99 protein-coding genes, 1 tRNA gene and 1 riboswitch (2 of these 101 cut by a window edge) are annotated in these 114,511 nt (G+C 72.1%); of the genes, 45 read left to right on the forward strand and 55 right to left on the reverse strand.

What is annotated here, in order from left to right; translation table 11 throughout:
- The 3 genes from PZC42_RS01040 to PZC42_RS01050 all read right to left on the reverse strand — a co-directional run.
- Positions 1-339, reverse strand: partial view of a methyltransferase domain-containing protein gene (locus tag PZC42_RS01040; RefSeq protein WP_277207500.1) — the beginning only. The gene continues 723 nt to the left of window position 1, outside the view; only the first 339 of its 1,062 coding nucleotides appear in the window; it begins with the start codon at positions 337-339; the stop codon falls past the left edge of the window.
- Between the two features lie 415 nt (positions 340-754).
- On the reverse strand, positions 755-1,066 hold the full coding sequence (locus PZC42_RS01045) for a hypothetical protein (protein ID WP_277207502.1): 312 nt from the start codon (positions 1,064-1,066) through the stop codon (positions 755-757).
- A 493-nt stretch (positions 1,067-1,559) separates the two neighbouring features.
- Positions 1,560-2,081, reverse strand: coding sequence for a hypothetical protein (locus PZC42_RS01050; protein WP_277207503.1), 522 nt, complete (start codon positions 2,079-2,081; stop codon positions 1,560-1,562).
- Positions 2,082-2,349: 268 nt separating this feature from the next.
- Here PZC42_RS01050 and PZC42_RS01055 point away from each other — a divergent pair, with 268 nt between their 5' ends.
- Positions 2,350-2,631, forward strand: a complete 282-nt coding sequence (locus PZC42_RS01055; protein WP_277207504.1) for a hypothetical protein — start codon at positions 2,350-2,352, stop codon at positions 2,629-2,631.
- A 63-nt stretch (positions 2,632-2,694) separates the two neighbouring features.
- Here the strand turns inward: PZC42_RS01055 and PZC42_RS01060 are convergent, their stop codons facing one another.
- The 6 genes from PZC42_RS01060 to PZC42_RS01085 all read right to left on the reverse strand — a co-directional run bounded on the left by PZC42_RS01060 (position 2,695) and on the right by PZC42_RS01085 (position 7,875).
- Positions 2,695-3,879 (reverse strand): ABC transporter permease, encoded by a 1,185-nt coding sequence (locus tag PZC42_RS01060; protein WP_277207505.1) that lies wholly within the window; start codon positions 3,877-3,879, stop codon positions 2,695-2,697.
- Complete coding sequence (locus tag PZC42_RS01065) at positions 3,876-4,595, reverse strand: ABC transporter ATP-binding protein (RefSeq protein WP_277207507.1); 720 nt, start codon at positions 4,593-4,595, stop codon at positions 3,876-3,878. Before PZC42_RS01065 ends, PZC42_RS01060 begins: the two co-directional genes overlap by 4 nt.
- Positions 4,592-5,395 (reverse strand): efflux RND transporter periplasmic adaptor subunit, encoded by an 804-nt coding sequence (locus PZC42_RS01070; RefSeq protein ID WP_277207508.1) that lies wholly within the window; start codon positions 5,393-5,395, stop codon positions 4,592-4,594. The genes PZC42_RS01065 and PZC42_RS01070 overlap by 4 nt, the downstream gene beginning before the upstream one ends.
- Before the next feature lie 23 nt (positions 5,396-5,418).
- The gene (locus tag PZC42_RS01075; RefSeq protein ID WP_277207509.1) at positions 5,419-5,781 is read right to left on the reverse strand and encodes a hypothetical protein; all 363 of its coding nucleotides are present in this window, start codon (positions 5,779-5,781) and stop codon (positions 5,419-5,421) included.
- 911 nt (positions 5,782-6,692) lie between these two features.
- Positions 6,693-7,412, reverse strand: coding sequence for a GntR family transcriptional regulator (locus tag PZC42_RS01080; protein WP_277207510.1), 720 nt, complete (start codon positions 7,410-7,412; stop codon positions 6,693-6,695).
- A 7-nt stretch (positions 7,413-7,419) separates the two neighbouring features.
- Positions 7,420-7,875 (reverse strand): PTS sugar transporter subunit IIA, encoded by a 456-nt coding sequence (locus PZC42_RS01085; protein ID WP_277207511.1) that lies wholly within the window; start codon positions 7,873-7,875, stop codon positions 7,420-7,422.
- Positions 7,876-8,006: 131 nt separating this feature from the next.
- Here PZC42_RS01085 and ptsP point away from each other — a divergent pair, with 131 nt between their 5' ends.
- The gene (gene ptsP / locus PZC42_RS01090; RefSeq protein ID WP_277207512.1) at positions 8,007-9,680 is read left to right on the forward strand and encodes a phosphoenolpyruvate--protein phosphotransferase; all 1,674 of its coding nucleotides are present in this window, start codon (positions 8,007-8,009) and stop codon (positions 9,678-9,680) included.
- Here the strand turns inward: ptsP and PZC42_RS01095 are convergent.
- Complete coding sequence (locus PZC42_RS01095; RefSeq protein ID WP_277207514.1) at positions 9,661-9,948, reverse strand: HPr family phosphocarrier protein; 288 nt, start codon at positions 9,946-9,948, stop codon at positions 9,661-9,663. The two genes, ptsP and PZC42_RS01095, sit on opposite strands and share 20 nt — an antisense overlap.
- A gap of 106 nt (positions 9,949-10,054) precedes the next feature.
- Here PZC42_RS01095 and PZC42_RS01100 point away from each other — a divergent pair, with 106 nt between their 5' ends.
- The 3 genes from PZC42_RS01100 to PZC42_RS01110 all read left to right on the forward strand — a co-directional run bounded on the left by PZC42_RS01100 (position 10,055) and on the right by PZC42_RS01110 (position 15,101).
- Positions 10,055-11,644, forward strand: coding sequence for an MFS transporter (locus PZC42_RS01100; RefSeq protein WP_277207515.1), 1,590 nt, complete (start codon positions 10,055-10,057; stop codon positions 11,642-11,644).
- Positions 11,645-11,810: 166 nt separating this feature from the next.
- Entirely contained in the window at positions 11,811-13,886 is a 2,076-nt protein-coding gene (locus PZC42_RS01105; protein ID WP_277207516.1) for an elongation factor G, read from the forward strand.
- 129 nt (positions 13,887-14,015) lie between these two features.
- Positions 14,016-15,101, forward strand: coding sequence for a LacI family DNA-binding transcriptional regulator (locus tag PZC42_RS01110; RefSeq protein ID WP_277207519.1), 1,086 nt, complete (start codon positions 14,016-14,018; stop codon positions 15,099-15,101).
- Between the two features lie 33 nt (positions 15,102-15,134).
- Here the strand turns inward: PZC42_RS01110 and bglS are convergent, their stop codons facing one another.
- The gene (gene bglS / locus PZC42_RS01115; RefSeq protein ID WP_277207521.1) at positions 15,135-15,908 is read right to left on the reverse strand and encodes a beta-glucanase; all 774 of its coding nucleotides are present in this window, start codon (positions 15,906-15,908) and stop codon (positions 15,135-15,137) included.
- A gap of 92 nt (positions 15,909-16,000) precedes the next feature.
- Positions 16,001-17,314: a glycoside hydrolase family 6 protein gene (locus PZC42_RS01120; RefSeq protein WP_277207522.1), complete on the reverse strand. Its 1,314-nt coding sequence runs from the start codon at positions 17,312-17,314 to the stop codon at positions 16,001-16,003.
- Positions 17,315-17,676: 362 nt separating this feature from the next.
- Between PZC42_RS01120 and PZC42_RS01125 the strand changes: the two genes are divergently transcribed.
- The 6 genes from PZC42_RS01125 (at position 17,677) to PZC42_RS01150 (ending at position 26,401) form a co-directional block, all read left to right on the forward strand.
- A complete protein-coding gene (locus PZC42_RS01125; protein WP_277207523.1) occupies positions 17,677-18,918 on the forward strand; it encodes an ABC transporter substrate-binding protein in 1,242 nt (413 codons plus the stop codon).
- Positions 18,919-18,936: 18 nt separating this feature from the next.
- Entirely contained in the window at positions 18,937-19,878 is a 942-nt protein-coding gene (locus tag PZC42_RS01130) for a carbohydrate ABC transporter permease (protein ID WP_277207524.1), read from the forward strand.
- Complete coding sequence (locus PZC42_RS01135; protein ID WP_277207526.1) at positions 19,872-20,777, forward strand: carbohydrate ABC transporter permease; 906 nt, start codon at positions 19,872-19,874, stop codon at positions 20,775-20,777. Before PZC42_RS01130 ends, PZC42_RS01135 begins: the two co-directional genes overlap by 7 nt.
- A gap of 1 nt (position 20,778) precedes the next feature.
- Entirely contained in the window at positions 20,779-23,859 is a 3,081-nt protein-coding gene (locus tag PZC42_RS01140) for an alpha-mannosidase (RefSeq protein ID WP_277207528.1), read from the forward strand.
- Positions 23,856-25,547: a hypothetical protein gene (locus tag PZC42_RS01145; protein WP_277207530.1), complete on the forward strand. Its 1,692-nt coding sequence runs from the start codon at positions 23,856-23,858 to the stop codon at positions 25,545-25,547. Before PZC42_RS01140 ends, PZC42_RS01145 begins: the two co-directional genes overlap by 4 nt.
- A 116-nt stretch (positions 25,548-25,663) precedes the next feature.
- Complete coding sequence (locus PZC42_RS01150) at positions 25,664-26,401, forward strand: GntR family transcriptional regulator (RefSeq protein WP_277207532.1); 738 nt, start codon at positions 25,664-25,666, stop codon at positions 26,399-26,401.
- Between the two features lie 37 nt (positions 26,402-26,438).
- Here the strand turns inward: PZC42_RS01150 and iolD are convergent, their stop codons facing one another.
- The 8 genes from iolD to PZC42_RS01190 all read right to left on the reverse strand — a co-directional run bounded on the left by iolD (position 26,439) and on the right by PZC42_RS01190 (position 35,551).
- Positions 26,439-28,370, reverse strand: a complete 1,932-nt coding sequence (gene iolD / locus PZC42_RS01155) for a 3D-(3,5/4)-trihydroxycyclohexane-1,2-dione acylhydrolase (decyclizing) (protein ID WP_277207533.1) — start codon at positions 28,368-28,370, stop codon at positions 26,439-26,441.
- 2 nt (positions 28,371-28,372) lie between these two features.
- Positions 28,373-29,293 (reverse strand): 5-deoxy-glucuronate isomerase, encoded by a 921-nt coding sequence (gene iolB, locus PZC42_RS01160; RefSeq protein ID WP_277207535.1) that lies wholly within the window; start codon positions 29,291-29,293, stop codon positions 28,373-28,375.
- Positions 29,293-30,801 (reverse strand): CoA-acylating methylmalonate-semialdehyde dehydrogenase, encoded by a 1,509-nt coding sequence (locus PZC42_RS01165; protein ID WP_277207538.1) that lies wholly within the window; start codon positions 30,799-30,801, stop codon positions 29,293-29,295. The genes iolB and PZC42_RS01165 overlap by 1 nt, the downstream gene beginning before the upstream one ends.
- 16 nt (positions 30,802-30,817) lie before the next feature.
- Positions 30,818-31,723, reverse strand: coding sequence for a class I fructose-bisphosphate aldolase (locus PZC42_RS01170; protein WP_277207541.1), 906 nt, complete (start codon positions 31,721-31,723; stop codon positions 30,818-30,820).
- Positions 31,716-32,681 carry a 5-dehydro-2-deoxygluconokinase gene (gene iolC / locus PZC42_RS01175; RefSeq protein ID WP_277207544.1) on the reverse strand — a complete coding sequence of 322 codons (966 nt, stop codon included), beginning with the start codon at positions 32,679-32,681 and terminating at the stop codon, positions 31,716-31,718. Before iolC ends, PZC42_RS01170 begins: the two co-directional genes overlap by 8 nt.
- A 31-nt stretch (positions 32,682-32,712) precedes the next feature.
- A complete protein-coding gene (locus tag PZC42_RS01180) occupies positions 32,713-33,732 on the reverse strand; it encodes a Gfo/Idh/MocA family protein (protein WP_277207546.1) in 1,020 nt (339 codons plus the stop codon).
- An 11-nt stretch (positions 33,733-33,743) separates the two neighbouring features.
- A complete protein-coding gene (locus PZC42_RS01185; RefSeq protein WP_277207547.1) occupies positions 33,744-34,652 on the reverse strand; it encodes a sugar phosphate isomerase/epimerase family protein in 909 nt (302 codons plus the stop codon).
- A 146-nt stretch (positions 34,653-34,798) separates the two neighbouring features.
- A complete protein-coding gene (locus PZC42_RS01190; RefSeq protein WP_277207549.1) occupies positions 34,799-35,551 on the reverse strand; it encodes a TetR/AcrR family transcriptional regulator in 753 nt (250 codons plus the stop codon).
- Positions 35,552-35,643: 92 nt separating this feature from the next.
- Between PZC42_RS01190 and PZC42_RS01195 the strand changes: the two genes are divergently transcribed.
- The 6 genes from PZC42_RS01195 to PZC42_RS01220 all read left to right on the forward strand — a co-directional run bounded on the left by PZC42_RS01195 (position 35,644) and on the right by PZC42_RS01220 (position 40,904).
- The gene (locus tag PZC42_RS01195; RefSeq protein ID WP_277207551.1) at positions 35,644-36,642 is read left to right on the forward strand and encodes an ABC transporter ATP-binding protein; all 999 of its coding nucleotides are present in this window, start codon (positions 35,644-35,646) and stop codon (positions 36,640-36,642) included.
- A gap of 101 nt (positions 36,643-36,743) precedes the next feature.
- On the forward strand, positions 36,744-37,577 hold the full coding sequence (locus PZC42_RS01200; protein WP_277207553.1) for an ABC transporter permease: 834 nt from the start codon (positions 36,744-36,746) through the stop codon (positions 37,575-37,577).
- 108 nt (positions 37,578-37,685) lie between these two features.
- A complete protein-coding gene (locus tag PZC42_RS01205; protein WP_277207556.1) occupies positions 37,686-38,777 on the forward strand; it encodes a cupin domain-containing protein in 1,092 nt (363 codons plus the stop codon).
- Complete coding sequence (locus PZC42_RS01210) at positions 38,774-39,610, forward strand: fumarylacetoacetate hydrolase family protein (protein ID WP_277207558.1); 837 nt, start codon at positions 38,774-38,776, stop codon at positions 39,608-39,610. Before PZC42_RS01205 ends, PZC42_RS01210 begins: the two co-directional genes overlap by 4 nt.
- Positions 39,611-39,613: 3 nt before the next feature.
- The gene (locus PZC42_RS01215; protein ID WP_277207560.1) at positions 39,614-40,396 is read left to right on the forward strand and encodes a maleylpyruvate isomerase family mycothiol-dependent enzyme; all 783 of its coding nucleotides are present in this window, start codon (positions 39,614-39,616) and stop codon (positions 40,394-40,396) included.
- A gap of 10 nt (positions 40,397-40,406) precedes the next feature.
- Positions 40,407-40,904 (forward strand): MarR family winged helix-turn-helix transcriptional regulator, encoded by a 498-nt coding sequence (locus PZC42_RS01220; protein ID WP_277207563.1) that lies wholly within the window; start codon positions 40,407-40,409, stop codon positions 40,902-40,904.
- 4 nt (positions 40,905-40,908) lie between these two features.
- Here PZC42_RS01220 and PZC42_RS01225 read toward each other — a convergent pair whose 3' ends face one another.
- The 4 genes from PZC42_RS01225 to PZC42_RS01240 are packed head-to-tail and all read right to left on the reverse strand — an operon-like array spanning position 40,909 to position 44,330.
- The gene (locus PZC42_RS01225; protein ID WP_277207566.1) at positions 40,909-41,745 is read right to left on the reverse strand and encodes an ABC transporter ATP-binding protein; all 837 of its coding nucleotides are present in this window, start codon (positions 41,743-41,745) and stop codon (positions 40,909-40,911) included.
- Entirely contained in the window at positions 41,738-42,556 is an 819-nt protein-coding gene (locus tag PZC42_RS01230) for an ABC transporter permease (protein WP_277207567.1), read from the reverse strand. Before PZC42_RS01230 ends, PZC42_RS01225 begins: the two co-directional genes overlap by 8 nt.
- Complete coding sequence (locus PZC42_RS01235) at positions 42,553-43,350, reverse strand: ABC transporter permease (RefSeq protein WP_277207569.1); 798 nt, start codon at positions 43,348-43,350, stop codon at positions 42,553-42,555. The genes PZC42_RS01230 and PZC42_RS01235 overlap by 4 nt, the downstream gene beginning before the upstream one ends.
- On the reverse strand, positions 43,350-44,330 hold the full coding sequence (locus tag PZC42_RS01240) for an ABC transporter substrate-binding protein (RefSeq protein ID WP_277207571.1): 981 nt from the start codon (positions 44,328-44,330) through the stop codon (positions 43,350-43,352). The genes PZC42_RS01235 and PZC42_RS01240 overlap by 1 nt, the downstream gene beginning before the upstream one ends.
- 130 nt (positions 44,331-44,460) lie before the next feature.
- On the opposite strand from PZC42_RS01240, the gene PZC42_RS01245 reads away from it, so the two are divergent.
- The 6 genes from PZC42_RS01245 to PZC42_RS01270 all read left to right on the forward strand — a co-directional run bounded on the left by PZC42_RS01245 (position 44,461) and on the right by PZC42_RS01270 (position 50,137).
- Complete coding sequence (locus PZC42_RS01245) at positions 44,461-45,318, forward strand: PaaX family transcriptional regulator (protein WP_277207572.1); 858 nt, start codon at positions 44,461-44,463, stop codon at positions 45,316-45,318.
- 135 nt (positions 45,319-45,453) lie between these two features.
- A complete protein-coding gene (locus PZC42_RS01250) occupies positions 45,454-47,100 on the forward strand; it encodes an AMP-binding protein (protein WP_277207574.1) in 1,647 nt (548 codons plus the stop codon).
- Positions 47,097-48,287 (forward strand): thiolase family protein, encoded by a 1,191-nt coding sequence (locus PZC42_RS01255; RefSeq protein WP_277207576.1) that lies wholly within the window; start codon positions 47,097-47,099, stop codon positions 48,285-48,287. The genes PZC42_RS01250 and PZC42_RS01255 overlap by 4 nt, the downstream gene beginning before the upstream one ends.
- Positions 48,288-48,343: 56 nt before the next feature.
- Positions 48,344-48,823 (forward strand): MaoC family dehydratase, encoded by a 480-nt coding sequence (locus PZC42_RS01260; RefSeq protein ID WP_277207577.1) that lies wholly within the window; start codon positions 48,344-48,346, stop codon positions 48,821-48,823.
- The gene (locus tag PZC42_RS01265) at positions 48,820-49,767 is read left to right on the forward strand and encodes an SDR family oxidoreductase (protein WP_306573457.1); all 948 of its coding nucleotides are present in this window, start codon (positions 48,820-48,822) and stop codon (positions 49,765-49,767) included. Before PZC42_RS01260 ends, PZC42_RS01265 begins: the two co-directional genes overlap by 4 nt.
- 4 nt (positions 49,768-49,771) lie before the next feature.
- Positions 49,772-50,137 (forward strand): acyl-CoA thioesterase, encoded by a 366-nt coding sequence (locus tag PZC42_RS01270; protein WP_277207580.1) that lies wholly within the window; start codon positions 49,772-49,774, stop codon positions 50,135-50,137.
- A gap of 171 nt (positions 50,138-50,308) precedes the next feature.
- Here PZC42_RS01270 and PZC42_RS01275 read toward each other — a convergent pair whose 3' ends face one another.
- The 3 genes from PZC42_RS01275 to PZC42_RS01285 all read right to left on the reverse strand — a co-directional run bounded on the left by PZC42_RS01275 (position 50,309) and on the right by PZC42_RS01285 (position 55,039).
- Positions 50,309-51,823 carry a non-reducing end alpha-L-arabinofuranosidase family hydrolase gene (locus tag PZC42_RS01275; RefSeq protein ID WP_277207583.1) on the reverse strand — a complete coding sequence of 505 codons (1,515 nt, stop codon included), beginning with the start codon at positions 51,821-51,823 and terminating at the stop codon, positions 50,309-50,311.
- Between the two features lie 249 nt (positions 51,824-52,072).
- On the reverse strand, positions 52,073-53,515 hold the full coding sequence (locus tag PZC42_RS01280; RefSeq protein WP_277207586.1) for a non-reducing end alpha-L-arabinofuranosidase family hydrolase: 1,443 nt from the start codon (positions 53,513-53,515) through the stop codon (positions 52,073-52,075).
- Between the two features lie 594 nt (positions 53,516-54,109).
- On the reverse strand, positions 54,110-55,039 hold the full coding sequence (locus PZC42_RS01285) for a PaaX family transcriptional regulator (RefSeq protein ID WP_277207587.1): 930 nt from the start codon (positions 55,037-55,039) through the stop codon (positions 54,110-54,112).
- A 90-nt stretch (positions 55,040-55,129) separates the two neighbouring features.
- On the opposite strand from PZC42_RS01285, the gene PZC42_RS01290 reads away from it, so the two are divergent.
- From PZC42_RS01290 to PZC42_RS01305, 4 genes are read left to right on the forward strand one after another with little or no spacing between them, the layout of a single operon-like run.
- Positions 55,130-55,990: a fumarylacetoacetate hydrolase family protein gene (locus PZC42_RS01290; RefSeq protein ID WP_277207588.1), complete on the forward strand. Its 861-nt coding sequence runs from the start codon at positions 55,130-55,132 to the stop codon at positions 55,988-55,990.
- Positions 55,987-58,119 (forward strand): acetate--CoA ligase family protein, encoded by a 2,133-nt coding sequence (locus PZC42_RS01295; RefSeq protein WP_277207589.1) that lies wholly within the window; start codon positions 55,987-55,989, stop codon positions 58,117-58,119. Before PZC42_RS01290 ends, PZC42_RS01295 begins: the two co-directional genes overlap by 4 nt.
- The gene (locus PZC42_RS01300; RefSeq protein WP_277207591.1) at positions 58,100-59,344 is read left to right on the forward strand and encodes an FAD-dependent monooxygenase; all 1,245 of its coding nucleotides are present in this window, start codon (positions 58,100-58,102) and stop codon (positions 59,342-59,344) included. Before PZC42_RS01295 ends, PZC42_RS01300 begins: the two co-directional genes overlap by 20 nt.
- Positions 59,345-59,354: 10 nt before the next feature.
- Complete coding sequence (locus PZC42_RS01305) at positions 59,355-60,275, forward strand: alpha/beta hydrolase fold domain-containing protein (RefSeq protein WP_277207593.1); 921 nt, start codon at positions 59,355-59,357, stop codon at positions 60,273-60,275.
- A 4-nt stretch (positions 60,276-60,279) separates the two neighbouring features.
- On the opposite strand, the gene PZC42_RS01310 is transcribed toward PZC42_RS01305, so the two are convergent.
- Positions 60,280-61,122, reverse strand: a complete 843-nt coding sequence (locus PZC42_RS01310) for an aldo/keto reductase (protein WP_277207594.1) — start codon at positions 61,120-61,122, stop codon at positions 60,280-60,282.
- 116 nt (positions 61,123-61,238) lie between these two features.
- Between PZC42_RS01310 and PZC42_RS01315 the strand changes: the two genes are divergently transcribed.
- The 3 genes from PZC42_RS01315 to PZC42_RS01325 all read left to right on the forward strand — a co-directional run bounded on the left by PZC42_RS01315 (position 61,239) and on the right by PZC42_RS01325 (position 64,258).
- Positions 61,239-61,460, forward strand: a complete 222-nt coding sequence (locus tag PZC42_RS01315) for a hypothetical protein (RefSeq protein WP_277207596.1) — start codon at positions 61,239-61,241, stop codon at positions 61,458-61,460.
- Positions 61,461-61,908: 448 nt separating this feature from the next.
- Positions 61,909-62,226: a hypothetical protein gene (locus PZC42_RS01320; RefSeq protein WP_277207598.1), complete on the forward strand. Its 318-nt coding sequence runs from the start codon at positions 61,909-61,911 to the stop codon at positions 62,224-62,226.
- Between the two features lie 58 nt (positions 62,227-62,284).
- Complete coding sequence (locus PZC42_RS01325; protein ID WP_277207600.1) at positions 62,285-64,258, forward strand: NHL domain-containing thioredoxin family protein; 1,974 nt, start codon at positions 62,285-62,287, stop codon at positions 64,256-64,258.
- A gap of 13 nt (positions 64,259-64,271) precedes the next feature.
- Here the strand turns inward: PZC42_RS01325 and PZC42_RS01330 are convergent, their stop codons facing one another.
- Genes PZC42_RS01330 through PZC42_RS22440 form a run of 3 tightly spaced genes read right to left on the reverse strand, consistent with a single transcriptional unit; the run spans position 64,272 to position 67,275 of the window.
- Positions 64,272-65,273 (reverse strand): phosphotransferase family protein, encoded by a 1,002-nt coding sequence (locus PZC42_RS01330; RefSeq protein ID WP_277207602.1) that lies wholly within the window; start codon positions 65,271-65,273, stop codon positions 64,272-64,274.
- 56 nt (positions 65,274-65,329) lie between these two features.
- Complete coding sequence (locus tag PZC42_RS01335) at positions 65,330-66,010, reverse strand: response regulator (RefSeq protein ID WP_277207605.1); 681 nt, start codon at positions 66,008-66,010, stop codon at positions 65,330-65,332.
- Positions 66,007-67,275, reverse strand: coding sequence for a sensor histidine kinase (locus PZC42_RS22440; RefSeq protein ID WP_277207607.1), 1,269 nt, complete (start codon positions 67,273-67,275; stop codon positions 66,007-66,009). Before PZC42_RS22440 ends, PZC42_RS01335 begins: the two co-directional genes overlap by 4 nt.
- 119 nt (positions 67,276-67,394) lie before the next feature.
- Between PZC42_RS22440 and PZC42_RS01345 the strand changes: the two genes are divergently transcribed.
- Positions 67,395-68,201: a GAP family protein gene (locus PZC42_RS01345; RefSeq protein WP_277207608.1), complete on the forward strand. Its 807-nt coding sequence runs from the start codon at positions 67,395-67,397 to the stop codon at positions 68,199-68,201.
- Positions 68,202-68,288: 87 nt separating this feature from the next.
- Entirely contained in the window at positions 68,289-68,711 is a 423-nt protein-coding gene (locus PZC42_RS01350) for a TM2 domain-containing protein (RefSeq protein WP_277207610.1), read from the forward strand.
- 1 nt (position 68,712) lies between these two features.
- On the opposite strand, the gene PZC42_RS01355 is transcribed toward PZC42_RS01350, so the two are convergent.
- Positions 68,713-69,354, reverse strand: coding sequence for an HAD family hydrolase (locus PZC42_RS01355; protein WP_277207611.1), 642 nt, complete (start codon positions 69,352-69,354; stop codon positions 68,713-68,715).
- 119 nt (positions 69,355-69,473) lie between these two features.
- On the opposite strand from PZC42_RS01355, the gene PZC42_RS01360 reads away from it, so the two are divergent.
- Positions 69,474-70,331: a sugar phosphate isomerase/epimerase family protein gene (locus PZC42_RS01360; RefSeq protein WP_277207613.1), complete on the forward strand. Its 858-nt coding sequence runs from the start codon at positions 69,474-69,476 to the stop codon at positions 70,329-70,331.
- Between the two features lie 221 nt (positions 70,332-70,552).
- Positions 70,553-77,278, forward strand: coding sequence for an SdrD B-like domain-containing protein (locus PZC42_RS01365; RefSeq protein ID WP_277207616.1), 6,726 nt, complete (start codon positions 70,553-70,555; stop codon positions 77,276-77,278).
- Positions 77,279-77,374: 96 nt separating this feature from the next.
- Here PZC42_RS01365 and PZC42_RS01370 read toward each other — a convergent pair whose 3' ends face one another.
- From PZC42_RS01370 to PZC42_RS01385, 4 genes are all read right to left on the reverse strand, one after another.
- Positions 77,375-78,598, reverse strand: coding sequence for a Dyp-type peroxidase (locus tag PZC42_RS01370; RefSeq protein WP_277207619.1), 1,224 nt, complete (start codon positions 78,596-78,598; stop codon positions 77,375-77,377).
- Positions 78,595-79,428 carry a hypothetical protein gene (locus PZC42_RS01375; protein ID WP_277207621.1) on the reverse strand — a complete coding sequence of 278 codons (834 nt, stop codon included), beginning with the start codon at positions 79,426-79,428 and terminating at the stop codon, positions 78,595-78,597. Before PZC42_RS01375 ends, PZC42_RS01370 begins: the two co-directional genes overlap by 4 nt.
- Complete coding sequence (locus PZC42_RS01380) at positions 79,425-80,780, reverse strand: right-handed parallel beta-helix repeat-containing protein (protein ID WP_277207623.1); 1,356 nt, start codon at positions 80,778-80,780, stop codon at positions 79,425-79,427. Before PZC42_RS01380 ends, PZC42_RS01375 begins: the two co-directional genes overlap by 4 nt.
- A gap of 108 nt (positions 80,781-80,888) precedes the next feature.
- Positions 80,889-81,494 carry a TetR/AcrR family transcriptional regulator gene (locus PZC42_RS01385; RefSeq protein ID WP_277207624.1) on the reverse strand — a complete coding sequence of 202 codons (606 nt, stop codon included), beginning with the start codon at positions 81,492-81,494 and terminating at the stop codon, positions 80,889-80,891.
- 52 nt (positions 81,495-81,546) lie between these two features.
- Between PZC42_RS01385 and PZC42_RS01390 the strand changes: the two genes are divergently transcribed.
- From PZC42_RS01390 to PZC42_RS01400, 3 genes are all read left to right on the forward strand, one after another.
- Positions 81,547-82,101, forward strand: coding sequence for a DinB family protein (locus PZC42_RS01390; RefSeq protein ID WP_277207625.1), 555 nt, complete (start codon positions 81,547-81,549; stop codon positions 82,099-82,101).
- An 81-nt stretch (positions 82,102-82,182) separates the two neighbouring features.
- Positions 82,183-83,187, forward strand: coding sequence for a hypothetical protein (locus tag PZC42_RS01395; protein ID WP_277207626.1), 1,005 nt, complete (start codon positions 82,183-82,185; stop codon positions 83,185-83,187).
- A gap of 762 nt (positions 83,188-83,949) precedes the next feature.
- A complete protein-coding gene (locus PZC42_RS01400; protein ID WP_277207628.1) occupies positions 83,950-84,996 on the forward strand; it encodes a pirin family protein in 1,047 nt (348 codons plus the stop codon).
- 25 nt (positions 84,997-85,021) lie between these two features.
- On the opposite strand, the gene PZC42_RS01405 is transcribed toward PZC42_RS01400, so the two are convergent.
- The 3 genes from PZC42_RS01405 to PZC42_RS01415 form a co-directional block, all read right to left on the reverse strand.
- Positions 85,022-86,356 carry a hypothetical protein gene (locus tag PZC42_RS01405; RefSeq protein WP_277207629.1) on the reverse strand — a complete coding sequence of 445 codons (1,335 nt, stop codon included), beginning with the start codon at positions 86,354-86,356 and terminating at the stop codon, positions 85,022-85,024.
- A 158-nt stretch (positions 86,357-86,514) separates the two neighbouring features.
- The gene (locus PZC42_RS01410; RefSeq protein ID WP_277207631.1) at positions 86,515-87,006 is read right to left on the reverse strand and encodes a DUF6328 family protein; all 492 of its coding nucleotides are present in this window, start codon (positions 87,004-87,006) and stop codon (positions 86,515-86,517) included.
- A gap of 109 nt (positions 87,007-87,115) precedes the next feature.
- A tRNA-Gly gene (locus tag PZC42_RS01415) sits at positions 87,116-87,186 on the reverse strand.
- A 169-nt stretch (positions 87,187-87,355) separates the two neighbouring features.
- Here PZC42_RS01415 and dcd point away from each other — a divergent pair.
- Both dcd and PZC42_RS01425 read left to right on the forward strand, forming a co-directional pair.
- Positions 87,356-87,931 (forward strand): dCTP deaminase, encoded by a 576-nt coding sequence (dcd, locus tag PZC42_RS01420; RefSeq protein WP_277207633.1) that lies wholly within the window; start codon positions 87,356-87,358, stop codon positions 87,929-87,931.
- Complete coding sequence (locus tag PZC42_RS01425; RefSeq protein ID WP_277207634.1) at positions 87,928-89,160, forward strand: hypothetical protein; 1,233 nt, start codon at positions 87,928-87,930, stop codon at positions 89,158-89,160. Before dcd ends, PZC42_RS01425 begins: the two co-directional genes overlap by 4 nt.
- A gap of 7 nt (positions 89,161-89,167) precedes the next feature.
- On the opposite strand, the gene PZC42_RS01430 is transcribed toward PZC42_RS01425, so the two are convergent.
- The 4 genes from PZC42_RS01430 to PZC42_RS01445 all read right to left on the reverse strand — a co-directional run bounded on the left by PZC42_RS01430 (position 89,168) and on the right by PZC42_RS01445 (position 93,208).
- Complete coding sequence (locus tag PZC42_RS01430) at positions 89,168-89,680, reverse strand: methylated-DNA--[protein]-cysteine S-methyltransferase (protein WP_277207636.1); 513 nt, start codon at positions 89,678-89,680, stop codon at positions 89,168-89,170.
- Positions 89,677-91,203 carry an AlkA N-terminal domain-containing protein gene (locus PZC42_RS01435; protein WP_277207638.1) on the reverse strand — a complete coding sequence of 509 codons (1,527 nt, stop codon included), beginning with the start codon at positions 91,201-91,203 and terminating at the stop codon, positions 89,677-89,679. The genes PZC42_RS01430 and PZC42_RS01435 overlap by 4 nt, the downstream gene beginning before the upstream one ends.
- A 77-nt stretch (positions 91,204-91,280) precedes the next feature.
- Positions 91,281-92,246: an alpha/beta hydrolase gene (locus PZC42_RS01440; protein ID WP_277207640.1), complete on the reverse strand. Its 966-nt coding sequence runs from the start codon at positions 92,244-92,246 to the stop codon at positions 91,281-91,283.
- Between the two features lie 14 nt (positions 92,247-92,260).
- Positions 92,261-93,208: an LppM family (lipo)protein gene (locus PZC42_RS01445; protein WP_277207643.1), complete on the reverse strand. Its 948-nt coding sequence runs from the start codon at positions 93,206-93,208 to the stop codon at positions 92,261-92,263.
- Between the two features lie 157 nt (positions 93,209-93,365).
- On the opposite strand from PZC42_RS01445, the gene clpB reads away from it, so the two are divergent.
- Complete coding sequence (gene clpB, locus PZC42_RS01450; RefSeq protein WP_277207645.1) at positions 93,366-96,005, forward strand: ATP-dependent chaperone ClpB; 2,640 nt, start codon at positions 93,366-93,368, stop codon at positions 96,003-96,005.
- Between the two features lie 14 nt (positions 96,006-96,019).
- On the opposite strand, the gene PZC42_RS01455 is transcribed toward clpB, so the two are convergent.
- The 5 genes from PZC42_RS01455 to PZC42_RS01475 all read right to left on the reverse strand — a co-directional run bounded on the left by PZC42_RS01455 (position 96,020) and on the right by PZC42_RS01475 (position 102,399).
- Complete coding sequence (locus tag PZC42_RS01455) at positions 96,020-96,679, reverse strand: response regulator transcription factor (RefSeq protein WP_277207647.1); 660 nt, start codon at positions 96,677-96,679, stop codon at positions 96,020-96,022.
- On the reverse strand, positions 96,676-97,965 hold the full coding sequence (locus PZC42_RS01460) for a sensor histidine kinase (protein WP_277207648.1): 1,290 nt from the start codon (positions 97,963-97,965) through the stop codon (positions 96,676-96,678). The genes PZC42_RS01455 and PZC42_RS01460 overlap by 4 nt, the downstream gene beginning before the upstream one ends.
- Before the next feature lie 57 nt (positions 97,966-98,022).
- A complete protein-coding gene (locus PZC42_RS01465; RefSeq protein WP_277207650.1) occupies positions 98,023-98,913 on the reverse strand; it encodes a hypothetical protein in 891 nt (296 codons plus the stop codon).
- Positions 98,913-99,626 carry an ABC transporter ATP-binding protein gene (locus PZC42_RS01470; protein ID WP_277207651.1) on the reverse strand — a complete coding sequence of 238 codons (714 nt, stop codon included), beginning with the start codon at positions 99,624-99,626 and terminating at the stop codon, positions 98,913-98,915. The genes PZC42_RS01465 and PZC42_RS01470 overlap by 1 nt, the downstream gene beginning before the upstream one ends.
- A 193-nt stretch (positions 99,627-99,819) precedes the next feature.
- A complete protein-coding gene (locus PZC42_RS01475; protein WP_277207653.1) occupies positions 99,820-102,399 on the reverse strand; it encodes a pectinesterase family protein in 2,580 nt (859 codons plus the stop codon).
- A 167-nt stretch (positions 102,400-102,566) separates the two neighbouring features.
- Between PZC42_RS01475 and PZC42_RS01480 the strand changes: the two genes are divergently transcribed.
- Positions 102,567-104,639, forward strand: a complete 2,073-nt coding sequence (locus tag PZC42_RS01480; RefSeq protein ID WP_277207656.1) for a sigma-70 family RNA polymerase sigma factor — start codon at positions 102,567-102,569, stop codon at positions 104,637-104,639.
- A gap of 94 nt (positions 104,640-104,733) precedes the next feature.
- Here PZC42_RS01480 and PZC42_RS01485 read toward each other — a convergent pair whose 3' ends face one another.
- From PZC42_RS01485 to PZC42_RS01495, 3 genes are all read right to left on the reverse strand, one after another.
- Positions 104,734-105,603 (reverse strand): C40 family peptidase, encoded by an 870-nt coding sequence (locus PZC42_RS01485; RefSeq protein ID WP_277207659.1) that lies wholly within the window; start codon positions 105,601-105,603, stop codon positions 104,734-104,736.
- Position 105,604: 1 nt separating this feature from the next.
- Positions 105,605-105,754, reverse strand: a riboswitch (cyclic di-AMP (ydaO/yuaA leader).
- A 323-nt stretch (positions 105,755-106,077) separates the two neighbouring features.
- The gene (locus PZC42_RS01490) at positions 106,078-106,824 is read right to left on the reverse strand and encodes a septum formation family protein (protein WP_277207661.1); all 747 of its coding nucleotides are present in this window, start codon (positions 106,822-106,824) and stop codon (positions 106,078-106,080) included.
- A 37-nt stretch (positions 106,825-106,861) separates the two neighbouring features.
- On the reverse strand, positions 106,862-107,659 hold the full coding sequence (locus PZC42_RS01495) for an exodeoxyribonuclease III (protein ID WP_277207662.1): 798 nt from the start codon (positions 107,657-107,659) through the stop codon (positions 106,862-106,864).
- Between the two features lie 31 nt (positions 107,660-107,690).
- Here PZC42_RS01495 and PZC42_RS01500 point away from each other — a divergent pair, with 31 nt between their 5' ends.
- Positions 107,691-108,464 (forward strand): SDR family NAD(P)-dependent oxidoreductase, encoded by a 774-nt coding sequence (locus tag PZC42_RS01500; RefSeq protein WP_277207664.1) that lies wholly within the window; start codon positions 107,691-107,693, stop codon positions 108,462-108,464.
- On the opposite strand, the gene PZC42_RS01505 is transcribed toward PZC42_RS01500, so the two are convergent.
- From PZC42_RS01505 to PZC42_RS01515, 3 genes are read right to left on the reverse strand one after another with little or no spacing between them, the layout of a single operon-like run.
- Positions 108,455-109,477, reverse strand: coding sequence for a TetR/AcrR family transcriptional regulator (locus PZC42_RS01505; protein ID WP_277207667.1), 1,023 nt, complete (start codon positions 109,475-109,477; stop codon positions 108,455-108,457). The genes PZC42_RS01500 and PZC42_RS01505 overlap by 10 nt on opposite strands.
- Before the next feature lie 47 nt (positions 109,478-109,524).
- The gene (locus PZC42_RS01510) at positions 109,525-110,349 is read right to left on the reverse strand and encodes an ABC transporter permease (RefSeq protein WP_277207668.1); all 825 of its coding nucleotides are present in this window, start codon (positions 110,347-110,349) and stop codon (positions 109,525-109,527) included.
- Positions 110,346-111,335, reverse strand: coding sequence for an ATP-binding cassette domain-containing protein (locus PZC42_RS01515; RefSeq protein ID WP_277207670.1), 990 nt, complete (start codon positions 111,333-111,335; stop codon positions 110,346-110,348). Before PZC42_RS01515 ends, PZC42_RS01510 begins: the two co-directional genes overlap by 4 nt.
- Positions 111,336-111,571: 236 nt before the next feature.
- Here PZC42_RS01515 and PZC42_RS01520 point away from each other — a divergent pair, with 236 nt between their 5' ends.
- Genes PZC42_RS01520 through pyrE form a run of 3 tightly spaced genes read left to right on the forward strand, consistent with a single transcriptional unit; the run spans position 111,572 to position 114,117 of the window.
- Positions 111,572-113,020 (forward strand): family 43 glycosylhydrolase, encoded by a 1,449-nt coding sequence (locus PZC42_RS01520; protein ID WP_277207672.1) that lies wholly within the window; start codon positions 111,572-111,574, stop codon positions 113,018-113,020.
- Between the two features lie 48 nt (positions 113,021-113,068).
- A complete protein-coding gene (locus PZC42_RS01525) occupies positions 113,069-113,476 on the forward strand; it encodes a tripartite tricarboxylate transporter permease (RefSeq protein WP_277207674.1) in 408 nt (135 codons plus the stop codon).
- A 59-nt stretch (positions 113,477-113,535) separates the two neighbouring features.
- The gene (gene pyrE / locus PZC42_RS01530) at positions 113,536-114,117 is read left to right on the forward strand and encodes an orotate phosphoribosyltransferase (RefSeq protein WP_277207676.1); all 582 of its coding nucleotides are present in this window, start codon (positions 113,536-113,538) and stop codon (positions 114,115-114,117) included.
- Between the two features lie 103 nt (positions 114,118-114,220).
- On the opposite strand, the gene PZC42_RS01535 is transcribed toward pyrE, so the two are convergent.
- Positions 114,221-114,511, reverse strand: partial view of an HAD-IIA family hydrolase gene (locus PZC42_RS01535; RefSeq protein ID WP_277207678.1) — the final stretch only. 486 nt of this gene lie beyond the right edge of the window; only the last 291 of its 777 coding nucleotides appear in the window; the start codon falls outside the window, past its right edge; the stop codon is at positions 114,221-114,223.

A 114,511-nucleotide genomic window follows, 5' to 3' on the forward strand; every position in this document is an offset into this window, starting at 1 on the left:
CAGGAACGAGGCCGAAACATCCAGGGACATCGGTTGCCGTGGGCCGCCGAGAGTCTCGCGTAACGCCTGCAGGTCTCGCACCGGGACTGCCTCAGCGGCGGCAGCCAGAACCCGCAGGCTGGCCTTGGTCCGGTCAACCCCGTGCACCACCGCTCCGAAAACGAACACGTCGTCCGCGCAGCGCAGATCGAGGACGCGGGGACCGGGGCCGAGGTGCTGGAACCACACCTCACGATGTCCTTCGTGCTCGACGGTCCCCAGCCCGCTGGCCTGGATCTCATCGGCCAGGATCGACTCGATACCCCGCACGGTCCGCGCTACCAGGCGCGCGCCCGTCACGACACGGGAACGGCACCTGGACGCGGCGAAGCTCCGGCGCATGCACGCGCCGGCTCATGAGAGATCATCGATCTTCTCCCGCATCGCGACCCGGAGCGACAGGTCAGCGCTCCGCATCACTGGCGAGGGGGCGTCCGCAACCCGCCAGCGGTCGCGTCAGCGTCGGAAGAAGAAGGTCACGAGCAGCAACCTAGCGCCCGCGACGACAATCACGCCCAGGAATAAGTCGGAAACCACCGAGGCCGGTCCTGTGTCCGTCTCGGGCAGACGTCGACGAGAGTCCTATCGCCCGGCGGAGGCGAGTGGATCGGAGCTTGTCTGTGTCACGGCGCCCGCGTCGTCGAGTGCGTCAATTGATCGGAGAAAATCCGCGAGGGGCTCACTCACACTCGGTGAGTCGGCCCCTCGGCTCGTTTCATCCCTCAGGAGGTTCCCAGCCCGAGTCGCGGCACACCGACATGAAACTCTCGATCTTGGTCACCCGGTCGGCCTCGGCACTGTGGGCGAGCTCATCCGCCGCGGCAAGCAGCGAATCGTTGTTCGAGTTTTCCAGCTCGTCCTGGGCCATGGCCACTACCCGGTCAAAACGGTCAGCCTCGCGCCCGCCAATGTCCCAAGCATTGATCTGGTTGCACGCGTCCACCTCCGCGACGGAGAGCCCTCCCGAGCAGGCTCCCAGGCTCAGCAGGAGGGCGGGCGCGATCACGAGCACCATCGGCTTCCCCATCCGCCCAAGGTACCCAAGGTGACCTTGCGTCTTGCGATATCCACCGCTACGAGGATCAGAGCGGTGCCGCTGGTGCGGCAGCCAAGTTGACCGGGGAGGGTCGCGACAGCCCCTCCCTGACCACGTCTTGATGCTGGTGAGCGAACAGATCCGGGACCTGCGGGCCGGTGTCGTCGAGGTGCACGGTGGGTTTGCGCAGGCCCTGACCGGGACTCCTCAAGGACGGATCGCCTCGCTTCCGCGCCACCGGCCACGACGATGTCGCGTTCGTCGGGCAGGTCAGCGAATACCTCACCTGAACCCATCGGGACACGTGGAGAGGCGGATGCTCGGCCAACGGGGACGTCCGGTTCGGCACCGCAGACCGGGTCGACAACGCGCAGGTCGCGGTCTACCTGACCTAGGCCGCAACGCGCGGGCACGCCTTCATCGACCCGACTGGTAGCGGAGCTTGGGCAGCGAGTGCTGGCACGAGCAGACGTCGCCGCGATACCTATCGCCCGGCGTACGCGGCTTGGAGTCTCCTCGGCCAGGGGAAGACGAGTGGATCGGAATTCTCCTGCCATCGGCGGCTCAGCCCGCGCAGGGTCTCGGTGGCGCGGTCGAGCTCCGGGTCGAGGTAGGGACAGGGATCCGACTGGGTGACGCCCCACATCTCGCGGACCAGGGCGTACGGCGTCGCCCCGCCCTTCTCGACCGCATCGTGAATGACGCTCGTGATCGCCTCGCTGATGCCGATGCTGTTCGGCGCCTTCAGGATGCGGGTGCTTCGGATCTTGGCGTCGTGGCGCTTCTTGCCGCCTGTCTGCCGCATGCTGTCGAACACCGCGCCTGCCGCGATGCAGCCGAAGATGCCGTCAGGTAGTCCCAGCTCGCGTTCGGTGACGGCGTGCGCGAGATCGTGGGGCACACGGTGCTTGCGGGAGTAGGACGTGAGAGTGAACTCCGCGCCGTCCGCTCGTCGGATCAGAGTGAGGCACTCACCCCGGGGGTCATGGAGGAAGGTGAGGTGCATGTCCTTCAGGGTGGACCTCTGGCACGTCCTCGTACCAACGGAATTCGGTCGCCCGTATCCCGGCCTCACGACACGGCGAGCACCTGAGCCCCGCGGTCGGCGACGATGCGCTCCGCACGGGGCGGATTCGCTCGCTCGCCGACGTCACAGCAGGGACGCTCAGGGCGTTCGTCGTGTGCGCGGACGAGGAGGCCGACGGCCCGCGGTACGCCCTGTCGAACTACCACGTGCTCGCGGGGTCGCCCGACGCGGCGAGACCGACGATCCGGTGGTCGGTCGCGTCACGGCGATCGAGCTCGACGACGTCGTGGTCGGCTACGGCGAGGAGCTCGGTGCGCTGTCGTTCGACGACCAGATCGAGGTCGAGTCCACGGGCGATGGGCCGTTCTCACGCGGGGGAGACTCCGGCTCGCTCGTGTACCGGGCCGACGACGTGGCACTCGGGCTGCTCTTCGCGGGCTCGGAGACCGGGGGCGAGGGTGGGAGCGGGCTAGCGTACGTCAACCCGATCGACACGGTGCTCGGCGCGTTCGGCGTGCGGTTGCGGTGAAGCTGGCGGCTGTAGCGACCGTTCGCCAGACTGACCAACCTGTCAGGTCAGTACATCTGGTTGCTAGGCACGCAATGCGTCGGCGACAGGGAGCCTGCTTGCCGAGACTGCTGGGGCGAGCGCGCCAGCAAGGCCGGTGAGGAGGGCTGCCGCGATCCCGTCGCGTACGGCTGGCCAGGGAACGGTGACCGGATCGGTGATCGCCGCGGCGGACGTGAGGCGTGGCACCACGCCGAGGACGACGAGAATCACGGTCGCGACGGCCACGGCAGCGACGAGGAGGGAGACGAGGAGGGCGGAGCCGATAACCTGGGCGGCGACGTCGCGGCGTCGAGCTCCGATCGCGCGGCGCACGACGAGCTCGCGGGATCGCTCGGTGACGGTCGCCAGGCCGACATTCAGGATGCCGAGGACTGCGACCACCAATGCGGCGATGCCGCAGACGAAGAGTGCTGCACGTGCGGTGGCGACGGTCTGCTGGGTCTCAGCGACGGTGTCGACGCGTCGTAGCTCGATCGGTCCAGGCAGGCCGACGCGGTGAGCGGCGTCGGTGACGACCTGCTCCAACACCTCGCGGCTCACCGTCGACGAGGTGAGGAGGAGTCGCGGCGCAGCCAACGGCGGGGCCTCGGCGCGTGCAGCGGCGATGGCCGACCAGGTGCCGTAGGCGGTGGCCTCTGTCTGCCCGTCGGTGAGGATCGCGGAGACGACGACGGTCGCACTGCGATCGGTGGTGACTTCCCAGCGCAGGACGGCGGGGACCTCGAGGATCCCGAGCTTGTCTGCGGCCTCTTGATTGAGCGCCACGGCCGGGGACAGGGTCGACTCTGGCCGAGGCCACGTCCCGACAACCACAGGACGCCGGTACACCGACTGCAGGTCGCCCTCGACCTGGATCAGATTGAAGCTGGTGGCCGCACCGTCGACCGCGCGCAGAGTGACAGGCTCGCTGGCGACCAGGGCGGCTGAGGCGTCTGCGTCGGTGACGGCCCCACGAACCACTTCATGCATCTTCAGCGCGTCCTCACTCTGCTCCTCCCCCAGCGGCAAGGTCGCTTCGTAGGTCGAGGCACGTCCTTGCTGCTGCTCCTGCTGTGCGATGACTGCGCTGACGACGAGCTGGTCGGCGGCAGAGACCGCGACGATCGCGGCCACTCCCACGAGCATGCTCAGTGCGGTCAGCAGGTTCCGCAGCGGGGACGCGCGCAGATCGCGTACGGCGATCAGGACGGTGCGCACGGTGGTCACAGGGCCACCGCTGCTTCGCGGGAGCTCAGGTCGACACGGCGGTGTAGCGAGTCCGCGAGGGCATCGTCGTGCGTGACGACGATGAGCGCCGCTCCCGCCTCGACGGTCGCTTCCTGCAGGTGTTTCATCACAGAGGTTCCCGTTGCGGTGTCGAGTGCGCCCGTCGGTTCGTCAGCGAGGACGAGGCGAGGCCCGCGAACGAGAGCGCGAGCGATCGCCACGCGCTGCTGCTCCCCTCCTGAGAGGCTGCGCGGACGTCGTCGCCCGAACTCTCGGAGCCCCACTGCTGTGAGCTGACGCTCGACCCGCTCGCGTACCTGGGGCCGGGTGGCCCTCCTGCCGTACATGAGCGGCAGAGCGACGTTCTCGAAGACGGAGAGGTGTTCCACCAGGGAGTAGTTCTGGAAGACGAAGCCGAGCAGCTCGTTGCGCAGGCCGGCCGCCACCGAGGGACGCAAGGTCCCCACGTCACGCCCTGCGATGTACAGACGCCCCGCCGACGGCGGGCGCATCAGGCCCAGGACCGACAACAGGGTCGTCTTGCCGCTCCCGGAGCGACCCACGACCGCCGTGCTGCTTCCGCTCTGAATCACCAGGTCGAGGCCTTCGACGAGCCGTGTCGAGGACCCGTTGCGATGGTCGATGCTGACTCCGAGGTCTTCAGCGACGAGCACCTCACCAGGGCCGGATGCCGAGCGCGCCGTGCTTGAGCTCATGAAGTGCCGGCCGCAAGTCCCGGTGCGATGCCTTCCACGACGTCGCCGAGCTCGAGACCATCGACGATCTCGACCATCGCACCATCGGAGATGCCGAGACCTACGGTGACCACAGAGCGCGTCTCACCAACGACGCGCGTGACAGACCCCGACTGTGCGGAGCCGAGCACGGCCTCGACCGGGAGGGCGAGCGCGTCCTCGACCGTCGCGGTGTCCAACCCGACCTTTGCGGGCAGGCCGGGCATGGCTCGTGTCCCTGCGGGTAGCAGGCAGGCGAACTGCGGGCCCGTCCCGTCGTCGGAGACTTCGGCATCTGGACCAGCGAGGGGGAGGACCGTGCACGAGATTCCCGCAGGGCCCCCCTCGATGCTCACCGCACCGGTAGTCGGCGTGCTGTAGAGGCGGTAGGCGAGCGTCGCCGGGATCGAGACCTGCGTGGCCAGCCCGTCATAGCGGATGGTAGCCAGCGGGACGTCTCCCAACACGTCTTCCCCGGACTCGACGAGCCACGCGGAGAGCACCCCGCTCGCGCCGGCGTGCACCGCCGAGCCCCCGACCGTGCCGACCCGCTGCCCGGCCTCGACACGCTCGCCGGCTTGGACCTTGTGGTCCAACCTGCCGTCGACCGGCACCGACGCCGTCACCTCTGGCTGCGCTGTGATGTTCCCTGGCACAACGAGCACCGACGTGATGTCGCGCCGGGAGACCTCGACGGTAGCCGGTGTCTCCTCAATAGTTCGAGGAGACACCGGACCTTCTACGACAGTGCATCCTGCTACCAGCGTCGTCAGCAGGACCACACCCGCCCCGCGCCGTACAGGCTTCACGACGCGGGACAATTCGCCTCCACGTCCTGTTGCACCCCGCTGGGATCGCCGAGCTGGGCTTTCTCGATGATCCCGCGCACCACTGGCTGTGCGCTCTCGGGGTCGAAGCTGCGTGCGAACGCGTCGGTCTCGACGATCCGTGCGTACATCTCCAGGGCGTGCGTCGCCGCTGCCTCGTCCTGCCCACGCTGCTCAAGCCATTCCCGCCCCCACACGCAGTTCCAAACCATGACGGCCTCGACCTCGCCATAGCCCTTCTGGAACGATCCTGTCTCGTCGACCAGCCTTGGCCGATCAGGCATCTCCGCGCCCTCAGGCACGTCCAGGGTCTCCAGCGTCGACCGGTACTCCTCGACCATGGCCTCGAAGCCGCCGAACCCGTCCTGTCCGGCGTCAGCCGGTGCGGCGCCGTCCGAGGAGCCAGGGGAACAGCCCGCCGCGATCGCAGCGACAGCTGCGACAGCGCCTGCGCTCCAGATCGTACGAGGCCGGCTCAGCCGTCCCGAGCTTAGAGGGCTATCACGACGAATGTTGAACATCCTAGTAGTTCAGCTTTCCCGACCACGTGTTCGAGCAGGTGCCCGACGATGCATTAACCATTCTGGCATTCATCGTGAACTCACCGCGGTGGTTGTCGCGACAGCGGTGCGGCGGAGGGCATGATTCAGCTTCATTGCGTGTACTCCATGCTCGACGTCCTATTTCTCATCGGTGGGCAGGTGAAAACTAGCAGATGGTTCGCATGTCCGTATTGTGACATGAATCACTTCCGCGATCGCGGGGGTCGATGCTTGGGTTTCCAGCGACTGACGCAGCGCTGGTGCAGGTGGCGGCGGGTGCAGGCAGTGCCGGAAGCCGCCGACCTCGAGGAGAGATCAGGTGATGTCGGGGTCGCATCGCGGAACCCGAGGGTGAGGCCGCTTAGGTGTCCGTGCGTAGCGGCTCGAGCGGAGCGGCCGTGGCCTGATAGGAGTCGGGACCACCAGTGTCATATCTCGCATGGACCATCCGGAAATCTCGATGATCCTGACTATGAGTCTGAGGATGTGGTCCCCTCGAGTCGTATCACCCGTCTTAGGAGCCGGGGATTGGCCGAACGGCAGGAGGCAAGACGAAGTCCGAGATCATCCGCTGCCTCAAGCGATTGCTCGCCCGCGAACTCTGGGCCGCGATGCGCCCCATCCGACAAGCCCGCCAGAACCTCACAACGCCAACTTGACAGCTATAGGAGCATCAACGCGGGGCCCTTGTTCACCTACCGGACGCCGACTCACGTCCACCGGGGGACGGGGGACCGCGCCTCGCCCAGCGGGACGAACACGCTGTACCTGTCACCGCGGTAGGTGAAGCGGGAGTGGATCAACGGGGTGCGGTCGGCGTAGGTGCGCCGTTCGATGCGCATCACGGCGTGCGTCGTCGTCATCGCCAGCAGCCGTCGCTCGGAGTCGGTCGCGTCCGCGGCGGTGATGGTCTCCTCGCCACCGGTCGGGACGTGCCCCCGGTCGCGCAGCGCCTGGTCCAGCGACTCCGGCACGCCGTCGTCGAGGAGGTCGGGTGCGGGCGCCGCCGGGATCCAGGCGTCCTCGACGGCCCACGGTTCGCCGTCGGCCGTCCGGACGCGCAGCACCCGGTGGGCGGGGTCGCCGACGGCGAGGGCGAGCAGCTCCGCGACGACGGCGGGGCAGGGGGTGGTGCGTGCCTCCAGGACCTGTGACCCGGGCGTCATGCCGCGCCGTCGCACCTCCTCGCCGAACGTCGTCAGCCGCATCTCGAAGTCGGCCCGTGGTGGTGCGACGAAGGTGCCGCGGCCCTGCGCGCGCTCGAGGACGCCCTCGATGACGAGGGCGTCGATCGCCTGGCGCACCGTGGAGCGGGAGACGCCGAGCCGTCCGGTCAGCGTGCGTTCGGAGGGCACGGCGTCGCCCACCGTGAGCTCGCGCGCGACCAGGTCCGCCAGGTAGGTGCGGACGGCGACGTACTTGTGCGTCACGGGTGTCTCACGGGCCCTCGAGCTCGAGCAGCGGGTCTCCGGCGGCCACCTCGGTGCCGGGCAGCGCGCTGAGGCGGACCTCCTCGGTCCGGGCCTCCAGCAGGACGACGGGGCACAGGGCCGAGAGCCCCTGGGCGCGGATCGCGGCCGGGTCCCACTCCACCAGCAGGTCGCCGGTGCGCACCGTGTCGCCCTCGACGACGTGCAGGGTGAAACCCTCGCCGGCGAGACGCACGGTGTCGACGCCGAGGTGGACGAGGACCGCCTGCCCGCTGGGCACCTGCACCACGCAGGCGTGCGGGTGCAGCTTCACCAGCCGGCCGTCCACCGGGGCGAGCACCCTGCCACCGACCGGTTCGACGGCGGTGCCCGGACCGACCATCCCCTCGGCGAACACAGGATCGGGGACGTCGGCGACGGGGACGACCGTCCCGGCGACGGGTGAACGGACGATCAGTGTCATCGGTCTCCTGGAGGTAGTGGCCTACGGCGTGCCGGATATTGACACAGGGTGCCGTATCGGCCACTGTGCGAGCCAATGGTGCCTTGTGCATGTCGGACGGCGACGCCCTGGGCGTACGGAGGTCAAGGTCGATGAGCACGACACTCACCGGGGCACCGGTCAGCCCCGGACGCGCGGCCGGGCCTGCCGTCACGATGCCCGACCCGGTGCCGGAGCCTCGCACGACCCGCCTCGCGAGCGCCGACGTCGAGGCCGCCGTCGACCATCTCCGTGCGGCCGCCGCCACCGTGCGCGACGAGCTGACTGACCGTGCCGGTCAGGTCACCGGGACGGCCGCCGACCTGCTGGCCGTGACGGCCGCGATCGCGGCCGACCCGACGCTCGCCGCCGACGCCGAACGGCTCGTGCGAGCCGACCGCCTCACCCCCGAGCGGGCGATCTGGGACGCGGCGCGGGCACTCGTGAAACAGCTCGAGAAGCTCGGTCCGCCGTTGTCCGAGCGTGCCCGGGACATCCAGGACGTCCGGGACCGGATCGTCGCCGAGCTCATCGGGGTCCGCCCGCCCGGCGTGCCGCGGCCGGACCACCCGTTCGTGCTGGTCGCCGACGACCTGGCGCCGGCCGACACCGCGACGCTCGATCCCGACGTCGTCCTCGGTGTCGTCACCAGCGGTGGGGGGCCCACGTCCCACACCGCGATCCTCGCGCGGGCGCTGGGCATCCCGGCGGTGGTGGCGGTGCGTGGCGCCGAGAAGATCCGCGACGGCGAGACCGTGCTGCTCGACGGGGGCGCCGGCGTCGTCGTGCGCGACCCCTCCCCGCAGACGGTCGCCGCGGCCCAGCAGCGCGAGGCGGCGCGGCGCACCTTCGACGGCCGCGGCCGCACGGCGGACGGCACCCGCGTGGAGCTGCTGGCGAACGTCGCCGACCCGGCCGGTGCGCGGGCCGCCATCGAGGCCGCGGCCGAGGGTGTGGGACTGTTCCGGACCGAGTTCTGCTTCCTCGGGCGCAGCAGCGAGCCGGAGATCTCGGAGCAGATCGCCGCTTACCGCCGGGTCCTCGCGGAGTTCCCGGGCCGCAAGGTCGTGGTGCGCACCCTCGACGCGGGCGCCGACAAGCCGCTGCCCTTCGTCACGTCCGACGGCGAGCCCAACCCCGCGCTCGGGGTGCGGGGCCTGCGGACCGCGGTGTCGCGCCCTGGTGTGCTGGACCGGCAGCTCCAGGCGATCGCCTCGGCCGCCGAGTCCGAGAACGCCGAGGTGTGGGTGATGGCGCCCATGGTCGCCACGGCGGCCGAGACGGCCGAGTTCGTCGCGGCCTGCGCCGGTCACGGTCTGCGCACCGCGGGCGTGATGATCGAGGTGCCGGCTGCGGCCCTGCGCTCGGCGGACATCTTCGCCCACGCGGCGTTCGGGAGCCTGGGCACCAACGACCTCATCCAGTACACGCTGGCGGCGGACCGCATGCTCGGCGAGCTGGCTGCCCTCTCCACGCCGTGGCAGCCGGCGGTGCTGGAGCTCGTGCGCCTCTCCTGCGAGGGTGCGGCCGTCCACGACCGGCCCGTCGGGGTGTGCGGCGAGGCGGCCGCGGACGCGACGCTCGCCCCGGTGCTCGTCGGGCTCGGCGTGCGGTCGCTGTCGATGACCCCGCGGGCGCTGGCCGACGTCGCCGCGGTGCTCGCGCACGTGACGCTCGACGAGTGCCGCGACCTGGCGCGGGTCGCGCTGGCGGAGCGGGACCCCGTCGCAGCCCGGAACGCGGTGCGTGACGCGATCCGGCCGGTCCTCACCGACCTGGGGCTGTGAGGAACTCCTCGAGCGTGTCGAGCGTGGCGCGGGCGGTGTCCGCCTCGGTCTGAGCGGCGCCGTCGGGCACGTCGACGGCCAGCGTCACGGTGGTGCCGGCGTCGGCCCCGAGTGTCATGATCCCCAGGATGCTCGCGGCGTCGACGGGTGGGCCGTCGCCCGTGGAGATACGGACGGGGACGGGCTGTGCGGCGGCGAGGCGGGCGAACTGCGCGGCGGGGCGGGCGTGCAGACCCTCGGGGATCGCGACCACGGCGTGGCGTTCCATGCGCCCATCATGGCGGATGTGCACTGCACTGTTGACTTCAACGTAACTTGAGGTTCTAGGTTCGGTCGTGCCGCACACGGCGGACGGACCGACGAAGGGCAGATGGATGACTGACGACACCGGGTCACGCACGACGAGCACGACGTCGCAGCCCGAGCCCCAGCACCACTCGACAGGTGCCCCGCCGCGCGCAGGGCGAAGGGAGTGGATCGGCCTGGCGGTCCTCGCGCTGCCGGCGATGCTGCTGACGATGGACATGACGGTGCTCCACCTCGCCGTCCCGCAGCTCGCCGCCGACCTCGCCCCCAGCGCCACGCAGCTGCTGTGGATCACTGACATCTACGGGTTCCTCATCGCCGGGTTCCTCATCCCGATGGGCGTCCTCGGGGACCGGATCGGGCGGCGTCGCCTGCTGCTGATCGGCGCCGCGGCATTCCTCGTGGCCTCGCTCCTCGCGGCCTACTCGCCGAGCGCCGAGCTCCTCGTCGCGAGCCGTGCCCTCCTCGGCGTCGCGGGCGCCACCCTCATGCCCTCGACGCTCGCGCTGATCCGCAACATGTTCCACGACCCAGCACAGCGCACGGTCGCGATCTCCCTGTGGATGATGAGCTTCATGGTGGGCGGCGCCATCGGACCGCTCGTCGGCGGCGCGCTGCTCGAGCACTTCTGGTGGGGCTCGGTCTTCCTCGTGGGCGTCCCCGTCATGCTGCTGCTCCTCGCAGCCGGCCCGCGCCTGCTGCCCGAGTACCGAGACCCGGCGCCCGGCCGCGTGGACCTGGTGAGCGCGGGGCTGCTCGTCGTCGCGATCCTCGTGACGGTCTACGGCGTCAAGGAGCTTGCGTTCCACGGCGCGAGCACGGTCGCGGTCGCCGCGACGCTCGCCGGGGCCGGGCTGCTCGCCCTGTTCGTGCGCCGCCAGCGGCGCAGCAGCGCACCGATGATCGACCTCACCCTGTTCGCCCGCGCGAGCTTCAGCGCGTCCCTCGCGCTCGTCGCGCTCGGCACCTTCGCGATGATGGGCTTCAACCTCTTCATCGCGCAGTACCTGCAGCTCGTCGCCGGCCTCAGCCCGCTCACCGCCGGGCTGTGGACCCTGCCCGGGACGGTCGCCGGCATCGTCGGGGCTCTGAGCGCGGCCGCCGTCGTGCGCAAGATCCGGCCCGCGTTCGTCATGGCGACGGGGCTGGCGATCAGCGCGGGCGGGTTCGGGCTGTTCCTCCTGGCCGACGTCGCGGCGGGCCTGCCGATCGTCGTCGCCGGCTCGGCCATGGCGTTCGTCGGCCTGTCCCCGGTCGCCGTGCTCGGCACGGACCTCGTCCTCAGCACGGCCCCGCCGGAGCGCGCAGGTGCGGCGTCGGCGATCTCCGAGACCGGCAACGAGCTCGGCGGCGCCCTCGGCCTGGCGGTGCTCGGGAGCATCGGTAGCGCGGTGTACCGACGCCTGATGACCGAGTCCTCGCCAGTCCTCGGTGACGTGCCCGGCGCGGCGACGGAGACCCTCGGCGCGGCTCGCGCGATGGCCGCCGAGCTCGGCGGGGAACAGGGTGCGTTCCTGCTCGGCACGGCCCGCGAGGCCTTCACGGCAGGCCTGCACGTCGCCGCGGCCACGTGCGCAGTGCTGGTCGTCGTGCTCGCCGGGGTCGCCGTGGCGACGCTCCGCAAGGTCCCGGCCGGCGGCGGCACGGCGGAGCACTGATGCCTCGCCCTTCCGTCCAGCTGGACGGTGGTGTAGTTCATGCCCTCGCCGAACGCTAAGAGGTCCTAGGTGAGGTCGACGTAGCGGTCGGGGCTGCGGTCCAGACATCGCACGAGACGCCGGGACACGCCATCATGGCCGGTAGCACCTTCTGGCGGGAGGCCCCATGGACGCGGCACCGACCTCGACCCACCGGACCGTCGCCGTCGTCGGCGGATCCGGCGCCGGCAAGACGACGCTCACCGAGGCACTGCTGCACCGCGCCGGCGCGATCCCGCGTGCGGGCCGCGTGGAAGACGGAAGCACGGTGTGCGACCACGAGCCGGAGGAGGTCGCACGCGGCATGTCGCTCGCGCTCGCGCTCGGGACGCTGGCGTGGACGTGCCCCGACGGCGCCGAGCGCAGGCTCACGCTCGCGGACGCACCGGGTCACCCCGACTTCGCCGGTGCCGCCGACACGGCGCTCGCCGTCGCCGACCTGGCGCTCGTCGTCGTGAGCGCCGTCGACGGCGTGCAACCCGGCACCTGGGCCGCATGGACGACGGCGGAACGTCTGGGCGTGCCGCGCGTCGTCGTCGTGACCCAGGAGGATCGTGCGCGCGCCGACTTCCGCCGCGTGGTCGCCGAGCTGCGCGAGGCGTTCGGCGAGCACCTGTGGCCCATCGAGCTCCCGCTGGGCGAGGAGAAGTCCTTCCGGTCGGTTGCTGACGTGCTCAGCGAGCAGGCCCTCGTGTATGACGACGACGGCCGGCACCACGACGAGGAGCTGCCCGCCGAGGCCGTCGACGAGGAGCACCGGATGCACGTCGACGTCACCGAGGAGCTCGTGTCGCACGACGACGAGCAGCTCGACGCCTACCTGTCGGGCCAGGAGCCGCCCGCCGCCGACCTCGAGCGCACGCTCGCGCGCGAGGTCGCCGCGGGAGAGGCGGTGCCGGTCGTCGTGGTCTCGGGCCTGACCCAGACCGGCGTCGACCGCCTCGCCGACCTGTTGTGCGAGCTCGCCCCCGCGCCGACGGCACGCGACGCCGCCATCGTCGTCGGCACCGACGTCCCCGACGGCGACGGGACGGACGGTCGTGTCCTCGCGGTGGCCTTCGACCCGGTCGGCGAGCCTCTCGTCCACGTCTTCCGCACGGTCGCCGACCCCTATGTGGGGCAGGTGTCGATGCTCAAGGTGCTCTCCGGCGTCGTGCGCACGTCCGACCGCCTCCGCAACGCGACGACCGGCGCCGACGAGCGCCTGCACGGGCTGTTCCGCCTCCAGGGCAAGGAGCACCTGCCCGTCGACCACCTGTCGGCGGGCGAGGTGGGCGCCGTCGCCAAGCTGGGCGGGTCGCCGTCGGGGACCCTGCTGTGGTCGCGTTCGTCGGGCCGGGCCCGACCGTTCCTCCCGCCCCGGCGCCAGCCCGTGTACGCGGCGACGCTCGTGCCCGCTTCGCAGTCCGACGACGAGCGCATGTCGACCGCGCTCGCGCGGCTCGTCGCCGAGGACCCCACCCTCGTGGTCGACCGGGCGGGCGACGCCACGGTCCTGCGCGGGCTCGGCGACACGCACCTGGCCGTGGCGGTCGAGCGGCTCGCGCGCGTGTTCGGCGTCCACGTGGAGCCGGGGCGCGTCCCTGTTTCCTACCGGGAGACCATCGCGCGCCCGGCCCAGGCGGAGGGGAAGGTCAAGAAGCAGTCGGGCGGGCACGGTCAGTTCGCCGTGGTCCAGCTGCGGGTGTCGCACCTGCCCGAGGGCGGTTTCGAGTTCGTCGACTCGGTCGTGGGCGGAGCGGTCCCCCGCCAGTACATCTCGGCGGTCGAGAAGGGCGCGCACGACGCGATGGCCGCGGGCGGTCCGCAGGGCTACCCCGTGGTCGACCTCCGGGTCGAGGTCTACGACGGCAAGTCCCACTCGGTCGACTCGTCCGACATGGCATTCCGCACGGCCGCCGCCGTGGGCGTCAAGGCGGCGCTCGCCGAGGCGGGGACCGTCCTGCTCGAGCCCGTGTCGACCGTGCACGTGACCGTCCCGCCCGAGCACCAGGGTGCGGTGCTCACAGACCTCTCGGGGCGCCGCGGTCGCGTCTCGGCAACGGAGCTCGCCGACGACGGCCGCGCGCGCGTCGTCGCGACGGTGCCGGAGGCGGAGCTCAGCCGCTACGTCCTCGACCTGCGGTCCCTGACGGGAGGTCGGGCCGAGCTCACCGTCCGACCCGCAGGCTACGAGCGGGCGCCGAGCACCGTGCGCTCCTGACGCCGCAGTCCTGCGCCTCAGAAGTCGATCCGCATGACGCGCCGACGCACGGTCGGGCGCTGATCTCCTCCATCGGGTCACCGACGTCGGCTCCGCGATCGGTCGACCTGACACCCTAGGCTGGGCCGCATGCCAGACCCCATGACTGATGGTCCCCAGGACCGTCATCGCGACGGACCCCCTGGAGGCGGTCCGGTCCCCACCCTCAAGGTGCCCACCCTCGAGGAGGTCGCGCGGCGGGCCGGGGTCTCACGGTCGGTGGCGTCCCGCGCGATGAACAACGCCCGCAACGTGAGTCCGGCGAAGCGTGAGGCGGTCGTGCGGGCGGCGAGCGAGCTCGGCTACGTCCCGAACGCGACGGCGCGGGCGTTGGCGACGGCCACGGTGGGCTCGGTGGTCCTGGCGATCTCCAACGACGACCCGGCGCTGTTCGGGGACCCGTTCTTCTCGCAGGTGCTCGTCGGGGTGGCGGATGCTCTGGACAGGTCGGACCTGGACCTGACCCTTGTGCTCGCGTCCTCGGCGCGCGGACAGGCTCGGCTCGAGCGGCTGCTGCGATCCCGCCGTTCCGACGGTGTGATGCTCATGGCGCTGCGGGGGGACGACCCTCTCAACCGCGTCGCGGCTGCGACCGAGCTGCCCGTGGTGCTCGGTGGCCGTCCGCTGAACGGGGAAGCCCGCTGGTATGTCGACGTGGACAACCGAGGTGGTGCTCGCCTCGCCGTGGAGCACCTTCTGAGCTCCGGATGCCGCCGCATCGCCATGATCAGCGGCCCGACAGATCTTCAGGCGTCCGTCGCCCGGTACCAGGGGTTCGCCGATGCCATGGCGGTGGGAGGGTTGCCCGCCGACTGGGTCGAGCAGGCCGACTTCAGCTTCGAGGGCGGCGCCCGGGCGATGGAGCGGCTCCTCGCGGCGCACAGCGACCTCGACGGGGTCTTCGCCGCCTCGGACAACATGGCTGCCGGCGCGCTGCGCACGCTCAAGGAGACGGGGCGCCGGGTCCCGGAGGACGTCGCTGTGGTCGGCTTCGACGATCTGGAGATCGCGCGGCGCACGGAACCGGCGCTCACCACGGTCAGCCAGCCGATCCGTGGTCTGGGCCAGGAGATGGCCACGATGCTGGTCCGTCTGATCGGCGGCGAGTCCCCGAACCCGATCATCTTGCCGACGCACCTGGTCGTGCGAGCATCGGCGCCCGGCGAGAGGGCCTGACCCCCTCGCCGGGCGCGATCTGTCGTCTCGGACTCAGTACCTCGTGTAGCGGACCCAGTCGTAGGTGGCGGTCTTCTGCCCGGAGTACCGGAACGGTCCGAGCCAGTCGTCGACGCCCGTCCCGGGCCACAGGTTCATCATGATGCGTTGCGGACGCGTCGGCAGCGGGCCGCGTGAGCCGTCCTCCTGGTGGACGAGGCGACCGTCGACGAACCAGTTGATCGTGCCACCGGGCCACCACTCGATCGCGTAGTTGTGGTAGCCGGCCGCGGCGTCGAAGCCCAGGTTGATGATCTTCTCGTGGCCCCCGACCCCGTTGGTGTAGTAGTTGGTCTGCATCTGCCACGTGTTCTTGCCGAGGATCTCGATGTCGATCTCGTCCCACGGCTGTCCGTCGCTCGGGCCGGTGTAGGTGAAGAACGAGGTCACCATGCCGGACCCGGATGCTGCCTTCATGCGGACCTCGAAGCGCCCGTAGGAGTACAGGTCGTTGGAGCGGTACTCACCGGCGGCGTACGGCTTGCCGGAGCAGCCGCCCGGGCAGGTGGCGTTGTCGAGGTTCAGGCCCATGACCCCGCCGTTGTGCCAGACATGGTCGGCGCGCCAGCCCGCGTTGAACATGTCCCCGTTGCTCCACCCGTCGGCCTTGTGCCAGCGCCCGCCGTTGTGCGAGTCGAAGTTGTCGACGAAGCTGTCGCCGATGGCAGCCTCGGCCGGGGCGGCCAGGACCGGCGCCGTCGTGAGAGTGAGCACCAGGGCCGTGGCCAGGAGCCAGCGGCGCGGTGCCGAGCGGTGAAGCGTCGTCATTGATCGCATGAGTACCTCCATTGGTACCGGTGGTGAGGGATGACGGCCTCTGGACGGGCCGAGCCTTCCGCGCGGCCCGTCCAGAGCTCAGCTCAGTACTTCGGGCCCTGCCTCGGGCGGTCGAGTGCGGGCTCGGCGAGCTCGATGAGCTCGCGCGCCTGCTCGGTGAACCACTGGCCGGCTGCCGGGTTGAGCATCCCGCGCTCGGGGTCCTGCGGACCGCCCAGGCCGCGGAAGCACTCGCCGTCGGACTCACCCGGGATCTTGATCCACAGGAAGGCGTCGACGAGCTCGTTGCCGGTGTCGGTCGTCGGCCGCAGGCCGAGACCGCGGTTCGGCGGGTTGCACCAGGTCTCCGCGTCGGGATAGACATCGGTCGGCGGTGCCCAGGGGCCCTGACCGTTGCGGCTGGTGTCGATGACGAAGTGCGTGCTGGGCTGGACGTCGCCCAGGATGGCGTCGAAGCGTGACTCGATGCCCGCGGTGTTCAGCGCCGGGTCTGTCGCGGTCGGGCTCCAGACGCCATGGTGGGCCAGCGCCTGGCCGTCCCAGTCGTTCGCGGGCCCGCCGTTCCAGTGCTGGTTGCCGCAGTTGAGGAAGTCGCCGGGCACGACCTGCGTCCCGTAGGCGATGCACTGGGAGATCCACGTGCCGTAGCTGACGTTGTTCTCGGTGAGCAGGTAGTTCGAGGCGTTCAGGAAGAACCCGTCCGCGCGCTCGACGCCGGCCTTGACGAGGCGGTCGGCGATCTCACCCACCGCGAGCCATGCCGGGTTCGTGCCGTCGAGGTAGACGACGGCGTTCGGCTGCTGCGCCAGGCGGTCGACCGCATAGTTGAGCATCTCGAGCCGCTCCGCTGCGGCGTCCCTGCCTGTCGTCGCAGGGTCGACCTCCGGCGGCTGGCACTGCTCGAGCTGGCCCTCCAGGGTCGTGTACCAGGGGATGACGCCGAGCCCGTCCGGCTCGAGGATGACGACGGCCTTCCGGTCGCCGATCCCTGCCGCGAATCCGTCGATCCAGGCCTTGTACTCCTCGACCCCGAGGGCGCCCCCGGCCGAGTAGAGAGCGCAGTCCCGGAACGGGATGTTGTAGGCGGCCAGGACGGGGACCTTGTCGCCTGTGCGCTTGACGAGCGTGCGGACCTCCTTCTCGACCTCGGCAGGGGTGCCGTCGGTGAACCAGGTGGCGCTGGGCATCTTGCTGAGCAGGAGGGCGTCCTGCTTGGCCTGCCCGCGCAGCGCGAGGGCCGCTTCCTTCGTGGAGCTCTGGGGGTTGGTGTAGATCTCGGTCCCAGGTGCCAGGACCTCGTTGCTCGCCCAGGCCGAACTGCCGCTGAGGAGGGATGCGCCGAGTGCGCAGGTGGTCAGCGCGACCAGAAGTCGGCGCCGAGAGGTGGATCGTGCCATGTGGGGAACTCCCGAGGTCCAGCGGACGCGACGGTGCGTCCGCGGTGATGAACACAACTGGAAAGAAGTGGAACCGCTTCCACTAGGTCCCATCCTCGGGGTGGCAGGCAGCCGTGTCAAGCGTTCGTCGGCGGGGTTGCCGGCCTGCGTTGCCGCAGGCCTCGAGCGGTCTGCCCCACCGCCAACCGGGTCCAGGTCGGTAAACGCTTGCCGATCGAGCGCGACAGAGGTTACGTTTGGCTGACCGGATGTCCTGACAAACGCTCCGCCGGACATCTGCACCACTCCCAGCGCCGAGAGACGCGTTCGAGGACGAACGCGACGGAGGAAGAACAATGCAGCGTTCACGTACCACCAGGACCATGGCGGTTGCCGGCCTCGCGGTCGGGGGGCTCGTCCTCGCAGGTTGCTCGAGCGGCGCCGGCGAGGGCAGCGGCGAGGTCGTGCTCGAGTTCGTGCAGTCGGGCGACATCAACCAGGGCGGAGGCTACGCCGCGCTCGCCGAGCGGTACCACGAGGAGACCGGCGTGCGCGTCAACGTCATCGAGGTGCCCAACGACGACCTGCGCACCCGGCTCCGCACCGCTGCCCAGGCCAACGACGTGCCGGCGCTCGCCGCCTCGCCGTCGTCCGACCCGGCCTGGACGGACCGGCTGCTCGACCTCACCGGTGCCTTCGAGAGCGCGGGGATCATCGACACGCTCAGCGTCGCCGACCCCGCCGACGGCATGGTCAAGGCGCTCCCGACGACGCTCACCTCGGTGGGCATGTTCCTCAACAAGTCCCTGTGGGACGAGGCCGGCGTCGAGTACCCGACCACCCTCGACGAGGAGTGGACGTGGGACGAGTTCGTGGAACGCGCGAACCAGGTCGTGGGGGAGACGGACGCCGAGTACGGGGCCGTCATGGACGACTCGGCGCACCGACTGCGCTCGTTCCTGTTCGAGTTCGGCAGCCAGGGCGTCACCGAGCAGGCCGACGGGTCCTGGACGCTCGACGACCAGGGTGCCGAGGCGCTCGAGTACTTCAAGGGCATGCACGACGCCGGCTTCATGCCCGCCTCGGTGTGGGGAGCGGGCGACGACGCGAGCGCGACCTTCAAGAGCGGCCGTGTCGCGGCCTACGTCTCGGGTGTCTGGCAGATCGCCGACTTCCAGGAGAACATCGCCGACTTCGAGTGGGTCTCCGTCCCGCTCCCGCAGCAGCCCGTGCGCGCGACGAACTACGGCGCGGCGTCGTGGATCGTCGCGTTCGACGGCAGCGGCGTCGAGGAGGAGACGCTCGCCTTCATCGAGTGGCTCTACTCGGAGGACGTCTACCGCGAGTACTGCGAGATCTCGGGCTGCCTTCCCGTGCTCGACGGGCTCGAGGTCGAGTACCCCGCGGACTCGTACGCGTTCGACCTCTACAACGGCGAGATCGCGGCGTCTCCGCCGATCTCGGCGGTGCAGACGACCGACGGCCTCCTGCACGGCTTCCAGGGCCGCGCGATCGACAACGAGCCGCTCAAGGACGAGGTGGTGCGCTACCTCAACGGCGAGCTCACGCTCGAGGAGACCGTCGAGGCGATCGACACCACGTCGACGCAGCAGATGGCCGACTGACCACCTGCGAGGCGACCCATGTCCACGACCCTCACCACGGATGCCCCCGCCCAGGCGGGGGCATCCCCTCCGAAGCGCCGCAAGCGCAGGTTCGGGCGCCACCGTCTGGCGCCGTTCCTCTTCACGGTGCTCACGGCCGCGCTGTTCGCGCTGTTCTTCGTCGGGCCGGGTGTGCTCGGCCTCTCCTACTCGCTGACCGACTATCGAGGATGGGGAGACGCCGAGTTCGTCGGACTGGCGAACTACGCCGAGCTGCTGCGCGACGAGAGCTTCTACGGAGCGCTCGGCCGCACCCTCGTGTACGCGCTGTTCTCGGTGCCTCTCGCGTACTGCCTGTCACTGTCCATGGCCGTCGCGCTCAACGCGGTCAGGTCCAAGGGCAAGACGGCGGCGCGCATCATCTTCTTCCTGCCGTGGCTCGTCTCACCGATCGTCACCGGTGTCATCTGGCGCTGGATGTTCGGAGAGAGCTTCGGGTTCATCAACTACCTCATCCGCCTCGTGGGCGGTGGCGGCCTGCCGTGGTCGAGCGACGCCGACCTCTCGCTCGCCGTGGTCATCCTCGCCTCGGCCTGGGGTGGTGCGGCGTTCAACATGCTGCTGTTCATCGCCGCCCTCAACAACGTGCCGCAGTCCTACTACGAGGCGGCCAGGCTCGACGGCGCCAACGCCTGGCAGCTGTTCCGGAACATCACGCTCCCGTCGATCGCGCCCACCTCGGTGCTCGTGATCCTCCTGACGACGCTGGGGCAGATGAAGGAGTTCGCGATGATCCAGGCTCTCAACGGCGGCGGTCCCGGCACGCAGAACCGCCTGATCGTCCAGTACATCTACGAGACCGGGTTCGAGAGGTCGCAGATCGGTTACGCCAGCGCGGCGTCGATGGTCCTGCTCGTGGTGCTGATGATCATCGCGATCATCCAGCTCTGGGTCAGCAAGAGGAGTGGGAACGCATGGTGACCACGTCCACAACCCCCGCAAGCAGCACCAAGTCGACCCCCGCTCCGTCAGGCACGAGGATCCCCCGCCGACGCGGTGCCGGGCTGTGGCGCCGCAACGTGCTGCCGACGACGTTCCTGTGGGTGCTCGTCCTCCTGATGGCGTTCCCGCTGCTGTGGTTCCTGCTGTCGTCGTTCAAGCCCGGCAGCGAGCTGTTCAGCTATCCGCTGTCGTTCCTGCCGCGCGACTGGACGCTCGGCGGATACGTGGACGCGTTCGATCGCGTCGACTTCCTGCGGTACCTGCGGAACAGCACGATCGTGGCCACGGTGACGACGGCGCTCACCGTCTTCCTCTGCGCGACGACGGGCTACGCGCTGGCGAAGTACCGCAACCCGTGGCTCAGCGTGCTGGGACTGTGCATCCTGTCGATGACGATGCTGCCGGGCGAGGTCATCCTCAACCCGCTGTTCATCGTGATCCGAGACCTCGGCCTCTACAACTCGCTGCTCGGTGTCATCGTCCCGACGGTGGTCACCCCGACGGGCGTCTTCATGTTCCGGCAGTTCTTCCTCTCGGTACCGGACGAGCTGCTCCAGGCGGCCCGCATCGACGGGGCGAGCGAGTACCGCATCTTCTTCGGCATCATGATGCCGCTCGCGCGGCCGATCGCGCTGACCCTCGCGATCATCTCGTTCCAGTGGCGATGGAACGACTACATCCTGCCGCTGATCGTGCTGGGCGACCCGAAGAACTACACGCTGCAGATCGCGCTGCGCTCGCTCGTCGGTGCCGACAACATCAACTGGAGCGTCCTGCTGGCCGCGTCGGTGCTCTCGATGCTCCCCCTCGTGGTGCTGTACCTCGTGTTCCAGCGGTACATCACCTCGTCGAACATCAACGCCGGCCTGAAGGACTGACGTGCACGCGGCCCCGCACCTCACGCTCGAGCGCGTCGACCGGTTCCTCCACGAGTTCCTGCCCGCGGGGGTGGTCGCCGACCGGCGGCCCCTGGAGGTGGGGGCGTGGGAGGTGCCTGGCCGCGACGGGCGGCCGGGTGAGCCGGTCGCGTTCGAGCAGATGCGGGCGCAGGCGCGCTTCGCGCCTGCGGCGGTGGGCCAGGCGTGGGGATCCCCGTGGGGCACGACGTGGCTGCACGTGCGGGGCGTCGTGCCGGCGGGTTGGCGCGGTGCGGGGCGCATCGAGCTGTCGATCGACCTCGGGTTCAACGGTGCCAAGCCGGGGTTCCAGTGCGAGGGGCTCGTGCGCACGCCCGACGGGGTGGCGGTCAAGGGCCTCGAGCCTCGCAACCACCACGTCCCGGTCGCGGCCCGGCCGGGGGAGAGCATCGAGCTCTTCGTCGAGGCGGCGTCGAACCCTGATGTCTCGGGCGGTGACGACTTCAAGCATCCGCTGGCCTTCACGGCGACCTCGCTCGGGGATCCCGGGACGGCGGGGGCCGGGCCGCTGTATCGCCTCGGAGCGATGGACCTGCGTCGCATCGACATCGAGGCCGAGACGCTGCTGCGGGAAGTCACGGTCCTGCGGGGCCTCGCGGGCGAGCTGGGCGCGTCGGACCCGCGCCGCGCGACGCTCCTCGCGGGGCTCGAGAAGTCCCTGTACGCCATCGACCCCGACGATCCGGGTCGCGACGCGGCGTCGGCTCGCGCGATCCTCGCGCCGCTGCTCGCCTCGCCGGCCGTGCCATCGGCGCACCGCATCGTCGCCACCGGGCACGCGCACATCGACTCGGCCTGGCTGTGGCCGACCCGCGAGACCGTACGCAAGGTCGGCCGCACCTACGCCAACGTGCTCGCCCTCATGGACAGCGACCCCGAGCTGGTCTTCGTCAGCTCGTCGGCGCAGCACTTCGCCTGGGTGCGTGACAGCGACCCCGAGCTGTACGCGCGCGTCAAGGAGCGGGTCGCCGAAGGACGCTTCGTCCCGGTCGGCAACATGTGGGTCGAGTCCGACGTGACCATGCCCTCCGGGGAGTCGCTCGCCCGCCAGCTGCTGTACGGCACCCGGTTCTTCGACGAGGAGTTCGGTGTGCGCAGCGACGTGGGCTGGCTGCCCGACTCGTTCGGGTACCCGGGCTCCCTGCCGCAGCTGCTGCGCCGCGCGGGCATCCGCTGGTTCTTCACGCAGAAGATGTGCTGGAACGACCACGACACGATGCCGCACCACTCGTTCTGGTGGGAGGGCATCGACGGCACGCAGGTCTTCACGCACTTCCCGCCCAACAACACCTACAGCGGCGACATGCGGCCCACCGAGCTCGCGCGCAGTGTGCGCAACTTCGCCGATCACGGCGGGGCCACGACGTCGCTCATGCCGTACGGGTACGGCGACGGCGGCGGCGGACCGACGCGCGAGATGACGGCGGACGCGCGCCTGCAGTCCGACCTCGAGGGCTCGCCACGGGTCGAGACCGGCACGCCGCGCGACTTCTTCCTCGCGGCCGAGGAGGAGTACCGCGACGCCCCCGTGTGGTCGGGCGAGATGTACCTGCAGTTCCACCGTGGGACGCTCACGTCACAGCAGCGCACCAAGCGCGGCAACCGCCGCAACGAGGCCCTGCTCGTCGAGGCCGAGGTGTGGTGCGCCGCGGCCACGCTGCGCACCGGCGCCGCCTACCCGTACGACGAGCTCGACGAGCTGTGGCGAGAGGTCCTCCTGCTGCAGTTCCACGACATCCTGCCCGGCAGCGCCATCGCCTGGGTGCACCGCGAGGCCGAGGAGTCGCACGCCCGCACCACCGAGCGGCTCGCGGCCATCGTGTCCCGCGCGGTCGCCGCGCTCGTGGGCACGGGGGAGCGCCGCCTCACGCTGAACCCCGCGCCGGTCGCGTACGCCGGGGTGCCCGCGCTCGGCGGGGCGCTCGACGACCGGACGGGTACCGACGGCGCGATGACCGCGGCGCAAACCGACGCCGACGCGTCGGGGTTCCGGCTCACGTCGTCGGCGCTCGACGTGCGCGTGGCCCCCGACGGCACGATCACGAGCATCGTCGACCGCTCCGCGGGCCGGGACCTGGTGGCGCCCGGGCACCCGGTGAACCAGGTGCAGGTGCACGTGGACGCGCCCGCGAAATGGGACGCCTGGGAGCTCGACCGGTCGTACCGGCTGTCCACCGTCGACTTCACCGACGGCGCGGCACGGCTCGAGGCGCCAGGGGTGGTGCGCGTCGACCGGACGTTCGGCGACAGTCGCCTCACGCAGCGCATCAGCCTCGACACGACCGGCGGCGCGGTGCTGATCCGCACCACGGTCGACTGGTACGAGCGGCGCCGGCTGCTCAAGCTCGCCTTCCCCCTCGACCTGCACGCGCACGATGCCGCGTTCGAGACGCAGTTCGGCCACGTGCGCCGCCCGCTGCACCAGAACACGTCGTGGGACGCTGCCCGCTACGAGGTGTGCGCGCACCGCTGGGTGCACGTGGGCGAGCCAGGCTTCGGCGTCGCGATCGCCAACGACGGCATGTACGGGCACGACACGACGCGCACGAGCGTGGACGGGCATGTTCTGACGACCGTGCGCCAGTCGCTGCTGCGGGCGCCGACCTTTCCCGACCCGGTGGCGGACCAGGGCTCGCACGAGTTCGTGTCCGTCATCGCCCCGGCGCCGACGACGGACGACGCGGCACGGTGGGGTGCCGTGATCGGTTCACCCCTGCGCACGGTCGTCGGCGCTGTGGCTCCGGACCCGGTCGTCGCGATCGAGGGCGACGGCTCGGCGGTGGTCTCGTGCGTGAAGCTGGCCGCCGACCGCTCGGGCGACGTCGTCGTCCGCGTCCACGAGCAGCGGGGCGCCCGCACCGCGGCACGCCTGCGCTGGGGCTTCGCCGCCGCCGGGGCACGCGAGTGCGACCTCGTCGAGACGCCGCTGGACGAGCCGACGGGCGCGCTGCGCGGGGCCGACGGCGCCGCCGCCGACCTGGTCCTGCGCCCGTTCGAGGTGCTGACCCTGCGCGTCACCCCGCAGCGGGGACAGGCCGCGTGACGGGCCGCGACGAGGCCTTCGTCGGCCGCGTGGTCGCGGCGGCCGACGCTGCCGTGGACGCGCTGGCCGCCGCCCCGCCGCTCGCCGAGGCCCCGCTGGGGCCGCACCGCGAGTCGATGCGGCGCGCCAAGCTGCTCGTCGGTGCCTACCTCGCACCCGGCGGGCGGCACGAGGGCGACCCCGCCGTCGTCGCGCACGCCCTGACGTACGTGACCGCGCTGCGCGAGATGCAGGCGGCCTCCGGGCTGTTCGTCGGCGGGAACAACGTGGAGTCGCCTCCGGACTCGGGGTTCACGCTCAACGACGTCGGCGACGTCCTCGAGCTGGTCGCCCGGGCGGGTGCTCCGCGGCGAGCCGCGCTCGCTGGTGTGCACGACCTGCTGGTCCAGGTCGCCGACGCCGCGGCGCCGGCGATGCTCGCGGGGGGCGTGCACACCCCGAACCACCGGTGGGAGCTCGCCGCCGCGCTCGCCCGCCTCCTGCGACACCGGCCTGACGACGCCGTGCGCGAGCGCATCGAGCAGTGGCTGGACGAGGGCGTCGACGTCGATGCGGACGGCCTGTACTCCGAGCGCAGCGCCAACTACGCCGCGCACGTGTCGAACCCGGCGCTGCTCGCGTTGGGCGACATCCTCGACCGCCCCGACCTGCACCGAGCGGTCGAGCGCAACCTCGAGGCGACCCTCGACCTGCTGCACGACGACGGGTCGGTCGAGACGGTGCACTCGCGCCGGCAGGACCAGAAGGACCCGCGCTTCCCGCTGGCCCCCCTGCTCGTACCGTTCCGTCGGCTCGCCGTCGCGGGGTGGCGAGCCGACTTCGCGTGGGCCGCAGGCCTCGCCGAGCGCGAGGGCATCGCCGAGCCGCAGACCGTGCTGGCCGACCTGCTGCTCGAGCCCGAGGTCGCGGGCGAGCTGCCGCCGCCCCGGGCGCCCGAGAGGACGGGCCGGGCGCGCTTCGACGACGCCCGCCTCCTCGTCGACCGCTCGCCGTCGCGCACCCTGGTGGTCTACGGCGGGTCGGACCATCCGCGCTTCGGTCGGATCCGTTCGGGACTCGCGAACAACCCCACCTTCCTGCGCTTGTTCGCGGGCGACGTCGTGATCGAGTCCGTGCGGCTCTCGCGCGACTTCTTCGGCCTCGGCCCGTTCCGCGCACAGGAGATGCGCGAGGCCGACGGCGCGATCGTCCTCGAGGAGCGGCTCGCGGGTCACTACTACCAGCCGCTCGACGTCACGCACCGCCGTGACGACGGCGACTACGCGATCGTCGACGAGGGGCGGTTCGCCGCCGCCATGGCCTTCGACGACCGCACGGCAGACACCGTGGTGCTGGCGACCCGGATCGTCGTGCGGCCGACCATCGACGGTGTGGAGCTCGAGATCGACCAACGCGGCCCGTCGATCGCCTGGTCGCTCGAGGTGGCACTGCGACCCGGCGGCACGCTCGAAGGCGGCGTGCACGCGGGTGACGGGACGGTGCGGCTCGACGAGGGTCGGGCGCGCTACCGGCGCGGCGGGTCCGAGGTGGAGATCGGACCCGGCACGGGTGCGCGTGAGCCCGCCGCGTACCGCCCGGGCGAGGAGTACGAGTACCTCGGCGGGACCGACGCCATGGGTGGCACCCGCCTCTACGTCACCGGGCGCGCGCCCGGCACGACGACCGTCGCGATCCGCCGTGTCGGCTGATCCGCGCCGCGCGGACGAGATGGCAGCCACTTTTGTCCGAACATACGATGTCGCGCAGGACCGTCACCGGCGGCGGCTCACCGCAGAGCCGGCCGCTCGAACCCAGGAGGCACAGCGTGGCTGACCCTTTGCTCATCGAGCTCGACCGGGCCAGCCCCATACCCCTGTACCACCAGGTGGCGACCTCGATCGAGGCCCACATCCAGTCGGGAACCCTCGCCCCCGGGGACTTCCTGGAGAACGAGGTGGCGCTCGCGGCCCGGCTCGGCATCTCCCGCCCGACCGCCCGACAAGCGCTGCAGGAGCTCGTCGACAAGGGCCGGCTCGTCCGCAAGCGGGGCGTCGGGACGCGCGTCGCGTCCGAGCGGATCCGCCGCACCGTCGAGCTGACGTCCTTGCAGGCGGACCTCGAGCGGGCAGGACGGCACCCGACGACGCAGGTCCTGACCTACGAGGCCGTCGAGGCGACGGGTGACGTCGCCGCGTCGCTCGAGGTGGCGCCCGGTACCTCCGTCCTCCACCTCGAGCGGCTGCGCCTCGCGGACGGCGAGCCGTTGGCGGTGCTGAGCAACTACCTGCCGCAGGAGTCCGCCCCCCGGCGTGACGAGCTCGACGAGCACGGGCTCTACGAGGCGCTGCGGGCACGAGGCATCCGCCCGGCCGTCGCCCGGCAGCGGATCGGCGCGCGGACCGCGACCGCGGCCGAGGCCGAGATGCTCGACGAGGAGCCCCACGCCGCGCTGCTGACCATGGAGCGCACGGCCTACGACGACGCGGGCGTGGTCGTGGAGTTCGGCCAGCACATCTACCGCGCCTCGCGGTACATGTTCGACACGACGCTCTTCTCGCACTGATCGCGCTACCTGGGCGGGCCGCGCGCTACCTCGGCGGTCAGCTGAGGAGGGGGCGCTGGGACTTCCGCTCGGCGGCGTGGCGTTCGGCGGCCCGCCGGGTGCTGGGCAGCGCCGAGACCTGCGCGACCGGCACGTCCCACCAGCCCTCGCCGTCGGGGGCCGGCACGAGCGGATCGGTCGTCACGTGCACCACGGTGGTCCGGTCGGAGGCCTTGGCCGCCTTCACCGCGGCCGTGATCCGCGCGGTGACCTCGGGGCCGGGCTCGACCTCGATCACGTCGAGGCCGTAGCTGCGGGCGTTGGCCGCGAGATCCACGGGCAGCCGCTCGTCGCCCTCGAAGTCACCCCGCGCGTCGTCATACCGCCGGTACCGGGTGCCGAACCTCTCGGAGCCCACGGACTCGGACAGGTTGCCGATCGAGGCGTAGCCGTGGTTCTGCACGATGACCACCACGATCTTGAGCCCCTCGGCAACGGCGGTCACGAGCTCGGTGTGGAGCATGAGGTACGAACCGTCGCCCACGAGCACGACGACGTCGCGGTCGTCCCCGGCGGCGTCGAGCGCACGGCGCGCGCCGAGCCCGCCCGCGATCTCGTAGCCCATGCAGGAGAACGCGTACTCGACGTGGTAGCCGAGCGGGTCCCGGACGCGCCAGAGCTTGTGCAGGTCGCCGGGCAGCGACCCCGCGGCCTGCACGACGACGTCGCGCGGCTCGGTCGCCGCGTGCACGGCCCCGATGAGCTCGGGCTGGCCGGTCAGCTCGGCGGCGGTCGGGGCGAGCGCGGCGTCGACGACGTCGTTCCACGCTGCCCGCTCGGTCGCCACGACCTCGGCGTGCTCGGCCGGCACGCGGTAGCCGGCCAGGGCGTCGGCCAGGGCGACGAGAGTCTCGCGGGCGTCGGCCACCACCGCGAGCTGCGTGCCGTGCTTGTAGGCGTCGAACGAGGCGACGTTGATGTTGACGAACGCGACGTCGGGGTGCTGGAACGCGCTGCGGCTCGCCGTCGTGAAGTCGCTGTACCGGGTGCCGATGCCGATCACGACGTCGGCGCCCCGGGCCACGCGGTTCGCGGCCGTCGAGCCCGTGGCCCCCACGCCGCCGAGGTACTGCGGGTGGTCCCACGGCAGCGAGCCGCCGCCGGCCTGCGTCGTCGCGACCGGGATGCCGGTGGCCTCGGCGAACGCCCGCAGCTCGTCCTCGGCGCCCGAGTAGAGCACGCCGCCGCCCGCGACGACGAGGGGGGACCGCGCGTCGCGCAGGGCGGCGACCGCCCGTGCCAGGGCGTGGGGCTGGGGGAGCGGGCGCGAGACGTGCCACTCGCGGTCGGCGAGGAACTCGACCGGCACGTCGACCGCCTCGGCCTGGACGTCCTCCGGAAGCGCGATGGTGACGGCGCCCGTCTCGGCAGGGTCGGTCAGCACGCGCATCGCCGCGAGCGCGATCGAGAACAGCTGCTCGGGCCGCTGCACGCGGTCGAAGTAGCGCGAGAGCGGGCGGAACGCGTCGGTGACCTGAACGCCCGTGTCGTGCGGCAGCTCGAGCTGCTGCAGCACCGGGTCGGCCACGCGCGTGGCGAACGTGTCGCTCGGCAGCAGCAGCGCCGGCAGACGGTTGGCCGTGGCCAGGGCCGCACCGGTGAGCATGTTGGACGAGCCCGGCCCGACCGACGCGGTGCTCGCGAGCGTGGCCCGACGGCGGCGCATGCGCGCGTAGCCCACCGCCTGGTGCACCATCGCCTGCTCGTTGCGCGCCTGGTGGTACGGCATGAGCCCGGGCTCCCGCTCGTGCAGCTCCTTGACGGCCTGCCCGAACCCGGCGACGTTGCCGTGCCCGAAGATGCCGAGGACGCCCGGGACCGTGCGCTCGCGCTCGTCGCCGTCGACGGTCCACTGGTGGGCGAGGAACTCGAGCAGCGCCTGCCCGACGGTCATCCGCCTGGTCTGCCCGCGCGTCAGGTGCGTCGGCATGGTCATCCTTCCGGGTGGTGCGTGCCGAGCGGGAGCCGCGGGTCGGCCGCCTGGCGCTGCCACGCCTCGCGCACGCCCGCGTGCCGGGGGTCGTCCGTGATCCGCCAGGCGCGTTCGGCGCCCGGCCCGGCCATCACGTTGAGGTAGTAGAGGTCGTAGCCCGGGGGCGCGGCCGCCGGGCCGTGGTAGCCGTACGGGACGAGCGCGACGTCACCCGGCCGGGCCATCGCGGCGACGTCGATCTCGCCCGCGGACGAGGAGTAGGTCGCGAAGAACCCGAACGGGTCGTCGCCACCCGGCATCGCAGGGTCGGGCCGCGCGTCGAACCAGTAGATCTCCTCGAGCCGGCTCTCGACCCCGGGCACGTCCTCGTCGTGCTTGTGCGGCGGGTAGGACGACCAGTTGCCCGACGGCGTGATCACCTCGCACGCGATGAGGCGGTCCGCCTCGAGCACCCCGGGGATGCCGAAGTTGCGGACCTCACGCGTGGCGGTGCCGGCGCCGCGCACCTCGACCGGCACCTCGTCGGCCGTCACGTGACGCGCGGGCAGAGCCCGCTCGGCCCGCGCCTCCGCGACCGCGACGGTGCTGGTTCCGGTGCCCGTCCCGGTGAGGACCGCCGTCGTGCCGACGCCGAGGTAGAGCACATCCGTGGCGCCGTCGAACACCGATGGCCGGCCCGCGAGCGAGACGACGGCGTGCGCGCCGTCCGGCTCGGTGTACTCGACCGTGCACGCGCCGGCGATCGGCACGACGATCCGCTCGAACCCGTCGGCGGGCAGGCCGAGCGCCGAGGTGCCGGCCGGACCGTCGGTCAGCTCGGCGACACGCAGGCCGGTGTGCTGCCAGCCCGGCCGCTCGCCGACGACCGTCTGCCACGGGCCGCTCGCGAGCGAGCCGCGGCGGTAGAACCACTCGCTCATCAGTCGTTCCTCGGAAAGCCCAGGTTGATGCCGCCGTGCGTGGCCGGGTCGAGCCACCGCGACGTGACGGCCTTCTGGCGCGTGAAGAAGTCGAACGCCTGCGGACCGTATGCCTTCGCATCGCCGAACAACGAGTGCTTCCACCCTCCGAACGAGTAGTACGCGACCGGCACCGGGATCGGCACGTTGATACCGATCATGCCGACCTCGACCTCGTTCTGGAAGCGCCGGGCCGCACCGCCGTCGTTCGTGAAGATCGCGGTGCCGTTGCCGAACTCGCCCGAGTTGATGAGCTCGACGCCCTCGTCGAACGAGCTCACCCGCACGACCGACAGCACCGGGCCGAAGATCTCCTCGGTGTAGGCGCGGCTCGTCGTGGGCACGTGGTCGAGGAGCGTCGGACCGAGCCAGAAGCCGTCGGGCGCGCCGTCGGGTGCCACGTCGCGGCCGTCCACGACGACCTTGGCGCCGTCGGTCGCGGCGACGTCGATGTAGGACGCGACCTTGTCGCGGTGCTCCCGCGTGACGAGCGGGCCCATGTCCGGATCCCGCGTGCCGTCGCCCACCCGGAGGTTCGCGATGCGCTCGCGGACCTTGGCGACGAGCTCGTCCGCGACCGGATCGACGGCCAGGACGACCGAGACGGCCATGCAGCGCTCGCCGGCCGAGCCGAAGCCCGCGTTGATCGCCTGGTCCGCGACGAGGTCGAGGTCGGCGTCGGGCAGCACGAGCATGTGGTTCTTGGCACCGCCCAGCGCCTGGACGCGCTTGCCGTGGCGGGCGGCGGTCTCGTAGATGTACTGCGCGATCGGCGTCGAGCCCACGAACGAGATCGACGCGACGTCCGGGTGCGTCAGCAGCCCGTCGACGGCGGTCTTGTCACCGTGGACGACGTTGAACACCCCGTCGGGCAGGCCGGCCTCCTTCCACAGCTCCGCCATCCAGACCGCGGCCGAGGGGTCCTTCTCGCTCGGTTTGAGCACGACGGTGTTGCCGACCGCGATCGCGACCGGGAAGAACCACAGCGGCACCATCGCCGGGAAGTTGAACGGGGAGATGATCCCCACGACGCCGAGGGGCTGCTTGAACGAGTAGACGTCGACGCCGGTCGAGACGTTCTCCGAGTACTCGCCCTTGACCAGGTGCGGGAATCCCGTGGCGAGCTCGACGACCTCGAGACCGCGCTGGATCTCGCCCGCGGCGTCGGACAGCACCTTGCCGTGCTCGCTCGTGATGATCTCGGCGAGCTCGCCCTTGCGCTCGTTGAGCAGCTCGCGGAAGCGGAAGACGATGGCCTGACGCCTGGCGATCGACGTGTCCCGCCAGGGGGCGAAGGCGCTCGCGGCCGCGCGCACGGCGTCGTCGACCGTCGCGGCGTCGGCGAGGCCGACGTTCTTCGTGGCGGTGCCCAGCGCCGGGTTGTAGACCGGCGCGGTGCGGGACCCGGCCGTCTCCAGGGGCGCGCCGTCGATCCAGTGGGGGACGACGGGGAGGTCGGTGGTGGTCACTGTCGGCTCCTGTAGATCAGCTGCGGTGCACGAGACGGGCTGCCGTGGCGACGGCACCGCGCACGTCGTCGTCGGAGGGGTAGAGCAGGGTGCGGCCGACGGTCAGGCCGCGGACGCCCGGGAGGGCGAGCGCCTTCTCCCACGAGGCGAACACGGCGTCCTGGTCCCCGGCGCGCTCGCCGCCGAGCAGCAACGTCGGGAGCGTCGTGGCAGCCATGACGCGCTCCATGTCATCGACCACCGGCAGCTTGAGCCACGTGTAGGCCGAGCTGGTGCCGAGGCCCGAGGCGATGCTCATCGCGCGGATCGCGGCGTCGGGCGTGAGGTCGTTGACCGCCGTGCCGTCACGCCACGCGGTCATGAACGGCTCGATCATGATCGGCACACCGGCGGCGTGCGCCTCCGAGACGGCCCGCGCGTGCGCCTCGATGGTGGCGAGCGAGCCCGGGTCGTCGAGGTTGATGCGCAGGAGCGTCTTGGCGAAGTCGAGGCGGTCGCGCACGATCCCGGCGATGTCGTAGCCGGTGAAGCGGTCGTCCATCTCGAAGCTGGCGTCCCGCAGGCCCCCGCGGTTCATCGACCCCACGACGATCTTGTCGTCGAGGAGGCCCAGGAGTGCTAGGTCGTCGATCACGTCCGCCGTGGCGAGCACGCCGTCGACGCCCGGCATCGAGAGTGCGACCGCGAGCCGGTCGAGCATGTCGTCCCGGTCCGCCATCGCCATCGCGTCGTGACCGACGCCGAGCGAGCCGCGCGCCGGGTGGTCGGCCGCGACGATGAAGAGCCGGCCGTCGCCGCGCAGCAGCGGCCGGCGGCGCCGGGCCGCGTGTGCCGCGGCGATCGCGGCGGGCTGCTCGGCACGGGTCGTGCGCAGCCTCTCGCGCTCACCGGCGGTGATGGTGCGGACGGTGTGGTCAGTCATGAGCACCTGCCTTGATCGCCGCGTCGACCTCCGCCGGGGTGGGCATCGCCGTCGCGCACTCGCGCCGGGACGCGACGATCGCGCCCGCGGCGTTCGCGTACCTGATGATTCGTCCGAGGCCCCAGCCGGCGAGGAGCCCGTGGCACAGGGCGCCGCCGAAGCCGTCGCCGGCGCCGAGGCCGTTGACGACCGTCACGGGCAGTGGCGGCACCTCGACGGTCTCCTCCCTGGTCATGGCGAGGGTCCCGCGCGGTCCCTGCTTGACGATCGCGAGATCCAGCCCGCGGTCCAGCAGCGCCTCGGCCGCGCGCCGGGGCTCCGTCTCGCCGACCGCGACCTGGCACTCGTCCCGGTTGCCGACCGCGACGGTCACGTGGTCGAGCGCCTTGGCCACCTCGCGGTGCGCGTCTTCGGGCGAGGACCAGAACATCGGCCGGTAGTCGAGGTCGAGGACGGTGTGCCGCCGTCGAGCACGGACCTGCCAGGCCGCGGCGTGGGCCTCGCGGCTCGGCTCGACCGACAGGCCGGTGACCGTCGCCCAGAAGATGCCCGCGTCGGCAATCGCTCCGGTCGGGAGCTCGTCGGGCGTGATGGTGAGGTCCGGTGCGACGGGCTGCCGGTAGAAGTAGAGCGGGAAGTCGTCGGGCGGGAAGATCTCGCAGAACGTGATCGGCGTCGGGTGCTCGGAGTCGACGCCCACGAAGTCGGGGCGTACGCCGAGGCGCTCGACCTCGCGGCGGACGAAGCGGCCGAACGGGTCGTCGCCCGTTTTGGTGATCACGGCCGTGCGGCGTCCGTGCCGGGCGGCCGCGACCGCGACGTTGGTCGCACTGCCGCCGAGGTACTTGCCGAAGGTCTCGACGTCCTCGAGGCCTACGCCTTCCTGCAGGGGGTACAGGTCGACGCCGACGCGGCCCATGGTGATGACCTCGAGCGGCTGCTCGGTGGCTGTCGTCATGGCTCTCCGATCGTGGTGACGCTGGTCCGGGTCACGCGGCGTAGAAGTCGGGTCGGTCGATCCGGCTGACCTCGATGCGCCGGCCGGTCGCCTGCGCCTCGAGCGCCGCCTCGCAGACGACGGCGGCCAGATAACCGTCCCAGGCGGTGGGACCGTCGACCGCGCCGCGGCGCGCCGCGTCGACCCAGTGCTGGACCTCGACGTCGTACGCGGCCTCGAAGCGTGTGGTGTACGTGGTGTGCTCGGCGGTGATCATCCGGCCGTCGCGCCACTGCGTGATCCCGGCGGTGCGGCCGATCGTGGCGAGCGCGGACTCGAAGACCGCGTCGGTGGTCACCTGGTAGCCGAAGCCGCAGTTGACGTTGATCTCGACGTCGGCGAGCACGCCCGAGGCCGTCTCGAGCAGGACGAGCTGCGGCTCGTGCAGTCCTTCCGGTGCGCGTGAGTTCCGTCGCGGCCGCTTGACCTCGACGGCGGCGATCGGCTCGCCCGCGAGCCACGCGACCGTGTCGATCTCGTGCACCACCGAGTCGGTGATGAGCATCGACTCGACGTAACCGGGCGGGGTCGAGACGTTCCGGTGCGCGCAGTGCAGCGCGAGGAGCGCCCCCGCGTCTCCGGACTCGACGAGCTCGCGCAGCTGACGGTGCTCGGCGTCGTATCGGCGCATGAAGCCGACCTGGATGAGCGGCCGCCCGGCACGCTGCTCGGCCTCCATGACGCGCAGCGCCCCCGGGGAGTCGGGCGTGAGCGGCTTCTCGCAGAGCGTCGGGACCCCCGCCTCGAGGCAGGGCAGCAGCGTCGCCTCGTGGAACGGCCCCGGGTTGGCCACCAGGACGGCGTCGACGTCGTCGTGCGCGAGCGCGTCCTCGATCGTCGCGCGCTGCCGTGCGCCCGGTGCGGTCGTGAGAGCGGCGGCCGCACGACCGTCGTCGGGTTCGACGACGGCGACGACGCGGGCGCCGCTCACCTTGTGCGTGAGCCGCTCGATGTGGTCGCCACCCATGATGCCGGCGCCCACGACGGCGACGCGGAGGTCCTCGTCCTGCATCGGTCCTCCTCTCAGATCCAGCGCCGCAGCGCGTCGCGGTTGGTGCGGGAGTCGCGTTCCAGGCGTGCCGGGTCGTCGCCCGGCTGGGGGTAGACGTCCTGTTCGACGACGAGCCACCCGTCGTACCCGGAGGCGATCACCGCGTCCATCACGGCGGCGACGTCGAGGTCGCCCTCACCGAAGGGCACGAACGTGCCGCCGGACCAGACGTCGATCATCCCGCCCTTGCGCGCCACGATCTCCCGCAGCGCATCCACCCTGACGTCCTTGAGGTGGAGGTGGTTGATCCGGCTCGACCACCGCTTCCAGCCGTCGAGGGGTTCGCCGCCGCCGATGAGCAGGTGGCCCGTGTCGAAGGTGAGGTCGACATCGGTGCGGTCGAGGAACGTGTCGATCTCGTCGGGTGTCTCGACGAACGTGCACGCGTGGTGGTGGAACGTGGGCTCGAGCCCGCGGCTGCGCACCCGCTCGGCCGCGATGCCGACGTTGCGGGCCAGTCGGGCCCAGCCGTCCGCGTCGAGCGTGTGCCCGGCGCCTCCGCCGGGGTTCGCCTTGCGCGTCGCGTCGCCCGAGTCGGCCAGGGTCGGGAGCGGCAGCTTGGACGGGCCTGCCTCGACCGCGTCGGTGAAGACGTCGAGCGCGTCGTCGAGCGTCGGCAGGGCGGCCGCGAAGGCGTCGTCGTCGGTGAAGGGGAGGTCGACCCAGCCTCCGGCCAGCTCGAGGCCGTGGGAGCCGAGGCGCTCGCGCAGCTCGTGGCCGCGCCCGAGGAAGCCGACCGGGCCCATGTCCACCCCGGCGTACCCGGTGCGTTCGAGGACGTCGACGACCTCGTCAGCCGTCGGGAGCCGGAGCTCGTCACTGTCGGGTGTCAGCTCGAAGACGCCGAAACTCACGGGCGCGCCCGCCACGATGATCGCCATTGCTCCTCGTCACTCCTTCGTCGACGGTCGGTGCGTTGTCAGTATGTATGGACAAAGTTCCGGAGGCAACCCTGCGCCCGGATCCGCGCGCCCGGTCCTGCCGGCCGCCGCGCCAGGGCCCTGGCAGGCGTCGCGCAGGGGTGCTGTCAGGCCGCGGCGCGGTCGATCGCGAGCTCGATGCCGTCGAGCAGGCGGTCGAGGGTGGCGTCGAAGGACGCGTGCCCCGCGTCGAAGCCGCCCGCCTCCCAGACGCGGGTCATCGTGGGGTAGCGCTCCGCGTCGAAGTAGGTGGTCCAGAACGTCGACATCGAGTCCCAGTAGTCGTCGTTGCTCAGTCCTGACTCCGAGCCCTCGGACTGCTCGGCGACGGTGGCGCGTGCCACCCCGCGCACGTACGTGTCGACGAGCCCGATGACCTCGACCACCTGGGTGGCCGGCAGGCCGGCGGCGACGAGGATGCGCAGCCCGGCCTCCTCGGCGTCGAGCACGTGCGGCGCCAGGGGGAGGCGCCACATGTTGGTCTGCAGGATCCACGGGTGGCGCAGGTAGAGGCCGCGGTGCTCGTGGGCGTAGCGGGTCATGGCGGTGCGCCACGGCTGCTCGGCGCGGGGCAGGTCGAGCTCGGCGAAGGCGCGGTCGACCATGAGGTCGACGAGCTCGGTGCGGCCGGGCACGTAGGTGTAGAGCGTCATCGCGCCGACGCCGAGGTGCGCGGCGACCTTGCGCATGGACAGTCCGTCCAGCCCGGCCTCGTGGACGACGGCGGTCCCGGCGTCTACGACCTCGTCGAGGGTGAGGCGCGCCTTGCGCCCTCGGCCGGAGGGCTGCGGCGGGTCCCACAGCAGGGCGAGACGGCGCTCGGCGTCGGTGGGGGCGGGCGTCGGCTGGCTGTTCGTCATGGGTCCTCTGTCAGGGGTTCCTCGTCATTCTCGTACAGTGTATGCTCAACTTGCTCCACCATTCCGGTACAACGTACGAGAGGTGGGTCGAGATGATCCGAGCGAGAGGTCTGACGAAGACCTTCACGCGGGGCAAGGACACGGTCGAGGCGGTCAAGGGCGTCGACGTCGACGTGGCCGAGGGCGAGCTCGTCGCCTTCCTCGGGCCCAACGGGGCCGGCAAGTCCACCACCCTGCGGATGCTCACGTCGCTGCTGGAGCCCACCGCCGGCACGGCGACCGTGGCCGGGTACGACGTCGGCACCCACCCCGCGCAGGTGCGCGCCCGGCTGGGCTTCATCGGCCAGGGCAACGGTGGCGGCTTCAGCTACCAGGTGCGCGACGAGCTGCACAACCAGGGCCGGTTCTACGGCCTGGCCCCGGCCGAGTACAAGCGCCGCGCGCGCGACCTCATGGAGGTGCTCGAGCTGGGCGGGCTCGAGAAGCGCACCGTCCAGTCGCTCTCCGGGGGTCAGCGGCGCCGCCTCGACGTCGCGCTCGGCCTGATGAACCACCCGCCGCTGCTCTTCCTCGACGAGCCGAGCACCGGGCTCGACCCGCACTCGCGCGCCAACCTGTGGGAGCACATCACCGCGATGCGCGAGCGGTACGGCATGACCATCGTGCTCACCACGCACTACCTCGACGAGGCGGACGACATGGCCGAGCGGGTCGTGGTCATCGACCACGGCGAGATCATCGCCGACGCCCGGCCCGACGAGCTCAAGCGCGAGCACGCGGACGACGTCCTCACGCTCACCGTGCGCGGTGGCTCGCCGGACGTCGTGCGCACGGCGCTCGCCGCCGTCGTCGGACCGGAGGCGCCGCACCCCGGGGTCCTCACGGTGGCCGACGGCGGCACCGCGGACGGTCAGGACGGCCTGCGGGTGCGCGTGGCCACCTCGCACGGGGCCGACCGCCTGCCCGAGGCCATCGAGGCCCTGCGGCTCACGGGCCTGACCACGACGTCGGCGACCGCGAGGCAGGCCAGCCTCGACGACGTCTTCCTCAACCTGACCGGCCGGAGCCTGCGAGAGGAGGCGGCAGCATGAGCGCGAGGAGCCCCCGCGAAGGAGCGCCGAGGAACGAGGTGCCTCCGGAGCGAGGCACCGCAGCGGTCATGCAGGAAGGAAGCAGCATGAACGCGCACAGCATGAGCGCACAGACCCAGGCGACCGGGGCCGTCACGTACGACGAGACCCGCATCGTGGACCGGACCGGGCCGGGCAAGTTCGTGGCGGACACCCGCGCGGTGTTCGTGCGCGAGATCCTGCTGATGCTGCGCGACCCGTTCACGCTCATCTTCTCGTTGCTGCAGCCCCTGGTGTTCCTCGGGCTGTTCGCCCCGCTGCTCACCGGGACCTTCAGCGGTGCCGGGATGTCCACGGCGGACACGCTGCAGTGGTTCGTCCCGGGTGTGATCGTCATGATCTCGCTGTTCGGTACCTCGATGACCGGCTCGAACCTGCTGTACGAGCTGATGACGGGGTCCTACGAGCGGGTGCTCGCCACCCCGCTCGACCGCTCGGCGATCCTGGTGGGCCGTGCGCTCAAGGAGTTCGCGCCGCTGGTGGTCCAGGGGCTGCTCATCGCGGTGCTGTGCGTGCCGTTCGGGTTCCGGTTCAACCCGTTGCACGCCGTCCTCGCGCTGCTGCTGCTCGGGATCTTCGGTGTCGGCGTCGGGGCGCTGTCGTACGCGCTGGGGCTGGCGGCCAAGAACCGCGAGTGGCTGTTCTGGGGAGTGCAGCAGGCGCTGATCTTCCCGCTGCTCATCCTGTCGGGCATGATGCTGCCGCTCGAGGCGGGGCCGGGCTGGATGCAGGTCGCGGCGCGCTTCAACCCGCTGACGTACATCGTGGACGCGGAGCGCGCGCTGTTCGCCGGGGCGGTCACCGACCCCGTGGTGCTGTGGGGTGTGATCGCCGCCGCGGTGACGTGCGCGGGCGGCCTGCTCGTGGGCATCCGCACCACCCGCCACGCCACCTGACCCCTCGCCCGACGGCGTTCCTTGTCCGCCTGGTCTTCCCTTGGTTCGCGTCGGCGCCTATAGTTGGCATGCCAACGAATGGCGACGACGCCACCAGGAGGAGCGACCATGCAGCAGATGGACGGCACCGCGGACACACCGGAGCTCGAGCAGCTCTACCAGGACTTCGACACCCACCACCTGGCCCCGTTGTGGACCCAGCGCGACGACCTCATGCCCTTCACGCCGTCGCCGAAGGCGGTGCCGCACGTGTGGGAGTGGTCCACGCTGTTCGGCCTGGCCGAGCGGTCGGGCGAGCTCGTGCCCGTGGGGCGCGGAGGCGAGCGGCGGGCGATCGGCCTGGCCAACCCCGGGCTGCCCGGCACGGCCTACGCGACGCCGACCCTGTGGTGCGCGATCCAGTACCTCGGCGGGTTCGAGACCGCGCCCGAGCACCGGCACAGCCAGAACGCCTTCCGGTTCGTCGTCGAGGGCGAGGGCGTCTGGACGGTCGTGAACGGTGACCCCGTGGCGATGCGTCGCGGCGACCTCCTGCTCACCCCCGGCTGGAACTTCCACGGACACCACAACGACACCGACCAGCCCATGGCGTGGATCGACGGCCTCGACGTGCCGTTCTCGCACTACGCCGACGTCGGCTTCTTCGAGTTCGGCTCCGAGCGCGTCACCGACGAGGCGTCCCCGGACGTCTCCCGCTCCGAGCGCCTGTGGGCCCACCCGGGTCTGCGCCCGCTCAGCGGCCTCGAGGACACCACGAGCTCGCCGCTCGCCGCCTACCGCTGGGAGCACACCGACCGCGCGCTGCGTGAGCAGCTCGCCCTCGAGGACGCCGGCCACCCGGCGACCGTCGGGCAGGGCCACGCCGCCATCCGCTACGTCAACCCGACCACCGGCGGCGACGTCATGCCGACGCTGCGCTGCGAGTTCCACCGGCTCCGCGCCGGCGCGTCCACGCCCGTCAGGCATGAGGTCGGGTCCTCGGTGTGGCAGGTGTTCGAGGGTGAGGGAACCGTCGTCCTCGGCGGGACCGAGCACCGGCTGCACACCGGCGATCTGTTCGCCGTGCCGAGCTGGGTCCCGTGGTCGCTGCACGCCGACAGCCAGTTCGACCTGTTCCGGTTCAACGACGGCCCGATCATCGACCGGCTGCAGTTCACGCGCACCTACATCCCCGGCCAGCGGAACGAGGACCTCGCATGAGGCTCGGGACGCTCCGGCGCGGTACGCAGACCGTCGCCGTCCGGGTCGACGAGGGGGCCGCGGTCGAGATCGCCGGCCACGCCGACGTCGGTCACCTGCTCCAGGACCCGCGGTGGGCCTCGATCGCGCGTGATGCGGCCGGCCCCGCGCACGACCTCGCCGACCTCGCCCCGCAGGCATGGGCGCCGCCGGTGCTCCGGCCGTCCAAGATCGTCTGCGTCGGGCTCAACTACCGCAACCACATCAAGGAGATGGGCCGCGAGCTGCCCGAGCACCCCACGCTCTTCGCCAAGTTTCCCGAGGCGCTGATCGGCCCCTACGACCCCGTCGTGCTGCCGGCGCACGCCGCGGACGCCGTCGACTGGGAGGGCGAGGTCGCCGTCGTCGTGGGCCGGACCGCGCGCCGGCTCACCGTCGAGGAGGCCGAGGCCGCCATCGCCGGCTACGCCGTGATCAACGACGTGACGATGCGCGACTTCCAGTACCGCTCCCCGCAGTGGCTGCAGGGCAAGACGTTCGAGGCGACGACGCCGTTCGGCCCCTGGCTGACGACCCTCGACGCCGTCCACCCGGGCGGCGAGCTGGTGACGGAGGTCGACGGCGAACCGGTGCAGCGCACACCGATCGACGACATGGTGTTCGGCCCGGCCGCGCTCGTGGCCTACATCTCGGCGATCGTGACCCTCCACCCCGGCGACGTCATCGCCACCGGGACGCCCGGCGGCGTCGGTCACGCCCGCAAGCCCCCGCGCTACCTCGCGCCCGGGCAGACGCTGGTCACCTCGGTGGGCGGGCTCGGCACCCTGCGCAACGACGTCGTCAAGGAGGGCTGAGCGATGCCCGCCCGCACCGACCGGGCCACCGACCCGGACCTCCTCGCCGGCCTGCTGCTCGCCCGCCGGGGCCAGGCCTACTTCTCCCGCAAGCTCAGCGAGCTGCCGAACGCCCGGCTCGACGCGCCCTCGCTGGTGCCCGGCTGGACGCGGCGGCACGTCGTCGCGCACGTGGGCCTCAACGCGCGTGCGCTCACCCGGCTCACCGAGTGGGCGGGCACGGGCGTCGAGACGCCGATGTACGCCTCGCCCGATCAGCGCGACCAGGAGATCGAGTTCGCCGCGACGCTCCCCGCCCGGGCGCTCCGCAACCTCTCCGCCCACGCCGCGGTACACCTCGACGTGGAGTGGCGGGACCTGCCCGGGGAGGCGTGGCGCGCCCCGGTTCGCACGGCGCTCGGGCGCGTCGTGCCCGCGTCCGAGACCGTCTGGATGCGGACCCGGGAGGTGTGGGTGCACGCCGTCGACCTCGACAACGGCGGCTCCTTCGCCGACTTCCCGGCCGAGCTGATCGACGCCCTGCTCGCCGACGTGATCGGTGCCTGGCACCGCCGCCTGGGCTCGGCCGGCCTGCCCCCGTGGGTGCTCGAGCCCGTCGACCGCGAGCATGCGGTGCCGGTCGGGTTGCCGGTCGCCGGGCCCAGGACGGCGCCGGACGGTGCGACCGGAACCGTGACGCTGCGCGGGACCGCGGCGGCACTCACGCGGTGGGCGACCGGCCGGGGGAGCGCCGGGGTGCTCGCCTCCGGGGTGGGTGAGGTACCGCCGCCCCCGCGCTGGCTGTGATGATCGGTCCATGACTCAGCCCAGCGAAGCGGCCGCCACCCGGGCCGGCGAGGCCGGCGAGCGGCACTCCCTGTACCTGCCCGAGCACGTGGGCTTCCTCATCCGGCGTGCTCAGCAGGTGCACCTGGCCGTGTGGGCCGAGGAGGCCGGGCCTGGGCTGAGCAACGTCCAGTTCGGCGTGCTGAACGTCCTGCACCGGACGGGCGGCGCCAGCCAGCGCGAGCTGTGCGACGCGCTCGACCTCGACCGTTCGACCGTCGCCGGCCTCGTCGCCCGGCTGGAGGCCCGGGGCCTGGTCGAGCGGGCGCGCACCTCCGCGGACCGCCGCCGCAACCTCGTCCGGCTCACCGGGGCCGGCACCGCCGAGCTGCGCCGGTTCGTCCCGCACGCCGCAGCGGTGGACGCCTCGCTCACCGCCGGCCTCACCGAGGAGGAGAAGGTCACGCTGCGGCAGCTCCTCACCCGGATCCTCGACGCGCACGGCCACCACGCGAGCGACGACGCCTGATCGCTCAGGCGGGCAGCCCCGCCCGGTCGCCGCGCTTGGCGCGCTGGATCTGCTCGTGCACGTGCGTGCGCAGCTCGGTGAACTGCGGCAGGGCGCGGGTGGAGATCTGGTCGCGCTCGGCAGGCAGGTCGACGGACAGGTCCTCCTGGACCACGGTCGGCGAGCTCGACAGCACCAGGACGCGCTCGCCCAGGTACACCGACTCGTCGATGTCGTGGGTGACGAAGAGGACGGTGACCCCCAGGTCCTGCCACACGCGCCGGACCAGGTCCTCCAGGTCGGCGCGCGTCTGGGCGTCCACCGCCGCGAACGGCTCGTCCATGACGAGCACCTCGGGCTCGTAGGCGATGGCCCGCGCGATCGCGACCCGCTGCTGCATGCCCCCGGAGAGCTGCCACGGGAACGCCGTGAGGGCATGGCCGAGCCCGACCTCCTCGAGCGCCGCCCGGACGGTGTCGTCCCGTTCGCCGCGCGGCACCCCCCTGGCCTTGAGCGGAAGGCCCACGTTGTCCTGCACGCTGAGCCACGGGTACAGGCTGCGCCCGTACTCCTGGAAGACGACGGCCATCTTCTTCGGCGGTGCGAGCACGGTCTGGCCGTCGAGCGCGACCGAACCGGCCGTCGGTGCGAGCAGACCGGACAGGCACTTGAGCAGCGTCGTCTTGCCGCAGCCCGAGGGGCCGACGATGCAGACCAGCTCACCGGCTCGGACGTCGAAGCTGATCGAGCGGATCGCCTCGACCTCACCGGAGCCCACCGCGTAGGTCTTGCCGAGGTCCCGGACGGAGAGCAAGGCGCCGCTCCGGGTCTCGGACGGCTTCTCGTGCGTGGTGTCAGCCACGTGCCACCTCTCTCATACCGTGGTACCAGTGCAGGACTCGCCGTTCGGCGAACCCGTAGAGCGTCGCCACCGCGACGCCGACGAGCCCGAGCAGCACGATGCCGCTCCACATCTGGGCGATCATGAAGCTGCGTTGGAAGTAGACGATCCGGTAGCCGAGCCCCGAGGACGAGGCGAACATCTCCGAGATCACCATGAGGATCAGGCCGATCGACAGGCACAGGCGGATGCCGGCCATGATCTGCGGGCTCGCGGCGGGCAGGACCACGGAGCGCAGCGACAGCAGACCGCGCACGCGGTAGGAGCGGGACGTCTCGGTGAGCACCGTGTCGACGCCGCGCACCCCCTCGACCGTGTTGAGCAGCACGGGCCACACACAGCCCGAGACGATGACGGCGATCCGCATCGAGTCGCCGACGCCGAGCATCAGCATGAGCACCGGCACCAGCACGACGGGCGGGACCGCACGGAAGAACTCGAGCATCGGCTCGAGCAGGTCCCGCAGCCACCGGGTCGTGCCGATCGCGGTGCCGGCGACGACGCCGATGACGATCGACAGCAGCACGCCGATCGCGAACCGGCCGAGGCTCGGCAGCACGTCGGTCGTCAGTGCCGGGCCGAACCAGGTGGCGGCGAAGGTGCTCGCGATCGTCGTCGGCGACGGGAAGTAGAGGGAGGCCGACCGGTCCGTGGCCAGGACCCAGGCCAGCAGGGCGAGCGCGGGGAGGCCGGCCGCGTAGCCGACGGCGCGCAGCGTTCCGGCGAGCGACGGGCGCCGGGTCCGGGGGGTCCGCGTCGGGGTCTGGGTCACAGGGCCGCCTCCCTGCGCACCGAGGGGTGCCAGTGCAGCAGGCGGCGCTCGGCCGCGCGGGCCGCGAGATTGACGAGGATGCCGAGCCCGCCCGTGACCAGCACCAGCGCGTACAGGCCCGGCGCGTCCGGGGCGGACCGGTAGAGCTCGATCTGCCGCCCGAGACCCGGGTTGCCGATCACCAGCTCGGCCGTGATGGTCAGGACCAGCGCGATCGAGGCCGCGAGGCGGACGCCCGTGATCACGTAGGGCAGCGCCGTCGGCAGCACGAGGTGGCGCAGCCGGTGGAGCCGGCCGAGCCCGTAGCTGCGGGCGGTGTCCCGGGCGACCGGGTCGACGTCGGCGACGCCGTGCAGCACCTGGACGAACACCTGCCAGAACGGCGCGTACACGACCACCATGAGCGCGGCCTCCCGGGACAGCCCCGCGACGAGCACCGCGAGCGGGATGATCGCCACCGAGGGGATCGGCCGCAGGAACTCCACGCTGCTGTGCGTGGCCCGCTCGAGGAACGGCACGAGCCCGACGACGGTCCCCAGCGCGACGGCGGCGACGACGGCGATCGCCAGCCCCGCCGACCACGTGATCACGGTGTCGGCGAGGATGGCCCAGAAGCCCGGCGTGGTGAGCTCGCGGCCGAGGCGCAGCAGGGTGGTCGAGGCGGTCGGCAGGTACGTCCGGCTGACCGTGCCCGAGAGGGCGACGAGCTCCCACGTGAGCAGGAACCCGAGGATGCCCACCACGCCGAGCACGCGCTGTCTGCGTCCCGCCGCCGCTGCGGCGACGGACGTCATCAGTCGACGAGGATCATGTCGACGTCAGGGGCGGTCTGGAAGTAGCCGTGCTCGACCCCCAGGTCGGCCAGCGCCTGGATGACGCCCTGGTCGACGGTCGTCGTGAAGTGCGGCAGCGGCAGGTTGGCCGCGGCCTCCTCGGGCAGGGAGAGGTTGTCGACGAGCGACTGGCGGACGGCGTCGTCGTTGTCCTCCGCCCAGACGAACGCGTCGGCCAGCCCTTCGCGGACGGAGGCGACCAGCTCCGGGTCCTGCTCCACCGTCTGGGTGGTCGCCTGGACCACGAGGGTAGGCAGCCCGGGGATGACGGCCTGGTACGGGTAGACGACGCTGGAGCCGCCGGCCCCGACGATCATCGAGACGAAGGGCTCAGGGACCCACGCGGCATCGATGTTCCCGGCCTCGAGCTGGGCCGCGGCGTCGGGGAAGCCGACCTCGACGAACTCGATGGCGTCGGGATCCCCGCCGTCCTGCTCGACGGCGGCGCGGATCGTGAGGTCTCCCGCCGCGCCGAGGGAGTTGACCGCGACCTTCGCGCCCGCGAGGTCGGCCGGGCGGGTGAGGTCTGTCCCCGCCCCCGCGACGACGGCGTTGATGTCGTCGCCCTCGGCGTAGCTCTCCGCGTAGCCGGCGATGATCGCGACGGTCAGCCCCTGCTCGGTCGCCCGCAGGACGCCGAACGGCTGCCCGATCGTCAGGTCGACCTCACCGTTGATCAGGGCGGGCATGGCCTGCGCGCCGCCCTGGATCGGCTGGACGGTCACGTCGAGCCCGTGCTCGGCAAAGACGCCGGCCTCGACGGCTGCCCACAGCGGCGCCGTCTCACTGATGCTCAGTGCCCCGATCGTCACCGCCCGGGTACCGTCCGCTGCGGGATCGCCGGCCTCGGCGGGATCGGCGTCGTCAGCAGTGCAGGCGGCCAGGCCGAGGGCCAGCAGCGCGGCACCGGCGGCCAGGATGCGGGGACGTCGTCGGCTCATGAGTTCCTCAATTCGTCGTTGAATCGTGAGGCTGTCGAGATGCATGACACTTGCATCTACAGAGTGCAGCCCGTATGTCATGCATGTCAACGCCCCGGGCGTTCGTGCTCGTTCTGGAATACTCCGGGGCATGTCAGCACCTCCGGACAGCGGGGAGCACGCCGCGGTGGGACGCGCGTCGCGTCGCCCCGAGCAGCTGCTCCTCGCGTTCCTCGGGGAGTTCGTGCTCGACGCCGGCGTCGGGTACATCCCCTCGGCCGTGCTCATCGGGCTGCTCGCCGAGCTCGGCGTCGGCGACGCCGCGACGCGCGCCACGCTCGCCCGCATGGCCCGCCGCGACCTGCTCGCGAAGGTCCGCGCCGGCCGGGAGGTCGCGTACGGCCTCACCCCGGCCAGCGAGTCCGTGCTCCGTGAGGCGCGCCGCCGCGTGCTCGCGGACGAGCCCTTCGCTCCCGTCGGCACCGGCTGGACCCTCGTGACGTTCTCCGTGCCGGAAAGTCGGCGGGACACGCGCCACCGGGTGCGGGCGACCCTCACCTGGTCGGGCTTCGGCCTGCTGCGTGACGGGCTGTGGATCGCCCCCGGCGAGGTCGACCTGGCGTCCGCGCTCCGCCCGCTGGACGGCGACCTCGCCGGCGTCGAGCTGTCCGCGTTCCGCGCGTACGAGATCGAGGGCTTCTCGGCGACGCGGGCGGTCCGCTCGGCCTGGCGGCTGGAGGATATCCGCGCGCACCATCTCGAGTTCCTCGGCGCGTGGGCCGACGTCGAGGGCTCAGCCAACCCGCTGCGGGACATGACGGCACTGGGTGCCGACTGGCTCGCGCTGCTGCGCGCCGACCCGAGGCTTCCCGCCGGGCATCTCTCGGACGACTGGCCCTCCGGCCGCTCCGCGGCCACGTTCCGGCGCCTGCGCGAGATGTTCGTCGGTGCAGCGCGAGCCGATCTCGAGGGGTTCCTGGGCCGGTCGGACGCGCCGTCGAAGGCTTGACATTCGATCTTCTCATGACGGGCGTCACGAAAGTGCTTGACGTTGTGGGGTGCGGTGAGGCACGATCGAATCCTCACCGACGGTCGGTGGCCTGACAGGGCGTCGACCACGGATCCGCCCACAAGGATGTGAGCAGTGGAACAGCCGACCCCGAGCAACCATCTGAGCCGAGCGAACTACGCGACCATCTGGGAGTCCGTGGCACGCGCGGTGCCCGACCGCCCCGCCGTCCACGCCGACGGCCGCACGATGACCTACCGCGACCTGGACGACGCCGCGGCCCGGGTCGCCGGCACCCTGCGCGCGCGGGGCCTCGGGGCCGGGTCGCGCATCGCGATCTTCATGTACAACCGCGTCGAGTACCTGATCACCGTGTACGCGGCGTACAAGATCGGCGCGATCCCGGTCAACATCAACTTCCGCTACCAGGGACGCGAGCTCGCCGACCTGCTGCGCGCCTCCCGTGCCGAGGGCCTCGTCCACCCGACGAGCCTCGGGCGGCACGTGCGCGACGCCGCCGCGCACGTGCCGCTGCCGGACCTCGTGCTCGCCGTGCCCGACGACGACGGCCCCACCGAGCCCGGCCGGCCGTTCGCCACCGCCCTCGACGCCGAGCCGCTCGGCCCGCAACCGTTGTCCCCGGACCACCAGATCTTCATGTTCACCGGCGGCACGACGGGCACCCCCAAGGCCGTCGTGTGGACGCACGGGAACCTGTTCGACAGCCAGCTGTTCTCGATCTACGGCTCGCTGCCCGTCGACGTCCCCACCGACCTCGACGACGTGGCGCGCATCGCCGCGCGCACGGACCTCCCGCCGACCATCACCCTGCCGCTCACCCCGCTCATGCACGCGATGGCGCTGTTCAACACGATGAACACGCTCGTCCTCGGCGGGTGCGTCGTCTTCCTGCCGTCGGCCGGCTACGACGCCCTGTCCGCCGCCCGAACCATCCACGAGCGGCGCGTGACCCGGCTGATCGTCGCGGGCAACGCCGTCGTCGGCCCGCTCGTCGAGGTGCTCGACTCACCCGAGGGTGAGGGGCTCGACGTGTCGAGCCTGACCGCCGTGCTCAGCTCGGGCATGGCGTGGTCCGACGAGCTCAAGCTGCGGCTCATCACCCACGCGCCTCGGGCGACGCTCGTCGACATCTTCGGCTCGAGCGAGGGCGGCCCGTTCGCCTACGGCGTGGTCCGCGGACCGCAGGACATCCCGTGCCGTCCGCGGCTCGCCCCCGGCACCGTCGTGTTCGACGCCGAGATGCGCGAGGTCCAGGACGTCCCGGGCGCCACCGGCGTGCTGGCGTACAGAGGTCAGATGCCGCTCGGCTACGACGGGGACCCGGAGCGGACCGCGGAGGCGTATCCCGTGATCGACGGCGTCCGGTACGTGATGCCTGGCGACCATGTCCGCGTCCTCGGGGACGGCCTCGTCGAGCTGCTCGGCCGTGGCGCGGCGGTCGTCAACACGGGCGGTGAGAAGGTCTTCACCGGCGAGGTCGAGGCCGTCCTGGTCGCGATCCCTGACGTGACCGACGCCGTCGTCTTCGGCTCGCCCGACCCCCGGTGGGGAGAGGTCGTCACCGCCTACGTGGTCACGGTCCCCGGCTCGTCGCTCACCGCGGAGCAGATCCAGGAGGAGGTCGGACGGCAGCTCGCCGGTTACAAGAAGCCGCGCAAGGTCTTCTTCGTCGACGCCCTCGACCGCAGCCCGAGCGGAAAGCTCAACCTGCGCGCCCTGCGCGCCCAGGTCCCCGAACGAGAGGCAGGTCAGCACGCATGAGATTCCGCGACGCGCACATCCCCTTCGGCCTGAGCTGGACGTCACCGTTCGCCAAGTGGCAGGGGCCCCTGGCGGAGGTGAACAGTCTCGACCTGGCCGTGGACGTCACCGGCCGGGCGCTGGAGGAACGCGGTCTGCCGCCCGAGGAGATCACCGAGTGGACGCTCGGCTGCACCGTGCCCCAGCAGTACGGGTTCTACGGCGTGACCCTCGTGTCCCGGCGCCTGGGCGCGGGCCAGTACGGCGGGCCGTGGCTCTCGCGGGCGTGCGCCACGTCGGCGGTGGTCGTCGAGCACCTGGCCACCCAGGTCGAGCTCGGCGCGCACCGCACGACGATCGGCGTGATCACCGACCGGACCAGCAACGGCCCGCTGATGCTCTACTCCAGCCAGCGCAGCACCGGCGGCGCGCCGCTGGCCGAGCACTGGGTGCTCGACCCGATGAAGCTCGACCCGACCACCGGCCAGAGCATGAACGACACCGCGGAGAACACCGCCGTCGACGGCGGCTACACGCGCGAGCAGGTCGACGAGGTGGCGCTGATGCGCTACGAGCAGTACGTGACCGCGCTCGCCGACGACCGCGCCGTCCAGCGGCAGTACATGGTGCCCGTGCGCATCCCGCGCAAGAAGGGTGAGGACTGGCTCGAGGAGGACCACGGCGTCTTCCCCACCACCGCCGAGGGGCTCACCAAGCTGTCGCCCGTCAAGCCCGGGGGAGTGGTCACCTACGGGGCGCAGACCCACCCGGCCGACGGCTGCGCCGGGGTCGTCGTCGCGACCGGCGACCGGGCCCGCGAGATCGCGCAGGACGGCGTCACCGCGCAGATCCTGGCCACCGGGTTCGGCCGCGCCGAGCCCGCGTACATGCCCAAGGCCCCCGTCGAGGCCGCCCGCGTGGCACTGGCGGACGCCGGGATCGAGATGTCCGACGTCGACGTCGTCACCACGCACAACCCGTTCGCGGTGAACGATCTCTGGCTCTCCGACCAGATGGGCTACCCGCTCGAACGGATGAACCCGTACGGGTCCTCGCTCGTCTACGGCCACCCGCAGGGCCCGACCGGCGCCCGGGCGATCACCGAGCTCGTCCACGCCCTGCACGCGCGGGGCGGCGGCACCGGCCTGTTCACGGGGTGCGCGGCGGGTGACTCCGCCGGGGCCGTCGTGGTCCGGGTCGACGGATAGCCGCCCCCACCCGTACCCATCTCACCGATCCACCCACCTCGATTGCGAGCGAGCCGATGACATCAGTCCCGATCACGCCCACAGCGCCCACGACCGTGGCGCTGGCCGACCTGCCCCAGCACGTGGGGACCACGTTCGGCCCGTCCGCCTGGCGCACCATCACCCAGGAGGAGGTCAACGACTTCGCCGACCTCACCGGCGACCACAACCCGATCCACCTCGACCCCGAGGTCGCCGCGCAGACGCCCTTCGGCGGGACCATCGTGCACGGCTACCTCACGCTGAGCCTCGTCGTCCCGCTCATGGCGGAGATCCTCGAGGTCACGGGCGTGACGACCGGCATCAACTACGGCCTCGACCGCCTGCGCTTCCCGGCCCCGGTCCGGGTCGGGGCGCGGATCCGGGTGCTGTCCACGCTGCGCGAGGTCACCGAGGCGCCCGGCGGGTACCAGGCGGTCTTCGAGAACACCTTCGAGGTGGAGGACCAGGCCAAGCCCGGCGCCGTCGCCCTGATGATCGTGAGGTACTACGGATGAGCGAGCAGAGCATGAGCGAGCAGATCGACCTGACCGGGAAGGTCGCCATCGTCACCGGCAGCGGGCAGGGCCTCGGCCTGGCCTACGCGAAGGCGCTCGCGGCGGCCGGGGCGAGCGTCGTCGTCAACGACGTCGACGGCGACGCCGCCGAGCGCGCCGTGCGGGAGATCACCGACGCGGGGGGCGTCGCCGCAGCCGTGGTCGCCCCGGTGGGTCCGACGAGCACCGCCGACCTGCTCGTGCGGACCGCCGTCGACGTCTTCGGGCGCCTCGACATCCTCGTGGCCAACGCCGGCGTGATCCGCGACCGCGTGCTGTGGAAGATGGAGGACGCCGACTTCGACCTCGTCGTCGACACGCACCTGCGCGGGACGTTCACCACGGTGCGCGCGGCGGCGGTCCGCATGCGCGACCAGGCAGAAGGCGGCCGGATCGTCGTGGTCGGGTCGCCCGCCGGGCAGCACGGCAACTTCGGCCAGACGAGCTACGCGGCGGCCAAGGCCGGCATCATCGCGATGGCCCGCACGTGGTCGCTGGAACTGGCGCGCGCGGGGGTGACCGTGAACGCGGTGATCCCGACGGCGATCACGGCGATGACCGCGACCATCCCCGTCTACAAGGAGGTCGCCGAGGCGTACCAGCGCGGCGAGCCCCTGCCGCGCGTCGTCCGCCAGGAGCACGCGCTCGGTGGCCCGGAGGACGTGGCGCCGCTGATCGTGTGGCTCGCCTCCGACAGCAGCGCCGACGTCACCGGGCAGGCGATCGGCGTCGGCGGCGACAAGCTCTCGCTGTACTCGTACTCCGAGGAGCTCGCCGTCACCTTCCGGGAGGGCGGCTGGTCGGCCGAGGCGATCGCCGAGGCGTGGCCGTCTACCTTCGCCCCGTCCGGGCAGACGAGCGGCATCACGCTGCCCCCGCTGGAGGACCGTGTCGGCGCATCGTGAGTCGGTGCGTGTCGAGTTCGTCGACACCGATGCCGGAGGTCGCATCCATCACACGGCGGCCCTGCGGTGGGCCGAGCGGGCGGAGCACCAGCTGCTCCGCTCGCTCGGCTGGTCCGAGCTCACGCGGTTCCCGCGCCGCCGGCTGGAAGCGGACTTCCGCGCTCCGCTGCGGTTCGGTGACGAGGTCGTCGTCGAGATCGCGGCCTCGGCGGTCGGCCGCACGTCGATCACCTACGGCTGGCGGGTGCTGCGGGACGGCGTGAGCTGCGTCGAGGGCTCGACCACGTGCGTCCACGTGGACGACGACGGCCTCCCGCGCGCGGTGCCGGAAGAGCTGCGGGCAGCGCTCGACGGAGGCCCGCTCACCTAGGTGTGGCCGGTCAAGGTGCTGGGAGCACCCGCCAGTGGTGCATCGCGGGGAGCGAGGTCCCGAGCCTGTCGCCCGGGACCTCGCCTGGCGAGCCTTGGACCGCACGAACCTGCAGGTCAATCAGCAGGCCAGCCCGCAACCACCCAACGACGAGCGGTCACGTCATACCGTCTAGCGCTGCAGGGTCAGCAGACCCGGCCGATAGGGCAGCGTGCCGTACTCCCCGCCGTCAGTGCTGGGGTCGCGCCCCTGGTAGAGGAACTGCAGGTTGCAGGGGTCGATGGTCTTGGTCTGGTCGGGGTTGGTGCGCACCACATCGCCGTGGCTGATGCCCTTGGTCCAGGTCGCGCCGCTGTTGACCTTGCCGGCGAAGGGGTTGGTCACAGTGTCGGCCTGCGGGGTCCATTCGCCGTCGAGGCTGGTGGCCGTGAACGAGCGGAAGTAGCGACCATACTCGGTGTAGTTCTGGGCCTCGACGATCATGAGGTACTGGTTCTGACCCTGGACCTTGTAGACCTCCACCCCTTCGAACAGGTTGACCGGCGTGTCGCTCATGACCTGCGCGAACGACGAACCGAAGCTGCCCGGGAAGTTCCCGATGGGCATGCTGGCCCGGTAGATGCCGCCTTCGTCGTCGGCGAAGAACATGTACATGTTCGTCTCGTCACCGATGAGGGTCACGTCGAGGGGGCCCCCCTTCGGGGTGCTGCCCGTGAACAGCTCCTGCTGCGCGGACCAGCCGTTGGGGTTGGTGGGGTCGCTCGAGGTGCGGTAGGAGAACTTGTATGGCCACCCCCCGTTGTAGGCGAGCACCCAGATGTCCTTCGGGGCGAAGTAGATAAGCGTCGGCGCGATAGCGTCGAAGGGCATCGTGTGCTGGGTGGCGGTGGCCATGTCGGACCAGTTCGTGAAGGGGCTGAAGGACATCAATCCCCAGTTGCCGTCGGGATAGGGCAACGCGTCGTGCGTCGTGGCATAGACGACCTTCTGGCCGTTGTGGACGACGGCGGTGAAGTCCTTGAGCGATGCCCACCCCGCCTTCGGTTCCGCCAGGGGGCCGGTCGATGTCCAGTTGTACGTCGACGGGAGAGTGCAGGCGCCGCTGCCGCCGTCGACCTGGACGAGCTGCCACTGCTGGTTGCTGCCGCCCCAGTCGCTGTACTGCACGACGTTGGCGCCGTCGTTGGTCGCGGCGCTCTGGACCTCGACCGCCTTGTTGCTGTTGCGGTTGATCAGGCGGACGTGGCCGCTGTCAGAGTCTTCGAGGCGGAACTGCTGGTTGGTGCCGCCGTGGTCGGTCCACTGGTGGATGGCGGCACCGTCGGCTGTCGACCAGCTGGACACGTCGAGCATCTTGCCCGAGTGCCGCGCCTTGATCTGGTAGTAGCCGTCGCCGGCGTCCACGAACTGGAACTGCTGGTTCTCAGCGTTCGTGCGGGTCCACTGGTGGAGCTGGGCTCCGTCGGCGGTGGACACGCCGCTGACGTCCAGGGCCTTGCCGCTGTTGCGGTTCAGCAGCAGGTACCAGGCGGTGGGGTCGACGGTGGCGGCTGCAGCCGGGCCGGTGACCGCGACGGCGCCGGCGCTGGCCATCAGCGCCGCCACGCCAGCGGCGACGACCCGCGTCAACCATCGACGTCGCCGCGTCGGCGGCGCGATCGATCGGGAACGAGAAAGGGCAGACATGATCCTCCTTGACCAAGAGCCGGACGGTTCACCCGAAGATGGTGAACCGCGAAGTGGTGGAACTGTTCGACGAAGACAGATCCGACTTCCGCAACGCAACCGCGTGATCCGGGCGGGCTCGGCCTTGCACCGAGCCCGCCCGCTACATCCCCACGCGATCCTGATTGCAGCAACCTGTGACATCGCTCAGCCGATTCGACATGAGCTGTTGCCGCCGAACGTCAGGAACACCGGACCTGCGTCACGCCACTAGCGCTGCAGGGTCAGCACACCCGGCCGGTAGGGCAGGATGCCGTAGTCCATTCCGTCAGAGCTGGGGTCGCGCCCCTGGTAGAGGAACTCCAGGTTGCAGGGGTCGATGGTCTTGGTCTGGTCGGGGTTGGTGCGCACCAGATCGCCGTGGCTGATGTCGTCGGTCCAGGTGACACCAGTGTTGGCCTTGCCGGCGAACGGGTTGCTCTCGGTGTCGGCCTGCGGGGTCCATTCGCCGTCGAGGCTGGTGGCCGTGAACGAGCGGAAGTAGCGACCGTTGTCCCCCATGGCCTCGACGATCATGAGGTACTGGTTCTGGCCCTGGACCTTGTAGACCTCGACCGCCTCGAACAGATTCTCCTTCGTGTCGCTCATGATCTTGGTGTAGTTCGAGCCAAAGCTGCCCGGGAAGTCCCCGATGGGCATGCTGGCCCGGTAGATGTTGCCGTTGTCATCGGCGAAGAACAGGTACATGTTCGTGTCGTCAGCGATGAGGGTCTGGTCGATGGGAGCCCCGTCGGCAGGAGTTCCATCGGGATTGGGGGGAAGGGTCCCGGTGAACAGTTCCTGGTGCGGGCCCCAGCTGTTGGGGTCGCTGGGGTTGCTCGAGGTGCGGTAGGAGAAGGTGTACGGCCAGCCCCACTGGTAGGCGAGCACCCAGGTGTCCGTCGGGGCGAAATAGAGAAGCGTCGGCGCAACGGGATTGAAGCTTGTCACCGGGTTCTGGCTTGCCGCGGCCATGTCGGACCAGTTCGTGAAGGGGCTGAAGGCCAGCGCGCCCCACTTGCCTTCGGGGCCTGCTACATCGTCGTGTGTCGTCCCGTAGACGAGGTACTGGCCGTTGTGGCGGACGGCGGTGAAGTCCTTGAGTGCGACGGATCCGTTCTGCGGTTGTGCCAGGGGGCCGGTCGATGTCCAGTTGTACGTCGACGGGAGAGTGCAGGCGCCGCTGCCGCCGTCGACCTGGACGAGCTGCCACTGCTGGTTGCTGCCGCCCCAGTCGCTGTACTGCACGACGTTGGCGCCGTCGTTGGTCGCGGCGCTCTGGACCTCGACCGCCTTGTTGCTGTTGCGGTTGATCAGGCGGACGTGGCCGCTGTCAGAGTCTTCGAGGCGGAACTGCTGGTTGGTGCCGCCGTGGTCGGTCCACTGGTGGATGGCGGCACCGTCGGCTGTCGACCAGCTGGACACGTCGAGCATCTTGCCCGAGTGCCGCGCCTTGATCTGGTAGTAGCCGTCGCCGGCGTCCACGAACTGGAACTGCTGGTTCTCAGCGTTCGTGCGGGTCCACTGGTGGAGCTGGGCTCCGTCGGCGGTGGACACGCCGCTGACGTCCAGGGCCTTGCCGCTGTTGCGGTTCAGCAGCAGGTACCAGGCGGTGGGGTCGACGGTGGCGGCTGCAGCCGGGCCGGTGACCGCGACGGCGCCGGCGCTGGCCATCAGCGCCGCCACGCCAGCGGCAATCAGCCGCGTCAACCACCGACGTCGCCGCGTCGGCGGCGCGATCGATCGGGAACGAGAAAGGGCAGACATGATCCTCCTTGATCACGAGCGGACGGTGCACCCGACGAGGCGCACCGCGAAGCAGCCAGGAGACTGCGGGCAGAGTGTTAGCGCTAACAAGCCACGTCAAGCTTGGCCCTGTCGATCCAGCTCCGACAAGGCGGAATTCCCGATGTCAGGTGTTATCGGTTGGCACGATTGTGAGCGCTAACATGCCGCCCGTCAAGACGTGCTCGCATCTGCATCGATTCATTCCCGTGGCGACCTCGGTCTGGCGCGCGGCGATTCTCCGTCTGCCGTTCTCGGTTCATAGGTCCGAGCCGCGACGGGTCCCTTGAGCGGTGATGTCCAGGGAGTCGTCCCGCACGGCAGCCCGACCCGGACCTCGCAGCAGGTGCCCGGGCGGATCGTTCGGCTGCGGTGGCGCCACCGGCTCGGCCGGTGCAGATCGCCGGGTGCCTGGGGGTGCGGCCGGGTGGGGGCAGGAGCGCATGACGAGTCCCGGGGCGCGCTTTCCGGCTTGAGGACTGTTCAGTGGTCTCCCACGGTGTGAGTGGTGACCGCGGGGAACTGGACCACGTGCTCGGCAAGCTCGGGCGCGTGGCGGGCGATGACCTCGCGCACGCGTGCCGAGGCCGCCACGCCGAGCCGCTCGTAGGTGTCGAGGAAGAGCTCGCGCGCCCGCGGGCGTGGCCAGTCCGCCGGCAGGAGCGACGTCGGCAGCTCGGGGTCGAGGCCGGGGAAGGCGCGCCAGGCGTCCATGAGCTCCGTGCGTCGCACGAGCGCGTCGACCGGGTCGATCGTGCCCCGGCCGAGCGCGGCGTGGGTCGGCTCCCAGGCGTCGACGAACTCCTGGTACATCGCGGCGAGGCCGTCGAGGTCCCAGGCGCTCTGCGGGGGCATGGTCGCGGGCAGGTCGGGCGCGGTCGCCACGAAGGCCGTGGCCGCCGTGACCCCGAGGTCGACCAGCTCGGCGAGCGCCTCGGCGTGGTGCTCGTGGGGGGAGACCCACAGGGCGTCGTAGAGCGGCGCGAAGCCCAGCCAGCGCAGGCGCGTGCGCAACGCCTCGCGGACGGACCGGTTGGCCTCGGGTACGGAGAACGCGACGACGCTCCAGCGGCCGTCCCAGGGCGCACCGTCGTCGGCGCCGAAGCCGAAAATCCGGGCGGCGCCGTCGCTCAGCACCTCCTGGGCGCGCGGCGTGAGCCCGTGGAAGGTGTTCCGGCCGGATCGGGTGGTCGCGAGGAGCCCGTGCTTGACCATCCGGCTCAGCGCGGCCCGGGCGGCGACGTCGCTGACCCCGAAGTCGGCGAGCAGCCCGACGAGGGCGGCCGACGGCAGCGGCTCGGCGCGCCCCCACCAGTAGTCGCCGAGCAGGGTCAGCAACAGGCTCGGCGGTGAGCCCTGGCGCGTCCGGGGCAGGCGGGGGTGCTCCCCGTCGGCTGATCTCACCTTCGACATGGGCCACCTTCCCGTGGTCCGAGGCCAATACTTGACATACATTACTCCGACCGACGATGGTTGTGTCACATTACCGAAGGAGCCGTGACGATGAGGTTAGCCAGCACCGTCGACGCCCGCCTGCACGCCGTCGTGGAGGACCGTCTCGTCGACCTGACCGATGCCCTGGGGGTGCCTGGGGCCGGAGCAGGCGGTCCCCTGCTCGCGTTCCTCGAGCGCGGCGGCACCCTCGCCGACCTCACTGCTCTGCCGCTGGACGGGCTGCCGAGCCGCCCGCTCGACGGCGCCCGGCTCGCCGCACCGATCGCCCGCCCGGGCAAGGTCGTCGGCGCCCCGGTCAACTACCTCGACCACAAGGCCGAGATGAGCGAGCAGAAGACCATCGCCGAGTACGGCGTGTTCCTCAAGGCGAATTCCTCGGTGATCGGTCCCGACGAGGCGATCCGGCTGCCGTACACCGACGTGCGGACCGACCAGGAGGGCGAGCTCGCCGTCGTCATCGGGCGGACGGCCAGCCGCGTGGACGCTGCCGACGCCCTGGACCACGTGCTCGGGTACGCCCCGGTCCTGGACATCACCGTGCGGTCCACCGAGGACCGCTCGACGCGCAAGTCGTTCGACACGTTCACCCCGTTCGGCCCGTGGATCACCACGGCCGACGAAGTCGGCGACCCCGGTGACCTGGAGCTGCGCTGCTGGGTGGGCGGGGTGCTGCGCCAGCGGGTGCTGACCAAGGAGCTCATCTTCGACGTCGCCGAGCTCGTCGCGTACACGAGCCACGTCATGACCCTGCACCCCGGGGACGTCATCGCGACGGGCACCCCCGCCGGTGTCGGGCCGATCTCCGCGGGGCAGCGGGTCGTGGTCGAGATCGACCGGCTCGGCCGGCTCGACGTCCCGGTGACCGACGAGGGGGCGATCTCCTACGGTCGCCGCCCGGGCGCACGATGACGACCGCGCGCGCCGGCGAGGCGCCCCTGGGCACGGCCGCGCTCGCGGCGCACCCGCTGGACCCCCTGCTCCGGCCCCGCAGCATCGCCGTGGTCGGTGCCTCGGCCAGCCCCGACAAGGCCGGGCACGCGATGATGCAGGCGCTCGACGGGTTCGACGGCGAGCTCCATCCGGTCAACCCCCGCGGCGGCACCGTGCTCGGGCGCCCCGCCCTGGCGAGCCTGGGCGACCTCCCCGGCCCGGTCGACCTCGCCGTCCTCGTCGTCCCGCCGCACGTCGTCCCGGGTGCGATCGAGGAGGCCGCGGCGGCCGGGGTGCGCGCCGCCGTCGTGTGCGCGGGCGGCTTCGCCGAGAGCGGCCCCGAGGGTCACGACCTGCAGGAGCAGGCCGTCGAGGCGGCGCGCCGCGGCGGCATCCGGCTGCTCGGCCCGAACACGTCGGGCTTCATGAACCCGGTCGACGGCGTGTCCGCGAGCTTCATGCCCGCGGCCGCCGGGCTGCGGCCCGGGACGGTCGGGGTCGTCGCCCAGTCCGGCGGCGTCAACCTCGCGATCGCCTTCCTGCTCGAGCGCGCCGGCGTCGGGCTGCGCCTCGGCGTCGGGCTGGGCAACGCGGCGGACGTCGGCTTCGCGCAGATGCTCGACTTCTACGCGGACGACGACGCGACCACCGCCGTCGGCCTGCACGTGGAGGGCATCGCCGACGGCCGCTCGGTCGTCGAGGCACTGCAGCGCGTCACCGCCCACAAGCCCGTGGTCGCCTTCAAGGTCGGGCGCTCCGACGTCGGTGACTTCGCCCGGTCGCACACCGGATCGCTCACGGGCTCCTACGCGCTGACGCGCGCCGCGCTCGCCCAGGCGGGGGCCGTCGTCGTCGACAGCCTCGACGAGATGGTCGCCGCGCTCCAGGCGCTGCGGTCGGTGCGGCTGCCCGCCGCGCCGCGGTCCGCGACCGGCGTCGCGGTGCTGACCGGTCAGGCAGGCCCCGGCCTCGTCGTCGCCGACGCACTCGGCGCCCGCGGGGTGCGGGTGCCCGAGCTGGCGCCCGCGACCCTCGACCGGCTCGGGGACCTGCTGCCCCCGCTGACCTACCAGCGCAACCCGGTGGACACCGGGCGGCCCTCGGCCACGTTCCCCGACGTGCTGCGCCTGGTCGCCGCCGAGCCCGGGATCGACGCCGTCGGGGTGTATGCGCTCGACGAGCCCGGCGTCCTGGACCCGGTGACCGCGGTCGAGGGAGCCGCGGGTCGCGTGCTCTACGCGACCGGCGGACCTGCCGCCGTCGTCGAGCGGCACCGTGTACGGCTGGACGAGATCGGCGTGCCGCTGTACTCCAGCCCCGGCGACCTCGCCGTCGGGCTCGCCGCGCTGGTCAGCGACGCCGCCGCCCGCGCCCTGCCCGACGCGCCGCCCGTCACCGCCACGCGGTCCGTCGGGCGCGACCTGGACGAGGACGAGGCCAAGGCACTCTTCGAGACCCACGGCCTGCGCACCATGCGCCGGCGAGCGGCCGCGGACCGGGCCGCCGCCCACGAGGCACTGGACGAGCTCGGCGGTCTCGACCGCCCCGTGGTCGTCAAGGTCCTCGACGCGGCCGTGCTGCACAAGTCCGACGTCGGCGGGGTGCACGTCGGGGTCCGCAGCCACGCGGAGCTGGACGCGGCCCTCGACGCGATCGACGCGATCGACTCCATCGACGGGACGTCCGGACGGCGGTACCTCGTCGAGGAGCAGGCGCCGTCCGGCACCGAGCTCATCGTCGGCGGCATCCGCGACGAGGTCTTCGGACCCGTCGTCCTCCTCGGCCTCGGCGGCGTCGGCGTCGAGCTGGCCGGCGGGCCGGGCTCCGAGCCCGTCCTGCGCCTCGCGCCGCTGTCCGCCGAGCGCGCCGCCGAGATGGTCGACGCGCTGCCGGACGCAGTGCTCGACGGCTTCCGGGGCGCGTCACCCGTGGACCGCGCGGCGCTCGCCGCGACCCTGCTCGCCGTGAGCGACGTGCTCACGCAGCACCACGACATCACCGAGATCGATCTCAACCCGGTACGGGTCACGGCCCGTGGACCGGTCGTCCTGGACGCCGTCGTCGTCCGGAACCCAGGAGAGGAAGACCATGGCCAGCACGATGCCTGAGCACGGCGAAGATGTCCGGGAGCGCGAGACGCTCGTCGTGGGCGCAGGGCCGGTCGGCCTGACCGCTGCCCTGGCGCTGCGGTCCTTCGGCCGGCCGGTGACCGTCCTCGAGGCCGGGCCCGACGGGCGACAACGACCCGGCAGCCGGGCGATCTTCACCCACAGCCAGACGCTGCAGATCCTCGACCGGATCAGCGCCGGGCTCGGCGCGCAGCTGTCCGAGCACGGCGTCTACTGGAACACCCAGCGCACGTTCTACGAGGGCAAGGAGGTCTACGCCAAGACCTACCCGGACCCCGAACCGGGGACCTACCCGCACTTCACGAGCCTGCCGCAGGTGCAGATCGAGCGGTACCTCTACGAGCGGGCAGTGGCGGCCGGCGTCGAGTTCGTCTGGGAGCAGGAGGTCGACGAGGTCGTCGCCGACGACGACGGCGTACGCCTCACCACCCTGGGCGGCGACCGCTGGCAGGCGCAGTACGTGATCGCCGCGGACGGCTCGCGCTCGGCCGTGCGCAAGCAGGTCGGCACCCGGATGGAGGGCGGGCGCGACGACGGCTGGTACATCGTCGTGGACGTCGACGAGATCGAGCGGCCGGCGCTGCCCCAGGAGCGGCACTTCCACTACGCCCACCCCGCGGTCGAGGGCCGCAACGTCCTGGTCGTGCCGTTCGCCGGCGGGTACCGGGTCGACCTGCAGCTGGTCGACGGCGACGACGCGGACAAGCTCGCCTCGCCCGACGGCGTACGCCTCTGGCTCGACGCCGTGCTGCCACCCGGGTACGCGGAGCACACGTCGTGGGTCTCGACGTACCAGTTCCTCCAGCTCGTCGCGCACGACTTCGCCGACCCCACACGCCGGGTGCTGCTCGTCGGTGAGGCGGCCCACCTCTTCGCGCCGTTCGGCGCGCGGGGCCTCAACTCGGGCGTGCCCGACGCCGAGGCGGCCGCGTCCGCCGTCGTCCTGGCGCTCGCCGCCGGCACGCGGGCCTCGGCGCGCACGGCGGTCGAGTCGTTCGCCCTCGCCCGCCGGTCCGCCGCGCTGTTCAACCGAGACGCCGCGGGCGAGGCGCTGGCGCACCTGCGCCCGTCGGCCGAGCGAGCCGCCGAGGTCCGGGCTGCCGCCGAGCGGGCCCCGCAGGACGAGGTCGCGTCCGCCTGGCTCGAGAAGGCCCCCTACGGGCCGCGCGGCGTGCACACAGCGCAGAGCGTCTACCGATACTGAAAGGCTGATCATGTCCATCCTCAGCAACGTGCACGTGGCCTCGGCGGTGGCGCTCGGGCTGCAGCGACTGTCCGCGGTCGGCCTCAAGCTGGCCTTGCGCGGCAAGCCGATACCGTTCCCCGAGTGCCGCGCGGAAGTCGAGGAGATCAGTGTCCCGACGTCGATCGGGCCGGCCAGGGCGTTCGTCTACCGACCCGTCGACCATGTCCCGGACCTGCCCGTGCACGTCAACTTCCACGGCGGCGGGTACGTCATGCGCGACGCGACGGTCGACGACCCGCTGTGCCGGTACCTCGCCGCCGAGGCGGGGGTGGTCGTCGTCAACGTCGACTACGCCGTCGCGCCGCAGCACCGGTTCCCCGCCCCGCCGCACCAGGCCTACGAGGTGACGCGGTGGGTCGCGGACCATGGGGCCGACCACGGCTGGGACGCGTCGCGGCTCACGGTCGGCGGCCAGAGCGCGGGCGGCGCGCTCGCGGCGGCCGTGGCCCGCCAGGCGCTCGAGCGGGGCGGTCCGCACATCGCGCTCCAGGTGATCCACTACGCACCGCTCGACCTGGTCACTCATGCCCGCGACAAGGCGGCGGTCGGTACCAACCCGCTGATCAAGCCGTGGATGGCTGACGTGTTCGACACCGCCTACATCCCGGACCCCGCGATGCGCTCGGACCGCCTCGCCTCCCCGGCGAACACCGCCGATGACGCCGACCTGACCGGCATCGCGCCCGCGATGGTCCTGACCTGCGAGCTCGACCGGCTCCGTGGTGACGGCGAGGCCTACGCGCGGCGGCTGCGTGACGCCGGTGCCCTGGTCACCCACGAGGACATCCCAGGTGTGGACCATGCCTACGAAATGAACGACGTCGACACCGCCCGGCGCACCTACGCGCTCATCGCCGAGCACCTGCGGAGGGCGACGGCCTCGGCCTAGCGGGTCAGCGGCCGGTGTTGTTCATCGTGTCCGGGTGCGAGCCCACGCGTTCCCCGCGGTCCAGGGCGCTGATGTCCGCCATGTCGGCGTCGGACAGCTCGAAGTCGAACAGCTGGACGTTCTCCTTGATGCGAGCCGGGGTCACCGACTTCGGGAAGATGACGTCACCGCGTTCGATGTGCCAGCGCAGCACCACCTGGGCGGGCGTCTTGCCGAGGTTCGCGGCGATCCGGGCGATGGTCGGGTCCTCCAGTACACGCCCGCGGCCGAGGGGCGACCACGCCTCGGTCACGATGCCGTGCTCGGCGTCGACGGCGCGCACGTCCTCGTTGCCCAGCCACGGGTGGACCTCCACCTGGTTGACGGCCGGGACCACGGTGGTCTCGTCCATCAGCCGGCGCAGGTGGTGCGGCTCGAAGTTGGACACCCCGATGGCCCGGGCGTGCCCGGAACGGTAGATCTCCTCCAGCGCGCCCCACGCCTCGACGTACTTGTCGACGGCGGGCAGCGGCCAGTGGATGAGGAACAGGTCGACGTGCTCGAGCTGCAACTCCTCGAGCGTCCGGTCGAAGGCCGCGAGGGCGTCGTCGTGCGCGTGGAACGCGTTGTTGAGCTTGCTCGTGACGAAGAACTCGTCGCGGTCCAGACCGGAGTCGGCCAACGCCTCGCCGACACCACGCTCGTTGCGGTACATCTGCGCGGTGTCGATGTGCCGGTAGCCGACGTCGAGAGCCGTCGACACCACGTCACGCGTCTGCTTCGGCGGGACCTGGAACACACCGAACCCGAGCTGAGGGATCTGCACGCCGCTGTTGAGAAGAAGGGAAGGGATCGACTCGTTGCTCATCGGCCCATGGTGCCCACAGCCTGCAGCCGAACGCGACCCCCTCCCACGAGGTGACCCACGTCGCGGCGTGCCCGGCCCGGATGGGGGCACAATGGAAGGGCACCAGGAGGTTTCCGATGGTCACGAGGGACGAGGCACGGTCGGCCAAGAGCGCCCTGCGCGAGACGCTCCAGCAGGTCGACGGCGTGTGCGGTGTCGGGCTCGCGCAGCGCGGCGACACCCACGACTGGGTGCTGCAGGTCAACGTGCAGAGCGTGAGCGCCCGCAAGGACGTGCCGCCCGACGTCGACGGCGTGCCGGTGCGAGTCCACGTGGTCGGCGCTGTCGAGGCGCTGTAGCCGCAGGGTGCCGGAAGGCTCCGAGATGAACGCTCGCGATCGCGGCGATCGTCGAGAGCGCGGCTCAAGGAGCTTCGGCCTCCGCAGTCGCGTGGAGGGGCACATGAGGTTCGGCCCCGCAGGGGTTGTGGCCGCGATGGTCGTGTGTGCTGTGGCGGCGTATGGCTCGCAGAGCCACGAACCTGCTCCCTCGGCGGCGGCTAGCTCCGCGGCGGAACCACGGCGTAGCGCCAGTCCGACCGAGAAGCCGAAGCGCACTCTTGTCGAGCCCGGTCAAGGAGTCTTTCTCCCGAGTCCGTTCGACGCTGACGTTGCCGAGCGTGCCCGGCCGACGCCTGACATACCTACGGAGGGATCCGCAGGGCCGACGATCAGTTCGCCGGCCGACGACAGCCAGCTTGAGTACGAGGGCCGGGAGCACGAGACCGCCGAAGCAGCCGAGGCGGCCGTGATCTGCGACGACGTGACGCGCGCACTGCGCCATGCCTACATCGAGGATGCGCAGGACTTGCGCTCACTGTCGATGGCGGTGTCGGCCACCGGCGGCAACCGTGGGGTCGGACCGACGATCGACCAGGAGCTCGTCGAGGTTCGCGCACGGGCTCAGAGCCTGGCGCTGGCCCTCGGCGACGCCGCGCGCATCGCCGAACAGGTCGAGCTGACGGAGTCTGTTCCAGAAGCCTCGTCTGTCGTGGGGTGGCGAGACCTTGATGATGCGCTTCAGAGGATCGACGTTGCCATCGTGAACCTGCGGTCCGTGTGCTGAATCGAGGGCGTCGCCGTCGCGGCGACCTCGTTCGTCGTCCATCCCGCAGAATGGGGCGGTGAGCACCACACCTGCCCTGCCCAAGGTCCGCGCCTCCGAGCTGGTCGGCCGTGGCTGGCTCAACACCGGCGGACGCAAGATCACGCTCGCGGACCTGCGCGGCAAGGTGGTCGTGCTCGACTTCTGGACCTTCTGCTGCCTCAACTGCCTGCACGTCCTGGACGAGCTGCGTGAGCTCGAGGAGTCTCGCCGCGACGAGCTCGTCATCATCGGCGTGCACTCCCCGAAGTTCGCGCACGAGGCCGACCCGGACGCCCTCGCCGCCGCCGTCGAGCGGTACGACGTGCGCCACCCGGTCCTCGACGACCCGGAGCTGACCACCTGGGACGCCTACGCGGCCCGGGCCTGGCCCACCCTGGTGGTCGTCGACCCCGAGGGGTACGTCGTCGCGCAGATGGCGGGGGAGGGGCACGCGTCGGCGGTCGCGGCGATCGTGGACGAGCTGGTCGCGACGCACGCAGCGAAGGGCACTCTGCACCGCGGCGACGGACCGTACGTCCCCCCGACGCCGGAGCCGAGCACGCTGCGGTTCCCGGCCAAGGCGGTGGAGCTGCCGGGCGGCAACCTCCTCGTGGCCGACGCCGGTCACCACTCGCTCGCCGAGCTGGCGCCCGACGGCGAGACCCTGGTGCGGCGCATCGGCTCCGGCGAGCGCGGGTTCGTCGACGGCGGGCCCTCGACGGACGGGAGCCACGGCGCGCAGTTCAGCGAGCCGAACGGCCTGTGCCTGGTGCCGGTCGAGCTGCGCGAGCGGCTGGGATACGACGTGCTGGTCGCGGACACGGTGAACCACGCGCTGCGCGGTGTACACCTCGGGTCCGGCCGGGTGTACACCGTGGCCGGGACGGGGCGCCAGTACATGATCGGCGGGCAGGAGAACGTCGCCGCGCCGGGCGAGGCGCCACAGGCGCACGGCAGGGACGACCAGTACCCGCCCACGTGGGTCAACCTCTCCTCGCCCTGGGACGTCGCCTGGTCCCCGGACCTCGCCGCGTTCGTGGTCGCGATGGCGGGCAGCCACACGCTGTGGGTGTTCGACCCGGAGCAGCCCTCGCTCCGGCTCCTCGCCGGGACGATGAACGAGGGCCTCGAGGACGGCCCCGGAGCCGATGCCTGGTTCGCCCAGCCGTCCGGTCTCACGCCGTCGCTCGACGTCGACGGCCGCCCCGACGGCGGGATGTGGCTCGCCGACGCCGAGACCTCGGCCCTGCGCCGCACCGCGCCGGACGGTGCCGCCGGCATCCGGGTGAGCACCGCCGTCGGGCAGGGACTCTTCGACTTCGGGCACCGTGACGGATCGGCCGACCAGGCGCTGCTGCAGCACCCCCTCGGGGTCGCCACGCTCCCCGACGGCAGCGTCGTCGTCGCCGACACGTACAACGGCGCCCTGCGCCGGTACGACCCGGTGACCAGGGAGGTCACCACCCTGGCCACCGGCCTCGCCGAGCCGAGCGACGTCGTCGTGCAGGCCGACGACGACGGCGGCACCGTCCATCTGCTGGTGGTCGAGTCCGCCGCTCACCGGCTCACCCGCATCGCCCTGCCCGCCGACCTCGCGGGCGAGGTGCTCGACGGCGGCGCGCACCGCGTCGCCCGCACGGCCACGGACATCGCACCCGGCGCGCTGCGCCTGGACGTGCCGTTCACCCCGGCGCCCGGCCAGAAGCTCGACGACCGGTTCGGTCCCTCCACCGAGCTGCGCGTCAGCGCGACGCCGCCGGGCCTGCTGCTCGACGGCGCGGGTGTCGGCACCGCGCTGAGCCGCGTCCTGCGCATCGACCCCGACGTGGCCGAGGGTGTGCTGCACGTGACCGCCAAGGCGGCCTCCTGCGACGAGATGCCGCTCGGCCCGGACGGTGAGCCGGCCCCGGACGTGTTCCCTGCCTGCCACCTCGCCCAGCAGGACTGGGGCGTCCCGGTATGCGTGGCGTCGGGCGGCGCATCCGAGCTGTGCCTCCCGCTGCGGGGCTGACCCCGGCGCCCGCTCAGGCCCCGAGCTCGTCGAGCATGCGCTCGAGGTTGCCTCGGGCGGTCGCCGCGTACCCCTCGACCCAGTCGCCGGTGTAGGCGCGCGGCACGATCTCGACCACGAGCAGGCACGCGAAGTAGGCCCGGTACAGCCGCAGCCGGGTCCAGGCCGCCGGGTCGCCGGCGCCGGGCGCCCCGTCCCCGAGGCCGAGGTCCCCGCCGGCGTCCCGGTACCCGGCAAGCACGTCGGGGTCGACGGCGCCCACCCCGAGCTGGTCGGCACCCACCAGCTCGAACACCGGGTCGCCCCACAACGCGCGCTCGGCGTCGAGCACGGCGGCGAGCCCGTGACCCGTATCACCGGCCGGGTCGAGCAGGATGTTGCCGGGCCAGAGGTCGGCGTGCACGAGCCGCGGCGTGGTGATGGTGGCCAGCACCTCCCGCCCGGCGGCGACGGCGGCGCGCAGCCGGGCGTGCGGCAGCGGCACGTCCCACCGCTCGGCGTCCGCCAGCGCGGCCTCGACCATCGCCGCGAACGCCTCGGGCCAGCTGGTCCGGCTGAGCCCTGACGCCGGGGCCGGGTAGCCGTACCGGTCGCCGGTGATCCGGTGCAGGCGTGCCATGACCGCCCCGAGCTCGCGCCTGACCCGGATCGTGGCGGCCGGGTCGAGGTCCAGGTCGCTCCACAGCACGCCCGGCACGTGCTCGGTGACGACCACGTCCCCGTCGACGTGCTCCCGGCTGCCGTCCTCGTGCAGCACGGCGGGCACGGGCAGGCCGGCCCGGTGGGCGAGGCGGTAGACACCGGCCTCGGTGCCCGAGATCCCGTGCTCGTACCGCAGCAGCCGGGAGGGGGCCGCACCGGTCACCTTGGCCACCACGCGGCGGCCGTCGGTGAGGTCGACGCGGAGCACGGTGGCGAACATCCCGCCGGCCAGCGGCTCGACCTGCCGCACGGCCCCGACCGGCGCCAGGACGGCCGCGACCTGGTCGTCCGTGACGGCGGTCTTGGTCAGCACGCGCCGAGCGTAGCGGCCCGCCGTCGTGCCGGGTAGTGCCCCGGCGAGCGCCGAGGTCAGGCCAGGCCGCACTCGCGGGCGACCACGGCCGCCTGCATCCGGGAGGGCACCTGCAGCTTGGCCAGCACCCTCGACACGTGGGTCTTGGTGGTGGCCTCGGAGATGACGAGCTCGGCGGCGATCTCCTGGTTGGACAGCCCGCGCCCGAGCGCGGCGAGCACGTCCGCCTCGCGCGGGGTGAGCCCGTCGAGCCGGGGGTCGCCCGGCGTGGGCGCACGGGGATCGGCGGCCGACGGCGGCGGCACCTCCCCGAGGCGGGCCAGCACGCGCCGGGTCACCTCGGGGGCGAGCACACCGTCACCGGCGGCGACCTGTCGCACGGCCCGGAGCAGGTCGGCCGGTTCGGCGGACTTCAGCAGGAACCCGGCCGCCCCGGCCCGCAGGGCGCCGTCCACGTACTCGTCGAGGTCGAACGTGGTGAGCACCAGGACGTCGGCCAGGGACTCCGCCACGATCGTGCGGGTGGCGGCGATGCCGTCCGTGCCGGGCATGCGCAGGTCCATGAGCACGACGTCGGGCCGCAGCGCCCGTGCGTTGGTGACGGCGGCGTCGCCGTCGGCCGCCTCGCCGACGACCTCGACGTCGTCGGCGGTCTGCAGCAGGAGCCGCAGGCCGGCGCGGATGGCGGCGTGGTCGTCGGCGACGAGCACGCGGACGGTGCGAGGGGGCACGGTCATGGGGTGTTCTCCGGGGCCTCGCGCAGGGGGAGCTCGACCTGCACGGCCCAGCGTCCGGGTGGCGCGGACGCCGGCTGTGGACCCGCGCCGAAGGTCCCGCCGAGCGCCTCGGCACGCTCCCGCATCGTGAGGAGTCCGGTGCCGGCGCTGAACGCGTCGTCGGAGAGCGAGGTGGGGCCGGCCCCGGTGGGCAGTGAGTTGGCGACCTCGAGCCGGACCCGGTCGTCGTCCGCCCGGTCCAGCACCAGCCGGACCGGGAACCCCGGGGCGTGCTTGTGGGCGTTGGTCAGCGCCTCCTGGACGATGCGGTGCAGCGCATGGCCGACGGCGGCGGGCAGCGGCGCCGTGGCGACCCCTGCGGGGTCGTCGAGCCGGACGTCGAGGCCCCACGAGCGAGCTGTGTCCACGAGGGACTCCAGACGGTCCAGGCCCGCCGGCGCGGCGACCGGGTCGCGGGGCGCGTCGGCGCGCAGCAGCCCGATCATCGACCGCATCTCGGTCAAGGAGGCCACCGCGCTGCGGCGGACCTGGACGAGCGCGGCACGGTCCCCCTCGGCGTCCGGCGGGGCGGCCAGCGCGGCGCCGGCGTGGAGGGCGATGCTGGACAGGTGCGAGGCGATGACGTCGTGCAGGTCGCGCGCCATCGCCGTCCGCTCGGCCTGGACCGCCTCGTGCCGGTCCGCCGTGGCGAGCCGCGCCAGGTCGGCGGCGCGCTGGCGCTCGAGCTCGACGGCGCGGGCGGCCTCGTCCGCGCGGGCGCGCTCGAGCTCGGCCAGCTCGGTCTTCTGCCGCACGTTGTCGGCCCACCACATCGGCACGAGCAGGATCGCGGCGAGCTGGATCCCGGCGAAGACGAACACCTGGAGGCTGCGCGTCGCCTCGCCGGCGACGACCGCACCCGCCAGGCTGACCAGGACGGCGCCCGTCCACAGGGCCGTGCGCGCCCGCCGGGAGGACCACAGGGCCGCGGCGTACAGCAGGTCCCAGAGCACCAGCAGGATCGCCAGGCTGCCACCCCACACGAGGTCGAGCAGCGTCACCGCCACGCCACCGGTCAGGGCGAGCAGCGGGTGGGTGCGCTTGGCGAGGATGAGCAGGCACCCGGCCGCCAGCAGCGCCACGCGCCACCACGGTCGCGGCTCGACCGCCGCGAGCGGGCCGACGCTCGGGGCGATCCCGACCAGGCCGACCTGCAGGGTGACCAGGCCACCGACGAACGTCAGCAGGGCGGTGCGCACGTCCGCCCGGCGCTCGCTGGTGTCCACGCACCCATCCCAGCACAGCGCGCGCCGGGAGGGGTCACTCCAAGGATGTACGCCACGGACGCGCGCGATGGTCCTCCTGGGCGACGACGGCGCAGCCCGCCGAGCCGGAGGCTGGCGGCATGGACTTCCTCGACCTCTCCGGCACCGCGGGGCTGCTGCCGATGCTCGGCGTCCTCGCCGTGCTGGCCCTGATCGACTCGACCAGTTTCGGCACCCTGCTCGTCCCCGTGTGGCTGCTGCTCGCGCCGGGACGGCCGCGGGCGGGCCGGATGCTCCTCTACCTGGGCACCGTGGCGGGGGCGTACCTGGTGATCGGCGTGGCGATCATGCTGGGTGCCGGGGTCCTGCTGGACCGGTTCGACGGCGCGCTGGACTCGCGGCCGGTGGTGCTCGCCCAGCTCGCCGTGGGCGTCGGGTTGTTCGTGCTGAGCTTCCGGTTCGACGGCAAGCGGGCCGCCCGCCGGGAGGCGAGCGCCGGGCGGCCATCGCGCCTGGTGAGGTGGCGGGAGCGGGCGATGGGCGTCGAGCTCGCCGACGGCGTCCCTGCCGTGGGTGGGCCGCCGGGCGCCACGGCGGTGTCGAGCGGCCGGTCGGTGCTGCCGCTCCTGGGCCTCGCGGTGGGTGCGGTCCTGCTGGAGGTCGCCACGATGCTCCCGTACCTCGCGGGGATCGGGCTCATCACCGCCGCCGAGCTGCCGGCGCCCGCCCCGCTGGGCCTGCTGGCCGCCTACTGCCTCGTGATGATCCTGCCTGCCCTGGTGCTGCTCGCCGGGCGGCTGCTGGCGGCGCGGCAGATCGACCCGCTGCTGCGGCGCCTGGAGGGCTGGCTCACGCGGAACGCGGCCGAGATGACGGGGTGGGTGCTCGGGATCGTGGGGGTGCTGCTGGGTCTCGACGCGCTGGGCCGGCTGGGCTGGGCGGGCTGACGTCGGCGCCCTGACACGGTGGCGCGGGGCCTGCTGGCCGGGCGATACCCTCCTGAGGTCCACGACCCGACCGGAGAGGCCGTACCCGTGACCGACCAGCAGCCGCCCGACGGCCAGCCCGACCCGCAGCAGCCGTACGCCCAGCCCTACCAGCAGCCGTACGTCCAGCCCGGGCAGCAGCAGCCGTACGCCCAGCCCTACCAGCAGGGTCAGTCGTACCCGCAGCCGTACGCCCAGCCCTACCAGCAGCCGTACGGCTACGCGGACCCGAACGCGAAGTCGAGGATCGCGGCGGGCCTGCTGGGCATCCTTCTCGGCACCCTGGGCATCCACCGCTTCTACCTCGGTTACACGGGGCTCGGCCTGACGATGCTGCTGATCTCCGTGCTGTCCCTCGGCTTCCTGACGTGGGCGGTGGCGATCTGGGGTCTGGTCGAGGGGATCCTGTACCTGACGGACAAGACCGGCAGCTTCTCCCGCGACGCCAAGGGTGTGCCGCTGCGCGACTGAGTCAGCCGAGGAGGGCCGGCAGCTCGGTCAGCGTGTCGACGACGTCGATGCCCCGGGCCTCGGGCCGGGCGGCGTGCAGGTAGCCCCACGGGCCGCGACGGACCAGCACCGGCCGCATCCCGGCGTCGGCGGCGGGGAGCACGTCGTTGTCGAGCCGGTCGCCCACGTAGGCGATGCCCGACGGCGGTACCCCGGTGAGCTCGGCGACCCGCGCGAAGAAGACGGGGTCGGGCTTCTCGACGCCCCACTCGTCGGAGGTGCGGATGCTGTCGACCGGCAGGTCCATGGCCTCCAGGGCCCGGCGCGCCTGCGGGGGCTGGTTGCCCGCGACGACGACGGCGTACCCCGCGTCTCGCAGCGCGGCCAGGGCCGGGCGGACGTCGTCGTACAGGTCGTCGGCGTCGAAGTTCTCGCGCAGGCCGCCGGGCTCGTCCTGCGCCCACCGCGTGATCTCGGCGTGGACGTCGATCCCGGGGCGTGCGAGCTCGAAGGCGTGCTCGAGAGGTCGGTCGGTGGCGGCGCAGGCGCCGACGAGGCCCAGGAACGTGCCGCGGGGGACGCCGAGCCGGTCCGCCCAGCGGGAGAAGATCCTGGTCTCGTCGACGAGGGTCTCACCGACGTCGAACACCACCGCGCGCAGCATGCGGCCGAGCCTAGCCCCCGGCACCGGACGGATGGCAGCGCGGAGGAGATGCGCGACCTTCGGGCGTCGGAGGTACGGTGTTCAGCGACCGTTCAGACCCCCCGCCTAAGGTGAGAAGCATGACCGATCCGGCGATCCCTGTGACTCTGTCCACAGCCTCGGTCTACCCGCGTCGCGCGGCGTTCGCGTTCGAGTCGGCCGCCGAGATCGGCTACGACGGCGTCGAGGCCATGGTCTGGTCGGACCCGGCGACGCAGGACCCGAAGGCACTCTCGCGGCTCGCGGCGGACACCGGCATGCCGATCCGCTCCATCCACGCCCCGACGCTGCTGGTCAGCCAGCGGGTCTGGGGGCGGTCGCCCGCGGACAAGCTCGCCCGTGCCGTGGACATGGCCGGCGAGCTCGGGGCGCATACCGTCGTCGTGCACCCGCCGTTCCGCTGGCAGTATCGCTACGCGCGCGGGTTCGAGGAGCAGGTGCGCACGCTCAACGCGTCCAGCTCGGTGACCGTCGCGGTGGAGAACATGTACCCGTGGCGCCCTCACTCTCGCCTCGACCGGGACCTGAAGGCCTACCTGCCGGGCTGGGACCCCATGGAGCACGGGTATGACGCCGTCACGCTGGACCTGTCGCACGCGGCGATCGCGCAGCAGGACGGGCTGAGCCTGCTGCGGGAGTTCGGTGACCGCCTGCGCCACGTGCACCTGGCGGACGGCACCTTCAACGCCCGGGACGAGCACCTCGTGCCCGGGCGCGGTGACATGCACTGCGACAAGGTCCTCACCGAGCTGGTGCAGTCCGGGTTCGACGGCGACGTGGTGCTGGAGATCTCCACCCGCAAGGCGTTCGACGCCCACGAGCGGCACACCGACCTCGTGGCCGGGCTCGAGTTCGCGCGTGCGTACCTGTCGCCGGAGCCCGTGCCCTACACGCCGCCCGAGCCGGAGCACCACCACCGGCCGGCCGACGCCTGGTGAATTCAGTCGGATATCGGCTGAAAAGTGGGTATATAGCGCGCATCGAGCACTCGCTCATGCTTTCCGCTCTTTCCCGGAGCGGGTGAATTTCCGGCGAGATCGAGCCCCCGTTGGCGGACTTCCCCATCTTCGGATAGATGTGGTGATGTTGCCGCGGTCACATATTGCCACGGCTGAAGCCACGCTCAGCGACGGGCGTGACGAAACAGGGGGCTCAAAGCATGGTGCGCAATTTCTCGCGAGCGGTCGCGGCAGCGTCCGCTGGTGCCGTGGTGATGTCGTCGTTCGTGGTGGCAGGTGTGGCGTCGTCCGACGTCGCCACGGCCGCCGTGGGCGACCCGATCAGCGGCACGATCTGGCAGGACTACGACTCGGACGGTGTCCTCGATACGTTCGAGGACACCGGGCGGCTGGGCGGAGTCGAGGTGCGTGCCTTCGACGATGACGGCACCGTGGCGGGGCCGGTCCTGACCGAGCCGGACGGCACCTACGCGCTCCCGGTGACCTCGGACGCCACCCGCTGGCGCGTCGAGGCGGACGTCCCCGACACGCCGCAGTGGGCCGGCTGGGAGGGCACCTCGTTCGGGCGTGCGGGTGGCACGACCAACGGCACCACCGTCCAGTTCGTGGACGTGCCCGACGGTGGCACCGACGGAGTGGACTTCTCGTTCCAGGTGCCCGGTGCGTACGTCGAGAACAACCCGCTGGTGTACCTGCCCGCGTTCCGGTACGGGTTCAGCGACGGTGATCAGGGAGAACTCTTCGGCGGCACGGCCCATCTCTACGACGCCACGAGCGCGGGCGACCAGGAGGTCGTCCCGACGGTGTGGGACGTCCCCTTCCAGCAGGTCGGCGCGACGTTCGGCACTGCCTGGCAGCAGGCTCCTGCGCCCGGCGAGCTCGGCTCGCTGTTCACGTCCGCCTACGTCCGCCGTCACTCAGCACTGGGGCCGGGAGGCATCGGCGCGATCTATCGCGTCGATCCCGACGACGGAACCTTGACGTCGGAGAGTGCCTCGGGGTCGCTGCTCGTCGATCTCGTGGACTACGTGGACCTAGGGTCCGACAGCGACCCGGGCGCCCTGCCCGGCGACCCGAACGGGTTGCGCCCGGCCGTCACTGCTGAGAACCCGGAATACGACTGGCAGCGCGACGCGCAGGCGTGGGACACGGTCGGGCGCACCGGCCTCGGCGGGATGGAGATCACGACCGACCAGCGCTACCTGTTCGTCGTCAACCTCTTCAACCGCTCGCTGGTGCGCGTCGAGATCGACCGCGCAGGAACGTCCGTCGTCGGCGTGGACGAGTTCGAGCTCGACGACTACTTCCCCGACAGCTCGGACCTGCGGCCGTTCGGCCTCTCGTCCAACCCGCTGACGAACGAGCTCTACCTCACCGTGACGAACACGGCCGAGTCGACGCAGGACAGCGACGACCTGCACGCCCACGTGTACGCGTTCAACCCGGAAGACCCGACGAGCCTGAGCGAGGTCCTCGAGTTCCCGCTCGGGTACGACAGGGGCGCCGGGTTCGGCGGCGTTGACGCGAGCTACCAGCCGTGGAGCACGGACCCCGCGTCGTACGACCCGTACTACGACGGTGACACCATGGCGTCGTCGGTGCCGGTCGTGAGCGACGCTCGCTACCTCCACGGCAACCTCGTCATCGGCATCCGGGCGTTCGACGGCGACCTGTTCGGGTCGTTCACCTACCTGTCGGACGATCCTTCGGACACGCGGACCGTCCGTTCCCGCACCAACGGCGGCGAGATGCTGCTCGCCGGCGGCAACCCCGACGGCACCTTCACGATCGAGCAGAACGGCGTCGTGGACGGAGACACGGGGGCGGGTGCCGGCGGCGGTTCGATGCTGAACGGTCCCACCGGGCCTGACAAGTACTTCGTCGACCAGTGGCGGGGCGGACCCGAGCACCTCGGTGCCGTCCTGGTCGTGCCCAGCCGGCCCGACGGCGTGCTCGAGACGGGCATCCACGTCGCCAACGGCTCGTACCAGGTAGGCACCCGCACGTTCGACCAGGGGACGGGTGCGGTGGCGAGCCCCCGCGGCGCGGCCATCATCACCGGGACGAACGTCCTGGGTGTCACGACCAAGGGCAACGGACTCGGCGAGCTGACGGCGCTCGCGTCGGCGGCGCCGATCGAGATCGGCAACTACGTCTGGTACGACGTCGACAACGACGGTGTGCAGGACCCCGGCGAGGACCCCGTCGGGGGCGCCACGGTGAACCTCTACGAGGTCGGCGAGGACGGCTCGCGCACGTGGGTCTCCTCCACGACGACGAGCGCGCAGGGCGAGTACTACTTCTCGTCGGACCCGGCGCTCAACACGAACGGCTACGCGCTGCGGACCCAGACGGACTACGTCGTCGGGATCGACGAGCCGGCCGACTACGACTCGCCGGACGGTCCGTTGTACGGGTGGTACCCGACGGTGGCCGACACGGGCGACGCCGGTTCGGTGGACCCGGACCGCAACGACTCGGACGGCCTCGTGGAGGAGTCGGACGAGGGGGCGTTCCCGTACGCGGCGATCACCACGGGTGGACCCGGTGAGAACGACCACACGCTCGACTTCGGTTTCTCCCAGCTGGACTACGAGTTCACCAAGCGGACGGTGTCCGGTCCCACGGAGAACCCGGACGACGACGGCACGTGGGAGGTCGTCTACGAGCTCGTGGTGGAGAACCCGTCGGACGTCCCGGGCGCCTACCTGCTCACGGACGACCTGACCGGCTACGGCGAGGGCATCGAGGTCGTGGACACCGAGGTCCTCTCGGGCCCCGACGGTGCGGTCCTCAACACGGCCTGGAACGGTGAGGGCGATCAAGCGGTCATCACCGAGCGGCTGCCCATCGCCGCGGGTACGACCGAGGACGCCGGCACGGCGCACGTGTACACGCTGCGCGTCGCGGTGGCGCTCGCCACGGACGCGACCACGGGCGAGGCCACGGCCGACCCGGCGCAGCTCGCGTGCACGCCGGACCAGGCGCCGGGTGACCCGACCACCGGGCTGTTCAACGTCGCGACGCTCGAGCCGACCGGCCACGAGGACATCGTCGACGACGAGTGCGCCGACCTGCCGCTGGTCACGCTCGACAAGACGGTCGAGGTCGAGCCGTCCGTCGTGGACCGGGAGAACGAGCCGGGCCTGTGGGAGGTCGTGTACGGCCTGACCGTCACCAACGAGTCGGACGTCGACACGGACTACGACCTGACCGACCGACTGCGGTTCGGCTCCGCGGTCGAGATCGAGTCGGTGGCGGTCGAGAACTCCGCCCCGGGCGGCATCGCGACCGACGAGGCGTTCGACGGGATCACGGCGACGCAGGTCGTCACCGACGAGCCGATCGCCGGTGGCGCCGTGCACGAGTACCTCGTGACGGTGCGGTACCGGTTCGACCTGCCGAACCCGCCCGCCGAGCCGAACCCCTCCGACTGCTCGCTGGTCGAGGGTGACGGCGAGGACGGCACGGGTCTGCTCAACGGGGCCGCGACGTCGTTCAACGGCTACCCGGACACCGACTCGGAGTGCCGCGAGCTCGGCCAGCCCACGCACACCAAGGAGCTCGTGTCGGCCGCTCCGGTCGGCGACGGGACCTGGCAGGTCGTCTACGACGTGACCGTGTCCAGCAAGGGAGTCGGCGCGACGGTGTACGACCTGGACGACACGCTGCGGTACACCGACCAGGCGACGATCGTCTCGGCGGCCGTGACCGGCGCGCCCGGTGGCGTGACCCTGGCCGACCCGGCCTGGGACGGGCAGAGCAGCACGCGCATCGCGTCGAACGTCTCGCTGCTCGGGACCGACGACGACGGCTACGCGGACCACGTCTACCGGCTGACCGTGGTGGCCGAGGTGCCGCTGCAGCTGGAGGGCGCCGGCTCGGGCGACGAGACGGACCCGACGGTCTGCGGCGCACAGGACGGCGACCCGCTGGCCACGGCCCTGACCAACGTGTCGCAGCTCATCGACGAGGCGGGGCTGACCGAGGACGACGCGGCGTGCGCCGAGCTGCCGTCGATCGACGTCGCCAAGTCGGTCTCCGCCGGTCCGGCCCCGAACGGGGACGGCACCTGGACGGTCACGTACGACGTCGTGGCGTCGAACGAGGGCGCCGCTGACGGTGTCTACGAGGTGACCGACCGCATGACGGCGGACGGTGACCTCGAGATCGTGTCCGGTGCGGTGGTCACGGCCCCCGACGGCGTGACGCCGTCCGGGACGTGGACCGGTCTGGGCGCCGAGGGCGCCCCGGAGAACGTGATCGCCACCGACGTGGCTCTGCCTGCGGACGGGACCCACACCTACCAGGTGGAGGTCGTGGTGACCGTCGACGACGAAGGCGTGGAGCTGGTCATCACGCCGTGCTCCGCGTTGGGCGAGGGTGACAACGGTGGGCTGTCGAACGCGGCCGGGGTCGAGCACAACGACCTGACGGACTCCGCCGAGGCGTGCGTCGCGGTCGCGTACATCGTGGTCGACAAGTCGATCAGTGACGGTCCGACGCCGAATGGCGACGGGACCTGGACGATCGTCTATGACGTCGTCGCGGAGAACGTCGGGGCCGACGCGGGCGACTACGAGGTGACCGACCGCTTGCACTACGGGGAGGGCATCGACATCGCCTCGGCCGAGGTGGTCACCGCCCCCGACGGCGTGACGCCGTCCGGGGCGTGGACCGGTCTGGGTGCCGAGGGGGCCCCGGAGAACGTCGTCGCGACGGGTGTGACGCTCGACGGCGGCGGAACGCACACCTATCAGGTCGAGGTGGTCGTCCAGATGGACGAGGCCACGATCGACCCCGCCGTGCTGCAGTGCCCGCCGCCCGGTTCGGGTGTCAGCGGTGGGCTGGCCAACTCCACGACCCTGGACCACAACGGGATCGTGGATGCCGACGACGTGTGCGCGTCGCTCCCGCTGATCGCGATCGACAAGACGATCAGCGCCGGACCCGTGGGCAACGACGACGGCACCTGGACGATCACCTACGACCTGGTCGCGACGAACACGGGCCAGGCCGCGGGCGACTACGACCTCACGGACCGGCTGCGCTACGGCGCTGGCGTCGTCGTGGAGTCGACGGACGTGATCACGACGCCTGAGGGTGTGACGGCCTCGCCCGACTGGACCGGCCAGGGCGCGGGGGAGTCCGCCGCGGAGAACGTGGTCGCCGCGGGCGTCACGCTCGAGGAGGACGCCACGCACACCTACCAGGCGCAGGTGGTGGTATCGCTCGACGAGGACACGGTCACGCCCGAGGCGCTGGTGTGCCCGGAGCCCGGCTCCGGGGCGAGCGGTGGGCTGGCGAACTCGACCGCGCTCGCGCACAACGGCGAGGCTCTGGACGACGAGGCGTGCGCCCCGCTGCCGCTGATCGGGCTCGCCAAGTCCCTGTCGGGTGCGGTGACTCCGGTCGATGGTCAGGGCGGCGTGTACGACGCGGTGTACGAGGTCACGGTGACCAACCGTGGCCCGGGTGCCAGTGCCTACGACCTGGATGACGAGCTGGCGCCCGGCGAGGGTGTGCAGGTCGTGGGCATCCAGGACGTGACCACGGACGCGGCCGACCCGGTCGGGGTCAACCCCGGCTTCGACGGGCTGAGCGACACGCTCGTGGTGGAGGACCAGCCGATCGCCGCTGCGGTGGGAGCACCCGTGGTGCACACCTACACGGTCACCGTGCGGTACGCGGTGGACCTGGCGGACGTGGAGCTGCTCGACACCGACGCGTGCACCACGGCGGCCGGTGGCACGGTGCCCGGGGCTCTGAACAACATCGCGAGCGCCGGGTGGAACGGCGTCGCCGCGTCAGCCGATGCGTGCGTGCGACCGGGCAAGCCGACCCTCGACAAGGCGTTGGCCTCGGCCACGCCGATGGGTGACGGGCAGTGGGAGGTCGTCTACGACCTGACGGTGGGCAACGTCGGGGCCGAGGCGACGACCTACGACCTGGACGACGAGCTGCTGTTCGCCCCCGCGATCACGGTCGCCTCGGTGGACGTCGCGGCCCCGGACGGCGTCCTGCTGAACGACGGCTTCGACGGCGACCAGGACCAGCGGATCGCCACCGACGCGAGCATCGCGGGCCTGGACGACGACGGGTACGCCCCGCACGTCTTCCGGGTCACGGTGGTCGCGAACGTGCCGCTGCACCTCGATGGTGCGGACGTGGGCCAGGACGGGACCGGGTCGCCGGCCTGCACCGTCACGGCCGGGTCCAACATGCTGGCGCAGGGGCTGAACAACGTGGCAACGCTGACCGACCCGACCGGTGGAACGGTGATGGACACCGACTGCGCGCCGGTGCCGTCGATCGAGATCGTCAAGTCGGTCGTGGGGGACCCGGTCCAGGGTGACGACGGCGCGTGGACGGTGACCTACGAGATCCAGGCGGTCAACGACGGCGCGGCCCGGGGTGTGTACACCCTGACCGACCGGCTGCGCTTCGGTGCGGGGATCGAGGTGCGTGACGCGCAGGTGACCGACACGCCTCGGCGGGTGACGGCGTCGGGCACCTGGACCGGGCTGGGCGCCGCGGGTGCCGACGCGAACGTCGTCGCCGGTGACGTCCGGTTGGCGCCGGGTCGCACCCACACCTACCGGGTGCAGGTCGTGGCCACGGTCGACCAGGACGCCGCCGACGCCTCGACGTGGGCGTGCCCCGAGCCGGGCTCAGGTGAGCGCGGTGGGTTCGCCAACACCGCCGGCATCGGTCACAACGACCTGGCCGGCACCGCCGTCGCGTGCGCCGCACAGGACGTGGTCGGTATCCCCGGCGAGCCCGGCTACTCCGGCGACTCCGGCAACCCGGGCGGATCGCTTGCCCTCACCGGAGCGATGATCGGCGGGATTCTGATCGCGGCCCTGCTGGCGATCGGGCTGGGCCTGCTCGCCCTGCGGGCCGCGCGTCGCCGCACGGACGGCTGAGGAGGGCGTCGAACGACGAAGGGCCCGCCTCACGACACGGTCGTGAGGCGGGCCCTTCGCCGTCTGGTGGCGGCCGAGGTGGTGGCGCGCGGTCGTTCAGGCGCCTGCCCGTAGTGCGCCGCCCAGCCCAGCGCCGTCGCGGCTCCCCGGTAGCACGAGGAACGTGCCGCTCGCCGTCGGCGTCACGTACTGCATGAGGTCGTCGATCTCGTCGAGGCGGTGCTGCGTCGCCGAGAAGGTGCGGAGGTCGGCCTGGAAGCAGATGAACAGCAGGCCGGCATCGGGGACCGGATCACCGTCCCGGCCGCTCGTCGTGCCGTTGTCGAAGGCGTAGCCGCGGCGCAGCATCAGCCGGCTGTCGGTGAACGAAGGATGCGCCGCCCGGGCGTGGGAGCGCGGCGGTACGAGGAGCTGCCCGTCCGGCGCCTTCGCCTGGAGGCGCACCTCGTCGTCGACGGTGCCGCCCGACAGCGGTACGCCGTCGCGCCGACGGCCGACGATCTCCTCCTGGCGATCCACCGGTTCGCCGCGGAACGCAGCGGCGTCGAGGCGCAGGCGCCGCACCACGCACACGCTCCCGCCGGCGAGCGGTCCGTCCGCGATCCACACGTTCTCCGCCTGCTCCGCCTCGGTCCGGGGAACGGCGATGCCGTCGTGGAAGCCGAGCGGGTTGCGCACGACGAAGCCCTCGCCCGGCCCACGGAAGCCGCGCTGCCGCCATCGGGGCCGCAGGTCGACGACCTGGGCGGTCACGTGCTCGAGGGCCGGCTCGAGCACCCCGGGGTCGCTCGCGCACAGCTGGATCATGAGGTCGCCACCCGTCGTGCCCTGCGGGAGACCGACGTCACCCACGAACGCCGGGAGGTCGTCGGCGCCGGGCAGCGCCGGGTCGACCGCACCGACGAGCCGCGGGCCGATGCCGACGGTGACGGTGAGGTTCCCCGGGCCGTCGGGAAGCTCGCCGGACGCGCCGGCGAGGAGCTCGTCCACCGCCCGGCCGATGGTGTCGCAGAGGTCCGCGACCTGGTCCGTGCGTTCGGCGTCGAAGACGGCGAGGAGGCAGTGCTGCTGCGGTGTCGGTGGACGCGTGACGCCTGCCTGGTGTGGACCGTGCGGCTCGACCCGCCGCCCGCCGGGCCGGGCCGCTTCCGACCCGGTGTCGGCACCTGGGGCGGCCGTGTCGGCGGCTCCGGGAGTCTCCGGACGCAGCGCGATCGACGTCGCCCCCGCACCCACGCCCGCTCCGATCCCCAGCCCGAGGCCGACGCCCGCGAGCCCGCGCAGCAGCGTGCGGCGGTCCAACCCGGCGTCGTCGTTCACGGTGTCGGAGCCGCCTGTCCGACGGCCTGGAAGGCGTCGGCGAAGTCGACCCCCTCGGCCTCCCCGAGATCGACCGCGATCCAGTCACCGCTGCCGCCGGGCCGCATCTCGAGGCGCAGGATGCGCCAGCTCTCGTCGACCCAGTACCGCACCGTCGCCGCGCTGCCGTCAGCATCAGGGTCCTGCTCGGACACGTCGTCCGACGTCGGGCCCGCCAGGACCTGGACGGGCACGCCGTCGATGCTGTCCTGGCGCAGCCACCGCGCGTCGGACTGCTGCAGGAGCACAGGGTTGTCCGGCCTGTCGTTGCCGAGGCCGACGATCACGGCGAGCAGCGCGTGCAGCCGGGACTGGTCGGGGACGAGGTCTGACCCCGTCCATGTCGTCCCGTCGTCGTCCATGCCTGGCGGTGGCAACGGTGGCAACGGTGGCGGCTCCGGCTCCGGCTCCGAGGCGCCGGAGTCGCCGTCGAAGGTCGAGACGGTCTGGGCGCTCCACGCGAGCAGCCCCGTCTCGTCCGACGAGGTCTCGTGCACGCCCGCGTAGCCGAGGTGCGCGACGAAGTCGACCCAGCCGTCGACGGCGTAGGTGCGCCCGGCGTCAGCCACCTCGAAACGTACGGTGCGCACCCCGGCGGCGTAGTTCTGGAAGCGCATCGTGGCCAGGCCCTGCGCCTCGTCGGTGGTCAGCGGCCGGGCCGTGGCCGAGGGGCTCGGCGCGGTGTCGACGTCGCCGTCCGTGTCGGCGTCGGAGTCACCGCACGCTGTCAGCCCGAGCGCCAGCGTGAGCGCGACGGCGACGGCCGCGGCGCGCGGCACAAGTGCGGTCACGGGGCCGTCCCCGCGCGGTCGGCGAGAAAGCCCGGGTCGGGCAACCCGAACCCCGCGAGGTCCGGCACGTCCACCGACGCCGGCAGAGGCTCGGGCACCTGCTCAGGGTCCGGCAGCGACGGCTGCTCGGGCGGCGCCGGTACGTCGAGGAAGCTCGTCCCGGGAGGGACCTCGACCGCGGGGACGCCGTCGGTCACGCCGCCCTGCGCGCCGGTGCCATCGGGACACGTGGCGTCGAGGAGCGCCGGAGGGAGCGCTGTGCTGGGCCCCTCGCCGCCGGCGGGGTCGACGCACGTGCCCGAGGACGGCGTCCGCTGCGCGGAGGTGTCGAGCAGGTCCACGCCGTTGCCGCCGAACGCGTTGGTGACGAGCCGGTTGTCCTGCGCCGCGATGTCCTCGGCGTTGCTCAGCTGCACGCCCGCGAGGGGGTTGCCCGCGATGCGGTTGCGCGTGAGCTCGTTGGCCTGGCCGCCCGTGATGCCGACCCCGACGCCGAACCCACCCAGCGCGTGCGCGGGCGACTCGGCGCTCGTGTTGCCGGCGACGAGGTTGCCGACCACGGTGTTGGCGCGCTGGGGCGTGAACGCCTCCTGGTAGGAGGAGAGGAGCGTCATGCCGATCCGGTTGCCGCTGAACCGGTTGCCGGCCACCACGACCGAGTCGGAGGCGTTGGCGTTCTCGAACCCGACGGCGTTGCGCTCGGCCACGTTGCTTGCCACGAGCACGTCGCACTCCTCGCACTGGCCGACGTAGATTCCCGAGTCCGCCGACCCGGAGGCGTAGGAGTCGGTGATGCTCCCGTGCCGTGCGTTGAAGGCGTAGATCCCGTAGAGGCCGTTGTTCGACGCCGTGACGTGGCTGACGCCGAAGCGCTCGAGCGGCGGGAACTTCTCCGGGTCGAGCCGCGTGTACCCCGGGCCGCCGTGGGCCAGCGGGCCGTCGTCCCCGTGCACGCTCGTGACGAGCACGCCGTAGAAGAGGGTGGAGCGCACCGTGAGGTTCTCCACCCGGACGCCGTCGGCGGCTCCCACCACCCCGAAGGACCGCGTGCCCTCGCCGTCGATGACCGTGGTGTTGCGGTCCAGCCCGCGCAGCGTGACGTCCGGCGTGGTGATCCGGACCTCTTCGGTGTACACGCCCGGACCCACGAGGACCAGGCCGCCCTCAGCGACCCGCGTCACCGCGTCGGAGATCGTCGCCGCGTCCTCCGGGACGTGCACGATCCCGGGCGCCGGGTCCGGGGCGCTGCCGGGCGCACCGGGTGGCTGGGCCTGCGTTCCGCACCCTGCGAGAAGGCTGCACCCCAGGGCGGCCGCGACGATGAGGCGACGGGGCAGGGCTCTGCTGCGCATGGGCACCTTCGGTCGGAGACTTATAGCAGAAACCCTATCGGTGAGGGTCCACGTCCGACACTCGAGCCACGATCCCGCGACGCCCGGCGAACCGGCGGCTGGCCGGGGTCAGGCGGCCATCGCGGGGCGGGCGCCGACTGCCCGCAGCACGAAGGTCTCCGCGGCGCGGATCGCGCGCTCCCGGGCCTCCGGCTCCTCGGGGATGAGGCGGCCGGAGAGGCAGGCGTTGACGAGCTGCACGGTGGGCTCGATGTCCTGCGCGGGGAACGAGCCGGCGGCGATGCCGTCGTGCAGGATCCGTTTGAGGATCGACTCCACGATCTCGGCGTGCTCGCGCAGCCTGGCCTGGGTGGTGCGGGACAGCACGGTCCGCAGGTCGGGGCCGGGTGCCAGGTGGAAGACCCGGGCGAGCTGGGCCTGCTGGCGGATGTAGGTGCGCAGCTGTCCCACCGGGTCGTGGACCTCGGCCAGCGCCCTCTCGAGGGTCAGGGCGTACTGCTCCGTCTCGTGGGTGATGAACCCGATGAGCAGCGACTCCTTGTCGGAGAAGTGGTTGTAGACGGCGGTGCGCCCCACACCGGCTGCGGTCGCGATGTCGGCCAGCGTGATGGTGTCGAAACCACGCTCCGCCATGAGCGTGGACAACGCCGTGAACAGCTTGTGCCGAGTCATCTGGCGGTGCTCGTGCAGACTCTTGCCGATGATCTTGGGCATGCTGACATCATAGGCAGCCGGTGTCAGGTCACCGGCCGATATCCTCGTCGCTGTGACAGATGACACCGACGGTCGGCAGGCCCAGCCCGACGGCATCGTCCCGGACACCAAGGACTGGACCTGGGCCGTCGAGCGTCGCTGCGAGGACTGCGGTTTCGACCCCGCCGCCGTCGACCCCCTCGCCGTCGGCGACGCCGTCCGGGCGACCGTGCCGGCATGGCAGGCCGTCCTCGCACGGCCCGATGTGCGCCGTCGTCCCGCGCCCGGGGTCTGGTCCCCGCTGGAGTACTCGGCCCACGTCCGCGACGTCTTCCGGATCTTCGACGAGCGGCTCGCGCTCATGCTGCGCTCCGACGGCGCGATGTTCGAGAACTGGGACCAGGACGCGGCGGCGCTCGCCGGGCGGTACGCGCAGGCCGACCCGACGGCGGTGGCCACGGAGCTCGCCGACGCGGGCGCCTCGGTCGCCGAGCGGTTCGACACCGTGCGTGCCGACCAGCTGGAACGTGTCGGCCGGCGCTCCAACGGCTCGACGTTCACGGTGCGGACCTTCGGGCGGTACTTCCTGCACGACGTCGTCCACCACCTGCACGACGTGCGCGGCTGACCCCCGGCGCAAGGACCGGCGTCACACGCCTGTAACACGCAGGGCTTCTGATGGGCCGTCGAAGCGAGTACGTTGCCCGATATGTCGTTCGTGCAGACGCTCGTCCCGCCGGAGCACGCATCGAACCATGTCCTCGTCGTCCCCGACGCGTGGGTGCCGGCCCGCCTCAAGGGCCTGGCCGACGCCTGGTTCCCGGAGGTGCGATGGCTCGAAGAACCTGTCGCGGAAACAGGGGCACGGCCCATGGGGGGCGCCCGGTTCCGGGGCATGGCGTCAGGTCACGTGGAGCAGGTGGGTCCTGGGTCGCTCGGGATCGGCAACGAGCACAGAGCGGCCGGCCCGTTCCCGGTGGCGGAGGAGTTGTCGCCCCAGATCGAACTGACCGGCGGGGCTGCGGCCTACGCGCTCGGTCGTCTTGACGGGATGCTCGACGTTCGCGCCGGCCGGCCGGCGACCACCGACGACCGGGACGGCATCGCCCGTGCCTTCGCAGCCGGTCTGCCCGAGGGCGAGGAGCTGAGACTGGTCCAGTGGGGTGTTGCGGTCGCGCGCAAGTCCGGCGGGGTCGTGCTCGCCGACGGCCGGCAGCTCCTCCACCCGGACCCCACGAGCGCCGTCGACCTCGCGTTGTTCGCGGCGCACCCGGTCCCACCCGCCGAGCTCCTCGGCCTGCTGCGTTCGTTGATCGCGACGGCGGACACGGAGCCGGGGCCACCGGCGCCCGACGGCACCGCACGCAGCCGTCTCGTGGCGCGCACCCCGTACGACGGCATGATCACGGTGGAGGCCGAGCGGGTGGAGCGCGTGCCCCGCGCGCTGGTCGGGCTGGACTGGCGCGACTACGGGCCGCACGCCTACCGGGTGGCGTGGGTGCCCCAGGTGCCCTACGAGCTGAGCCTCGAGGAGCCCTCGGGCGTGCACGTCATCGCGCGCTCCCGCATGCGGGCGGTCGTCGCCCGGTTCGCTCTCCTGCTGCACGCGAAGGTGGGCGGAGCGTTCGTCGACGACGGGGCGTTCGTCGCGACGACGGGCGAGATCGAAGCTCGCGCGGACGATCAGCGCGCGCCGTCGCGTGCCTGGGTCTGACGGGTCCGCAGCCGTCTCGGCTCGCAGGGTGACAGCGATGTTGTCCACAGGCGTGTGGAGGGCGGACGACAGGGTCGGGGTGAATGGCGACCCAGGTGAACGCAGGTTTTCCCACGGTGCCGCCGTCGCCCGTGGTCGAGGCGGACAACCCTCACGAACACACCGGAACCGCGGAATCTTGCGGATCCCTGGCGTTGCCACGCTGTTCCGTTCGAGGACGCCCTGGTGCCGCGGCCACCGTTCTGGCCCTCGGCGGCGCGGCGGGCGGGCGTGTCGTCCACAGATTTTGTCCACAGGGGTGTGGACGGTGTGGGGATTCCGGGCGTCCCGCTGTGGATGAACGTGTGGTCGATCATCTTCGCGCTCCGCCCCCTTGCAGACACCCCGGAGCAGGTCTAGAAACGTGCTAACGGTCTCGACGAGATGCGGCCACGGCCACGGCGACGTGGGCAGGGCACAGCTCGACGGGACGATGGTCGACCGGAGAACGACGGGCCGATCCGCACCGAGTGCGGGCCGCGGGTGACGACGCGGGTGTCTGGCGGGGCCGGAAGACCAACCGCGTCCGGGATCTTGCGGAGAACGGGACGGTGGGGGCGACGACGCATCAGGCCCTGACCGGTCCGGTAGGAGCCCCGGAGCTGTGACGTCGACACAGCGCCTCGCAGCGATCGCCTGGAGGAACGCGGTCATGCCGAGGCCCCCGGCCGTCCCGGGGGCCTCGGCCGTACCTGAGAGCGCGACCGCGCGTAATCTCGACGCATGAGCAATCTCGAGACGCGCCCGGCCGAGCAGGTGTGCGGTGCGGGCGCGGCGGCCGGCGGAGTCGAGCTGCTGGAGGCACGGGACGTCCCGCTCGGCGGCCCGCGCGCCATGACCGTGCGTCGCACGATCCCGCAGCGCCGGCGATCCCTGATCGGCGCCTGGTGCTTCTGCGACCACTACGGGCCGGACGACGTCTCGACGTCCGTGGGGATGCAGGTCCCGCCGCACCCCCACATCGGGCTGCAGACCGTGAGCTGGTTGTTCGCCGGGGAGATCCTGCACCGCGACTCGGTCGGCTCGCTGCAGACCGTGCGCCCGGGCGAGCTCAACCTCATGACGGCCGGGCGCGGGATCTCGCACTCGGAGGAGTCCCCGGAATCGGTGGCCGGATACCGGCGTCCCCCGACGTTGCACGGCGTCCAGCTGTGGACGGTGCTGCCCCGCGAGGCGAAGGACACCACACCGAGCTTCGAGCACCACGGCGACCTTCCCGTCATCGTGCACGACGGCGTCCGCGTACAGGTCTTCCTGGGATCGCTGCCCGTGGCCGGGCAGACGCTGGTCTCACCCGCCCGCACCTGGACGCCGCTCGTGGGCGCTCAGCTCGACCTCGAGGCGGGGGCGTCGATCGAGCTCGATGTTGATCCCGGGTTCGAGCACGGGTTGCTCGTCGACGCCGGTGACGCGCGGCTGGACGGGGCACCTGTCCCGGTCGGAGCGCTGGCGTACACCGCCCCCGGTCCTGCCCGGCTCACCGTCACCGCGGGGGCGGACCCGGTCCGCGCGGTCCTGATCGGCGGCACCCCGTTCGGCGAGGACGTCGTCATGTGGTGGAACTTCGTGGGGCGTACCCACGAGGAGGTCGTCGCGGCGCGCGCCGACTGGATGGCGCAGCTCGCCGAGGCGGACGACGGCGGCACGGGCTACGCGCAGGGTGCCGCCGACCGGCGCTTCGGTCGCGTCGACGGCTACGCGGGCGGACCGCTGCGCGCGCCGGCCCTGCCGGACGTCCGGCTCCGGCCTCGCGGCCGGCCTGGGCGCTGACCCCGAGGTCCCGCTCCGAGGATGCTCAGGGGAACGTGATCCGGATCTTCGCGTTCTTCTTTCCCTTGGCGACGTTGACGACCTTGATCTTCATCCCGCCGCTGCGGGTCGTGAAGGTCTGCCCCTGCCACATGTGGGAGCGACGGTTCGACTGCGGACCCATCGGCACGATGAGGTGCTCGCCCGGGTAGGCCCACGTCGACCCCCCGCCCGCCATGCGGCTGACGCTGATGCCGTACCGCACGGTGTAGTTGGAGTTCGCCTTGTAGGGCAGGCGTGTGTATGGATAGCTCACCCCCGGCTCCTTGCTCCGCAGCTCGATGAAGTACACGTCCCCGGTGCGGGGGTCGCGGGCGCGGACCAGGGTCGGTCTCTTCGTGTCCCGGTGCCGGGCCGTCATGAGCACCGTCCGGTTGCCACCCTTCTTGCCGACGAACCGCTGCTCGGACTTCGGCAGGACGCCGAGCCGGCGCTTGTGGGCGCCGGAGAGCGAGGGGATCCCGTTGGCGGCGAACTCCGCCCCCATCAGGTCGAGTGGGTCGAGACCCTCGACAGCCCCGCAGCGCGAGCTCCGGAAGTCGCCGTCGGCCTTCCCCTGGCACCAGCCGACGCCGGAGTGGTCGAGCCCCATGTTGTGCGCCAGCTCGTGCGCCAGGGTGGAGACACCCTTCTTGTACTGGCCGTGGTTCCACCGCTGCTTGGCGTTGTAGCCGTTGGGCCCGCCGAACAGCGAGAACGTCCACCCGCCCGGCGAGTCGCGTCCGGCCTTCGAGGGCATCGACGCCAGGCCGACCTTGCCGCCGCAGGTGGTGGCGTAGCGCGAGCCGCCGGCGAAGTCGCCCTTGCCGTAGGGGTAGAGCACCACGAGGTGCGCGCGGCGGTCGGGGCCGCGGTTGCTCGAGGAGTACCAGCCCTTGCCGTAGTGCTTGGCGCCGCCTCGCTTGACCTGCTTGAGGACCTGCTTCGTGGTGCGGCACGCCCCGTCACCGGTGTTGATGCGGTGCACCCTTCCCGAGCGCGCGAACGTGATCTTCCCGCCGGACTGCTCCGACCAGTAGGCGGACGTCTCTCTCAGCAATCGGTCGACGTCGGAGTCACGTACCCATTTCGTCACGCGCTTCTTCGGGATGTTCTTGGGGGTCGCGATGACGACCTGCACGGAGTGCCGCTTCTTGCTCGTCGTCGACGCCGTCGCCAGCGCGCGGGTGCCGTCGTTGGCCGATGATCGTCCGTACCGTGACGAGTCCACGGAGGACTCCCAGGTCACGGGGGTGTCGACGTGCGGTTCACGCAGGTCCGGGGCCGCTGCCGCGGAGGTCGCGTCGACCGCGAGGAGCGCCCCCACGATGGTGGTGATCACTGCAAGACGAAGCGACATACCGGGCCCCCGTACCGATTGACATCGATTTGTCGGAGCGTATCGACGAAAGGTGGAAGGTGCGCGTCGAGCAACAATGTCCATTTCGCCTGGAAAGTCAGGCCAATGGCTTTTTCGGGCCGTCCGGGGACGCAGGCGCGTCAGTGCCGGTGTCGGATGACGGCGGGCAGCACGGCCCACAGCCCGAGCAGCAGCACGGCGCACGCGGTACCCACGACCAGGCCGGCCGTCCGGTCCAGCACGACGTCGAACACGAGCAGGGCAGTGCAGGAGAGCGCGACGGCGAGGAGCACCAGCGCCCCACGGGTCATCCGGTCGCCGACGGTGACGATCGACTGCTTGAGGTGCCTGCGGAACAGCGCCCGGTGGATGGCGACCGGTGCGACGAGCAGCCCGGTGGTGAGGATGCAGGCCAGCAGGTCGACCAGGTAGACGTTGCGCTGGAAGGCGTCGAGGTCCTGGAACCGCGGCTGGAAGGGCAGGATGAGCAGGAAGCCGGTGAGGATCTGCACGCCGGTCTGCATGACCCGGAGCTCCTGGAGGAGCTCGACCCAGTTGCGGTCCGAGCGCTCCTCCGGCGACTCTCTGCGGCCGTCCGGGCGGGGCTCCGGCATCCCGGCGGTCTGGGCCATCGGTCCTCCTCCGCGCCGGCTGGTGGGTTCCTCATCGTGCCACCGGCAGCGTCACGACGCAGCGACGACGAGAGGCCCGGCCGTATGACGGCCGGGCCTCTCGGAGCGGAGCGGGTGACGGGAATCGAACCCGCGCTATCAGCTTGGGAAGCTGAAGTTCTACCATTGAACTACACCCGCACGATCGTCCTTCACGTGAGCGGCCGACCTCTCGGAGGGCCGCCACGACGACGCGCGTCCCGATCATACCCAACACCCCGCCTCACGCCGAAACCGGGCACGCCGCAGCAGGCGACCCGCCCCGCGAGACCGCGGTGCACGCGGTCCGGCGGCCGACTACCGTGTCCACGTGCTGCTCTCCGACCGCGACATCCGTGCCGAGCTCGACGCCGGGCGCGTCGCCCTGGACCCCTACGACCCGGAGATGGTCCAGCCGTCGAGCATCGACGTCCGGCTGGACAAGTTCTTCCGCCTGTTCGACAACCACCGGTACCCGTTCATCGACCCGTCGCAGGAGCAGCCCGAGCTGACCCGCCTGGTCGAGGTCGACCCCGGCGAACCGATGGTGCTGCACCCGGGGGAGTTCGTGCTCGGTTCCACCTACGAGGCCGTCACGCTGCCCGACGACGTCGCCGCGCGGCTCGAGGGGAAGTCCAGCCTCGGTCGGCTCGGCCTGCTCACGCACAGCACGGCGGGCTTCATCGACCCGGGGTTCTCCGGGCACGTGACCCTCGAGCTGAGCAACGTGGCGACCCTGCCCATCACCCTGTGGCCGGGGATGAAGATCGGCCAGCTCTGCTTCTTCCGGCTCTCCTCGCCGGCCGAGCACCCGTACGGCTCCGAGCGCTACGGGTCGCGCTACCAGGGGCAGCGGGGACCGACGGCGAGCCGGTCCTGGCAGTCCTTCCACCGTTCCGACGTATGAGCGCCTACTACTCCGGTGGCCGACGTCGGTACGCTCGGTCCCGCCGCGCGGGCTCCATGACCGGGCACGACGCGGCGAACCGGTCCCGGAAGGAGCTCCACCAGATGGCCAAGCAGTTGTCCTCGTCCCTGCCACCGCTGCCACGTGCGACCACCCAGGGGCACCAGGCCCGCCACCTGCTGGCCGTGCCCGCCGACGTCGAGGTCGACGAGGTCGAGGTGCTGGCGATGTCCCGGTTCACGGGCGCCCGCTGGGACGTGGTCCCGGCATCGCTGCCCGGGGCCGACCTCCCGGCGGGCCGGATCGCGGCCCCGGGGGAGCCGGGGGTGCTGCGCCTGACCCGCCACAGCCACGTGCACGGCCCGTACGCGCCCCAGGGCGACGGCTTCGAGCTCGGCCTGCCCGGTGGTACGGCGATGGTGTTCGACGTGGTGGCGCCCCGCGAACGGTGGGACGACGCGCCGGTCCCGGGCGGCGGCGACCGCGACGGGATCGCCCGTTCGTTCCCGGCAGGGCTGCCGAACCGCGAGGAGGAGCGCGTCGTGGCGTGGCTCGTCGCGGCGGCCCGTCGGCTCGGTGGCTCGGCCCGGCTCGACGTCGCCGCGCTGTGGGACCCGGCGGAGGAGGCGCGGCGTGGCGCCGGCGCCGGAGTGGTCCTGACCCCGGACCCGGGCGCCGCCGTCGACCTCACCGTCTGGTCCGACATCTGGCTGGACCCCCAGGCCGCGCACCGCGTGCTGCAGGAGGTGCACCCGCGCGTCGTGCTCGCCACGGAGGGGGCCGACTACCAGGGCCCGCCCGCGGGGATCGCCGAGAAGCCGCTCTACCCGGGCGAGAAGATGGACCCGGACGTGCGCCGCGAGCTGCACGCCCGCGCGGACGAGGTCGACATCGCCGCGCTCCAGGAGCCGGTCGTGCTGGACGGGTACGGGCTGACGATCGACCTCGGGCACGACGGCCACGTCACCGTCGAGGTCAGCGGGGACGAGGTGCTGCCGCTGCTGGTCAAGGAGCTGCCGTGGGCCGCGGGCGGCGCGATCTGCTACCGGGTCGTCTGGGACCCGCCGGACCAGCACGAGGCGCAGCGGGAGTTCCCGCAGGCGGCGCTCGTGGTGGCGCGCAAGCGGGCCGCGGACCTGGTGGGGAGGGTGGCGGCCGCCATCCAGGCGGCGGTCGGCGGCGAGATCGCCGACGAGTCCGAGTTCCTGCTCGCGCCCGAGGACCTGTAGACGCCGGTCAGGCCGCGGCGCGCTCGCGGGCGAGCAGCGACTCCTTGATCGGCAGCCCGTAGCGGAATCCGCCGAGCGTGCCGTCGCTGCGCAGCACCCGGTGGCACGGGACGAACAGTGCGGCGGCGTTGCGGGCGCAGGCCCCGGCGGCAGCGCGCACGGCGGCCGGGCGGCCGGTCTTGTCCGCGTACTCGGTGTAGGTCACCCGGTCTCCGGCCGGGACGGTCCGCAGCACCTCCCAGGCGTGCTGGCGGTACGGCCCGGAACGCTGCCGGACCGGTACCTGCCCGACGGCGGTCGGGTCGCCGGCGTAGTAGGCCCGCACCGCAGCGGCGGGTCGGGACACGTCGGGGTCCGACGTCGGCACGGCGGGTACCGGCAGGACGGGACGCAGGTCCGGGTGGACGAGCGCGAGCAGCGAGGCGACGTCGTCGGTCCAGCCCGAGGCGAGCACCACGCCGTCGTCGGCGACGATCGTGAACGGTCCGTCCGGGGTGTCGAGGGTGGTCGAGACGGTCATGCGGAGGTCCTTCCGGTGGGTGCGGCGGCACGCCAGACGTGCCGTGCGGCGTAGGAGCGCCAGGGCGCCCAGGTCATGGCGCGCTCGGCGAGAGTGCGGTGGTCGGCGGGCAGCCCGAGCGCGCGGGCGCCGGCTCGCAGCGCCACGTCGCCGGTGAGCCAGGTGTCCGGGTGCCCGAGCACGCGCAGGGCCACGTATCCGGACGTCCAGGGACCGATCCCGGGGCGGGCCTCGAGGTCGGCCCGCAGCGTGGCGACGTCGGCGCCGACGTCCACGGCGAGCTCGCCGGTGGCCAGCGCCCGCGCGGTCGCGGTGACCGTCTCCCGCTGCCGGGCGGGCAGCGCGAGGTGGGTGCCGCCGTCGTCGGCGACCTGCGCCGCGGTGGGGAACAGTCGTGTCAGCCCGGCGAACCCGGAGGTGTAGGGCGTACCGGCCGCGGCGGTGAGCCGGCCGAGGTGCGTGCGCGCCGCGGCGACCGAGATCTGTTGCCCCACGATCGCGCGCACCACGAGCTCGTGCGGGTCGGCGGCGCCGGGCACCCGGGTGCCGGGGACCGCGGCGACGCTCGGTGCGAGCGCCGGGTCGGCGCCCAGCGCGGTGTCCACGGCGACGGGGTCGGCATCCAGGTCGAGCAGGCGCCGCACCCGGGCGACGGCGGTGGCGACGTCCTGCAGGGACGTGAGCTCCAGGCACAGTGCGACGCGGCCGGGGCCGACGGCGGCACCGGCGGTCACGTGCACCGCGCCCGGGCCGCGCGGCAGCAGGAGGGTCCGGGCGTACGTCGCGTCCGGGCCGTCGGTCGTGGCGGTCTCCACCCCGTCGACGGCTCGTGCGGCCAGGTAGGCGACGGTGCCGACGGCGTCGAACGGCTCACGGACGGGCAGCGTGAGGTCGAGGCGCACCCGGTCGGCCGGGCCTGCGGAGGCCTCGGTGGCCGGGACGGCGCGCCGGGCGCGCAGAGCGGTCGGGGTGGTCGCGAAGACCTCGCGCACGGTGTCGTTGAGCTGGCGGATGCTGCCGAACCCGGCGGCGAACGCGACGTCGGCCACGGGAAGGTCGGTGCTGGTCAGCAACGTCCGGGCGGTCTGTGCCCGGTGGGCCCGGGCCAGCGTGAGGGGGCCGGCGCCGAGGTCCTCGCGCAGCACGCGGGCCAGGTGCCGGGTGCTGTACCCGAGGTGCGCGGCCAGTCCGTCGACGCCCTCGCGGTCCACGACGCCGTCGGTCACGAGACGCATGGCCCGGCCGGCGAGGTCTCCGCGCAGGTCCCATGCCGGGGTGCCGGGGGTGGCCTCCGGCAGGCAGCGCTTGCAGGCGCGGTACCCGGCGTCGTGGGCGGCCGCGCTGGTCAGGTAGAAGGTGACGTTCTCGCGCCGGGGGGTGCGGGCCGGGCACGACGGGCGGCAGTAGATGCCGGTGGTGCGCACGGCGGTGAAGAACTGGCCGTCGAACCGGGCGTCGCGGGCGGCGATCGCCCGGTAGCGCTCGGTGAACACCGGGTCCGGTGCGGTGGCTGAGAGGGTCACGTACCCATCCTCGCGCGCTGCGGCCGGCGTCGGCTAGCGGGAATCGGACATGACGGTGACGGCGCGCGTGCCGTCCCTCAGACGGAGGCGTCGAGCCATCCGACGACGGCACGCAGGTACTCGTCGCGGGCCGGGGCGGGGGAGAGCGCCAGGTCGTGGGCGCCGCCACGGATCGTCATGTAGCTGACGTCGTCGCCGAGCATCGGGGCGCGCCCGCGTATGTGCGCCACGTCGAGCACGCTGTCGGTCGTCAGGTGCTCGTCGTGGCTGGACCGGTCCGAGGAGAGCACCAGCACCGGGACGTCGAGGTCCAGACCGCGGGCGAGCCGACGCTGGGAGCGTAGGACGGAACGCAGCCACGCGGCCCGCACGGTGAAGGGCTCGTGCCACTTCCAGGCGGGGTCGAACTGCCACTCGCCGCCGTGCTCGGCGTGCAGGGCGACGGCGTAGTCCGGGGCGAGGTGGCTCACCACGGCGCGCGGTGCCACGGGGGCGACCGCCTCGACCATCGCCGTCGCCGCCCAGCGGGTGACCCGGGGCCTGTTGGGCGCGAACCACGGGCTGTTGAGCACCAGGGCGTCGGCCCGGCCCGGGCGCCCGGCGGCCCACAGCGGGGCGATCAGGCCACCCGTGGAGTGTCCGAGCACCACGAGCCGTTCGTGCCCGGCGTCGCGAACCACCGCGGCGGCGGCGTCGAGGTCCTGGGCGTAGACCGCGATGTCGGGGACCTGGTTCGGGTCGCGCCCCGCGGCGGCATGGGCCTCCCACGACCGTCCGTGCCCACGCAGGTCGACGGCGTAGAACGCGTACCCGGCGGCGGCGAGCTCGCGGGCCACGTGCGGGTGGAAGAAGTAGTCCACGAACCCGTGGACCGCCAGGACGGCGACCCGGGCCGGCCGGTCGTCGGGCGCCACCGAGGGCGTGTACCGCACGAGCGTGGTCTCGGCGCCGTCGGGCAGCGCGAGGGTACAGGCCTCGAAGCCGTCGCCCAGGAGGTCAGCGTTCCAGCGAGGCTCGGAGGAGTGCGTGAGGGGGGCCGTCATCCCGCCGAGCCTACTCAGCGCGGCGCGGCGGGACCCTGCTCCGGACCGTCCTGCTCCGGGTCGGGCGGCCCGCCCGGTCCTGTCTGAGGCGGGTGCGGTGGCTCCGCGGGAGGCTGTGGGGAGGCCTGCGGCGGCCGACCCGGCGTGGCGAGGGGTGGCTGGCCGAGCGGCGGGCCGGGCTGCGGCGGGCCACCGGGGGTGTACGGGTCGGGGACGGGCGTGGTGCCCGGGGTCACGGCCCCGGGGCCCATGGCCTCCGTGACGGGCCGGCCCCTGCGGTTGTTGCGGACGACGAGGAGCACGACCAGGGCGATCACGGCGAGCCCGACCACGACGCCGACGATCCACCAGGGGAAGCCCCCGGACCCGAGGCCGCCGTTGGCCTCGCCGCGGGCGTAGATCTCGGTGCTCTCGCCCATCGCGGGACGCCACTCGACGGTGCTGCCCTCCACGGTGCCGTTCGACTCGATGACCTCGCCCGGGAACGTCACGGCGATCCGCACGTCGAACGCGCCGGCCATGCCCGCCGCCATGGAGTCGAGCTGGCCGGTGTCGTCGGACATGTCCATGGTGCCCTCGACCACGTACTCGTCGCCGTCGCGGGTGATGGACAGCTCGTCGGTGCCGGCGCCGGAGAGCTCGTCCAGCGGCATGTCGGTGAAGGACATGGTGGTGCCCGTGTACTCGCCGTCGGCGTACGGCTCCTGCGTGGCACCGTCGGGCAGGTCGCTGGCGACCTCGTCACCCGCCTGGTCCCAGAGCGTCTGGGGGTCCATGCCCATCGACTCGGCGAGCTGGTCCGCGAAGGCCATGGTGAACGACCCGGAGACCGTGTCGTCCTCGTTCAGCGTCAGGTCCATGTCCATCTTCAGGCAGCCCGCGAGGGCCAGCAGGCCGACGGCGGAGAGCAGGGCGACGGTGGCGGTGCGGAGGCGAGGCCGGCCTCGGGTGTGTGTCTGCACCCGTCCAGCATCGCCCAGTTCGGTGGCGCCGGCACCCGCAGGGGCGCCGTTGCGCGGCCGTGCGACCGTGCGAGCGCAGGGTTGAGTGGAATAGACTCAACTTTGCAGAGGTTGATTCCGAGCAGCACCCACCTTCCTGAGCGGACCCGGAGGATCCATGGACACCAAGTTCACGACGATGTCGCAGCAGGCCATCGGCGACGCCGTGCAGTCGGCATCGGCTGCCGGCAACCCCCAGCTCGAGCCCGCGCACCTGCTCGCCGCGCTGCTCCAGCAGACCGGTGGCGTCGCCGTCGGGCTGCTCGAGGCCGTCGGCGCGAACCCGCAGCAGATCGGCCAGAAGACGCGCGCCGCGCTGGTGGCGCTGCCCACCGTCAGCGGCGACGGTGTCGCCCAGCCCGCGCCGTCGCGCTCGATGCAGTCCGCGCTGACCACCTCCGCGCAGGAGGCGGAGGCGCTCGGGGACGAGTACGTCTCGACCGAGCACCTGCTCATCGCGCTCGCCGCCGGGCAGTCCTCGGCCGCCCAGGCGCTGACGGCCGCGGGTGCCACCGCCGATGCGCTGCGCGCCGCGCTCCCCGCCGTCCGGGGTTCCGGCCGCGTCACCAGCCCGAACCCCGAGGGCACGTACAAGGCGCTCGAGCAGTACGGCACCGACCTCACCGCCCGGGCCCGGGAGGGCAGGCTCGACCCGGTCATCGGCCGCGACGCCGAGATCCGGCGCGTCGTCCAGGTGCTGTCGCGCCGCACCAAGAACAACCCCGTGCTCATCGGCGAGCCCGGCGTCGGCAAGACGGCCGTCGTCGAGGGGCTGGCGCAGCGCATCGTCGCCGGAGACGTGCCCACGTCGCTGCAGGGCAAGCGCCTCGTCGCGCTCGACCTGGTCGGCATGGTCGCGGGAGCGAAGTACCGCGGCGAGTTCGAGGAGCGGCTCAAGGCCGTCCTGGAGGAGATCGCCTCGTCCGACGGCGAGATCGTCACCTTCATCGACGAGCTGCACACCGTCGTGGGCGCGGGCGCCGGCGGCGAGGGAGCCATGGACGCGGGCAACATGCTCAAGCCCATGCTCGCCCGCGGCGAGCTGCGGATGGTCGGCGCCACCACGCTGGACGAGTTCCGCGAGCACGTCGAGACGGACCCGGCCCTCGAACGGCGCTTCCAGCAGGTCTTCGTCGGCGAGCCCACGGTGGAGGACACCGTCGCGATCCTGCGAGGGCTCAAGGAGCGGTACGAGGCCCACCACAAGGTCACCATCGCCGACTCCGCGCTCGTGGCGGCGGCCGCGCTGTCCGACCGGTACGTCTCCGGTCGGCAGCTCCCCGACAAGGCCATCGACCTGGTCGACGAGGCCGCCTCGCGGCTGCGCATGGAGCTCGACTCCTCGCCCGTCGAGATCGACGAGCTGCAGCGTGCCGTCACACGCCTCGAGATGGAGGAGGTCGTGCTGTCCGAGGCCGACAACGCGGCCGACGCCACCTCCCAGGAGCGTCTCGAGCGCCTGCGTGCCGACCTCGCCGACCGGCGCGAGCAGCTCGCCGCGCTGACGGCTCGCTGGGAGGCGGAGAAAGCCGGCCACAACCGGGTCGGCGACCTGCGCGCCCGGCTCGACGAACTGCGGGTCGACGCCGAGCGCAAGCTCCGCGAGGGCGACCTCGAGGGTGCCGCACGCGTCCAGTACGGCGAGATCCCCGCCGTCGAGCGCGAGCTCACCGAGGCCGAGCAGGAAGAACGCGCCGTGGCGGCCACCGGGTCGGGCGAGGCGGACGTCGCGCAGGAGGACCCGATGATCGCCGACAAGGTCGGCGCCGGCGAGATCGCCGAGGTCGTCGCAGCCTGGACCGGCATCCCCGCCGGGCGCATGCTGCAGGGCGAGTCCGAGAAGCTCCTCGGCATGGAGGACGTGATCGGCGAGCGGCTGATCGGGCAGCGCAACGCGGTCGAGGCCGTCTCCGACGCCGTGCGGCGCTCGCGGGCGGGCGTGTCCGACCCTGACCGGCCGACGGGCTCGTTCCTGTTCCTCGGCCCGACGGGCGTGGGCAAGACCGAGCTCGCGAAGTCGCTCGCGGACTTCCTGTTCGACGACGAGCGCGCCATGGTGCGCATCGACATGTCCGAGTACTCCGAGAAGCACTCGGTGGCCCGCCTGGTCGGGGCACCCCCGGGATACGTCGGGTACGAGGAGGGTGGTCAGCTCACCGAGGCGGTCCGGCGTCGGCCCTACTCCGTGGTGCTGCTGGACGAGGTGGAGAAGGCGCACCCCGAGGTCTTCGACATCCTGCTGCAGGTGCTCGACGACGGCCGGCTGACCGACGGTCAGGGCCGCACGGTCGACTTCCGCCACACGATCCTGGTGCTGACGTCGAACCTCGGCTCGCAGTTCCTCGTGGACCCGACCCTCGACGACGCCACGAAGCGGGAGAACGTCCTGACCGCCGTGCGCACGGCGTTCAAGCCGGAGTTCCTCAACCGGCTCGACGACGTCGTCGTGTTCGACGCGCTGTCCATCATGGAGCTCGGGCAGATCGTGGAGCTGCAGGTCGCAGCCTTCGCGGCCCGGCTCGCGGACCGCCGCATCACGCTGTCGGTGACCGACGCGGCACGGGAGTGGCTGGCGCTCGAGGGCTTCGACCCGGCGTACGGCGCCCGGCCCTTGCGGCGGCTGGTGCAGCGAGAGATCGGCGACCGGCTCGCCAAGCAGCTGTTGTCGGGCGACGTGGCCGACGGCGACGTCGTCGTCGTCGACCGCGACCCCGAGGGCGCGGGGCTCACCGTCGCCCCCGAGGTGCTCAACGCCTGATCGGCGCGCCCGGCTCAGCGCCCCGCGGCCGCGATGCCGTGCTCGAACGCCCACACGACGAGCTGCACGCGGTCGCGGGTCGCCGTCTTGGTCATGACGCGGCCGAGGTGGGACTTCACGGTGCTCGCCTCCAGGTGCAGCGCGGCGGCGATCTCCGCGTTGGAGGACCCCCGGCACAGGAGCGTGACGATCTCGAGCTCACGCGGGGTCAGCAGGCCGGCCGCGTCCTCGTCGGGGGCGGCGGGGGCGCGGCGGCGGGAGAACTCGTCGAGCACGCGCCGCGTGAGCGACTGGTCGACGAGCCCGTCGCCGGCGGCCACACGGCGGACGGCGTCCACCAGGACGTCGGGTTCGGCGTCCTTGAGGAGGAACCCGCTGGCGCCCGCCTCGAAGGCACCGAACACGTAGTCGTCGAGCGCGAACGTGCTGACCACGAGCACGGGCACCGGGTCGACGACGGCGGGACCGGCGAGCTCGCGCGTCGCCGTGATGCCGTCGCCGCCGGGCATCCGCACGTCCATGCACACGACGTCGGGTCGCAGCTCGCGGGCGACCCGGACGGCCTGGGTGCCGCTCGAGGCCTCGCCGACGACGTCGATCCCCTCGTGGCCGAGGATGACGGCGAACCCGGCGCGGACGACGGCCTGGTCGTCCACGAGCACGACACGGGTCACGGTTCCTCCAGGTCTGTGCGGCCACCCCGCGGCACGGTCAGACGAACCCGCCACGCGTTGCCGGACACCGGCCCGGCCGTCAGGGTGCCGCCGACGACGGCCGCGCGCTCGGACATGCCGATGATGCCGTGCCCTCGTGCGGCGGGGCGGGCTGCCCGGCCCGCGGCCGGGTTGCGCACGGTGACGGCGAGCTCGTCCCGGCGGTAGTCGAGCTGGAGGTCGACGGGCTTCCCGGCTGCGTGGCGGCGTGCGTTCGCGAGCGCCTCCTGGACGACCCGGTAGACGGTGCGCTGGGTGTTCGAGGGGAGGTCCCAGGCCTCGCCGCGGACGTCGTGCCGGACGACGGTGCCCACGGACCACGCGAGGTCGAGCAGGCCGGGCAGGTCGTCGAGGGTGGGCTGCGGCGCGTCCGCCGGGCTGTCATGGCCGTCGCCCGACCGCAGGATCCCGACGACGAGCCGCAGGTCGTCGAGCGTCTCGCGGCCCTGGGTGCGGATCCAGCGCATGGACTCGCGGGCACGCGCCGGGTCGGTGTCCACGAGCCGTTCGGCGGCGGCCGCCTGCACCACGATCCCGGACAGGTGGTGCGCCGCGACGTCGTGCAGCTCGCGCGCCATGCGCCCCCGCTCCTCCAGGATCGCCTGCGCGGCGAGCGCCTCGCGTTCACGCTCGGCCTGTTCGACCCGTCCGCGCAGCTGGGTCTCGAGCTCGCGGCGTGTGCCGACGTAGGCGCCGACGAGCGTCGCGGCGACGTACGAGAGCACCGCCGAGAGCAGCCCGGTCCAGAGCTGCGTGGCGACGGAGCCGACGCCGGGAAGCTCGGCGGGAGCAGGTCCGGTGAGCACGAAGCCCAGGAGCGCCTGCGCGGCGGCCGCGAGCGCCGCCCACCCGAGCGCGGCGCGCCGCGGGACGTAGGCGCCGACGGAGTACGCCGCGACCAGGGTGCTCGGCGCCTGGAACGACATGAGCGGGGGCAGGACCGCCACGAGGGCGAGCTGGCCCGCCACCGTGAGCGTCAGGCACAGCAACGGGTTGCGTCGGCGCAGGGTCAGGAGCATCGCCTGCCCGAGGATGACGGTGATCACCGCGGCCTGCCCACCAGCGTCGAGCTGCACGGCGTCGGCACCCTGGCCGACCAGCGGGGCCACGACCTCGTCGAACGCGATCCGTTCGACCACCAGGAAGAACGCGACGGTCACGGCACCGACCACGGCGCCCAGCAGGGCGTCGCGGCCGGTGGTCGTGACGTGGGCGGCGTCGAGACGCCGGCGCAGGGGGCCGATCACGCGGGCTGCCTCTCGTCCGTCGGGTGGAGTGCCGAGGTTACCTTCGCCGCCTCCGGATCAGAGGAGGTCACGGCTGCGGAACGTCGCCGCGCCCGACCCGAGCACGACGGCGACCCAGACCGCGAGCCCGGCGAGAGCGGTCGCCATGCCGACCGGCGCTGCCCCACCGAGGAACTCGGCGGCACCCTGCCCCGTGGAGGCCAGCGCACCGAGGGTCAGGGGCACCCAGGACATCGCCGACGACGTGCCGGAGGACAGCAGGACGACGACCGCCTGGACCATGGGCTCGACGAACGCCACCGCCACGACGATCACGATCGCCGCGACCTGGCCGCGCACGAGGATGCCGACACCGAGCCCGAGCCAGGCGAAGGCGACGAGGACGCAGAGGCCGCGCCCCCAGATCCCGAGCACGTCGGCGCCGCTGACCGCGAGCCCGGCGCCCGGGGTCGTGGCGATGGCCGTGGTCAGGCCGATCGCGGAGACGAGCGCGAGCCCGGCGCCGATCGCCAGGGCGGCGACCGCCGTCGCGCCGGCCTTGCCAAGCAGCATCCGGGTACGTGACGGGACGACGAGGGCGGTCGGGACGATGCCGCCGGTCCGGAAGTCGGTGGTGCCCGCGAGGGCGCCGAGGATCAGCAGGCAGAGCGTGGCGACGCTCACCGACCCGGTCCCCGAGGGACCGTTGCCGAGCAGGTCGAGCATGCCGCGCTGGACCGTGGCGCTCCCGAGGTCCGTCAGGGCTGTCAGGTCGGGGACCAGGTCGGTGGCCGGCCCTGCCGACCCGTCACCGGGCGCCGTGAGCTCGTCGAGGCCGCCGAACCGTTCCAGCAGACGGGGCATCAGGACGGTGAACGCCTGGACGAGGACGGCGCCGGCGAGAGCGACGACCCCGACGATCCAGAAGGCCCGGGTGGAACGGAGCTTGAGCAGCTCGGCGCGGAACATCAGCGCACTCCTTCGGTGGCAGCGGTCAGGTCGAGGTAGACGTCCTCGAGCGAGGCGTCGCGGGCGAGCTCGTCGAGCGAGCCGGCGGTGATGAGGCGGCCCTGGCCGAGGACGACGACGTCGTCGGCCACCTGCCTGACCTCGGCGAGGACGTGGCTGGCGAGCAGGACGGCACCACCGTCGTCGGCGAAGGTGCGCAAGGTCTCGCGGAGCCAGCGCATCCCGGCGGGGTCGAGGCCGTTGGCGGGTTCGTCGAGGACGAGGACGTCGGGGTCGCCGAGGAGGGCTGCGGCCAGGCCGAGCCGCTGCCGCATGCCGAGGGAGTAGGTGCGCACGCGGCGGTCGGCGGCGGGCGTCAACCCGACGACCTCCAGGACGTCGTCGACCCGGTCTGCGGGGAGCCCGGCAGCGAGGGTGAGGGCCCGCAGGTGGTGGCGGCCAGAGCGGCCGGGGTGCAGACCACCGGCGTCGAGCAGCGCGCCCACCGTGCGGGCGGGATCGTCGAGCTCGCCGTAGGGGCGGCCCTGGACCAGGGCTCGGCCGGCGGTGGGGGCGGCGAGCCCGAGCAGGACGTGCAGGGTCGTCGTCTTGCCGGCACCGTTCGGGCCGAGCAGCCCGACGACGCGTCCCGGTTCGACGGTGAAGCTGACGTCCTGCACGGCGTCGAACGAGCCGTACGACTTGCGCAGCCCGGTGATCTGGATGGCGGGCACGTGATCCCCTCTCGTGGTGTCCGCACCGGTGCCGGTGCGGTGGCTCCAGAGTGGCCGGGGCGACGTCGTCGTCGCTTCTGGCGGGAGGGGGAACCTGGACTACGACCTTTGGTGGAACGCCGAACGTCCGTGCCCGGCACGGCTCGACCACTCGAACCGTGCCGAGCACGGGCGCTCGTCGTTCGGCGGGGCGTCAGCCGATCGACGCCTGGGGACCGGCCCCGGCCCGGACGACGGCGGGCACGTCGGCCGCGTCGTCGAGGGTGTACTCATAGTCGTCCCGCGGGTCGAACGTCGTCCCGCCGGTGCGCTGCCCACCCGGCGAGTTCACGACGATGCTGCCGCGCTCGGTGAGCGCCGCGTCGTCCTGCCGGTCGAACGGCCGCTTGACGCCGTCGAAGTACGAGTTCTCGATGACGACTCGTGAGCCGCCGCGCGCGAGGTTGCCGTACCCGCTGACGTTCTCCATCAGGTTGTTGTAGAGGTGCGCCTTGGCGACGTTGTCGATGGACGGGTTGCGCTGGTTGGTGTCGTGGATCCAGTTGTGGTGGATCGTCATCTCGGTGATGAGGTTCGGGGTCCACCCGATGCCGAACGCCTTGTTGCCCTCGGCCAGCACGTTCCACGAGACGGTGACGTTCGTGGTGTCCTTGCGGTTGTCGATGAGGCCGTCGTTCATGCGCAGCAGACGGTTGTGGTCGATCCACACGTTCTGCGCCCCGTCCATCTGGATGGCGTCGTAGTCGTAGAGCTTGTCGTCCGGGTCGTCGTCGGTCATCTGCGTGTCACGGATCGTGAGGTTGCGGATGATGACGTTGGACGTGCCCTGCCCGAGGAAGAACCCGCCGCCCGCCAGCTCGCCCGAGTCACCGACGCCGATGATGGTCTTGTTCGACGTCACCCTGATCTCGCGCCCGTACTCGGCGGACTCGATGGTGCCGGCCACGCGGATGGTGTACGGCTCGGCGGCGGTGGCGTACCGCACCAGGTCGGCGTAGGTGCGCACCGTCACGGTCTCGCCGTCGGCACCGCCCGTGGTCCCGGCCGCGTAACCGTCGGCGACGTCGGACCATTCGCCGGACCCGCCGTCGCCTCCGCCGGGGCGGTCGCCGCCGTCGGTCACCGGGTTCCAGCCGTCCGCGCCGGCCAGGTACTTCTGCGGCGTGTGCTCGGCGGCCTCGGCGTCAGTCAGCTGCGGACGGTTGGGGCCCGTGCCGGAGCCCGGACCGGTGTTGCGGTACTCGGCGTAGCGAGCCGCGGTCCACGAGTTGTCGGACATGTCGGTCCACGGCTGGTCGCCGTTCACGGTCGCGCTCAGCTCGGACTCGCGGTACACCACCTGGGCGCCCTGCCGCCAGGGGCGGCCGAGCTGGGTGACGCCGTCGCCGGTCCCGGTGATCGTGGACCGGTAGAAGAGGAATCCGTACGGGTTCTCGGCCGGGGTGCTGGCCGCCGTGATCGGGCCCCCGGACTCGCGCTTCTCGTGGATGACGCTGCGATGGAACACCGCGATGCCGCCGCCATAGATGAAGTCGACGGTGCCCTCGACGTACGAGTCGGTGATGTACGCGCGGGCCTTGTTGTTGACCAGGAAGGTGTCCTGGTCAGCGAGGAGCCGCGTGTCGTTGATCAGCGCACGGTCCGCGTTCAGGTACAGCGCGAGGGCCTGGTTGCCCTCGGTGGTCTCGGACTCGTCGTGGTCGTTGGTGATCGTGAGGTTGTCGAACCGGACGTCGTGCCCCTCGGCGACGACGGTGGCACTGTTGCGGTGGCTGCCGCCCTCGCCCGCGCTCACGCCCTCGACGATGACGACGTCGGACGGATCCGCCCCGCCGCCGACGAGTGACACGTGCGGCACATCGATCAAGACGCGTTCGCGGTAGGTGCCGGGCTTGATCGAGATGACACGTTCGGTGGCGTTGTCCGCGGGGACCGCGTCGATGGCGGCCTGCACGGTGCGGTGCTCGCCGGAGCCGTCCGCGGCGACGGTGCACGGGTCGCAGCGTTCGTCACCGTCGTTGCCGGTGCCGCCGTCGCTGCTGCCGCCGCCAGTGCCGCCGCCGTCAGCGCTGTCGTCGCCGTCGGACACCGCCGGGGCCAGGGTCCAGTGGTGCGAGGCGGCGCCGCTGCAGGGCTTCTGCACGAGCGTGGCCCCGCTGCCGCCGGCGTCCACGGTGACGCACTGCCCCGAGGACGCCGAGACGATCTGGATCGCGTCGCCCGAAGGCCGCACGTCCCAGCGTTGGTGGGGCTGGCCGGGGGTGCAGCCCCACTGCTGGACGGCGGTGCCGGGGTCGGCCGAGGCGCGGGTGAGGTCGAGGCACAGGCCGCTGTCGACGCCGACGATCTGGTAGCCGTCTCCGTCGGCGTGCAGCGTGAACTGCTGCCAGGTGGAGTCGTCGGTGCAGCCCCACTGCTGCAGGGCGGTGCCGTGGTCGCCCGAGGCGCCTGGCACGTCGACGCACAGGTGGCTGCCGGTGTTGCGCACCGTGTAGGTGCCGCCCTCGAGGCCGTCGTCGGCGGGGGTGGACGACGGCGCAGCGGCGGCGAGGGCGGGGGGCGTGGCACCCGTCGCGGACTCGTCCGCTCCACCGGACGTCTCGGCGGTGGTCGTGACGGTGTCGGTGTCGGTGCCGGTGCCGGCCGGTAGGTTCGCGGCGACGGCGACCGTGCCGGTGACGACGCACAGCGCGACGGTCGCAGCGACGACGGCGCGACGCCACGGGGGCCGGCGTCTGTCGCTCGGTGGCGTCGCATGCCGGGTGGGGTTCATGGCGATCGGTCCTTCTTCCTCGGGGGCGGCCCGGTGCCGGGCCGCGGGCCGCGCGGTGGCGGGCCTACTGTCGTGGACGGACCGCGACGGGGGTGGACAACAGTTTCTGCGGCACTATCCTGCTCAGGACCTGCAACGTTGTAGATCGGTGACCTTCGGAGCGACAGATGATCGGCGCGGCATCGGTGGCGTCCGTGGACGCCGGCACGGTGGTGCGTGCCCAGCACGGGGACTCGGGCGCGCTGCAGGACGTGGTCGCCGCCTCCCTGCCCCTGGTGTACGGCGTCGTCGGACGGGGCCTCGGCATCAGCGCGACCGGCAGCAGCGGGGACGTCGACGACGTGGTCCAGGAGACGATGCTCCGCGCCGTGTCCTCGCTGTCCGACCTGCAGCAGCCGGAACGGTTCCGCTCCTGGCTCGTGGCCATCGCGTACCGGCAGATGCAGGAACATCACCGGGCGCGCCGCCGTCGCCCCGTCCCGCACGACCTCGTCGACGACGGGTACGGCGCCATGCCCGACCCGGTGGACGTCGCGGACCGTGCCGTGGCCTCTGTCGTGCTCGACGACCAGCGCCGGTCGTTGGCGCTCGCGGCACGATGGCTCGACCCGGCCCACCAGGGCGTGCTCGGGCTGTGGTGGCAGGAGACGAGCGGTGGGCTCGGCCGCGGAGACCTGGCTCGTGCCCTGGGGGTCGACCGCCGCCACGCCGCCGTGCGCGTGCAACGGATGCGTGCGCAGCTCGACGTGGCACGCGGCGTCGTCGTCGCCCTTGGCGCCACGCCGCGCTGCGCCGCCCTGGACGACGCGGCGACCGGCTGGGACGGCACCCCGAACCCCCTGTGGCGCAAGCGCCTGCACCGGCACGTGCGCCGGTGCACCGAGTGTCTCGGGCGGCAGCACGGCCTGGTGGCGCCCGAGCATCTGGTGCCCGCCGCCGGTCTGCTCCCTGTGCCCGCCGCCCTCGCGGCCTCCGTGCACGGGCTGGCGTCCGGTGCGGCGAGTGGCGACGTCGCTGCCGCCGCGTCGTCGGCACACGGATGGTGGCAGCACCTGGTGGAGCAGGTGCGGCACGGGGGCGAGGCGGTGACCGCCGCTCCGGCCGCCGCTGTCACCGCGGCCGTCACCGCGGCCTCGGTCGCCGTCGTCGGCGGTGGCGTGGCCGTGACGGCATGGGTCGCGCCGGACCGGCCCGACGTCGTCGTCACGTCCGTGGCCGAGGTGCCCCCTGCCGAGGTGCCCCCGGCCGATCCCGTCGAACCGCCCCCGCCGACGTCTCCGACGCGGGGTGTCGCCACCGCGGACCTGTATGTCGCACCCGACGGCTCCGACGCGGCGGGGGGCAGCTACGCGCATCCGTTCGCCAGCCTGGCCCATGCCGTCGGGGTGGTCCGGCCGGGCCAGACCATCGCGTTGCGGGGCGGCACCTACGAGCTCACCGCACCGGTGGAGATCACCACCGATGGTGCGCCGGGCGCCCGGATCGTCCTCAGCGGCTACCGCGACGAGACGCCGGTGCTGGTCCTCGACGGCGTGCCCGCGGACCAGTGGCCGCTGGTCCACCGGGCGGCCCGCTGGACGGTGCAGGCGCTGGAGATCACCGGGTCCCGCAGCCACGCCTACGTGTGCCTCTCCTGCGTGGACACCGTGTTCCAGGACCTGAACAGCCACGGGAACGCACGGTCCGGGCTGCTGCTCCGCGGCGACGGGACGGTCGGGAACCAGGTGCTCGACAGCGTCTTCGCCGACAACCACGACGACGCCTCCCGCGGGGATGCCGGCATCGGGCTCGGAGTCACCTTCGGTTCCGGCGAGGGCAACGTCGTGGCCGGCAACCGCTTCGTGAACAACGCTGACGACGGCGTGGACCTCGCCGGGTTCGCCAGTCCGGTGACGTTGCGGGACAACGTGGCGGTCGGCAACGGGTTCAACCGCTGGGGGATCGCCGACTGGCGTGGCAACGGCGGAGGCTTCACCCTCGGCGGGGGCGAGGACCTGCCGGTCGCCGCCCACGTGCTGGTCGGCAACGTGGCGCGAGGCAACGGCCATCACGGCTTCGCCGACGGCGGCAACACCGGTGTGATCCGGCTGACCGGTAACGAGGCCAGCGACAACGGTGTGGTCGGTTACGACCTGCGGGCCTCGGCGGCCGTGCTGGACGGCAGCACGGCGGCGGGCAACGGCGTCGCCGGGAGGCTGGGTGACCAGGTCGTGCTGGACGCCGTGGCGGCATCCTGGTGACCTCCGGATGCGGGGAACGCCGAACGTCCGTGCCCGGCACGGTTCGACGGGTCGAACCGTGCCGGGCACGGACGTTCGGCGTTCGGGGGTGGGGTCAGACGCGGACGAACGTGGGGTTGCTCTGCCACATCGAGCGCTTCACGACGCCGACGCCCGGGCGCGCGGACTCGATGACCCGGCCGTTGCCGGCGTAGATCCCGATGTGCCCCGGCGTGTAGACGAGGTCACCGGGCTTGGCGTTCTTGCGCGTGACCTTCTTGCCGGCCGAGACCTGGGCCGAGGACGTGCGGGGCAGGTTCTTGCCGACCGCCTTCTTGTACACGTACGAGGTGAAGCCCGAGCAGTCGAAGCCCGTCGACGGGCTGGTGCCGCCGCGCGTGTAGCGGTGGCCGACGTAGCGGTTGGCGACCTGGACGACCTTGGCCCCGCTGGTCTGCTTCGCCTTCACCGTGATGGTGCGGTGACGCTTGACCTTGGCCAGTCCGGTGGACTTGGCGGGGACCACCGTCAGGCGGACCCTGTTCTTGCCGACGTCGTAGCGCTTCAGCAGCGGCTTCATCCGCACGATGCCGTTCTTGTTGAGCTTCTTGACGCTCACCTTCTTGCCGTCGACGAAGAGTCGGACACGGCCCTTGACGGGCTCGCCGTACTTGGTGGCCTTGACGGTGAAGAGCGGGCGGGTCTTGCCCTTGCCCTTGGTGGCGGACTTCCGTGAGACGGAGACCTTCACGACGGGCTTCGTCTTCTGCGCCGTGACCAGGTTGGCCCCGGCCGTCGACAGGGAGCTCGCCGCGGTGGTCGCGGTGGTGGTGGGGGCCGCCGAGGCCGTGCCGGCACCGGCGACGAGCGTGCCGCCCGCGAGTGCGGCCGACAGGGCGATCGCGACGGCGGAGCGTCGGAGGCGCGGGGTGGGCGACGTGGTGGCGGCCTGAGGGCGCGCACCACTGTTCAGGGTGATGGACATGGGTACCTCTCCAGCCTGCGAGATGAGCTGTCGGATGAGGCCGAGAAGCGATGGCCCGCCGTCGTGAGACGGCTTAACCCCTAGGGCGGCACGAGTCCGCCCGAAGAACCTGGTTCTCCCGCTGCTGCCGTGGGTTCGGTGATGCCGGACCACCGGCAGCACTTGGCTTGTGGTCCGACCGTTCACCCCAGACGTGGGGCGACCCGGGCACGCTAACCGGAGCGCCGAAGCAGATCACAGTCAGATAACGGCGAGTTGCCGGGTCCTTTGCGGAGAAGGTGTGGAGAAACATGTCCGCGAGAACAGGACGATCTGATCCGGCAAATCAACTTAAATGCCGCCGAGCTCGCCCGAATCGGTGACCGATATGTGTGGTAAGCCGGATGGGAGCGCCACCATCTGCCCGTCAGGACCGTGCGTCCTGGCAGGTCATGCGGGAATCTTCACAACTCGCGTGGCCGGGGCCACATCTCCTCACTCGAGGAGCGTCCCCGTGCGCGGTGCTGTGGTGACGGCCACACACAGCCCGGCCCGGTCGCCACCGGCCCACGACTCCTCGGTGGGCGTCCACACGAGCCACTCGAGCGCCGCCGCCGCACCGGAGGCCTCAGCCTGCGGACCGAGCAGGTCCGGGGTGCAGGCACGCGCCGCGCGCGCCGCCACGACGTCCGCGCCCGGCCACACCTCGTCGGCCGCCGAGTCGTGGCGGCCGACCACCTGAGCGGTGTGCTCGGCCGCGCACGGCACCACCTCGACGGTGCCCACCGACGAGGAGTCCGGGACCTCGGCCAGGCACGAACCGAGGACGAGCTGCACGGCGTGGACCGTCGTCGGCTCGGTGACCTCGCTCGCCACCGGCTCCCAGGCCCTCTCGTGCGACCGGTTCACCAGCCACGCCCCACCCGCGGCCACGGCCACGACCAGGACGATGGTGCACAGCACGGAGGTGACCCAGAGCCGCGCGCGGCGACGTGCCGCTGCGCGCTCGGCGGGCGTCGGGCCACCGGGCGAACCCCAGCGGGCACCGAACGCGGCCGGGTCCTGTACGGCGGGCCCGTGGCCCGTGGCCGCGGGCGGACCCGCGGGTGCTCCGCCGACGGTCCCGGGATGCCCCGGTCCCGGCGACACCGCCGGTCCCGGCGGTACCGCCGCCCCCGGTCCCGCTCCCGGACCGGGGGAGACGAACAGCGGGTCCTCGGGGCGGTCGGGCACGTCGGTCATGGGAACAACCTATCCGCGGACCGGCGTGCGACGATCCTCACTCCACGAGGTCGAGGACCACGGGCACGTGGTCGCTGGCACCCTTGCCGCGCCGCTCGTCGCGGTCGATCGTCACGCCCGTGACCCGGTCCCGCAGAGCCGCCGAGGTGTACGCGAAGTCGATGCGCAGCCCCTTGTTCCGCGGGAACGCGAGCTGCTGGTAGTCCCAGTAGGTGTAGGTGTGCTCGGCCGGCAGGTGCTCGCGGGTCACCTCGGTGTACCCGGCCTCCTCGAACGCCGCGAAAGCGGCCCGCTCCGGGGCCGAGACGTGCGTGTGCCCCTCGAACGCCGTCACGTCCCACACGTCGGTGTCGCGCGGGATCACGTTCCAGTCGCCGAGCAGGGCCACCTGGGCGGCGGGATCGGCGACCCACCCCGCGGCGTCGGTACGCAGCCCGTCGAGCCAGGCGAGCTTGTAGGCGTAGTGCGGGTCGTCCAGCGCCCGCCCGTGCGGCACGTACAGCGACCACACGCGGACCCCGCCGCAGGTCGCGCCCAGCGCGCGGGCCTCGACCCGCGGCTCCTGGCCGGGCTTGCCGAACGCCGGCTGGTCGGCGAACGACGTCGCGACGTCGTCGAGGCCGACCCGGGACACGATCGCGACGCCGTTCCACTGGTGGTAGCCGGTGTGCGCGACCTCGTAGCCGGCCGCCTCGAACGGGGCCACCGGGAGCTGGTCGTCGCGGCACTTCGTCTCCTGGATCGCGAGCACGTCGGTGCCCGAGCGTTCCAGGAAGGCCAGCACCCGGTCCAGCCGGGTCCGCAGGGAGTTGACGTTCCACGTGGCGATACGCACGGAACGCACCCTAGGCCTCTAGAGTGCGGTCATGGGAACCGCGCTCGTCACCGGCGCCACCGCCGGCCTCGGACTGGAGTTCGCCTGGCAGCTCGCCACGGCGCGTCACGACCTCGTGCTCGTGGCGCGCACGACCGAGCGCCTGGATCAGGTGGCGGGTCAGATTCGCGCCGCTGCGGGGGTGCAGGTCGAGGTCCTGACCGCCGACCTGTCCGTGCCCGCCGACGTCGCCCGCGTCGCGGAACGGCTCGCCGTCGTCGGGGACGAACCGGGCGAGGAGCGCCACCCCGTCGGCCTGCTCGTCAACAACGCCGGGTTCGCCACCGCACAGCGGTTCGTCGGGGGCGACGTCGAGACGGAGCTGGCGGCGATCGACGTGATGGTGCGCGCCGTCGTGCAGCTCTCCCACGCCGCCGTCGGTCAGATGACGGTTCGCGGGCGCGGGGCCGTCCTCAACGTGGCCTCCGTGGCCGCGCTGACGGCGGGCGGGACCTACGCCGCCGCCAAAGCCTACGTGCGGTCCTTCACCGAGGGGCTCTCGGTGGACCTGCGAGGCACGGGCGTCACCGCGACCGTGCTGTGCCCCGGGTACGTGCACACCGAGTTCCACGACCGGGCGGACCTGGACAAGACGTCGGTGCCGCCGATCGGGTGGCTCGAGGCTCCCGCCGTCGTCGCGCACGCCCTCGACGACGTGCGCCGCGGTGTGGTCATCTCCACGCCGTCGCTGCGGTACAAGGCCGGCTCGGCGCTGCTACGCGTGCTCCCGCGGTCCGCCGTCCGGGCGATCGGCCACTACCGCTGATCGGCACGGCGTGCGCGCTCGGCGGCGGCGCGGGCCGACTCGGTCTCCGCCTTGCGGGCCTCGCGGAGTGACTTCTCGAGCTCGCGGACCTTCTTCTGCGCCTCGCGGACCTTCCGTTCGACCTCCTTGCGCTTGTTCGCCGCCTTCTTGACCTTCGCGTCGGTGGCGTAGGCCTGGACGACGGCGGAGGCCTCGGCCGTCGCGTCCGCCTCGGTCTCGGCGTCGGAGGAATCGGTGCCGGGCCGCTCGACGCCGTCGACCTCTGCCGCCCGGCGGTCGACGAACGCCGCGACCCCGTCGAGCGTGCGCTCGAGCCCCCACCCGACGTCGTCGATCTCGTCGAGCCCGGCGGTCTCGGGGAGGTAGGTGCCGCGTTCGACCAGCGGACGCAGGTACGGGAACCTGACCTCGTCGACGAGATCGCGCAGCGCCTGCGCGACGGCGTCGCCCGCGGAGGCGTCGTCGCTGCTGTCCGCGGCGGCGCGGTCCAGGTCGTGGCCGAGCGCTGCGGCGTTGCGGGCGTAGCCGCTCACCAGCAGGATCACTGCGACCTTCTCGCCGTCTGCCAGCGGTGTGGAGCGCAGGGCGCGCAACCCGGCGTCGGCGGCGCGCAGGCTGTTCGGCGTCATCGGGGCGCCGGTCACGGGGATGTCGAGGACCCAGGGGTGGTTCCGGTAGACGGCGAGGGCGAACAGCGCCCACTCGCGCAGCTCGGCACGCCAGTCCGCCGGCTCGTGCGGCGGTGGGAACTCGACGTCGAAGGCCACCTCCTGCATGAGTAGCAGCAGGTCGTCCTTGCTCGTGACGTACCGGTACAGCGACATCGTCGTGAAGCCGAGGCTCTTGGCCACGCGTGCCATGGAGACGCCGGCCAGCCCCTCGGCGTCGGCGATCTCGACCGCGGCCTCGACGATCCGTTCGATGCTCAGCTCGCGCCGGGGGACGCGTTCGGGGCGTTCGGCGACTCCCCAGGCGAGCGCGAGGCGGGGCGGGAGCTCGGGCGCGTCGGTCATGGGCCCATCATCCCCGAACGCGCCCGGGCGTCCCCTGGAGGGCATCGTCACCGAGCGGTGCGCCGGCGGTGGAGCAACGACCCGGCGACCAGGCTGAGGGCGAGGAAGCCGGCGAGCCAGGCGCAGCCGGTGGCGATCGTGGCGCCGTCGGGCGTCCCCATGAGCAGTCCGCGCACCGACTCGATGATCGGTGTGAACGGCTGGTTCTCGGAAAACCCGCGCAGCCACTCGGGCATGGTCTCGACCGGCACGAACCCGGAGCTGAGGTAGGGGATGAACAGGAAGATCATGTTGACCGAACCGGCGGCGTCCGGGCTCATGACGAGGCCGAGGACGGCACTGATCCAGGTGAACGTCACGACGGCGAGCACCGCGAACGCCGCGAACCCGAGCCAGCCCGTCACACCGGCGTCGGGCCGGAAGCCGAGGGCGACGGCGACGAGGACGACGAGGGCGGCGGACGTCAGGTTGCGCACGACGCTCGCCACGACGTGGCCCCACAGGGTCGACGGTCCGAAGATCGGCAGGGTCTTGAACCGGTCGAGGGTGCCCGAGGTCATGTCCTGCGAGACCGCGAGGGCTGCCGAGGACGAGTTCATGCCGAGACACATGACCAGGACGCCGGGAACGACGTAGTTGATGTAGTCGCCGCCGGTGCTGCCACCGATCGCTCCGCCGAAGATGACGACGAACACGATCATGATCAGCACCGGCAGGGCGAACGCGGTGACGAGGCCGTCGACCGAGCGCAGGGCGCGGCGCGACTCGCGGCGGGTCATGGTCGCGACGTCGCGCAGCGGGGAGGGTCGGCGCGGTGCTCCGGTGCGCCGGCCGGGGGTTTCCGTGGTCGGGGCGGTCACGGTGGTGGTCATCGCCGGGTCTCCTGGGGTGTGCGGTTCGGGGTGGCCTGGGGCGCAGGCCGCTGGGTCAGGGCGAGGAAGACGTCGTCGAGCGTGGGCCTGACGACGCTGACGCCGGCGATCTCGAGACCGCCGTGCTCGGCGCGGGCGAGCACCTCGCGGATGGTGTGCACGGGTGCGCTGCTCGGCAGGGTGAGCGTGAGCTGCTTGTCGTCGGCCTCGGCCTCGGCGAGCCCGTCGACGCCGGCGAGCGCGCCGCCACGAGCGGCGGCGAGGCTGGTCGCGTCGTCGAACACGACCCGGACCTTGTCGTCCGCGACGAGGGCCTTGAGCTCGGAGGCGGTCCCGCGGGCGGCGATGCGGCCGTCGGCGAGGACGGCGATGGTGTCGGCGAGCTGGTCGGCCTCCTCCAGGTACTGGGTGGTGAGCAGGATCGTGGTGCCGTCGGTCGCGAGGGACCGCACGACGTCCCACAGCTGGGTGCGTGACACCGGGTCGAGTCCGGTGGTCGGCTCGTCGAGGACGAGGACCTCCGGGTCCGAGACGAGGCTGATCGCCAGGTCGAGCCGGCGGCGCATCCCGCCGGAGTAGGTGGCCACCCGGCGTCCGGCGGCGTCGGTGAGGCCGAACCGGTCCAGCAGCTCGTGGGCACGACGGCGGACGCTGCGGTGGGGCAGGTGGGCGAGGTCGGCCATCATCACGAGGTTCTCCTCGCCGGTCTGGAACTCGTCCACCGACGCGTACTGACCGGTCAGCGCGATGCGGCGTCGGACGGCACCGGGGTGGCGGACGACGTCGATGCCCGCGACCGTGGCGGTGCCGCCGTCCGGGCGGACCAGGGTGGTGAGGATGTTGACGGTGGTGGTCTTGCCGGCACCGTTGGGGCCGAGCAGGGCGAAGATCTCGCCGCGGCGCACGTCGAGGTCGACGCCGCGCAGCACCTCGTGTCGTCCGTAGGCCTTGCGCAGCCCACGGACCTCGATCATCGGATCGTTCATGGCAGGGCTCCTGAGATGGTTGTGTATGACGTACACGAGCGTACGCCCTACACTGAGCGTAGGCAATACACGAAGTGTGCCCTGTAGATCCCGCCAGTAGGGCGGCGCGGCCGCAGGCCCGGGCTGGTGTCGCGGCCGGGCGCCCGCGCGATCGGCGAGATCGCCGCTTCTTGACCAGGCCTGACCGGTCCGGCATCCTATGGCGTGTTAGCGCTCACATCGACAAAGGGGTCACCTTGAGCAACATCCTCAGTCGGGCCCGACGGCGTGCCGTCGCCGCCCTGGCCGTCGCCCTCACCGCCGTCGCGCTCGTCCCGGCGTCGGCCGAAGCGCAGTTCATCGACGTCCCGAACCCGATCGTGGAGCAGCGCGCCGACCCGGCGATCTACAAGCACACGGACGGCTACTACTACATGACCGCGTCGGTGCCCGACTACAAGCGGCTCGAGCTGCGCCGGTCGCAGACGCTCGCGGGCCTCGGCTCAGCCACCCCCGTCACCGCGTTCACCGCCCCGTCCAGCGGCCCGCTCAGCGGCTGGACCTGGGCACCCGACATCCAGTACATCGACGGCGCCTGGTACATGTACTTCTCGGCGTCGCCCAACACGGCGCGGTTCGCGCAGCGCCTGTACTGGGTCCGGAACACCTCGGCGGACCCGACGACTGGCACCTGGTCCGAGCCCCAGCGCATGACCACCGGCCGAGAATCGTTCCAGCTCGACCCGGCATCGTTCGTCGTGAACGGCACGCGGTACTTCACGTGGTCGCAGGACAGCCCCGACACGAACTTCAACAGCCACACGTACCTGGCGCGGATGACGTCGCCGACGACGATCGACACCGCCACGGCGATCGAGATCGCCCGGCCGACCCACGCCTGGGAGATGGAGGGCGTGCGCGGCGTGGTCGAGGGCCCGATGCCGCTGGTCAAGAACGGGAAGGTGTTCATCGCGTACTCCGCGTCCGCGACCGACTCGCGCTACAAGCTCGGCCTGCTGTCGGCCCCCGTGTCGGCGAACCTGCTCGACCCGGCGTCCTGGACCAAGAAGCCGACCCCCGTGTTCCAGACCGCCAACGGCGTCTACGGTCCCGGCCACGGCAGCTTCACCGTCGCCGAGGACGGCGTCACCGACATGCTGGTGTTCCACGCGCGCGACTACGCCACGCCGACGCCGGACGCCCTGACCGACCCCAACCGGCACACGCGTGTCCAGCAGCTCTACTGGTCCGACACGGGGGAGCCGTTCTTCGGGCAGCCCATCGCGACCGGGGCGCGCCAGCCGGGCATCCGCGGCCAGTTCAGCGACAAGTGCGTCGACGACTACGGGTGGAACACCGCCAACGGCGCCCTCGTGCGCCTCTACACGTGCAACGACTACGCCGTCCAGAAGTGGGAGTTCACCTACGTCGGCGGCTACTACCGGATCAAGAACCTCCACGCGGCCAAGTGCCTCGACAACCTGGACGGTTCGACGGCGCTCAACGCCGACGTCGGGCTGTGGACCTGCAACGGCCACGTCAACCAGGACTGGTCGATCATTGACCGGGGCAACGGCTGGTTCTCGCTGCGCAACCGCGCCAGCGGGCTCTGCCTCGACAACTACGAGTGGGACCGCTCGAACGGCGCGCGGCTGTCGATGTACACCTGCAACGGGCTGGGCGCCCAGCTCTGGCGCCGCGGCTGACGGCTCGAGCTCACCGTGGGTGCCGTTCCCAGGCCGGGAACGGCACCCGTGCTGCAGATCCCGCGGCACTACCTGTACGCAGGGATCATCCTGTTCGGCGCGCTCGGGTCCTACGCCCTGAACTTCTCGCCCGTCGACGTCCTGATGCTGCTCGCCATCGGGCTCGTCGGGTTCTTCATGCGGCGCTACGGGTATCCCGTGGCGACCATGGTGGTGGGAATGATTCTCGGACCCATGGCCGAGGAGCGGCTCCGGCGTTCCCTGGCGATCAGCCAGGGCGACCTGACCCATCTCGTCACCAGCCCGTTCGCGGCCTTCGCCTACGCGGCGATCATCGTGATCGTCGGCGCGGGCATGTGGCTGCAGCAGCACAGGGAACGGCGCGTCGGCGCCGAGCTCGAGCAGCTCGTCGAGGACGTCCGCACCGCGGCTCCGACGCAGGAGGTCAGCCGCTGACGTGCCCGGTCACGGGTCCCGAAGATGTCGGCCGAGCGGGCCCGGCTACCCTGGTGCCCGTGACATCCACCGACTTCTCCCCGACCCCCCGCGAGCAGCTCCTCGAGCTCGTCAAGGAGCTCGCCGTCGTGCACGGGAAGGTGACGCTCTCCTCCGGCAAGGAGGCCGACTACTACGTCGACCTGCGCCGGATCACGCTGCACCACCGCGCCGCGCCGCTGGTCGGCCACGTGCTGCTGGACCACCTCGAGGAGGTCGGCCTCGGTACCGCCGAGGTCGACGCCGTCGGCGGCCTCACGCTCGGCGCGGACCCGATCGCCGACGCCCTGCTGCACGCCGCGGCCTCGCGCGGGCAGGACCTCGACGCGTTCGTCGTGCGCAAGGCGGCCAAGGCGCACGGCATGCAGCGGCAGATCGAGGGGCCCGAGGTCGCCGGTCGGCGCGTCGTCGTGCTCGAGGACACCACGACCACGGGCGGCTCACCGATCGCCGCGATCGAGGCGCTGCGCGCCGCAGGGGCCGAGGTGCTCGGCTGCGCCACCATCGTCGACCGCGCGACGGGCGCGGGGGAGAAGATCGAGGCGCTGGGCGTGCCGTACCACTACCTGTTCGACCTGCAGGACCTCGGCCTGAGCCGATAGCGCAGCCCAGCCTCAAGCTGGCGCTGTGGGCGCGATTTCTGGGCTGCAGAAAAGGGCATTTCGGGTATTTCGGGCCAGAAATCGCGCCCACAGCGCTCGTGTGTCAGACGCGTTCGATCAGGTCCGCGATCGAGTCGACCACGTGCGAGGGCCGGAAGGGGTGCTGCTCGACCTCGTCGGCCGCGGTGGAGCCGGTCAGGACGAGGAACGTCTCTAGCCCCGCCTCGATGCCCGCCACGACGTCGGTGTCCATGCGGTCCCCGACCATCGCCGTCGTCTCCGAGTGGGCGTCGATCTGGTTGAGCGCGGAACGGAACATCATCGGGTTCGGTTTGCCCACGTAGTACGGCGAGCGCCCGGTCGCGGCGGTGATCATCGCCGCGACCGCACCCGT

Origin of the sequence: Isoptericola croceus (assembly GCF_029382255.1) — a bacterium.
In the GTDB taxonomy this organism is placed as follows: domain Bacteria; phylum Actinomycetota; class Actinomycetes; order Actinomycetales; family Cellulomonadaceae; genus Isoptericola; species Isoptericola croceus.

What these genes read in the sequence shown, in the direction of transcription:
- PZC42_RS01395 (WP_277207626.1), top strand. Translation starts at nt 82,183, where the DNA reads ATGTCGTTCGTGCAGACGCTCGTCCCGCCGGAGCACGCATCGAACCAT.
- PZC42_RS01205 (WP_277207556.1), top strand. Translation starts at nt 37,686, where the DNA reads ATGCAGCAGATGGACGGCACCGCGGACACACCGGAGCTCGAGCAGCTC.
- PZC42_RS01480 (WP_277207656.1), top strand. Translation starts at nt 102,567, where the DNA reads ATGATCGGCGCGGCATCGGTGGCGTCCGTGGACGCCGGCACGGTGGTG.
- PZC42_RS01510 (WP_277207668.1), bottom strand. Translation starts at nt 110,349, where the DNA reads ATGACCACCACCGTGACCGCCCCGACCACGGAAACCCCCGGCCGGCGC.
- PZC42_RS01430 (WP_277207636.1), bottom strand. Translation starts at nt 89,680, where the DNA reads ATGACCGTCTCGACCACCCTCGACACCCCGGACGGACCGTTCACGATC.
- PZC42_RS01265 (WP_306573457.1), top strand. Translation starts at nt 48,820, where the DNA reads ATGAGCGAGCAGAGCATGAGCGAGCAGATCGACCTGACCGGGAAGGTC.
- PZC42_RS01240 (WP_277207571.1), bottom strand. Translation starts at nt 44,330, where the DNA reads ATGAGCCGACGACGTCCCCGCATCCTGGCCGCCGGTGCCGCGCTGCTG.
- PZC42_RS01110 (WP_277207519.1), top strand. Translation starts at nt 14,016, where the DNA reads ATGCCAGACCCCATGACTGATGGTCCCCAGGACCGTCATCGCGACGGA.
- PZC42_RS01095 (WP_277207514.1), bottom strand. Translation starts at nt 9,948, where the DNA reads ATGGAACGCCACGCCGTGGTCGCGATCCCCGAGGGTCTGCACGCCCGC.
- PZC42_RS01425 (WP_277207634.1), top strand. Translation starts at nt 87,928, where the DNA reads ATGAGCGCCTACTACTCCGGTGGCCGACGTCGGTACGCTCGGTCCCGC.
- PZC42_RS01220 (WP_277207563.1), top strand. Translation starts at nt 40,407, where the DNA reads ATGACTCAGCCCAGCGAAGCGGCCGCCACCCGGGCCGGCGAGGCCGGC.
- PZC42_RS01505 (WP_277207667.1), bottom strand. Translation starts at nt 109,477, where the DNA reads ATGACCGACGCGCCCGAGCTCCCGCCCCGCCTCGCGCTCGCCTGGGGA.
- PZC42_RS01245 (WP_277207572.1), top strand. Translation starts at nt 44,461, where the DNA reads ATGTCAGCACCTCCGGACAGCGGGGAGCACGCCGCGGTGGGACGCGCG.
- PZC42_RS01185 (WP_277207547.1), bottom strand. Translation starts at nt 34,652, where the DNA reads ATGGCGATCATCGTGGCGGGCGCGCCCGTGAGTTTCGGCGTCTTCGAG.
- iolB (WP_277207535.1), bottom strand. Translation starts at nt 29,293, where the DNA reads ATGAGCGAGTGGTTCTACCGCCGCGGCTCGCTCGCGAGCGGCCCGTGG.
- PZC42_RS01305 (WP_277207593.1), top strand. Translation starts at nt 59,355, where the DNA reads ATGTCCATCCTCAGCAACGTGCACGTGGCCTCGGCGGTGGCGCTCGGG.
- PZC42_RS01120 (WP_277207522.1), bottom strand. Translation starts at nt 17,314, where the DNA reads ATGGCACGATCCACCTCTCGGCGCCGACTTCTGGTCGCGCTGACCACC.
- PZC42_RS01360 (WP_277207613.1), top strand. Translation starts at nt 69,474, where the DNA reads ATGACCGATCCGGCGATCCCTGTGACTCTGTCCACAGCCTCGGTCTAC.
- PZC42_RS01105 (WP_277207516.1), top strand. Translation starts at nt 11,811, where the DNA reads ATGGACGCGGCACCGACCTCGACCCACCGGACCGTCGCCGTCGTCGGC.
- PZC42_RS01065 (WP_277207507.1), bottom strand. Translation starts at nt 4,595, where the DNA reads ATGAGCTCAAGCACGGCGCGCTCGGCATCCGGCCCTGGTGAGGTGCTC.
- PZC42_RS01410 (WP_277207631.1), bottom strand. Translation starts at nt 87,006, where the DNA reads ATGGCCCAGACCGCCGGGATGCCGGAGCCCCGCCCGGACGGCCGCAGA.
- PZC42_RS01180 (WP_277207546.1), bottom strand. Translation starts at nt 33,732, where the DNA reads ATGCAGGACGAGGACCTCCGCGTCGCCGTCGTGGGCGCCGGCATCATG.
- PZC42_RS01215 (WP_277207560.1), top strand. Translation starts at nt 39,614, where the DNA reads ATGCCCGCCCGCACCGACCGGGCCACCGACCCGGACCTCCTCGCCGGC.
- PZC42_RS01300 (WP_277207591.1), top strand. Translation starts at nt 58,100, where the DNA reads ATGGCCAGCACGATGCCTGAGCACGGCGAAGATGTCCGGGAGCGCGAG.
- PZC42_RS01130 (WP_277207524.1), top strand. Translation starts at nt 18,937, where the DNA reads ATGTCCACGACCCTCACCACGGATGCCCCCGCCCAGGCGGGGGCATCC.
- PZC42_RS01295 (WP_277207589.1), top strand. Translation starts at nt 55,987, where the DNA reads ATGACGACCGCGCGCGCCGGCGAGGCGCCCCTGGGCACGGCCGCGCTC.
- PZC42_RS01135 (WP_277207526.1), top strand. Translation starts at nt 19,872, where the DNA reads ATGGTGACCACGTCCACAACCCCCGCAAGCAGCACCAAGTCGACCCCC.
- PZC42_RS01050 (WP_277207503.1), bottom strand. Translation starts at nt 2,081, where the DNA reads ATGCACCTCACCTTCCTCCATGACCCCCGGGGTGAGTGCCTCACTCTG.
- PZC42_RS01100 (WP_277207515.1), top strand. Translation starts at nt 10,055, where the DNA reads ATGACTGACGACACCGGGTCACGCACGACGAGCACGACGTCGCAGCCC.
- PZC42_RS01400 (WP_277207628.1), top strand. Translation starts at nt 83,950, where the DNA reads ATGAGCAATCTCGAGACGCGCCCGGCCGAGCAGGTGTGCGGTGCGGGC.
- PZC42_RS01335 (WP_277207605.1), bottom strand. Translation starts at nt 66,010, where the DNA reads ATGACCGTGCCCCCTCGCACCGTCCGCGTGCTCGTCGCCGACGACCAC.
- PZC42_RS01440 (WP_277207640.1), bottom strand. Translation starts at nt 92,246, where the DNA reads ATGACGGCCCCCCTCACGCACTCCTCCGAGCCTCGCTGGAACGCTGAC.
- PZC42_RS01475 (WP_277207653.1), bottom strand. Translation starts at nt 102,399, where the DNA reads ATGAACCCCACCCGGCATGCGACGCCACCGAGCGACAGACGCCGGCCC.
- PZC42_RS01515 (WP_277207670.1), bottom strand. Translation starts at nt 111,335, where the DNA reads ATGAACGATCCGATGATCGAGGTCCGTGGGCTGCGCAAGGCCTACGGA.
- bglS (WP_277207521.1), bottom strand. Translation starts at nt 15,908, where the DNA reads ATGACGACGCTTCACCGCTCGGCACCGCGCCGCTGGCTCCTGGCCACG.
- ptsP (WP_277207512.1), top strand. Translation starts at nt 8,007, where the DNA reads ATGAGCACGACACTCACCGGGGCACCGGTCAGCCCCGGACGCGCGGCC.
- PZC42_RS01260 (WP_277207577.1), top strand. Translation starts at nt 48,344, where the DNA reads ATGACATCAGTCCCGATCACGCCCACAGCGCCCACGACCGTGGCGCTG.
- PZC42_RS01045 (WP_277207502.1), bottom strand. Translation starts at nt 1,066, where the DNA reads ATGGGGAAGCCGATGGTGCTCGTGATCGCGCCCGCCCTCCTGCTGAGC.
- PZC42_RS01315 (WP_277207596.1), top strand. Translation starts at nt 61,239, where the DNA reads ATGGTCACGAGGGACGAGGCACGGTCGGCCAAGAGCGCCCTGCGCGAG.
- PZC42_RS01190 (WP_277207549.1), bottom strand. Translation starts at nt 35,551, where the DNA reads ATGACGAACAGCCAGCCGACGCCCGCCCCCACCGACGCCGAGCGCCGT.
- PZC42_RS01380 (WP_277207623.1), bottom strand. Translation starts at nt 80,780, where the DNA reads ATGCGCAGCAGAGCCCTGCCCCGTCGCCTCATCGTCGCGGCCGCCCTG.
- PZC42_RS01355 (WP_277207611.1), bottom strand. Translation starts at nt 69,354, where the DNA reads ATGCTGCGCGCGGTGGTGTTCGACGTCGGTGAGACCCTCGTCGACGAG.
- PZC42_RS01280 (WP_277207586.1), bottom strand. Translation starts at nt 53,515, where the DNA reads ATGGCCAGCGCCGGCGCCGTCGCGGTCACCGGCCCGGCTGCAGCCGCC.
- clpB (WP_277207645.1), top strand. Translation starts at nt 93,366, where the DNA reads ATGGACACCAAGTTCACGACGATGTCGCAGCAGGCCATCGGCGACGCC.
- PZC42_RS01125 (WP_277207523.1), top strand. Translation starts at nt 17,677, where the DNA reads ATGGCGGTTGCCGGCCTCGCGGTCGGGGGGCTCGTCCTCGCAGGTTGC.
- iolD (WP_277207533.1), bottom strand. Translation starts at nt 28,370, where the DNA reads ATGCCGACGCACCTGACGCGCGGGCAGACCAGGCGGATGACCGTCGGG.
- iolC (WP_277207544.1), bottom strand. Translation starts at nt 32,681, where the DNA reads ATGACGACAGCCACCGAGCAGCCGCTCGAGGTCATCACCATGGGCCGC.
- PZC42_RS01170 (WP_277207541.1), bottom strand. Translation starts at nt 31,723, where the DNA reads ATGACTGACCACACCGTCCGCACCATCACCGCCGGTGAGCGCGAGAGG.
- PZC42_RS01195 (WP_277207551.1), top strand. Translation starts at nt 35,644, where the DNA reads ATGATCCGAGCGAGAGGTCTGACGAAGACCTTCACGCGGGGCAAGGAC.
- PZC42_RS01385 (WP_277207624.1), bottom strand. Translation starts at nt 81,494, where the DNA reads ATGCCCAAGATCATCGGCAAGAGTCTGCACGAGCACCGCCAGATGACT.
- PZC42_RS01310 (WP_277207594.1), bottom strand. Translation starts at nt 61,122, where the DNA reads ATGAGCAACGAGTCGATCCCTTCCCTTCTTCTCAACAGCGGCGTGCAG.
- PZC42_RS01490 (WP_277207661.1), bottom strand. Translation starts at nt 106,824, where the DNA reads ATGACCGACGTGCCCGACCGCCCCGAGGACCCGCTGTTCGTCTCCCCC.
- PZC42_RS01235 (WP_277207569.1), bottom strand. Translation starts at nt 43,350, where the DNA reads ATGACGTCCGTCGCCGCAGCGGCGGCGGGACGCAGACAGCGCGTGCTC.
- PZC42_RS01290 (WP_277207588.1), top strand. Translation starts at nt 55,130, where the DNA reads ATGAGGTTAGCCAGCACCGTCGACGCCCGCCTGCACGCCGTCGTGGAG.
- PZC42_RS01255 (WP_277207576.1), top strand. Translation starts at nt 47,097, where the DNA reads ATGAGATTCCGCGACGCGCACATCCCCTTCGGCCTGAGCTGGACGTCA.
- PZC42_RS01200 (WP_277207553.1), top strand. Translation starts at nt 36,744, where the DNA reads ATGAGCGCACAGACCCAGGCGACCGGGGCCGTCACGTACGACGAGACC.
- PZC42_RS01285 (WP_277207587.1), bottom strand. Translation starts at nt 55,039, where the DNA reads ATGTCGAAGGTGAGATCAGCCGACGGGGAGCACCCCCGCCTGCCCCGG.
- PZC42_RS01085 (WP_277207511.1), bottom strand. Translation starts at nt 7,875, where the DNA reads ATGACACTGATCGTCCGTTCACCCGTCGCCGGGACGGTCGTCCCCGTC.
- PZC42_RS01210 (WP_277207558.1), top strand. Translation starts at nt 38,774, where the DNA reads ATGAGGCTCGGGACGCTCCGGCGCGGTACGCAGACCGTCGCCGTCCGG.
- PZC42_RS01465 (WP_277207650.1), bottom strand. Translation starts at nt 98,913, where the DNA reads ATGTTCCGCGCCGAGCTGCTCAAGCTCCGTTCCACCCGGGCCTTCTGG.
- PZC42_RS01345 (WP_277207608.1), top strand. Translation starts at nt 67,395, where the DNA reads ATGGACTTCCTCGACCTCTCCGGCACCGCGGGGCTGCTGCCGATGCTC.
- PZC42_RS01500 (WP_277207664.1), top strand. Translation starts at nt 107,691, where the DNA reads ATGGGAACCGCGCTCGTCACCGGCGCCACCGCCGGCCTCGGACTGGAG.
- PZC42_RS01485 (WP_277207659.1), bottom strand. Translation starts at nt 105,603, where the DNA reads ATGTCCATCACCCTGAACAGTGGTGCGCGCCCTCAGGCCGCCACCACG.
- PZC42_RS01075 (WP_277207509.1), bottom strand. Translation starts at nt 5,781, where the DNA reads ATGGTCGAGGAGTACCGGTCGACGCTGGAGACCCTGGACGTGCCTGAG.
- PZC42_RS01275 (WP_277207583.1), bottom strand. Translation starts at nt 51,823, where the DNA reads ATGTCTGCCCTTTCTCGTTCCCGATCGATCGCGCCGCCGACGCGGCGA.
- PZC42_RS01365 (WP_277207616.1), top strand. Translation starts at nt 70,553, where the DNA reads ATGGTGCGCAATTTCTCGCGAGCGGTCGCGGCAGCGTCCGCTGGTGCC.